The organism is Paracoccus sp. 228 (assembly GCF_000967825.1).
Lineage (GTDB): Bacteria > Pseudomonadota > Alphaproteobacteria > Rhodobacterales > Rhodobacteraceae > Paracoccus > Paracoccus marcusii.
Genome location: NZ_JYGY01000005.1, coordinates 170,176 through 282,273 on the forward strand (window position 1 = coordinate 170,176; position 112,098 = coordinate 282,273).

General features: G+C 68.2%; 107 protein-coding genes, 3 tRNA genes and 2 pseudogenes (1 of these 112 only partly in view). 67 read left to right on the forward strand and 45 right to left on the reverse strand.

Translation table 11 applies throughout. From position 1 onward, the window contains the following. Positions 1–1,015: the 5' portion of a c-type cytochrome biogenesis protein CcmI gene (gene ccmI / locus SY26_RS15710; RefSeq protein WP_046001295.1), read on the reverse strand. It extends 215 nt beyond the left edge of the window; only the first 1,015 of its 1,230 coding nucleotides appear in the window; the start codon lies at positions 1,013–1,015; its stop codon lies off the left edge, out of view. Between the two features lie 174 nt (positions 1,016–1,189). On the opposite strand from ccmI, the gene SY26_RS15715 reads away from it, so the two are divergent. The 9 genes from SY26_RS15715 (at position 1,190) to der (ending at position 11,064) form a co-directional block, all read left to right on the forward strand. Further along, positions 1,190–2,455, forward strand: coding sequence for a sarcosine oxidase subunit beta family protein (locus SY26_RS15715; protein ID WP_084693896.1), 1,266 nt, complete (start codon positions 1,190–1,192; stop codon positions 2,453–2,455). A gap of 91 nt (positions 2,456–2,546) precedes the next feature. Further along, positions 2,547–2,807: a hypothetical protein gene (locus SY26_RS15720; RefSeq protein WP_046001296.1), complete on the forward strand. Its 261-nt coding sequence runs from the start codon at positions 2,547–2,549 to the stop codon at positions 2,805–2,807. 165 nt (positions 2,808–2,972) lie between these two features. After that, positions 2,973–3,320: a sarcosine oxidase subunit delta gene (locus SY26_RS15725; RefSeq protein WP_046001297.1), complete on the forward strand. Its 348-nt coding sequence runs from the start codon at positions 2,973–2,975 to the stop codon at positions 3,318–3,320. Next, positions 3,317–6,247, forward strand: coding sequence for a sarcosine oxidase subunit alpha family protein (locus SY26_RS15730; protein ID WP_046001298.1), 2,931 nt, complete (start codon positions 3,317–3,319; stop codon positions 6,245–6,247). The genes SY26_RS15725 and SY26_RS15730 overlap by 4 nt, the downstream gene beginning before the upstream one ends. Beyond that, on the forward strand, positions 6,240–6,758 hold the full coding sequence (locus SY26_RS15735; protein WP_046001299.1) for a sarcosine oxidase subunit gamma: 519 nt from the start codon (positions 6,240–6,242) through the stop codon (positions 6,756–6,758). Before SY26_RS15730 ends, SY26_RS15735 begins: the two co-directional genes overlap by 8 nt. 110 nt (positions 6,759–6,868) lie before the next feature. Continuing rightward, a complete protein-coding gene (locus tag SY26_RS15740) occupies positions 6,869–7,468 on the forward strand; it encodes a superoxide dismutase (RefSeq protein ID WP_045983614.1) in 600 nt (199 codons plus the stop codon). Between the two features lie 130 nt (positions 7,469–7,598). Beyond that, complete coding sequence (locus SY26_RS15745; RefSeq protein WP_046001300.1) at positions 7,599–8,240, forward strand: tetratricopeptide repeat protein; 642 nt, start codon at positions 7,599–7,601, stop codon at positions 8,238–8,240. A gap of 26 nt (positions 8,241–8,266) precedes the next feature. Further along, the gene (locus SY26_RS15750; RefSeq protein ID WP_045983618.1) at positions 8,267–9,583 is read left to right on the forward strand and encodes a PQQ-binding-like beta-propeller repeat protein; all 1,317 of its coding nucleotides are present in this window, start codon (positions 8,267–8,269) and stop codon (positions 9,581–9,583) included. Then, positions 9,580–11,064: a ribosome biogenesis GTPase Der gene (gene der, locus SY26_RS15755; RefSeq protein ID WP_046001301.1), complete on the forward strand. Its 1,485-nt coding sequence runs from the start codon at positions 9,580–9,582 to the stop codon at positions 11,062–11,064. Before SY26_RS15750 ends, der begins: the two co-directional genes overlap by 4 nt. A 6-nt stretch (positions 11,065–11,070) precedes the next feature. Here der and SY26_RS15760 read toward each other — a convergent pair whose 3' ends face one another. The 3 genes from SY26_RS15760 to SY26_RS15770 form a co-directional block, all read right to left on the reverse strand. Further along, positions 11,071–11,814 (reverse strand): hypothetical protein, encoded by a 744-nt coding sequence (locus SY26_RS15760; RefSeq protein WP_139599283.1) that lies wholly within the window; start codon positions 11,812–11,814, stop codon positions 11,071–11,073. A gap of 54 nt (positions 11,815–11,868) precedes the next feature. Beyond that, positions 11,869–13,161: a serine--tRNA ligase gene (gene serS / locus SY26_RS15765; protein WP_046001303.1), complete on the reverse strand. Its 1,293-nt coding sequence runs from the start codon at positions 13,159–13,161 to the stop codon at positions 11,869–11,871. 86 nt (positions 13,162–13,247) lie between these two features. Further along, complete coding sequence (locus SY26_RS15770) at positions 13,248–13,634, reverse strand: hypothetical protein (RefSeq protein ID WP_052715326.1); 387 nt, start codon at positions 13,632–13,634, stop codon at positions 13,248–13,250. A gap of 122 nt (positions 13,635–13,756) precedes the next feature. Between SY26_RS15770 and meaB the strand changes: the two genes are divergently transcribed. The 4 genes from meaB to SY26_RS15790 all read left to right on the forward strand — a co-directional run bounded on the left by meaB (position 13,757) and on the right by SY26_RS15790 (position 16,845). Beyond that, a complete protein-coding gene (gene meaB / locus SY26_RS15775) occupies positions 13,757–14,731 on the forward strand; it encodes a methylmalonyl Co-A mutase-associated GTPase MeaB (protein ID WP_046001304.1) in 975 nt (324 codons plus the stop codon). A gap of 65 nt (positions 14,732–14,796) precedes the next feature. After that, complete coding sequence (locus SY26_RS15780; protein ID WP_046001305.1) at positions 14,797–15,831, forward strand: bifunctional transcriptional activator/DNA repair enzyme AdaA; 1,035 nt, start codon at positions 14,797–14,799, stop codon at positions 15,829–15,831. A 126-nt stretch (positions 15,832–15,957) separates the two neighbouring features. Continuing rightward, positions 15,958–16,254, forward strand: a complete 297-nt coding sequence (rpmB, locus tag SY26_RS15785; protein WP_046001306.1) for a 50S ribosomal protein L28 — start codon at positions 15,958–15,960, stop codon at positions 16,252–16,254. A gap of 120 nt (positions 16,255–16,374) precedes the next feature. After that, positions 16,375–16,845 carry a copper chaperone PCu(A)C gene (locus SY26_RS15790; protein WP_046001307.1) on the forward strand — a complete coding sequence of 157 codons (471 nt, stop codon included), beginning with the start codon at positions 16,375–16,377 and terminating at the stop codon, positions 16,843–16,845. A 6-nt stretch (positions 16,846–16,851) separates the two neighbouring features. On the opposite strand, the gene SY26_RS15795 is transcribed toward SY26_RS15790, so the two are convergent. Beyond that, entirely contained in the window at positions 16,852–17,496 is a 645-nt protein-coding gene (locus SY26_RS15795; protein WP_052715327.1) for an arylesterase, read from the reverse strand. Further along, a complete protein-coding gene (locus SY26_RS15800; RefSeq protein WP_052715328.1) occupies positions 17,493–19,724 on the reverse strand; it encodes a cation-translocating P-type ATPase in 2,232 nt (743 codons plus the stop codon). The genes SY26_RS15795 and SY26_RS15800 overlap by 4 nt, the downstream gene beginning before the upstream one ends. 125 nt (positions 19,725–19,849) lie before the next feature. Between SY26_RS15800 and SY26_RS15805 the strand changes: the two genes are divergently transcribed. Genes SY26_RS15805 through yghX form a run of 3 tightly spaced genes read left to right on the forward strand, consistent with a single transcriptional unit; the run spans position 19,850 to position 22,464 of the window. After that, on the forward strand, positions 19,850–20,410 hold the full coding sequence (locus tag SY26_RS15805) for a L,D-transpeptidase (protein WP_046001308.1): 561 nt from the start codon (positions 19,850–19,852) through the stop codon (positions 20,408–20,410). A 2-nt stretch (positions 20,411–20,412) separates the two neighbouring features. Next, positions 20,413–21,522, forward strand: a complete 1,110-nt coding sequence (gene mnmH / locus SY26_RS15810) for a tRNA 2-selenouridine(34) synthase MnmH (RefSeq protein ID WP_084693883.1) — start codon at positions 20,413–20,415, stop codon at positions 21,520–21,522. Between the two features lie 57 nt (positions 21,523–21,579). After that, positions 21,580–22,464 (forward strand): YghX family hydrolase, encoded by an 885-nt coding sequence (gene yghX, locus SY26_RS15815; protein WP_046001309.1) that lies wholly within the window; start codon positions 21,580–21,582, stop codon positions 22,462–22,464. On the opposite strand, the gene SY26_RS15820 is transcribed toward yghX, so the two are convergent. The 9 genes from SY26_RS15820 to SY26_RS15860 form a co-directional block, all read right to left on the reverse strand. Continuing rightward, positions 22,452–23,258, reverse strand: a complete 807-nt coding sequence (locus SY26_RS15820; RefSeq protein WP_046001310.1) for a purine-nucleoside phosphorylase — start codon at positions 23,256–23,258, stop codon at positions 22,452–22,454. The genes yghX and SY26_RS15820 overlap by 13 nt on opposite strands. Further along, positions 23,242–24,270 (reverse strand): ABC transporter permease, encoded by a 1,029-nt coding sequence (locus SY26_RS15825; RefSeq protein WP_084693884.1) that lies wholly within the window; start codon positions 24,268–24,270, stop codon positions 23,242–23,244. Before SY26_RS15825 ends, SY26_RS15820 begins: the two co-directional genes overlap by 17 nt. After that, positions 24,267–25,373: an ABC transporter permease gene (locus SY26_RS15830; RefSeq protein WP_046001311.1), complete on the reverse strand. Its 1,107-nt coding sequence runs from the start codon at positions 25,371–25,373 to the stop codon at positions 24,267–24,269. The genes SY26_RS15825 and SY26_RS15830 overlap by 4 nt, the downstream gene beginning before the upstream one ends. Then, a complete protein-coding gene (locus SY26_RS15835; protein WP_084693885.1) occupies positions 25,373–27,016 on the reverse strand; it encodes an ABC transporter ATP-binding protein in 1,644 nt (547 codons plus the stop codon). The genes SY26_RS15830 and SY26_RS15835 overlap by 1 nt, the downstream gene beginning before the upstream one ends. After that, complete coding sequence (locus SY26_RS15840) at positions 27,016–28,005, reverse strand: BMP family protein (protein ID WP_046001312.1); 990 nt, start codon at positions 28,003–28,005, stop codon at positions 27,016–27,018. Before SY26_RS15840 ends, SY26_RS15835 begins: the two co-directional genes overlap by 1 nt. An 81-nt stretch (positions 28,006–28,086) precedes the next feature. Beyond that, positions 28,087–28,506, reverse strand: a complete 420-nt coding sequence (locus SY26_RS15845) for a GNAT family N-acetyltransferase (RefSeq protein WP_046001313.1) — start codon at positions 28,504–28,506, stop codon at positions 28,087–28,089. Next, on the reverse strand, positions 28,503–29,108 hold the full coding sequence (gene tsaB / locus SY26_RS15850) for a tRNA (adenosine(37)-N6)-threonylcarbamoyltransferase complex dimerization subunit type 1 TsaB (RefSeq protein WP_232303370.1): 606 nt from the start codon (positions 29,106–29,108) through the stop codon (positions 28,503–28,505). Before tsaB ends, SY26_RS15845 begins: the two co-directional genes overlap by 4 nt. Next, positions 29,101–29,664, reverse strand: coding sequence for a NifU family protein (locus SY26_RS15855; RefSeq protein WP_046001314.1), 564 nt, complete (start codon positions 29,662–29,664; stop codon positions 29,101–29,103). The genes tsaB and SY26_RS15855 overlap by 8 nt, the downstream gene beginning before the upstream one ends. A 62-nt stretch (positions 29,665–29,726) precedes the next feature. Then, the gene (locus SY26_RS15860) at positions 29,727–30,185 is read right to left on the reverse strand and encodes a universal stress protein (RefSeq protein WP_042250295.1); all 459 of its coding nucleotides are present in this window, start codon (positions 30,183–30,185) and stop codon (positions 29,727–29,729) included. Between the two features lie 161 nt (positions 30,186–30,346). Here SY26_RS15860 and SY26_RS15865 point away from each other — a divergent pair, with 161 nt between their 5' ends. Beyond that, positions 30,347–31,141: a sugar transferase gene (locus tag SY26_RS15865; RefSeq protein ID WP_084693897.1), complete on the forward strand. Its 795-nt coding sequence runs from the start codon at positions 30,347–30,349 to the stop codon at positions 31,139–31,141. On the opposite strand, the gene truA is transcribed toward SY26_RS15865, so the two are convergent. The 9 genes from truA to tsaD form a co-directional block, all read right to left on the reverse strand. Next, complete coding sequence (gene truA / locus SY26_RS15870; protein ID WP_046001315.1) at positions 31,102–31,890, reverse strand: tRNA pseudouridine(38-40) synthase TruA; 789 nt, start codon at positions 31,888–31,890, stop codon at positions 31,102–31,104. The two genes, SY26_RS15865 and truA, sit on opposite strands and share 40 nt — an antisense overlap. Beyond that, positions 31,890–32,873: a 5-bromo-4-chloroindolyl phosphate hydrolysis family protein gene (locus tag SY26_RS15875; protein WP_046001316.1), complete on the reverse strand. Its 984-nt coding sequence runs from the start codon at positions 32,871–32,873 to the stop codon at positions 31,890–31,892. The genes truA and SY26_RS15875 overlap by 1 nt, the downstream gene beginning before the upstream one ends. Before the next feature lie 120 nt (positions 32,874–32,993). Then, positions 32,994–34,001, reverse strand: a complete 1,008-nt coding sequence (lpxK, locus tag SY26_RS15880; protein WP_232303371.1) for a tetraacyldisaccharide 4'-kinase — start codon at positions 33,999–34,001, stop codon at positions 32,994–32,996. Further along, positions 33,998–35,191: a 3-deoxy-D-manno-octulosonic acid transferase gene (locus tag SY26_RS15885; RefSeq protein WP_046001317.1), complete on the reverse strand. Its 1,194-nt coding sequence runs from the start codon at positions 35,189–35,191 to the stop codon at positions 33,998–34,000. The genes lpxK and SY26_RS15885 overlap by 4 nt, the downstream gene beginning before the upstream one ends. After that, complete coding sequence (locus SY26_RS15890; protein ID WP_045983303.1) at positions 35,191–35,436, reverse strand: DUF4170 domain-containing protein; 246 nt, start codon at positions 35,434–35,436, stop codon at positions 35,191–35,193. The genes SY26_RS15885 and SY26_RS15890 overlap by 1 nt, the downstream gene beginning before the upstream one ends. Positions 35,437–35,674: 238 nt before the next feature. Further along, positions 35,675–36,094 carry an EVE domain-containing protein gene (locus SY26_RS15895; RefSeq protein WP_046001318.1) on the reverse strand — a complete coding sequence of 140 codons (420 nt, stop codon included), beginning with the start codon at positions 36,092–36,094 and terminating at the stop codon, positions 35,675–35,677. Next, a complete protein-coding gene (locus SY26_RS15900; protein ID WP_046001319.1) occupies positions 36,094–36,366 on the reverse strand; it encodes a YciI family protein in 273 nt (90 codons plus the stop codon). Before SY26_RS15900 ends, SY26_RS15895 begins: the two co-directional genes overlap by 1 nt. Continuing rightward, on the reverse strand, positions 36,366–37,304 hold the full coding sequence (locus SY26_RS15905) for an NAD(P)H-dependent glycerol-3-phosphate dehydrogenase (protein ID WP_046001320.1): 939 nt from the start codon (positions 37,302–37,304) through the stop codon (positions 36,366–36,368). Before SY26_RS15905 ends, SY26_RS15900 begins: the two co-directional genes overlap by 1 nt. Beyond that, the gene (gene tsaD, locus SY26_RS15910; RefSeq protein ID WP_046001321.1) at positions 37,301–38,368 is read right to left on the reverse strand and encodes a tRNA (adenosine(37)-N6)-threonylcarbamoyltransferase complex transferase subunit TsaD; all 1,068 of its coding nucleotides are present in this window, start codon (positions 38,366–38,368) and stop codon (positions 37,301–37,303) included. Before tsaD ends, SY26_RS15905 begins: the two co-directional genes overlap by 4 nt. A gap of 66 nt (positions 38,369–38,434) precedes the next feature. Here tsaD and SY26_RS15915 point away from each other — a divergent pair, with 66 nt between their 5' ends. From SY26_RS15915 to SY26_RS15930, 4 genes are all read left to right on the forward strand, one after another. Continuing rightward, the gene (locus SY26_RS15915) at positions 38,435–39,097 is read left to right on the forward strand and encodes a uroporphyrinogen-III synthase (RefSeq protein WP_046001322.1); all 663 of its coding nucleotides are present in this window, start codon (positions 38,435–38,437) and stop codon (positions 39,095–39,097) included. A gap of 99 nt (positions 39,098–39,196) precedes the next feature. Beyond that, positions 39,197–40,582 carry a COG4223 family protein gene (locus SY26_RS15920; protein ID WP_046001323.1) on the forward strand — a complete coding sequence of 462 codons (1,386 nt, stop codon included), beginning with the start codon at positions 39,197–39,199 and terminating at the stop codon, positions 40,580–40,582. A gap of 10 nt (positions 40,583–40,592) precedes the next feature. Next, complete coding sequence (locus SY26_RS15925; protein WP_046001324.1) at positions 40,593–42,314, forward strand: heme biosynthesis protein HemY; 1,722 nt, start codon at positions 40,593–40,595, stop codon at positions 42,312–42,314. Between the two features lie 78 nt (positions 42,315–42,392). After that, positions 42,393–42,468: transfer RNA gene (locus SY26_RS15930), tRNA-Thr, on the forward strand. 45 nt (positions 42,469–42,513) lie between these two features. Here the strand turns inward: SY26_RS15930 and SY26_RS15935 are convergent. Beyond that, a complete protein-coding gene (locus tag SY26_RS15935) occupies positions 42,514–43,947 on the reverse strand; it encodes an alkaline phosphatase D family protein (protein WP_046001325.1) in 1,434 nt (477 codons plus the stop codon). 62 nt (positions 43,948–44,009) lie between these two features. Beyond that, a complete protein-coding gene (locus SY26_RS15940) occupies positions 44,010–45,071 on the reverse strand; it encodes an ornithine cyclodeaminase (protein ID WP_046001326.1) in 1,062 nt (353 codons plus the stop codon). Between the two features lie 115 nt (positions 45,072–45,186). On the opposite strand from SY26_RS15940, the gene SY26_RS15945 reads away from it, so the two are divergent. Continuing rightward, the gene (locus SY26_RS15945; RefSeq protein ID WP_046001327.1) at positions 45,187–45,618 is read left to right on the forward strand and encodes an Lrp/AsnC family transcriptional regulator; all 432 of its coding nucleotides are present in this window, start codon (positions 45,187–45,189) and stop codon (positions 45,616–45,618) included. Here the strand turns inward: SY26_RS15945 and SY26_RS15950 are convergent. The 3 genes from SY26_RS15950 to secG form a co-directional block, all read right to left on the reverse strand. Then, positions 45,615–46,310 (reverse strand): MrcB family domain-containing protein, encoded by a 696-nt coding sequence (locus tag SY26_RS15950; RefSeq protein WP_084693886.1) that lies wholly within the window; start codon positions 46,308–46,310, stop codon positions 45,615–45,617. The two genes, SY26_RS15945 and SY26_RS15950, sit on opposite strands and share 4 nt — an antisense overlap. Further along, the gene (locus SY26_RS15955; protein ID WP_045983291.1) at positions 46,199–47,842 is read right to left on the reverse strand and encodes a CTP synthase; all 1,644 of its coding nucleotides are present in this window, start codon (positions 47,840–47,842) and stop codon (positions 46,199–46,201) included. The genes SY26_RS15950 and SY26_RS15955 overlap by 112 nt, the downstream gene beginning before the upstream one ends. A gap of 148 nt (positions 47,843–47,990) precedes the next feature. After that, positions 47,991–48,599: a preprotein translocase subunit SecG gene (secG, locus tag SY26_RS15960; RefSeq protein ID WP_046001328.1), complete on the reverse strand. Its 609-nt coding sequence runs from the start codon at positions 48,597–48,599 to the stop codon at positions 47,991–47,993. 72 nt (positions 48,600–48,671) lie between these two features. Between secG and SY26_RS15965 the strand changes: the two genes are divergently transcribed. From SY26_RS15965 to SY26_RS15990, 6 genes are all read left to right on the forward strand, one after another. Further along, entirely contained in the window at positions 48,672–50,102 is a 1,431-nt protein-coding gene (locus SY26_RS15965) for a cobyric acid synthase (RefSeq protein ID WP_046001329.1), read from the forward strand. 95 nt (positions 50,103–50,197) lie between these two features. After that, positions 50,198–51,154, forward strand: coding sequence for a 4-hydroxy-3-methylbut-2-enyl diphosphate reductase (gene ispH, locus SY26_RS15970; protein WP_046001330.1), 957 nt, complete (start codon positions 50,198–50,200; stop codon positions 51,152–51,154). Positions 51,155–51,222: 68 nt separating this feature from the next. Then, entirely contained in the window at positions 51,223–51,552 is a 330-nt protein-coding gene (locus tag SY26_RS15975) for a DUF1330 domain-containing protein (protein ID WP_045981390.1), read from the forward strand. Positions 51,553–51,615: 63 nt separating this feature from the next. Beyond that, the gene (locus tag SY26_RS15980) at positions 51,616–52,221 is read left to right on the forward strand and encodes a glutathione S-transferase family protein (protein WP_046001331.1); all 606 of its coding nucleotides are present in this window, start codon (positions 51,616–51,618) and stop codon (positions 52,219–52,221) included. Continuing rightward, positions 52,214–52,666 (forward strand): ribonuclease HI, encoded by a 453-nt coding sequence (rnhA, locus tag SY26_RS15985; RefSeq protein ID WP_045981388.1) that lies wholly within the window; start codon positions 52,214–52,216, stop codon positions 52,664–52,666. The genes SY26_RS15980 and rnhA overlap by 8 nt, the downstream gene beginning before the upstream one ends. After that, on the forward strand, positions 52,663–53,319 hold the full coding sequence (locus SY26_RS15990; protein ID WP_232303372.1) for a trimeric intracellular cation channel family protein: 657 nt from the start codon (positions 52,663–52,665) through the stop codon (positions 53,317–53,319). The genes rnhA and SY26_RS15990 overlap by 4 nt, the downstream gene beginning before the upstream one ends. Here the strand turns inward: SY26_RS15990 and SY26_RS15995 are convergent. After that, positions 53,316–53,714: a group III truncated hemoglobin gene (locus SY26_RS15995; RefSeq protein ID WP_232303373.1), complete on the reverse strand. Its 399-nt coding sequence runs from the start codon at positions 53,712–53,714 to the stop codon at positions 53,316–53,318. The two genes, SY26_RS15990 and SY26_RS15995, sit on opposite strands and share 4 nt — an antisense overlap. A 102-nt stretch (positions 53,715–53,816) precedes the next feature. Here SY26_RS15995 and queF point away from each other — a divergent pair, with 102 nt between their 5' ends. Next, entirely contained in the window at positions 53,817–54,278 is a 462-nt protein-coding gene (gene queF, locus SY26_RS16000; protein WP_046001333.1) for a preQ(1) synthase, read from the forward strand. A gap of 7 nt (positions 54,279–54,285) precedes the next feature. Here queF and SY26_RS16005 read toward each other — a convergent pair whose 3' ends face one another. After that, positions 54,286–55,113: a DUF6635 family protein gene (locus SY26_RS16005; RefSeq protein ID WP_046001334.1), complete on the reverse strand. Its 828-nt coding sequence runs from the start codon at positions 55,111–55,113 to the stop codon at positions 54,286–54,288. Between the two features lie 201 nt (positions 55,114–55,314). Between SY26_RS16005 and ileS the strand changes: the two genes are divergently transcribed. Both ileS and SY26_RS16015 read left to right on the forward strand, forming a co-directional pair. Then, complete coding sequence (gene ileS, locus SY26_RS16010) at positions 55,315–58,212, forward strand: isoleucine--tRNA ligase (RefSeq protein WP_046001335.1); 2,898 nt, start codon at positions 55,315–55,317, stop codon at positions 58,210–58,212. Next, positions 58,209–58,448: a DUF3253 domain-containing protein gene (locus tag SY26_RS16015; RefSeq protein ID WP_046001336.1), complete on the forward strand. Its 240-nt coding sequence runs from the start codon at positions 58,209–58,211 to the stop codon at positions 58,446–58,448. The genes ileS and SY26_RS16015 overlap by 4 nt, the downstream gene beginning before the upstream one ends. Here the strand turns inward: SY26_RS16015 and SY26_RS16020 are convergent. Beyond that, the gene (locus tag SY26_RS16020) at positions 58,445–59,446 is read right to left on the reverse strand and encodes a hypothetical protein (RefSeq protein ID WP_046001337.1); all 1,002 of its coding nucleotides are present in this window, start codon (positions 59,444–59,446) and stop codon (positions 58,445–58,447) included. The two genes, SY26_RS16015 and SY26_RS16020, sit on opposite strands and share 4 nt — an antisense overlap. A 116-nt stretch (positions 59,447–59,562) precedes the next feature. Beyond that, positions 59,563–59,646: transfer RNA gene (locus SY26_RS16025), tRNA-Tyr, on the reverse strand. Positions 59,647–59,770: 124 nt separating this feature from the next. Between SY26_RS16025 and rlmB the strand changes: the two genes are divergently transcribed. The 24 genes and pseudogenes from rlmB (at position 59,771) to SY26_RS16155 (ending at position 84,894) form a co-directional block, all read left to right on the forward strand. Continuing rightward, positions 59,771–60,574, forward strand: a complete 804-nt coding sequence (rlmB, locus tag SY26_RS16030; protein WP_045981381.1) for a 23S rRNA (guanosine(2251)-2'-O)-methyltransferase RlmB — start codon at positions 59,771–59,773, stop codon at positions 60,572–60,574. A gap of 89 nt (positions 60,575–60,663) precedes the next feature. Then, positions 60,664–61,065, forward strand: coding sequence for a YHS domain-containing (seleno)protein (locus SY26_RS16035; protein WP_045981380.1), 402 nt, complete (start codon positions 60,664–60,666; stop codon positions 61,063–61,065). A gap of 206 nt (positions 61,066–61,271) precedes the next feature. After that, positions 61,272–61,703, forward strand: a complete 432-nt coding sequence (locus SY26_RS16040; protein ID WP_046001338.1) for a CoA-binding protein — start codon at positions 61,272–61,274, stop codon at positions 61,701–61,703. 55 nt (positions 61,704–61,758) lie between these two features. Next, positions 61,759–61,834 (forward strand) — tRNA-Trp (locus SY26_RS16045). Positions 61,835–61,931: 97 nt separating this feature from the next. Beyond that, positions 61,932–62,126: a preprotein translocase subunit SecE gene (gene secE / locus SY26_RS16050; protein WP_042249102.1), complete on the forward strand. Its 195-nt coding sequence runs from the start codon at positions 61,932–61,934 to the stop codon at positions 62,124–62,126. 172 nt (positions 62,127–62,298) lie between these two features. Continuing rightward, on the forward strand, positions 62,299–62,835 hold the full coding sequence (gene nusG / locus SY26_RS16055; RefSeq protein ID WP_045981378.1) for a transcription termination/antitermination protein NusG: 537 nt from the start codon (positions 62,299–62,301) through the stop codon (positions 62,833–62,835). 76 nt (positions 62,836–62,911) lie between these two features. Next, on the forward strand, positions 62,912–63,364 hold the full coding sequence (rplK, locus tag SY26_RS16060) for a 50S ribosomal protein L11 (RefSeq protein ID WP_045981377.1): 453 nt from the start codon (positions 62,912–62,914) through the stop codon (positions 63,362–63,364). A 2-nt stretch (positions 63,365–63,366) separates the two neighbouring features. Beyond that, entirely contained in the window at positions 63,367–64,065 is a 699-nt protein-coding gene (gene rplA / locus SY26_RS16065; protein WP_046001339.1) for a 50S ribosomal protein L1, read from the forward strand. Positions 64,066–64,301: 236 nt separating this feature from the next. After that, positions 64,302–64,817 carry a 50S ribosomal protein L10 gene (rplJ, locus tag SY26_RS16070; RefSeq protein WP_045981375.1) on the forward strand — a complete coding sequence of 172 codons (516 nt, stop codon included), beginning with the start codon at positions 64,302–64,304 and terminating at the stop codon, positions 64,815–64,817. Between the two features lie 65 nt (positions 64,818–64,882). Continuing rightward, complete coding sequence (rplL, locus tag SY26_RS16075) at positions 64,883–65,254, forward strand: 50S ribosomal protein L7/L12 (protein WP_042249114.1); 372 nt, start codon at positions 64,883–64,885, stop codon at positions 65,252–65,254. Positions 65,255–65,482: 228 nt separating this feature from the next. Next, positions 65,483–69,628: a DNA-directed RNA polymerase subunit beta gene (gene rpoB / locus SY26_RS16080; RefSeq protein WP_046001340.1), complete on the forward strand. Its 4,146-nt coding sequence runs from the start codon at positions 65,483–65,485 to the stop codon at positions 69,626–69,628. Positions 69,629–69,680: 52 nt separating this feature from the next. Then, positions 69,681–73,919: a DNA-directed RNA polymerase subunit beta' gene (rpoC, locus tag SY26_RS16085; protein WP_045981373.1), complete on the forward strand. Its 4,239-nt coding sequence runs from the start codon at positions 69,681–69,683 to the stop codon at positions 73,917–73,919. A 530-nt stretch (positions 73,920–74,449) separates the two neighbouring features. After that, the gene (locus tag SY26_RS16095; RefSeq protein WP_052715330.1) at positions 74,450–75,388 is read left to right on the forward strand and encodes a DMT family transporter; all 939 of its coding nucleotides are present in this window, start codon (positions 74,450–74,452) and stop codon (positions 75,386–75,388) included. Further along, positions 75,388–76,203, forward strand: a complete 816-nt coding sequence (locus SY26_RS16100; RefSeq protein ID WP_045981371.1) for a glycosyltransferase — start codon at positions 75,388–75,390, stop codon at positions 76,201–76,203. The genes SY26_RS16095 and SY26_RS16100 overlap by 1 nt, the downstream gene beginning before the upstream one ends. Before the next feature lie 256 nt (positions 76,204–76,459). Then, a complete protein-coding gene (rpsL, locus tag SY26_RS16105) occupies positions 76,460–76,831 on the forward strand; it encodes a 30S ribosomal protein S12 (RefSeq protein ID WP_042252808.1) in 372 nt (123 codons plus the stop codon). Between the two features lie 12 nt (positions 76,832–76,843). Continuing rightward, on the forward strand, positions 76,844–77,314 hold the full coding sequence (gene rpsG / locus SY26_RS16110) for a 30S ribosomal protein S7 (RefSeq protein WP_042252807.1): 471 nt from the start codon (positions 76,844–76,846) through the stop codon (positions 77,312–77,314). A gap of 18 nt (positions 77,315–77,332) precedes the next feature. Beyond that, positions 77,333–79,456, forward strand: a complete 2,124-nt coding sequence (gene fusA / locus SY26_RS16115) for an elongation factor G (RefSeq protein WP_045981370.1) — start codon at positions 77,333–77,335, stop codon at positions 79,454–79,456. Between the two features lie 61 nt (positions 79,457–79,517). Beyond that, positions 79,518–80,693, forward strand: coding sequence for an elongation factor Tu (tuf, locus tag SY26_RS16120; RefSeq protein WP_045983513.1), 1,176 nt, complete (start codon positions 79,518–79,520; stop codon positions 80,691–80,693). Between the two features lie 207 nt (positions 80,694–80,900). Beyond that, positions 80,901–81,188, forward strand: a complete 288-nt coding sequence (locus SY26_RS16125; RefSeq protein WP_046001342.1) for a ribbon-helix-helix domain-containing protein — start codon at positions 80,901–80,903, stop codon at positions 81,186–81,188. Positions 81,189–81,280: 92 nt separating this feature from the next. Beyond that, a pseudogene (locus SY26_RS20600) lies at positions 81,281–81,403 on the forward strand (VOC family protein); the annotation flags it as partial. Positions 81,404–81,484: 81 nt separating this feature from the next. Next, a protein-coding gene (locus SY26_RS20605; protein WP_127898215.1) for an IS630 family transposase occupies positions 81,485–82,443 on the forward strand; the annotation gives its coding sequence in 2 pieces (ribosomal slippage) (positions 81,485–81,826 and positions 81,829–82,443; 957 coding nt in all). Between the two features lie 10 nt (positions 82,444–82,453). After that, positions 82,454–82,729 (forward strand): annotated as a pseudogene (locus tag SY26_RS16145) (VOC family protein); the annotation flags it as partial. Between the two features lie 57 nt (positions 82,730–82,786). Then, positions 82,787–83,308 carry a twin-arginine translocation pathway signal gene (locus tag SY26_RS16150; RefSeq protein WP_046001345.1) on the forward strand — a complete coding sequence of 174 codons (522 nt, stop codon included), beginning with the start codon at positions 82,787–82,789 and terminating at the stop codon, positions 83,306–83,308. An 11-nt stretch (positions 83,309–83,319) separates the two neighbouring features. Beyond that, entirely contained in the window at positions 83,320–84,894 is a 1,575-nt protein-coding gene (locus SY26_RS16155) for a GMC family oxidoreductase (protein WP_046001346.1), read from the forward strand. 44 nt (positions 84,895–84,938) lie between these two features. Here SY26_RS16155 and SY26_RS16160 read toward each other — a convergent pair whose 3' ends face one another. Beyond that, complete coding sequence (locus SY26_RS16160) at positions 84,939–85,439, reverse strand: ferritin-like domain-containing protein (protein ID WP_046001347.1); 501 nt, start codon at positions 85,437–85,439, stop codon at positions 84,939–84,941. Between the two features lie 146 nt (positions 85,440–85,585). Between SY26_RS16160 and SY26_RS16165 the strand changes: the two genes are divergently transcribed. Continuing rightward, a complete protein-coding gene (locus SY26_RS16165) occupies positions 85,586–87,430 on the forward strand; it encodes an ABC transporter ATP-binding protein (protein WP_046001348.1) in 1,845 nt (614 codons plus the stop codon). A 61-nt stretch (positions 87,431–87,491) separates the two neighbouring features. On the opposite strand, the gene SY26_RS16170 is transcribed toward SY26_RS16165, so the two are convergent. The 6 genes from SY26_RS16170 to SY26_RS16195 form a co-directional block, all read right to left on the reverse strand. Next, on the reverse strand, positions 87,492–89,828 hold the full coding sequence (locus SY26_RS16170) for an OmpA family protein (protein WP_046001349.1): 2,337 nt from the start codon (positions 89,826–89,828) through the stop codon (positions 87,492–87,494). Positions 89,829–89,995: 167 nt separating this feature from the next. Continuing rightward, on the reverse strand, positions 89,996–90,826 hold the full coding sequence (locus tag SY26_RS16175; protein ID WP_046001350.1) for a ferredoxin--NADP reductase: 831 nt from the start codon (positions 90,824–90,826) through the stop codon (positions 89,996–89,998). A 47-nt stretch (positions 90,827–90,873) separates the two neighbouring features. After that, a complete protein-coding gene (locus tag SY26_RS16180; RefSeq protein ID WP_046001351.1) occupies positions 90,874–91,260 on the reverse strand; it encodes a DUF934 domain-containing protein in 387 nt (128 codons plus the stop codon). Continuing rightward, positions 91,257–91,988 (reverse strand): phosphoadenylyl-sulfate reductase, encoded by a 732-nt coding sequence (locus tag SY26_RS16185; protein ID WP_046001352.1) that lies wholly within the window; start codon positions 91,986–91,988, stop codon positions 91,257–91,259. Before SY26_RS16185 ends, SY26_RS16180 begins: the two co-directional genes overlap by 4 nt. Next, positions 91,981–93,639 (reverse strand): nitrite/sulfite reductase, encoded by a 1,659-nt coding sequence (locus SY26_RS16190; protein WP_046001353.1) that lies wholly within the window; start codon positions 93,637–93,639, stop codon positions 91,981–91,983. Before SY26_RS16190 ends, SY26_RS16185 begins: the two co-directional genes overlap by 8 nt. Continuing rightward, complete coding sequence (locus SY26_RS16195) at positions 93,632–93,979, reverse strand: DUF2849 domain-containing protein (protein ID WP_046001354.1); 348 nt, start codon at positions 93,977–93,979, stop codon at positions 93,632–93,634. Before SY26_RS16195 ends, SY26_RS16190 begins: the two co-directional genes overlap by 8 nt. 99 nt (positions 93,980–94,078) lie before the next feature. On the opposite strand from SY26_RS16195, the gene SY26_RS16200 reads away from it, so the two are divergent. Continuing rightward, positions 94,079–94,594 carry an Lrp/AsnC family transcriptional regulator gene (locus tag SY26_RS16200; RefSeq protein ID WP_045981429.1) on the forward strand — a complete coding sequence of 172 codons (516 nt, stop codon included), beginning with the start codon at positions 94,079–94,081 and terminating at the stop codon, positions 94,592–94,594. A 1-nt stretch (position 94,595) separates the two neighbouring features. Beyond that, entirely contained in the window at positions 94,596–94,970 is a 375-nt protein-coding gene (arsC, locus tag SY26_RS16205; protein ID WP_046001355.1) for an arsenate reductase (glutaredoxin), read from the forward strand. A 66-nt stretch (positions 94,971–95,036) separates the two neighbouring features. Here the strand turns inward: arsC and SY26_RS16210 are convergent, their stop codons facing one another. The 3 genes from SY26_RS16210 to SY26_RS16220 form a co-directional block, all read right to left on the reverse strand. Then, the gene (locus tag SY26_RS16210; RefSeq protein WP_052715331.1) at positions 95,037–95,555 is read right to left on the reverse strand and encodes a hypothetical protein; all 519 of its coding nucleotides are present in this window, start codon (positions 95,553–95,555) and stop codon (positions 95,037–95,039) included. Further along, positions 95,549–97,231 (reverse strand): YadA-like family protein, encoded by a 1,683-nt coding sequence (locus SY26_RS16215; protein WP_052715332.1) that lies wholly within the window; start codon positions 97,229–97,231, stop codon positions 95,549–95,551. Before SY26_RS16215 ends, SY26_RS16210 begins: the two co-directional genes overlap by 7 nt. A 107-nt stretch (positions 97,232–97,338) precedes the next feature. Continuing rightward, positions 97,339–97,797, reverse strand: a complete 459-nt coding sequence (locus SY26_RS16220; RefSeq protein ID WP_045981432.1) for an Rrf2 family transcriptional regulator — start codon at positions 97,795–97,797, stop codon at positions 97,339–97,341. 181 nt (positions 97,798–97,978) lie between these two features. Here SY26_RS16220 and SY26_RS16225 point away from each other — a divergent pair, with 181 nt between their 5' ends. From SY26_RS16225 to SY26_RS16265, 9 genes are all read left to right on the forward strand, one after another. Further along, on the forward strand, positions 97,979–98,641 hold the full coding sequence (locus tag SY26_RS16225; RefSeq protein WP_045981433.1) for an alpha/beta hydrolase: 663 nt from the start codon (positions 97,979–97,981) through the stop codon (positions 98,639–98,641). An 11-nt stretch (positions 98,642–98,652) separates the two neighbouring features. After that, the gene (locus tag SY26_RS16230) at positions 98,653–99,777 is read left to right on the forward strand and encodes an HD domain-containing protein (protein WP_046001356.1); all 1,125 of its coding nucleotides are present in this window, start codon (positions 98,653–98,655) and stop codon (positions 99,775–99,777) included. Positions 99,778–99,879: 102 nt separating this feature from the next. Then, positions 99,880–101,091, forward strand: coding sequence for an NADP-dependent isocitrate dehydrogenase (locus SY26_RS16235; protein WP_046001357.1), 1,212 nt, complete (start codon positions 99,880–99,882; stop codon positions 101,089–101,091). Positions 101,092–101,263: 172 nt separating this feature from the next. Further along, positions 101,264–101,932 (forward strand): phosphoribosylformylglycinamidine synthase subunit PurQ, encoded by a 669-nt coding sequence (gene purQ, locus SY26_RS16240; RefSeq protein WP_046001358.1) that lies wholly within the window; start codon positions 101,264–101,266, stop codon positions 101,930–101,932. 167 nt (positions 101,933–102,099) lie between these two features. Beyond that, positions 102,100–103,788, forward strand: a complete 1,689-nt coding sequence (locus SY26_RS16245) for an ATP-binding protein (protein WP_084693898.1) — start codon at positions 102,100–102,102, stop codon at positions 103,786–103,788. Between the two features lie 23 nt (positions 103,789–103,811). Next, the gene (locus SY26_RS16250) at positions 103,812–105,137 is read left to right on the forward strand and encodes a sigma-54 dependent transcriptional regulator (protein ID WP_045981437.1); all 1,326 of its coding nucleotides are present in this window, start codon (positions 103,812–103,814) and stop codon (positions 105,135–105,137) included. A gap of 403 nt (positions 105,138–105,540) precedes the next feature. Beyond that, complete coding sequence (metZ, locus tag SY26_RS16255) at positions 105,541–106,743, forward strand: O-succinylhomoserine sulfhydrylase (RefSeq protein WP_046001359.1); 1,203 nt, start codon at positions 105,541–105,543, stop codon at positions 106,741–106,743. Between the two features lie 96 nt (positions 106,744–106,839). Continuing rightward, the gene (gene folE2, locus SY26_RS16260) at positions 106,840–107,802 is read left to right on the forward strand and encodes a GTP cyclohydrolase FolE2 (RefSeq protein WP_046001360.1); all 963 of its coding nucleotides are present in this window, start codon (positions 106,840–106,842) and stop codon (positions 107,800–107,802) included. Positions 107,803–107,939: 137 nt separating this feature from the next. Continuing rightward, entirely contained in the window at positions 107,940–110,306 is a 2,367-nt protein-coding gene (locus SY26_RS16265) for a UvrD-helicase domain-containing protein (RefSeq protein WP_046001469.1), read from the forward strand. Here SY26_RS16265 and SY26_RS16270 read toward each other — a convergent pair. Further along, a complete protein-coding gene (locus SY26_RS16270; RefSeq protein WP_157020510.1) occupies positions 110,270–111,088 on the reverse strand; it encodes an EcsC family protein in 819 nt (272 codons plus the stop codon). The two genes, SY26_RS16265 and SY26_RS16270, sit on opposite strands and share 37 nt — an antisense overlap. Before the next feature lie 8 nt (positions 111,089–111,096). After that, a complete protein-coding gene (locus SY26_RS16275; protein ID WP_046001361.1) occupies positions 111,097–112,029 on the reverse strand; it encodes a cation diffusion facilitator family transporter in 933 nt (310 codons plus the stop codon). Between the last annotated feature and the right edge of the window lie 69 nt (positions 112,030–112,098).

The following is a 112,098-nucleotide window of genomic DNA, read 5'->3' on the forward strand; positions in this document are numbered from 1 at the left end:
TGCGGGCACGATCCTCGGGGGACAGGTTCTCGGCCGCGGCCAGGGCGTCGGCATCGGGGCCGGGCAGGTCCGCGGCGGGGGGTGCCGGCGCGCGGTATTCGTCATCGCCCGCCAGCCAGGCCAGATCCTGGATCGCGGCGCGGATCGGGGCGATCCAGGGCGCACCCTCGGGGCCTTCATCCAGCAGGTCGCGCCACAGCGGAAAGGCCCGATCGGGGCGGCCGTTCTGGATCAGCAGGACGCCCTGCAGATAGCGGGCCTGCGGCTGCGTGGGGTCCAGCGTCAGGGCGCGCCGCAGGACGGCCTCGGCCTCGGGGGTGACGACGCCCCCTGCGGCATCGACCATCAGCGTGGCCAGCTGCATCAGCTGGACGGCATCGGCCTGATCGCCGCGCAGGTCGACCAGCCGCTGCTGGGCCGCGCGGGCAGCGGCCAGGTTGCCCAGGCGCATCTCGTTGCTGGCCAGCAGCGCAAGACCCTGCTGGTCGTCCGGGTTGCGCCCGACGGCGTCGCGCAGCTGGTCGATCATCGCCAGGTATTCGGGATCGGCCTGCGACAGGTCGGGCGCGGGACGGGCGGGGGCCGCCGCCTCGGCCTCGGCCTGGGTGGGGCGGTCGCGATAGGCGGCGTCGGCGGCGGCAAAGCGTTCGGCCAGCGGCATGTCGGGGGCGCCCGGCACCCCCTCGCGCAGATACAGCGCCACGGCACCGGCCAGCATCGCGACCAGCGCGACCGCGGGCCAGAGCGCGCGGCCGCCGCGCGTGGCAGGGGCCGACAGCGCGGCGCGACGGTCGGCGTCCAGCACCTTGCGCCCGATCTCGGCGCGCAGGCGCTGCGCGTCGTCGGGGCCGATTACGCCGCGGTCCAGGTCGCGTTCGACCTCGGCCAGTTGGTCGCGATAGACGCGCAGGTCGTAGGCCGCGGCAGGGGCGGCGCCCCCGCGGCCCCGCCGCAGGGGCGACAGGATGGCAAGGGCCGTGATGGCCGTCAGGGCGGCAGCCAGGATCCAGAACATGCGTCACCTCCGGTTGGCCCCGTTCCTAGCGCGGATGGCGGCGGACCGAAAGCGCGCTGCGACAGGGCTGTCCGAATGTCGCATGTCGCATTTCGCCGCGATCTGCCGCAAGCCGCCTTGAGGGTCGGGCCCGCCGCAGCCATGGTGCAGGCAACCCGTTTCCTGAGAGGCACCATGCCCGAAGCCCCCCGCGCCCGACGCTATTCCGTCTTTGCCATCGCCCGCGAGGCGCTGCGTCAGCACAAGGGCTGGACGCGGGCCTGGGCCAGCCCGGAACCGAAATCGCGCTACAAGGTGATCGTGGTCGGTGCGGGCGGGCACGGGCTGGCGACGGCCTATTACTTGGGCAAGAACTTCGGCATCACCGACGTCGCGGTGATCGAGAAGGGCTGGCTGGGCGGCGGCAACACGGGTCGCAACACGACCATCATCCGATCAAACTATCTGCAGGACCCATCGGCGGCGATCTATGAGAAGTCGCGCAGCCTGTACGAAACCCTGTCCCAGGACCTGAACTACAACATCATGTTCAGCCCGCGCGGGCTGATCATGCTGGCCCAGACCGAGCACGAGATCCGCGGCTACAAGCGCACCGTCTATGCCAACAACCTGCAGGGCGTTCAGACCGAATGGCTGGACCCCCAGCAGCTGAAGGCCAAGGTGCCGATCATCAACCTGGACGGGCCGCGCTATCCGGTGCTGGGCGGCCTCTATCAGGCCCGCGGCGGAACTGCGCGCCATGACGCGGTGGCCTGGGGCTATGCGCGGGCCTGTTCCGACATGGGCATGCACATCATCCAGAACTGCGAGGTGACCGGGGTCGAGACCGAGGGCGGCCAGGTCCGCGCCGTCAACACCTCCAAGGGGCGCATCGGCTGCGACAAGCTGGCGATCGTGGTCGCGGGCCATTCCAGCCAGCTGGCGGCCATGGCCGGGTTCCGCCTGCCCATCGAAAGCGTCGCGCTGCAGGCGCTGGTCAGCGAACCGATCAAGCCCTGCATGGACGTGGTCGTGATGGCCAACACCGTCCACGGCTACATGTCGCAATCCGACAAGGGAGAGATGGTGATCGGCGGCGGCACCGACGGGTTCAACAACTTTACCCAGCGCGGCTCTTGGCAGCATGTCGAGGAAACCGTCCGCGCCCTGATCGAGACCTTCCCCATGATCAGCCGCCTGAAGATGCTGCGCCAATGGGGCGGCATCGTCGACATGACCGGCGACCGGTCCCCGATCCTGTCGTCGACCCCGGTGGGCGGCATCTTCGTGAACTGCGGGTGGGGCACCGGCGGGTTCAAGGCGATCCCCGGTTCCGGCTGGGCGATGGCCGAGCTGGTCGCCAAGGGAACGCCGGGTCCGCTGGCCGCCGATTTCGGGCTGAACCGGTTCCGCGAGGGCCGGTTCATCGACGAATCGGTCGCCGCCGGCGTCGCGCATTAGGCGAGGGCGCGCCGATGTTTTCCCGCGACGGAACCCCGGACGCCATCCGCGAATTGCCTTGCCATGACAGGTCCGACCGAAAGGGTTCATCATGGCTGACCGCAACAACAATGGCCTCTACTTCATCGTCGGCGGCATCGTCGTCGTCGTTGCACTGCTGTTCTTCTTCATGTCAGGCGAACCGACCGGCGTTGCCACGACCGACCCGGTCGAAGGCGACACGACCAACATCAGCGTCGACACGCCAGCGGCCGAACCTGCGGCCGACGCCCCTGCCGTCTCTGTCGAAACCGACAGCCCCGCGGCCGTCGACGCCCCTGCCGAACCGGCAACCCCGGCTCCGGCCAACTGATGCCCTGACGCGCGGGACGGCCCTGTCGTCCCGCGCGACCATGGGGGTCCGGGGGCGGTCGGCCCCCGGCCTGCGTCCGACGGCATGTCGGACAGACGGTACCGCCGGCTTGCGCCGCTGCGGTGCCTTTTCGCATCCGCAACTCTCGCACCCCAAGGAAGCCCGATGCTGATCCTGACCTGTCCCTATTGCGGTGTGAACGCCGAGGAAACCGAACTGCATCCCGGCGGAGAGGCGCACCTGGCCCGCATCGGCCCGAACGGCACCGACGAAGAGTTCGAAAGCTACCTGTTCGCGCGCAAGAACGCCAAGGGCGTGCATTTTGAACGCTGGCGCCATGCCTATGGCTGCGGCAAGTGGTTCCTGGCCGCGCGCTGCACCGCCACGCTGCAGGTGTTCGGAACCTACAGGGCGCAGACGCCCCATCCCCCTGCCCAGATCGTGGAGGCGATCCGCAAGGTCCGCCCCGACTGGACACCCGACTGGACCCCCGCCGAAGGCATCGCCGAATGACCCACACGCCCCCCTTCCGACTGCCCGCCGGTGGCCGCCGCATCGACCGTGCCTGGCAGGTGCCGTTCCGCTTTGACGGCCGCCACCTGCGCGGGCTGACCGGCGACACCATCGCCTCGGCGCTTCTGGCCAACGGCCAGATGCTGATGGGCCGGTCCTTCAAGTATCACCGCCCACGCGGTCCCCTGGCCTCGGGCGCCGAGGAGCCGAACGCGCTGCTGGGCCTGGGCCAGGGCGGCCGGTTCGAACCGAACCAGCGCGCCACCACCACGCCCCTGACCCACGGCATGGTCACGCGCAGCCAGAACTGCTGGCCCAGCCTGGATGCCGATGTGGGCGCGGTGAACAACTGGTTGTCGCCGGTCTTTCCGGCAGGCTTCTACTACAAGACGTTCATCCATCCGCGCCCCTTCTGGAAGCACCTGTTCGAACCGATCATCCGCCGCAGCGCGGGCCTGGGCCGGGCACCGACCGACCCCGATCCGGACCGCTATGAACAGGCCTACGGCTTTGCCGAAACTGTCGTGGTCGGCGGTGGCATCGCGGGCCTGACCGCCGCACGCGACGCGGCCGAGGCGGGCGGCACCGTGCTGGTTCTGGAACAGGGCGCCCATTGGGGCGGGCGCACGCCCACCGACCACGACGGCGGACAGGCCGCCATCGACGCGCTGCTGGCCGACCTGCAAGGCCGTGACACCGTCACGCTGCGCCGCAACACCATGGCCACCGGCCTTTACGACCACGGCTATCTGATCGCGCGGGAATCGCTGGCCGATCACGACCCGAACCAGGGCATTCCCCGCCAGCGCCTGTGGCGCATCCGGGCGGGCCGGGTGATCGCTGCGACCGGCGCGCTGGAGCGTCCCTTGTCCTTTGCCTGCAACGACGTGCCGGGCGTGATGCTGGCCAGCGCCGTCCGCGATTTCATCACCGATTACGCCGTGGCACCGGGGCGGCGCATCGTCGTGGTCACGAACAACGACGACGCCTATCGCACCGCCCTGACGGCCCATGCCGCAGGGCTGGAGGTGCCGGCCATCGTCGATGCCCGTCCCACCGCCGACGGGGCGCTGCCCCAGGCTGCGCGGGCCGCGGGCATCACTGTCCTGACCGGCACGGCCGTCGCCAAGGTCAAGGGGGGCAAGCATGTCGAGGGAGTGGTGCTGTGCGACCACCAAGGCGACGGCGCGCCGCGCCAGACCGTCGATTGCGACGTGGTGGCCATGTCGGGCGGCTGGTCGCCGGTCGTGCACCTCTATTCGCATTGCGGCGGCAAGCTGACCTGGGACGAGGCGCAATCGATGTTCCGCCCCGACCCCGACCGCCCGCCCCTGGGTGCGGACGGGCAGGGCAACGTGACCGTCGCGGGGGCCGCCAATGGCGATCTGCACTGCGCCGGCGACTTGGAAAGCCCTGCGGGTGCGACCATGCCCGTCTGGGTCATGCCCGCCCGCGCGCCCTACAAGCTGCGCGCCAAGATGTGGCTGGATTTCCAGAACGACGTGAAGGTCACCGATGTCGAACTGGCGGCCCAAGAGGGCTATGCCAGCGTCGAGCACACCAAGCGCTATACCACGCTTGGCATGGCGACCGACCAGGGCAAGCTGTCCAACATCAACGGCTTGGCGGTGCTGTCCAACGCGCTGAACCAGCCCATCCAGGCGACCGGCACCACCACGTTCCGCCCGCCCTACACGCCGCTGACCCTGGCCACCATCGCGGCCGAGGCCAAGGACGAGGCGTTCCAGCCGCTGCGCAAGACGCCGATCCACACATGGCACGACCGCAACGGCGCCAGCTGGGAGCCGGTGGGCCACTGGCGCCGCCCCTATGCCTATCCCCGCGCGACCGAGGATCGCCACGCCGCCGTCAACCGCGAGATCCTGGCAGTGCGGGCGGGCGTCGGCACGCTGGACGCATCGACCCTGGGCAAGATCATCGTCAAGGGGCCCGATGCCGGGCGGTTCCTGGACATGCTGTACACCAACATGATGTCCACCCTGCCGGTCGGCAAATGCCGCTATGGCCTGATGTGCAACGAGAACGGTTTCCTGATGGATGACGGCGTCGTGGCGCGCCTGTCCGACGACACCTGGCTGTGTCACACCACCACCGGCGGCGCGGACCGCATCCATGGGCACATGGAGGACTGGCTGCAATGCGAATGGTGGGACTGGAAGGTCTATACCGCCAACCTGACCGAACAGTTCGCACAGATCGCCGTGGCCGGACCCAAGGCCCGCGCCCTGCTGGAACGCCTGCCGGGCAGCATCGATCTGTCGGCCGAGGCGCTGCCCTTCATGCAATGGGCCGAAGGCGACATCGCGGGCATCCCCGCCCGCATCTTCCGCATCAGCTTCTCGGGCGAGCTCAGCTATGAGATCGCGGTGCCCGCCAATCGCGGGCTGGAGCTGTGGGAGCGGCTGCACGAGGTCGGCCGCGATCTGGGCATCACCCCCTACGGGACCGAGGCCATGCATGTGATGCGCGCCGAAAAGGGCTTCATCATGATCGGGGACGAGACCGACGGCACCATCATCCCCCAGGATCTGGGGCTGGACTGGGCGATATCCAAAAAGAAGGCCGACTATATCGGCAAGCGCGCCCAACGCCGCAGCCACATGACCGACGGCACCCGCTGGAAGCTGGTGGGGCTGGAGAGCCTGTCCGGCAAGGTCATACCCGACGGCGCCTATGCGGTCGCCGACGGCACGAACGGCAACGGTCAGCGCAAGACCCAGGGGCGCGTCACCTCCAGCTATCACTCGCCGACGCTGGACAAGCCCATCGCGATGGGCCTGGTCCGCCACGGTCCTGCCCGCATGGGGCAGGTCCTGGATTTCCCGATGCCGGACGGTGCGGTGATGCAGGCGCGGATCGTCGATCCGGTCTTCTACGACAAGGAAGGAAGCCGTCAGAATGGCTGAAGCGCTGGCTACCATCACCCCCGTCTCGGGCCTGGGCATGATCACCATCCGGGCCGATCTGGACCGCGCGGGCGACGCCCTGGCCGAGGCCGCGGGCCTGGCGATCCCCGACGCGACCGGCACCGTGACCGACGGCAGCCGCACCCTGGCGTGGATGTCGCCGGACGAGCTGTTGCTGATCCTGCCCGCATCGGACCTTTCCGGCGCGCTGTCGGACCTGACGCAGGCGCTGACGGGTGAACACGGGCTGGTGGCCGACGTGTCGGATGCCCGTGCGGTCTTTGACGTGACGGGCCCCCATGCCGCGGACGTGATCGCGAAACTGGCCCCGGTCGATGCCGCGGTCCTGCCGTCGGGCGTCTTGCGCCGCACGCGCATGGCGCAGACCGCCGCGGCCTTCTGGCGGGTAGACGGCGGGTTCCGCGTGATCGGCTTTCGCTCGACGGCGGATTACCTGTCGCTGATCCTGACCAATGCGGCCATGCCGGGCAGCCAGCTGGCGCCGCGCTGACCACCTTGGCGCAGGGGGGGATCGGAACCCCGGTCCACCCCTTGCGTTGGTCCCCCGAATGCGCGACCGTTCGCGCCGAGCCGAACCAACCCTTTCGAAAGGACCGCAAAATGGCCTTCACCCTTCCCGATCTTCCCTATTCGCATGATGCCCTGGAAGCCGGCGGCATGTCGCGCGAGACGCTGGAGTATCACCACGACAAGCACCACAACGCCTATGTCACCAAGTTGAACGAGCTGGTGGCCGGGACCGAGTGGGAAGGCAAGTCGCTGGAAGATATCGTCAAGGGCACCTATCAGAAGGGCGCCGTGGCGCAGAACGGCATCTTCAACAATGCCAGCCAGCATTGGAACCACGCCCAGTTCTGGGAGATGATGGGCCCGAACCCCGGCCCGATGCCCGCCAACCTGGAAGCCGCGATCAAGGACAGCTTCGGTTCGGTCGAGGAGTTCAAGAAGAAGTTCGCCGAGGCTGGCGTCGGCCAGTTCGGGTCGGGCTGGGTCTGGCTGGTCAAGAATGCCGACGGCAAGCTGGAGATCACCAAGACTGAGAACGGCGTGAACCCGCTGTGCACCGGTCAGACGGCGCTGCTGGGCTGCGACGTGTGGGAGCACAGCTACTACATCGACTTCCGCAACGCGCGCCCCAAGTACCTGGAGAACTTCCTGGACAAGCTGGTGAACTGGGAGAACGTCGCCTCGCGCATGTGAGGTCGGACGCATCGATCGAAAGGCCCGCCCCTTGTGGCGGGCCTTTTGCGTGGCGCCCGCGCCGGCATTGGCATTTCTGTCCATCGCGGTATAAGACCACGGGAACACAGGACAGATCGGCAGGGCGGGCATGGCCAACCAGAGCGACACCTTCATCGACGAAGTCACCGAAGAGCTGCGGCGCGACCGCCTGTACGGGGCGATGCGCCGTTACGGCTGGATCGTGGTCCTGGTGATCGTGGCGGTGGTCGGCTTCACCGCGTGGCGCGAATACAGCGCCGCCCAGGACCGCGCCGCGGCGCAGGCCTGGGGCGATGCGATCCTGGCGGCCGAGGCCGAGAACGACCCCGCCGCCATTCTGGCCGTCGATCCGCGCGGCTCGGCCGGGCGGCAGGCGCTGACCGGGCTGCTGGCCGCGGGCGCGCAGACCGATCCCGATGCCCGCGCACAGGCGCTGCAGGGCGTGGCCGATGCCCAGCCCGACAGCGTGCTGGGAGAGCTGGCGCAGCTGAAGCTGGTGATGGCGCAGGGCGCGCAGATGGATGCGGCCGAACGCGACGCCATCCTGACCCGCCTGTCGCGCGCGGGTGCGCCGTTCGAGCTGCTGGCGTTGGAACAGAAGGCCGTGGCCCTGATCGGTGCCGGGCGCCCCGAGGATGCGATCACCCTGATCCGCCAGATCCAGGACAAGGACGGCCTGACCGAGGCCTTGCGTCGTCGCCTGTCCGAGATGATGATCGCCCTGGGCGAGACGCCCGAACCGACCGAATAACGGACTGAGAGACAGGGATGACCGCCATGCTGCGACTGACCTTGGCGATGGCCGCCGGACTGGGACTTGCCGGCTGCGGCGACCGCGAAATCATCCTGCCCGGAGAGCGCCTGGACCCCCTGGCCGTCATCTCGGCCGACGGTCCCGCGGTCGAGGGTGCGGCGGGCATCACCGGCACCGCGCTGTCCCTGTCCGCCCCGGTCACCAACGGCGAATGGACCCATCGCGGCGGCAACGCCGCCCATGCGCCGGGCCATCTGGCCCTGGGCGCGGGCGGCACGGCCCTGTGGTCCGCATCCATCGGCCAGGGTGAAACCCGTCGTCACCGCATCACCGCCGACCCCGTCGTGGCGGCGGGCCGGGTCTTTACCCTGGACAGCCGCGCCCGCGTCACTGCGACCGCGCTGAACGGCGGGCGCGCCTGGTCCACCGACGTGACGCCCGCGCTGGAGAATGTCGACAGCGCCTCGGGCGGCGGTCTGGCCTATGAGGGCGGGCGAGTCTTCGTCACCACCGGTTTCGGCGAACTGGTCGCGCTGGACGCGGCCAGCGGCGCCGTGCTGTGGCGCCAGCGGGTCGAGGCCTCGATCGGTGGCGGCCCGGCCGTGCAGGATGGTGTGGTCTATGTCGCGGCCCGGAACGCCGTGGGCTGGGCCGTGCGCGCCAGCGACGGGCGCGTGCTGTGGCAGGCGGCAGGCACGCCGTCGGGGTCGGGCGTCATGGGCGTGTCGGTCCCGGCCGTACAGGGCGACACGGTAGTGTTCCCGTTCTCGTCGGGGCAGATCGTGGCGGTGGACCGTCAGTCGGGCCTGACCAACTGGACGTCGCAGATCGCGGGCACCCGTCCCGGACGTGCCATCGCGGTGGTCCGTGACGTGACCGGCGATCCGGTGATCGCGGGCGGGCGCGTCTATTCGGGCACTTCCTCGGGGCGCATCAGCGCGGTCGAGCTGTCAACCGGCCTGAACGACTGGACCGCGGACGAGGGCGCCAACAGCCCGGTCGTCGTCGCGGGCGGGTCGGTCTTTGCCGTGAACGACCAGGCCCAGCTGGTCCGGCTGGATGCGGCGACGGGCGGCGTCGTCTGGCGCCAGCCCCTGCCGTATTACACCACGCAGCGCGTGCGGCGTCAGGATGCGGTCCACGCGCATTACGGTCCCGTGCTGGCCGGGGGGCGGTTGCATATCGCCTCCAGCGATGGCATGTTGCGCAGCTTCGATCCCGCCTCCGGCGCGCTGGTCGGTCAGGTGGCGATCCCCGGTGGGGCGGCATCGGCCCCGGTGGTCGCCGGTCAAACCCTTTACGTCGTTGCGCGCAACGGCCAGTTGCATGCGTTCAGATGACATTCACCCTTGCGATCGTCGGGCGGCCCAATGTGGGCAAGTCCACCCTGTTCAACCGTCTGGTTGGCAAGAAACTTGCACTGGTCGATGACCAGCCCGGCGTGACCCGCGACATCCGCGAGGGCGCGGGCCGCCTTGGCGACCTGCGCTTTGTCGTGATCGACAGCGCGGGCTTGGAGATGGCCGAGGATGACAGCCTTCAGGGGCGCATGCGCCGCCTGACCGAACGCGCCGTTGACGAGGCCGACATCTGCCTGTTCGTCGTCGATGCTCGTATCGGCATCACCGCGGCCGACGAGTATTTCGCCGAGATCCTGCGCCGCCGCGCCAAGCATGTCATTGTCGCCGCCAACAAGTCCGAGGGCCGTGCCGGAGAGGCGGGGGCCATGGAGGCCTATGCCCTTGGCCTGGGCGAGCCCCTGCGCATCTCGGCTGAGCATGGCGAGGGGATGGACGACCTTTACGGCGTGCTGATGCCCCTGGCCGACCGGATCGAGGCCGAGCGTCCCGCCCCGATCGAGGCCGTGACTGACCTGGACCTGTCCGAGGAGGACGCCGAATCGGGCGAGGGTTCCGAGGACTGGCGCCCATCCGAGGCCCGTCCCCTGCAGATCGCCGTGATCGGCCGCCCCAATGCGGGCAAGTCGACGCTGATCAACAAGATCCTGGGGCAGGACCGCCTGCTGACCGGTCCCGAGGCCGGGATCACCCGCGATTCGATCAGCGTGACCACGAACTTCATGGGCACGCCCATGCGCATCTTCGACACGGCCGGCATGCGCAAGCGCGCCCGCGTGACCGAGAAGCTGGAGAAGCTGTCGGTGGCCGACGGCCTGCGGGCCGTGCGTTTCGCCGAGGTCGTCGTCGTCCTGCTGGACGTCGAGATCCCCTTCGAGACCCAGGATCTGCGCATCGCCGATTTCGCCGAGACCGAGGGTCGCGCCGTCGTCATTGCCGTCAACAAGTGGGACACCGAGGACGACAAGTCCCACAAGCTGAACGAGATGCGCGCCAGTTTCGAAAAGCTGCTGCCGCAGCTGCGCGGCGCGCCGCTGATCACCGTGTCGGCCAAGACCGGCAAGGGGCTGGACCGCCTGCACAACGCTGTCATCAAGGCGCACGAGGTCTGGAACCGCCGCGTGCCGACCGCCCGCCTGAACCAGTGGCTGGGCGCGATGACCGAAAGCCATCCGCCCCCGGCCCCCGGCGGTCGCCGCATCCGCCTGCGCTACATGACGCAGGTCAAGACGCGTCCGCCCGCGTTCATCGTGAAATCGACCCATACCGACCAGATCCCCACCAGCTATCAGCGGTATCTGATCAACGGACTGCGGACCGATTTCGACATGCCCGGCACGCCGATCCGCCTGTTCTTCCGCGATCAGGGCGGCGAGAACCCCTACAAGGCCAAGGCCACCAAGATCGTGCAGTCTGGCGCGCTGTCCAAGCATAAGCATCGCCAGAAACCCAAGGGCAGCTGACCCGGCTCAGCTGGCCGCGCGGATCAGCACCGTGGCCATCGCGCTGATCCCGATGATCGCGGCCAGCGCGATCATCGGATCGCTGCCCATCGTCGAGATGGCCAGCCCGCAGAATGCCCAGATCAGCGCCACGGAATAGCCCACGCTTGGGCCGATCCACATCTGCGCGGCCATGCCGAGGGCCGCGGCGGGCAGGATCGCTACCGCCGACACGACCTGCGCGGACAGGCCGAACTGCACGGCGGTCAGCTCCGCCAGCGCGGCCGAGGCCAGGGCGGTGGCCCATCCGGCCAGAAACCCGATCGCGGGGCGGTGCCGACCTGCCGCGCGCCGGGCACCCACCGTGGCGGCGATGGCCCCGGCAACAGAGGCCAGGGTCAGCACGCCCGGATTGTCGATCAGCAGCGGCCAGACCGATGCCAGAACAAGCGCCCCCAGCAGCATCGGCCACACGCGCGGTCGGCCCGCACGGATCGGCTCGTCATCAGACGGGTCGATCCACTGCCCGACCGCATCCAGCATCACCATCATCCAGACGGCGATCAGCAGCATCCACATCAACAGGTTGTCGGGGTTCAGGTACAGGTGGGGAATGGCGATGCTGGTCGGCGCGACGGGTGGCAGCAGCGGCGCCGCCAGACGCGCCGCGTCCGTGATGATGCGCGCATCGGGCTGCATCGCGAAGATCACGCCGCAGATCACGAAGATCGCGGCGACCACCAGATGCAAGACTGAACCGATCCGTGTCATGCAGGCCAACGCGCGCCGGCCTGCGGCAGTTTCGCGCCGTCCGCAATCGGGGTATCAGGCCAGCGATCCCTGCGCGGTCAGCGTGGTCGCGCCCTTCAGATAGGGGTGCAGGACCGCGGGCAGGCGGACCGATCCGTCGGCCTGCTGGCCGTTTTCCAGCACCGCGATCAGCGCGCGCCCGACGGCCAGGCCGGACCCGTTCAGGGTGTGCACGAATTCCGGCTTGCCCCCGCCCGCCGGGCGATAGCGCGCGTTCATCCGCCGACCCTGATAGTCGCCGCAATAGCTGACGCTGCTGATTTCGCGATAGCGGTCCTGGCCCGGCAGCCAGACCTCCAGGTCGTGGGTGATGCGCGCGCCCGCGCCCATGTCGCCGGTGCACAGGATCATCGTGCGATAGGGCAGCTCCAGCGCCTCCAGCACGGCCTCGGCGCAGCGGGTCATGCGGTCATGTTCGGCCAGACCGGAATCGGCGTCGGTGATCGACACCATCTCGACCTTCTCGAACTGGTGCTGGCGCAGCATGCCGGTGGTGTCGCGGCCCGCACTGCCTGCCTCGGATCGGAAGCACTGGCTGTGGGCGACCATGCGGCGGGGCAGGGCGGCCTGGTCCAGCAGGTCGCCGTTCACGGTGTTCGTCAGCGTCACCTCGGATGTGGGGATCAGCCAGTACCCTTCGCGGGTCAGATAGCTGTCCTCTCCGAACTTGGGCAGCTGGCCGGTGCCCAGCATCATCTGTTCCAGCACCAGGACCGGGGTCCAGGTCTCCTCCAGCCCGTGCTGGTCGACATGCAGGTCGACCATGAACTGCGCCAGCGCGCGATGGATGCGCGCGACCGCCCCCTTCAGCACGACGAAGCGGCTGCCGGACAGCTTGGCGCCGGTCTGAAAATCCATGCCCGGCACGACGCCCGGGATCTGGAAATGCTCGACCGGGGCAAAGTCCAAGGCTGCAGGCGTGCCCCACCGGCGCAGCTCGACATTGTCGTCCTGGTCCCGGCCCTCGGGGACACGGTCCAGCGGCAGGTTCGGAATGCCCAGCAGCAGGTCGCGCAGCTGCGCGTCCAGATCGGCGGCCTCTGCCTGCATGCGGGCGATGTCGGCCTTGGTCGTGGCGACCAGCGCGCGCAGACGCTCGAACTCGGCGTCGTCGCCCCGCGCCTTGGCGGCGCCCACGTCCTTGCTGGCCTTGTTCTGGTCCGCCTGCGCGGTCTCGGCGGCGGCGATACGACCGCGGCGGGCCTCGTCCAGCGACAGGATCTGCGCGGTCAGGCCGGTCAGCCCGCGGCGGTTCAGCGCCGCCTCGAAGGCATCGGGATTGTCACGGATCGCACGGATGTCATGCATGGCGGCACCTTCGCAAATTGTCTGGGTGCCTGACTAGCGCATGCCGACCGCGACAGAAAGCCCGGCCCGCCGCCGCTGCGGGAATATCACGCGCCCAGTGTCAGTCCCGCACCGCGCATCATCTCCTCCAGCACGGGATAGAAATAGCGCTGGCCGACATAACCCTCGATCCGGCCCGCCTCGGATCCGTCCGACAGCAGCACGAAGGTGGGCGTGATCCAGGGTCGCCGCGCCAGTGCCAGCCCGTCAGGATAGGGGCCATCCACGTCGACATGCAGGATCGGCGCGGCCCGCCCCGCGGCCGAGGCCGCATAGCCCGGCCCGATCTGCGCATGCCAGGCGCGGCAATGGTGGCAGGCGGGCGATTCGACCATCATCAGCCGCCAGCCCGACGGCGGCGCAGCCCGCACCCCCAGGGGCAGCATCACGGCCGCGGCGCCCATCAGGACGGTGCGGCGGGACAGGATGGGCATGACGGGACCTCCACGCGGGATGGCGCCAGATTACGCCCTGCCGGCCCATGGCACAAGGTCGACGGGGTTGCCCCCCGGCGGTGGCTGGTCCAGTGTCTCGCGCAAAGCGGGACAAGGCGGCGATGACGACGGACGATCTTCTGACACCCTTGCTGCGGGGCGATCGGCGGGCGCTGTCGCGCGCGATCACGCTGGTGGAATCGACCCGCCCCGACCATCGCGACCGCGCAGGCCGCCTGATCGCGGCGCTGCCCGACAGCACGGCCCTGCGGATCGGGCTGTCGGGCACGCCGGGGGTGGGAAAGTCGACCTTCATCGAGGCGTTCGGCACGATGCTGACCGAACAGGGGCTGCGCGTCGCGGTGCTGGCGGTCGATCCGTCCTCGACCCGGTCGGGCGGTTCGATCCTGGGGGACAAGACGCGGATGGAGCTTCTGTCGCGCAACCCGCGCGCCTATGTCCGGCCCAGCCCGTCCAGCGCCCATCTGGGCGGCGTCGCCCGCCGCACGCGCGAGGCGATCCGCCTGTGCGAGGCCGCGGGCCACGACGTCGTCCTGATCGAGACGGTGGGCGTCGGCCAGTCCGAAACCCTGGTCGCACAGATGTCGGACCTGTTCATCCTACTGCTGGCGCCTGCGGGCGGCGATGAATTGCAGGGGGTCAAGCGCGGCATCATGGAGATGGCCGACCTGATTCTGGTGAACAAGGCCGATGGCGACCTGCTGTCGCCCGCGCGCCGGACGGTGGCCGATTACACGGGCGCGCTGCGCCTGCTGCGCAAGCGTCCGCAGGACCCCGACGGCTTTCCAAAGGCCATGCCGGTCAGCGCGACCACCGGCGCGGGCCTGCCCGAGGCCTGGTCCTGCATGCGCCATCTGGCCGACTGGCGCCGCGAGGCCGGTCATTTCGACCGCATCCGGGCTGAACAGGCGCGCGACTGGTTCATGGCCGAACTGCAGGGCGGGCTTCTGGCGCAGCTGGACGCCCCGGACGCCCGCGCGCGCATCAGTGATCTGGGCGCCCGTGTCACCCAAGGCGCGCTGCCCCCGGTCGAGGCCGCGCGCCAGATGCTGGACTGGTTGCGGCAGCCGCGATGAAATGCCCGAAAACGCGCCCCGCCCTGTCCGCGAATCGGCTAGATCGGTCCGCACAGGAGGGGGCGATGCCGGACCATGACGATCTGTATGCCGCGCTGCTGGCGCGCGATCCGGGATATGACGGGCGGGCGCTGGTCGGCGTCACCTCGACCGGGATATTTTGCCGGCTGAGCTGCCCGGCGCGCAAGCCGCGGCGCGACAACTGCCGCTGGTTCGCGGATGCCGCCGCCGCGCGGGCCGCGGGGTTCCGCCCCTGCCTGCGCTGCCGTCCCGAGGGGCAGGTGCCGCCGCTGGTCGCCACGTTGGGCGCGGCGCTGGCCGCCGACCCCGCCCGCCGCTGGTCCGAGGCGGATCTGACCGCCCTGGGGCATGACCCCTCGACCGTGCGGCGGCTGTTCCGCCAGCATCTGGGCACCAGCTTTCTGCAGCTGGCGCGCGCGGCACGGCTGCGCGCGGGCCTGACCACATTGACGCAAGGAGGCAGGATGATCGACGCACAGCTGGACGCGGGGTTCGATTCGGCATCGGGGTTCCGGCAGGCCTTTGCACGCCTGTTCGGGCATGCGCCGCACCAGATGCGGGGGGCCGCGGACCTGCGCGCGGACTGGATCGATACGCCCCTGGGCGGGATGATCGCCATCGCCGATGACGACGCCCTGCACCTGCTGGAATTCACCGACCGCAAGGCGCTGCCCCAGGGGCTGCGGCGGCTGTCGGTGATGGCGGGGGGGCGGATCGGGCTGGGCCGCACCGCGGTGACCGACCGGGCCGAGGCCGCCCTGGCCCGGTTCTTCGCGGGCAGCGACGGGCGGCTGGACCTGCCGGTGCGCCTGCGCGGCACGCCGTTCCAGACCCGCGTCTGGCAGGAACTGCAGGCGATTCCCGCGGGCCGGACACGCAGCTATGCCCAGCTTGCGGCAGCCATCGGCCATCCCACCGCCGTCCGCGCGGTCGCGGCGGCCAATGGGGCGAACCGGCTAGCGCTGGTCGTACCTTGTCACCGGGTCATCGGCACCGATGGCAGCATGACCGGATATGCGGGCGGCCTGTGGCGCAAGGAGCGCCTGATCGCGCTGGAGCGCGGCTATGGAATCACCTGACAAGGCTTGACGACGCGCCCCTCATGCGGTAGCCACCCGCGAACGGAATTCCGGGCGCTGCCTCGCGGCGCCTTTTCACATTGGGACGGACCCCCCGCCCGCACAGCTGAGACGAAGGAACACACCATGTCGCGCGTCTGCGAACTGACCGGCAAAGGCCCGATGAGCGGTAACAATGTCAGCCATGCCAACAACAAGACCCGTCGCCGGTTCCTGCCGAACCTGAACGAGGTCACGCTGCTGTCCGAAAAGCTGGGCCGTGGCTACTCGCTGCGCATCTCGGCCGCGGCGCTGCGTTCGGTCGATCACCGTGGCGGCCTGGACGCCTTCCTGGCCAAAGCCAAGGACACCGAGCTGTCGGACCGCGCCCAGAAGATCAAGCGCGACCTGGTCAAGGCCGAATCGGCTGCCGCGACCGCCTGATCCGATGATCGTCGGATGATGCATGGCCCTGCCGTTCCGGCGGGGCTTTTGCATGTCCGGAACCCCGGCCCGTGCGGTGCGGCCTGTGCCCGCCCCGGCCCCATCCAAGGACCTTGCCGAATGAAACTGTCGATCCTGGCCGCCGTCGCGATGCTGACCCCGGTGGCCGCCCTTGCCCATGACGGCATGCACGCCAACGACGCCTATGCGCGCAGCACCAACCCCAAGGTGGGCGCGGTCTTCATGCAGCTGGAAAACCACCGTCAGGTCGCCTGCACCCTGCAGGGCGTGTCGTCCGACGCGGCCGAGCGGGTCGAGCTGCACACCCATGTCGAGGAAGGCGGCGTCATGAAGATGACCCGGATCGAGGACGGGATCGCCGTCGCCGCCGGTCAGACCCACGCCCTGAACCGCGGCGGCGACCACATCATGATGCTGGGCCTGGCCGAACCGCTGGCCGATGGCGACACGCTGACCCTGTCGATGGATTTCGGCGATTGCGGCACCGAGGAGGTGCAGGTCGTCGTCGACAACCAGCGCGAGGATGCCGCCCCCGCCGATCACGACCACGGCGACCATCAGGGCCACTGAGGCCCCTCAAGCCGCCCGTTCGACCAGCTGGGCGGCCATCGGACCCAGGTGCCGGACGATCAGCGCCACCCCCTGCGCCGACGGGTGAACCCCGTCCCGCAGCAGCAGGGGCGCCCGGTCGGTCGCGGGCACCTGTGCCAGCGGCGCATACAGATCCTGCAGCAGCAGCGCGCCGTGGCGTTCGGCCAAACGCGGCCAGATCCCGCTCCAGGCGCGGCGCCAGTCGGGCTGGCCCGCCGGGGCGTGGATGCCGACCAGCAGCAGGGGCCGCCCGCCGCTGCCCGCGGTCTGCAGGATCGCGTCCAGGTTCGCCTCGGCATCGGCGGGCTGCCAGCGGCGCAGCATGTCGTTGCCGCCCAGCTCGACCATGACGGCATCGGGGCGGTGGCGGCGCATCGACAGTTCGATCCGCACGCGGCCGCCATAGGTCGTGTCCCCCGACAGCCCCGCATCGATCAGGTCCGCCGGGCGCCCCGCATCGGCCAGCCAGGCCGACAGCTGCGGGACCAACCCCTCGGTCGGGCCCAGGCCGAAACCGGCGGTCAGGCTGTCGCCAAAGCACAGGATGCGCGGCAGCGCCTGTGCCTGGGCGGGGCGGACCAGCGTGGCGGCAGCGGCGGCGGTCAGCAGGTGGCGGCGGGTCAGGATCATGCGGCAGTCCTCAGGCGCAGGGCATTGGTCACCACGAAGACCGAGGACAGCGCCATCGCGCCAGCCCCCAGCATGGGCGACAGTTGCGGTCCACCAAAGGGCACCAGCGCGCCCATGGCAACCGGGATCAGCGCGGCATTGTAGGCGAATGCCCAGAACAGGTTCTGGCGGATGTTGCGCATCACGGCGCGCGACAGACGGATCGCGCGGGCGACGCCCTGCGGATCGCCCGCCATCAGGACCGCATCGGCGGCCTCGATGGCGATGTCGGTCCCGGTGCCGATGGCGATGCCCGTGTCGGCGGCGGCCAGCGCCGGCGCATCGTTGATGCCGTCGCCCACGAAGACGCTGCCCGGCCCCATCGCGCGGATCGCCGTCAGCTTGTCGTCGGGGGTCAGCCCGCCCTGCGCCCGGTCGATGCCAAGCCGCGCGCCCATGGCCTGCGCGGTGGCGGGCAGGTCGCCCGACAGCAACTGGGTCCGCAGACCCATGTCGCGCAGGGCGGCGATGGCCGCGGCAGATTCCGGGCGTTCGGGATCGGCCAGCGCGAATGTCGCCACGTGGCGGCCGTCGGCGGCCAGATGCACCGGGGTCGCGCCATCAGTCGACGCGGCATCGGCATTGCGGATCAGGGCGGCGTCCGGCACGATGGCCGCTGCCTGAAGCCCGGCGGCATTGCCGATCAGCAGCGACCGCCCCTCGACCGTGGCGGTCAGGCCGCGTCCGGGCAGGGCGGTCACCGATTGCGCCGGGGGCAGCGTCATGCCGCCTGCCTCGGCCAGGATCGCGCGGCCCAAGGGGTGTTCGGATCGGGCCTCGGCCGCGGCGGTCAGGCGCAGGGCCGCGTCGCGGTCGATGCCGTGGGTCCAGATCTGCGTCACGCGGGGGCGGCCTTGCGTCAGCGTCCCGGTCTTGTCAAAGGCCACCACCCGCGCGCCCGCCAGTTTCTGCAGGGCATCGCCCTGGCGGAACAGGATGCCAAGCCGCGCGCCGCGCCCGCTGCCCACCATGATCGACATCGGCACCGCCAGGCCCATCGCGCAGGGGCAGGCGATGATCAGCACCGACACCGCCGCCACGACCGCATGCGCAAGGTCGGGGCCAAAGGTCAGCCACAGCGCAAAGGCCAGCACCGCCAGGCCCATCACCACCGGAACGAAGATCCGCGTGACCCGGTCGACCAGCGCCTGCACCGGCAGGCGGGCGGCCTGCGCCTCTTCGACCAGGGCCACGATCCGCGACAGCACGGTGTCCGGCCCCGTGGCCGTGACGCGATAGGTCAGGGCGGCCGCGCCGTTGACCGTGCCGCCGGTCACCGTGTCGCCGGGCGCGCGCAGCACCGGGACGGGTTCACCCGTCAGCATGGATTCGTCGACATGGCCTTCGCCTTCGGTCAGCACGCCGTCCAGCGCGATGCGTTCGCCGGGCGCCAGCTGCACCAGATCGCCCGGCTGCAGGTCGGCCACCGCGACACGCACCGGATCCCCGTCGCGCAACGCCGTCGCGTGATCGGGCGTCAGGGCCAGCAGCGCGCGGATTGCGGCGCCGGCCTGGCCCTTGGCGCGCGCCTCCAGCCAGCGGCCGGTCAGGATCAGGGTGACGATCACCGCCGCGGCCTCGAACCACACCTGGCGCGAGGCGGCGGGGACCAAGCCGGGGGCCAGGGTCACGACAGCGGAAAAGGCAAAGGCCGTGCCCGCCCCAAGCGCCACGAGGCTGTTCATCTCGGGGGCGCCGCGGCGCAGGGCGGCAAGCCCCGTGCCGAAGAACCGCCGCCCTGGTCCTGCCAGCACCGCCAGCGTCAGGATCATCTGCACGACCCACAACGCGCGCATGGGAACCAGCGCATGCAGCCAGTGGTGGAAGGCCGGGACCAGATGGCCACCCATCTCGACCACCGCGACGGGCAGGGTCAGGGCGGCGGCGGTCAGGGCCGCACGGCGCAGGGCCGGGGCCTCGTCCGGGGGTGGGGGGGCGCGGTCGGCGATGACGGTCGCGGGATAGCCCAGATCCGTCACGATTTGCGCCAAGGCCTGCGGGGTCAGGGCGGGATCGTGGCTGACCTGGGCGCGGTGCGTGGCCAGGTTCACCTGCGCATCCGCCACATCGGGGCGTGCCGACAGCACGCGGCCCACGCGTCCCGAACAGGCCGCGCAGCTCATGCCCCGGATGGCCAGGCGGGTGACGGGCAGGCCATAGGCGGGGATCGGGGCTGCGGCTTGGGTCATGGGTGACAGATGTGGCGCGGGGGACGCGCGGTCAAGGCCGCGAGGCGGCCGAACGCCCTCGTGAGTTGCGGGCCGGGGGCGTTTCGCTGTATCCGGGGGAAAAGCAAACCGATTGGAACTGCGCCATGAACCGTCGTCAGATGATCTCTCTGGCCGCCCTGCTGGTGGCCGCACCCGCCCTGGCCCCGACGCTGGCCGGCGCCCAGGAGGCGGCGGTCGATCCCTATGCCCCCATCGAGGTCGAGATCCGGGACGATTTCGAGACCGGCAGCATCGTCGTCGTCAGCCGCGACTTCTTCCTGTATCACGTTGTCGCACCGGGCAAGGCGGTCCGCTACGGCGTCGCCGTCGGCACGGCCGAACTGGTCTGGAAGGGCAAGGCCACGATCGGCCGCAAGGTCGAATGGCCCAGCTGGCGCCCGACCGACGACATGATCGAACGCAACCCCGGCGCCTATGCCAAATACGCCGACGGCATGCCCGGCGGTCCGCAGAACCCCCTGGGGGCGCGGGCGCTGTACCTGTATGACGACCGGGGCAACGACACCGCCATCCGCATCCATGGCACGACCGATCCCGGATCGATCGGGCGGGCGGTCTCCAACGGCTGTCTGCGCATGCGCAACGAGGCCGTGATGAGCCTGTTCGACCAGGTGCCCATCGGCACGCCCGTCTACGTCTTCTGATCTTGGATCTGACGCTTGCCAGCGCGGCGGACCCGGTTCTGGCCGGGTTCGACGACATCATCGATGTCCGCGCCCCGGCGGAATACGCCGAGGATCACCTGCCCGGAGCGATCAACCTGCCGGTCCTGTCGGATGCGGAACGCGCCCGCGTGGGCACGATCTACAAGCAGGTGTCACCCTTTGACGCCCGCAAGCTGGGCGCGGCGCTGGTCGCGGCCAATGCGGCGCGGCACCTGCAGGGGCCGCTGGCCGATCGGGGCGGCGCGTGGCAGCCGCTGGTCTATTGCTGGCGCGGTGGGCAGCGCTCGGGCAGCTTCGGCACGATCCTGAGCCAGATCGGCTGGCGCGTGGCGCGGGTTCAGGGCGGCTACAAGGCATGGCGGTCGCTGGTCGTGGACCGGGCGCAGAACGGTCCGATCGCGGCCCCGGTGATCGTGCTGGACGGCAACACGGGCAGCGCCAAGACCGCTATCCTGCAGCGGCTGGCGCAGCGCGGCCATCAGGTGATCGACCTGGAGGGGCTGGCCAACCATCGCGGCAGCCTGTTCGGCGGCCACCCCGAGGGCCAGCCCAGCCAGAAGATGTTCGAAGGACGCCTGGCCGTCGCGCTGGAGCGTCTGGACCCCGCCCGCCCCCTGCTGGTCGAGGCCGAGAGCAGCCGCATCGGCCAGATCACCGTCCCCAAGGCGATGTGGCAGGCGATCTGCGCCGCGCCCCGCCTGCAGATGCAGGTGCCGGTCGCCGCGCGCGCGGCGTTCACCGCCGCGACCTATCGCGACATGGTCGACGATCCCGCGCGCGTCGCCGCGATCCTGGACCTGATGGCCCCCCTGCACCCCGCCGAGCGTGTCGAGTGCTGGCGGCAGGCGCTGGCGCAGGGCCGGTGGCAGCAACTGTCCGAGGGGTTGCTGCGGGATCATTACGACCCGCGCTATGACAAGCACCGGTCACGTCATGACGACGGGCGCGGACAGATCGTCGCACTGGACGACCTGTCCGACCTGGACGCCGCCACCGGCTTGGTCGAGGCGGGGCTGGCCCGGATGACCGCGGGCGGTTCGTCGCGGACGGCGGATGCGGGCCCCGCGCGCAGGGCGGTCGCCGATTTGTGATCGGGCAGGGGGGCGGGCTGGCCTAGTCTGACCGCGACCCCATGTCAGGAGAGCGCGATGACCCGGATGAGTGCCAAGGATTTCCCCCAGGAACTGCTGGAGCTGTACGATTTCTATGCCCACGGCCGCATCACCAAGCGGCAGTTCCTGGACCGGGCTGGCAAGTTCGCGGTCGGCGGCGTCACGGCGCTGGCGCTGTTGAACATGCTGCGGCCGAACTATGCGCTGGCCCAGCAGGTCAGCTTTACCGATCCCGATATCCTTCCCGAATACGTGACCTATCCGTCGCCCGAGGGGCATGGCGAGGTTCGTGCCTATCAGGTGGCCCCGGCGGGCGAGGGGCCCTGGCCCGCGGTGCTGGTGATCCACGAGAACCGCGGTCTGAACCCCTATATCGAGGACGTCGCGCGGCGCCTGGCCAAGGCGGGCTATCTGGCGCTGGCGCCGGACGGGCTGACCTCCAAGGGCGGCTATCCCGGCAATGACGAGGAGGGGCGCGCCCTGCAGGCCGAGGTCGATCCGACCCTGCTGATGAACGATTTCTTTGCGGGGGCCGAACATCTGATGGCGCATGAGCAGTCGACGGGCAAGGTCGGCGCGGTGGGCTTCTGCTATGGCGGGGGCGTGTGCAACGCGCTGGCGGTGGCCTATCCGGAACTGGGCGCGTCGGTGCCGTTCTATGGCCGGCAGGCCCCCGTGGCTGACGTTCCCAAGATCGAGGTGCCGCTGCTGTTCCAGTTCGCCGAGATCGACGACAACGTCAACGCCACCTGGCCCGCCTACGAGGCCGCGCTGAAGGAGGCCGGCAAGACCTATGAGGCGCATGTCTATCCGGGCACCAACCACGGCTTTCACAACGATTCGACGCCGCGATACGACCCCGAGGCCGCGGAACTGGCGTGGCAGCGGACGCTGGACTGGTTCGCCCGCTACCTGGCCTGATCCTTCAGGAAACGGCGCAGCACGGTTTCAAGCTTGGCGGCGCCCAGGGGGGCCATCGCCTTGGTGTGGTCGTGGCTGATCGATTCGTCGGACAGCCCCGCCCCCATGTTGGTGACGACCGAGATCGCCGCCGTCCTGAGGCCCAGGAACCGTGCCAGGATGATCTCGGGCACCGTCGACATGCCCACCGCATCGGCGCCCAGCACGCGGGCGGCGCGGATCTCGGCCGGGGTCTCGAAGCTGGGTCCCGAGAACCAGCAGTAGACACCCTGCGGCAGCTCCACCCCTTCGGCCTCGGCGGCGGCCAGCAGGGCCGCACGCATCGTGGCGTCATGCGCGTCGGTCATGGGCACGAATCGCACGTCGGTCGCCTCTCCGATCAGGGGGTTGGTGCCGGCAAACGCGATGTGGTCGTTCAGCAGCATCAGCCCGCCGGTCGGGATGTCGGGGCGCAGCGACCCGGCGGCGTTGGTCAGGATCAGCTTGTCGCATCCCAGGGCCGCTAGCACCTCCAGCGGCAGACGCATCGCGTCCGCCCGCCCGGATTCATAGTAATGCGACCGCCCCCCGAAGACCGCGACCCGCACTCCCTCCAGCTGGCCGATAACCAGCTGGGGCACATGGCCCGACACGCCCGCATGGGGAAAGCCCGGCAGGTCGTCATAGGGGATCGCCACGCCGTCGACGCATGCCGACAGGTGGCCCAGCCCGGACCCCAGGATCAGGCCGTATTCGGGCGCCTCCTGACCCGCGCGGTCGCGGATCAGGGCGGCAAGCTCAACGCTCCTTGACATAGGGCTCTCCTCCGGCGCGGGGCGGGATGGCGCGGCCGACGAAGCCGGCCAGGATCACCACCGTCAGGATATAGGGCAGCGCGTTCATGAACATGGACGGCACCGTGATGATCCCCAGGTCCAGGTTGGGATACAGGTTGGCGATCGCCTCGAGCAGACCGAACAGGAACGTCGCGAACAGCGCCTGCCACGGCCGCCACTTGGCAAAGATCAGCGCGGCCAGCGCGATGAAGCCGCGCCCGGCGGTCATCTCCTTGACGAAGCCCGCCGACAGGCCGGTCGCCAGATAGGCGCCCGCGATGCCGCACAGCACCCCTGCAATGGCCACCGCGGTATAGCGCAGCCGGGTGACAGACACGCCCGCCGTATCGACCGAGGCGGGGTTTTCCCCCACCGCGCGCAGGCGCAGGCCGAACCGGGTGCGGTACAGCACCCACCAGGTGATCGGCACCAGCGCGAAGGCCACATAGACCAGGATCGTCTGCCCCGAGATCAGCCCGGAATAGATCGGGCCCAGTACGGGGACGTCGCGCAGCGCCTCGGCGCCGGGCAGGGTGATCGGGTTGAACCGCCCCGCACCGGTCAGGGCCGGCGTGCGCCCGCCCAGTCCGAAGGCGTTCTGTCCGACCAGCACCGTCAGCCCCGAGGCCAGGAAGTTGATCGCCACGCCCGAGATCAGCTGATTGCCCATGAAGGTGATCGAGGCCAGCCCATGGACCAGCGACAGGGCCAACGACCCGGCGATGCCCGCGGCCAGGCCCAGCCAGGCGCTGCCGGTGATGTAGGCGACCGATGCGGCGGTGAAGGCCGCCATCAGCATCTTGCCCTCCAGCCCGATGTCGAAGACCCCGGCGCGTTCGGAATAAAGCCCCGCCAGGCAGGCCAGCAGCAGCGGCGTCATCAGGCGCAGCGCGCTGCCGATGCCCTGCTGGGCGGCGGCGCCGTCGGCAAAGGCCCAGACCAGGCAGATGGCCAGGACGATGATTGCGATCAGCGATTCGCGGATGTTCATTTCACCGCCCCCCGGCTGGTCCGTTTCATGGTCAGGAACAGCCGTTCCAGCGGCATGCGGACCATGTTGTCCAGCGCGCCGGTGAACAGGATCACCAGGGCCTGGATGACGATGATCAGCTCGCGCGGGATGGTGGTCCACAGCGCCAGCTCTCCGCCACCCTGATACAGGAAGCCGAACAGCAGTGCCGCCAGCAGGATGCCCAGGGGGTGGTTGCGGCCCATCAGCGCGACCGCGATGCCGATGAAGCCCGCACCCTCGACCGCGTTCAGGACCAGGCGTTCGGATTCGCCCATCACGTTGTTGATGGCCATCATCCCCGCCAGCGCGCCCGAGATCAGCATGGCGATGACGGTGATGCGCACCGGGTTGATGCCCGCATAGACCGCGCCCGGTTCGGACTTGCCGAAGGCGCGGATCTGATAGCCCAGACGCGTCCGCCAGATCAGCACCCAGATCAGGAAGCAGGCCGCCAGCGCCACCAGGAAGGTCACGTTGACCGGGGTGTTGCGGCCCCATTCAAACCCCATGCCCGCCGCGATGTCGGTCAGCGCGGGCAGGTTCGTGGCCTCGGGAAAGCGGGCGGAGGCCGGGTCCATGCTGCCCGTCGGGCGCAGCTGGTTCACCAGCACATAGTTCAGCGTGGCCGCGGCGATGAAGTTGAACATGATCGTGGTGATCACGATGTGGCTGCCGCGTTTCGCCTGCAGGATCGCGGGGATGAAGGCCCAGGCCGCCCCGAAGGCCGCGGCGCCCAGCATCGCCACCGGCAGGGCGATCGCCCAATGCGGCAGCGGCAGGAACAGCAGCACCAGCGCGACCCCCAGGCCGCCCATCGCCGCCTGCCCCTCGCCGCCGATGTTGAACAGGGCCGCGTGATAGGCGACCATCACCGCCAGCCCCGTGAAGATGAAGTTCGTCGCGTAATACAGCGTGAAGCCCCAGCCATAGCTGGAGCCGAGCGCCCCTTCGACCATCGTGGTCAGCGCCATCCAGGGGCTTTCCCCGATGGCCAGGATCACCAGCGCGGAAATGCCCATCGCCAGCACCAGAGAGATCAGCGGCGTCAGGATGACGTCCGCCCATTTCGGCATCTTGTCCATCAGGCGCGTCCCTCCGGCAGGTCATGGGCGGTTCCCGGCGGGATGCCCGCATCGTCGGGGACGTTCCTGGTGTCGGTGATGCCCGCCATCAGCAGGCCCAGTTCCCCGGTGGTGGTCTGTGCGGGCAGGCGTTCGCCCATGATGCGGCCGTCGAACATCACGGCCACGCGGTCCGACAGGGCTAGGATCTCGTCCAGCTCCACGCTGACCAGCAGGATCGCCTTGCCCGCGTCGCGCAGCGCCACGATCTGCTTGTGGATGAACTCGATCGCGCCGATGTCCACGCCACGCGTGGGCTGGCCGATCAGCAGCAGGTCGGGGTTGCGCTCGATCTCGCGGGCGACGACGATCTTCTGCTGGTTCCCGCCCGAGAAGTTGCGCGCCGCCAGGTGGCAGTCGCGCGGGCGCACGTCGAACCGCTCCATCTTGGCCTGGGCGTCGCGGCGGATGGCGTCGTTGTCCATCAGCCAGCCCTTGTTGAACTCGGGCGCGTCGTGCCAGCCGAAGGCCACGTTCTCCCACGCGGCGAAATCCATGATCAGGCCTTCGACCTGACGGTCCTCGGGGATGTGGCCCACGCCGTCGCGGCGGCGCTGACCGGCATCGCAGCCCGATCCGGTCAGGGGCAGGGCGGCGCCGTTCATGCGCACCTCGCCCGTGACCTTGGCGCCCTTTTCCGGGTATCCGCCCAGGATCTCCAGCAGCTGGGTCTGGCCGTTGCCGCTGACGCCCGCGATGCCCAGGATCTCTCCGGCGCGGATGTCCAGGTCGATGCCGCGCAGGCGTTCCACCCCCTCGGCATCGACCATGGTCAGGCCGCGCACCTCAAGGACCGGGGCCTGCGGCCGCGCCGGCTGCTTGTCCACGTTCAGCAGCACCTTGCGGCCGACCATCAGCTCGGCCAGCTGCTCGGGGCTGGTCTGGGCGGTCCGGACCGAGGCGACCATCTCGCCGCGGCGCATCACGGACACGTTGTCGGTGATCTCCATGATCTCGCGCAGCTTGTGCGTGATCAGGATGATCGTCTTGCCCTCGTCGCGCAGCCCCTTGAGGATGCGGAACAGGTGGTCGGCCTCGGCGGGCGTCAGCACGCCGGTCGGTTCGTCCAGGATCAGGATGTCGGCCTGGCGATACAGCGCCTTGAGGATCTCGACCCGCTGCTGGTGTCCGACGGAAAGGTTTTCCACCACCTCGTCGGGGTCCACGTTCAACTGGTATTCGGCGGCCAGGCGCTTCAGGACGCCGCGCGCCTTGGACAGCGACGGGCGCAGCAGGGCGCCATCCTCGACGCCCAGGATGATGTTCTCCAGCACGGTGAAGTTCTGCACCAGCTTGAAGTGCTGGAACACCATGCCGATGCCCGCACGGATCGCGGTCTGGCTGTCGCTGATGCTGATTGGCTTTCCGCCCACCAGGATCTGGCCCGCATCGGGTTTGTAGAACCCGTACAGGATCGACATCAGCGTCGATTTCCCGGCGCCGTTCTCTCCGATGATGCCGTGGATCGTGCCCTTGGGCACGGCCAGGCTGATGTCGCGGTTCGCCTGAACGGCCCCGAACGCCTTCGAGATGCCGCGCAGCTCGATGGCAGCGGGGGCGGCCGTGTCCGACCGCCCCCCCAGCATGTCGCCCGCAGTGGTCATTACGACGCCGGGCAGGCGTTGTCGGTCATGAAGTCATGCACCGTGACCTCGCCCGAGGCGATGGCAGCCTTGGCCTCGTCCACGGCGGCCTGCATCTCGGCGGTGACCAGCTCGGCGTTGTTGTCGTCGACCGCGACGTCCACGCCGCCCGCGGCCAGGTCCATGACCTTGACGCCCGGCTCCAGGTCGGTGCCCGCCGTGAAGGCGTCGAAGACCGCATTGTCCACGCGCTTGACCATCGAGGTCAGGATCTGGCCCGGATGCAGCGCGTTCTGGTTGCTATCCACGCCGATGGCCAGGATGCCCTCGTCGGCGGCGGCCTGCAGCACGCCGATGCCGGTGCCGCCGGCGGCCGCATAGATCACATCGGCGCCCTGCGATTTCTGGGCGCGCGCCAACTCACCACCCTTGACGGGGTCGTTCCAGGCGGCGGGCGTCGTGCCGGTATAGTTGCTGACCAGCGAACCTTCGGGCTGGACCGACTTGAACCCCTGGGCAAAGCCGCATTCAAACTTGCGGATCAGCGGGATGTCCATGCCGCCGATGAAGCCGACGGTGCCGGATTCGGATGCCATCCCGGCCATGACGCCGGCCAGATAGCTGCCCTGCTCCTCGGTGAAGACGACCGATTGCACGTTCGGCGCCTCGACCACCATGTCGATGATGGCGAATTTTGTGTCCGGATAGTCGCCCGCGACCTTGGTCAGCACGTCGCCAAAGGCGAAGCCGGTCATGACGATCGGGTTCGATCCGCTTTCGGCCAGGCGGCGCAGGGCCTGCTCGCGCTGTGCCTCGGACTGCATCTCCAACTCGCGATAGGTGCCGCCGGTCTCCTCGACCCAACGCTGCGCGCCGCCGAACGCCGCCTCGTTGAACGACTTGTCGAACTTGCCGCCCAGGTCATAGATCAGCGCCGGATCGGCCAGCGCCGCACCGGTCGACAGCACGGCCAGGGCCGAGCCCGCCAGCAGCGATTTCATCAGGGACATAAAGGAACCTCATCCTGTTTTTCGCGGGCGATTCAACGGGCCCGCTGATCGCCCGATTAGGGCGCATCGCACGGGGTCCGGTCAACCGCCTTCTTGGGTCGCACGCAGCGTCAGACGCATCACGATCGCGTCCGTCGCAGGCCCGTAATATCGCCGCCGGACGCCCGCTTCCAGCCATCCCGTGGCCTGATACAGCCGCCGTGCCGCAAGGTTGTCATGCGCGACCTCCAGAAAGGCCTCCTCGGCCCCCATCGCCGCCGCTTTGCCCGCGAATGCGGCAACCAGCGCGCGGCCCGTGCCCGCCCGCCGCGCCTGCGGGTCCACGGCCACGGTCAGCAGCTCCGCCTCGCCGGCGATGGCGCGCCCCATCAGGAAACCGTGCGGCGCCTCCAGCAGGAACGTCCCACGACCCGCCAGAAGGCTGGCGAATTCGTCGGCCGACCAGGGGCGCGGGCTGTCGAAGCACCGCGCATGCAGCGCGGCCAGATCCTCGGGCGTCACGCCAGGATCACCGGGGGCGCATCGCGGGCGGGCGCGGCATCCGCCGGGCGCAGATAGACCGGCGCGGGGCGGGGCTGCGGCAGATTCGCGCGGGCCGCGGCCAGGCGTGCCACACCCTCGGCAATTCCTGTCGCAGGCGCAGCCTGCGCAGGGCCGGGCGGCAGCGCGCCGGCCGCAGCCTGCCGCGGCCGGCTCTCCGCGCCCTCGGCAAAGTCCTGCCAGATGACCATGTCGCCCCGGCCCGCGATCACCACCCGGCAAGGCCGCGGCAGGCCCCAGGCCAGCGCCTCGGGCGCCTCGACCCCGATGGCGGGGATGCCCAGGGACAGGGCCAGGCCGCGCGCCGCCGCCACCGCCACGCGGATGCCGGTGAAGTTACCCGGCCCCGTGCCGACCCCGATCACATCCAGGTCGCCCCAGCCCAGGCCCGCGCCGGTCAGCATCTCCTCCAGCATTGGCATCAGGCGCTCCGCCTGTCCCTTGGCCATGTCCTCATGGACCGCCGCCAGAACCGCGTCGCCGCGCAGCAAAGCGGCCGCGCAATGCGCGGCCGATGTGTCGAAACCCAGAACCACTGGATCGGTGGTGATCCGGTCAGGCAACGGGCCTGACCTCGACGACCTCGGGGATGTAATGACGCAGCAGGTTCTCGATCCCCATCTTCAGTGTCAGGGTCGAGGACGGACAGCCCGCGCAGGCCCCCTGCATGTGCAGATAGACGATGCCGCGATCAAAACCGTGGAAGGTGATGTCGCCGCCGTCCTGCGCAACCGCCGGGCGGACGCGCGTGTCCAGCAGCTCCTTGATCTGCACCACGATCTCGGCGTCCGGGCCGGCCTCATGGGCGACATGGCCGCCCGTGTCCGCCGCCGCGCCCTCGATCGCCGGGGCACCCGACTGGAAGTGCTCCATGATCGCGCCCAGCACAGACGGCTTCAGATGATCCCACGGCACCTGGTCGGCCTTGGTGACGGTCACGAAATCACGGCCCAGAAACACGCCGGTCACGCCGTCCACCGCAAAGATCCGCCGCGCCAGGGGCGATGCGGCCCCGGTCTCGGGGGTCGGGAAATCGGCCGTGCCGCTGCCCAGCACCGTCTCTCCGGGCAGGAATTTCAGCGTTGCGGGGTTCGGCGTCGTCTCGGTCTGGATGAACATGGGGGCGCTCCTTTGATCCCGATATGGCGATCCGGGGCGCTTGGGTCAAGCCGCCGGGGCTCTCAGGTGATGGCCTCCAGCCGCTCCTTGGACAGATCGCCGGGCACCAGCGAAATGGCGCAGGGCAGGGCGGTCGGATCGCGCATCAGCCGCGTCAGGACCGGGTTGGTGCTGCTCTTGTCCGAGGACAGGCCCAGCACGACCACGCCGATCTCGCCGTCCTCGGTGATCTGGGCCAGCAGCTCCTCGGCGGTGTCGCCCTCGCGGATGACCAGCTCCGGCTCGACTCCGGGGCGCGACCGCATCCATTTGGCAAAGACCTCGAAATGCGCCTCGATCCGCTCGCGGGCCTCGGCGCGCATCACGTCCGCCACGCCGAATCCGTGCTGGATCTCCTCGGCGGGAATGACCGACAGGATCACGACCGCCGCCCCCTGGGACTTGGCCGCGCGCATCGCGGCGAAGCGCATCGCGTTCAGGCATTCCCTGCTGTCGTCCAGAAGGACCAGAAATTTCCGCATCGTGTCGCCGGACCTCCGCCTCTTTCGCCCCGACAGTGGCCGAAGTGCCATGCCCGCGCAAGTCAGTGCGCAGGAAAGCGCCGCACCCGTTTCCAATGCTTGCATGTCGTGCTAGTCGCGATGAGGTTGACTGGCGTGAAATGTGCAATGCGGACGGTGTCGTGACGATCCACCATGATTGGGAAAAGGCCGATGCCGCGCATCTGGGGCCGCTCAGCGCGCCCCGGATGGCATGGTTCATCGGCGAGGCGCGGGCTCCCGGCGTCAATCCCATGCCGGTCTCCAAGCGCGCGTTCGACCTGATCCTGGTGCTGATCCTGCTGGTCCCGCTGTCGGTCGTGATGCTGACCGTCGCGGGATTGCTGTTGCTGCTGCAGGGCCGGCCGATCCTTTATGCCGCGCACCGCATGCGCGCCCCGAACCAGCCCTTCACGCAGTGGAAGTTCCGCACCATGCTGTGCGAGGAGGACGATTTCGGGGCCACCGGCGCGCACAAGGCGTGGCGCATCACGCCGATGGGCCGCTTCCTGCGCCGGTCGCGTATCGACGAGCTGCCGCAGCTGTTCAACATCCTGCGCGGCGACATGAGCTTTGTCGGGCCCCGCCCGCCGCTGCGCGAATATGTCGAACGCTTTCCCGCCGTCTATGCCCAGGTGCTGCATTCGCGCCCCGGCGTCACCGGTCTGGCCACGCTGATCTATCACCGTCACGAGGACCGCATCCTGGCCCGCTGCAAGTCGGCCGAGGCGACCGAGATGGCCTATTACCGCCGCTGCCTGCCGGCCAAGCTGAAGATCGACCTGATCTATCAGCGCCATCGCAGTCTGCGGCTGGATCTGTGGATCCTGTGGAACACCCTCAAGATCGTGATCTCGCGCCGCGACGAACGTCCGCGCCGTCGCCGTCGCGGTCAGTCCTACCTGCCGATCGGCCCGTCGAAGGGGTCGCAGGGGTAGCCCAGCCCGGTCAGGTACAGGCCATGGGGCGGACAGACCGGCCCGCAGGCCGCCCGGTCGCGCGCCGCCAGCGCCTGTGCCACCCGTTCCGGCGCCCATGATCCCGCGCCGACCCGTTCCAGTGTTCCAACGATGGACCGGACTTGGTTGTGCAGGAAGGATCGCGCGCGCAGGTGAAAGTGGTATTCGTATCCCTGCGGGATGTCCGCGACCTCGATCCTGATCTCGTCCAGCGACTTCACCGGGCTTTTCGCCTGACAGATCGACGACCGGAACGTGGTGAAGTCGTGATGCCCGACCAGATGGGCCGCGCCCGCGCGCATCGCATCCACGTCCAGCGGGTTCAGCACCTGCCACACTTGTCCGCGCCCATGCGTCAGCGGCGCCCGCCGCGCCACCAGCCGGAACAGATAGCGCCGCTCCACGGCCGAGAACCGGGCGTGGAAATCATCCGGCACCCGCGCCGCCCGCAGGATGGCGACGGGCGCGGGCTTCAGGTGCCAGTTCAGCGCCTCGGACAGGCGGAAGGGGTCCCAATCGCGATCCAGGTCGGCATGCGCCACCTGTCCGGTGGCATGCACGCCCGCATCGGTGCGCCCGGCGGCGGCGATGCGGCGGGTGGTGAAAGCGGGGTCCAGCCGCGCCAGCGCGGTTTCGATCGCGCCCTGGACGCTGGGCTGGTCGGCCTGCGCCTGCCATCCGGCAAAGGGCGCGCCGTCATATTCGACCTGCAGGGCAAAGCGGGGCATCAGTCGCGCGGGACCTTCTGTCCCGGGAACGGCGTGCGCAGCAGATCGTCCAGCGTCTGCGCCTCCGCGCTTTGCAGGGCGGGGCGTTCGGCGGGGTCGACGCGCGTCGCGGCGCCGGTCAGCCCCTCGCGGGCCAGCCGGTCGCGCAGGACCGACATCTCGACATCCAGCGCATCGCGGTCGCCGTCCATCAGCCGGTCGGCGCGGGCGATGAAGTCCTTTTCCAGATCGTCCAGGAACACCTCATAATCCCGCCGCGCCTTCTGGTCCTGCGTCCGCGCATAGAGGTCGGCAAAGCGGATCGTCGCGTCGCGCGCGCCCATCAGGTAGACGCCCAGATAGCGCCGCGAGGATGCCAGCCCGGCGGGATTGTCGCGCACCCGGTCGAACAGGTGCCGCACGGATGCGTCGAACATCGCGACGCGCGCCACCAGCCGGCGGTCGCCGCTGCGCGCGATGGCGTCGCGCATCTGGTCCAGATGGCCCTCGGCCTCGTCGATCATGCGCTGTGCGCGATCCTGCTGAAAGCTGTCCACGCCCGCCGCGGTCTTGTCACGCCAAGGGTCAAGGCCGAAGGACAGCTGGTGCAGGGCCAGACCGGCCATGCCGATCAGCCCGGCCTCGGCCCAGACCCCCGGTTCGGCGGCCCCCAGGCCCAGACCGATCCCGGCCAGCACGCCGCCGAACAGCTTGCGCGGAATGGCTGGGCGCTTGGCCACGCGACGCGCGGCATAGGTCGTCTGCGCGACCAGCCCCTCGCGCGTCAGGACCATGCCGCTGGCAACCAGGCCGAAGGCTGCAAGGTCGGTGACCATCCCCGTGGCCCCCTGGAAGAACGCCCCCAGCAGGAAGGGCGTCGCCGCCAGGGTGATCCACTTGGGCCGACCCTCGTGCGGGTGGCGGGGGGTGGGGGGCAGGGATGCGCCCGGGCGCGTCCCCGGCTGCGCGTCGGGCGAAAAGCGCCCGCCGAAACGTTGCGACATGATGCCCCCTCAGCCCGCGCCGGCCAGGGCCGCGTACAGCGTCAGCAGCAGCAGCAGGTAAAAGCTCAGCCGGCTTTTGGCAGTGGGCGACATGGTGATCCTTTCGGGCATCGTTCGCCCTTATATCGGCATCGCGGGCGCGATTTCAAACAGCCGGTCCAGCGCGGCCGTCAGCGGCGCGTCGTCTGCCAGGGCCAGCCGCACGGGCAGCGCCATCACCTTGGGGCGGAAAGGGCGGGGCAGGCGGGCCGCGTCCTTTTCGGTGGTGACCAGCTGCGCGCCGACCAGCCGGGCCTCGGTCTCCAGCCGGGTCAACAGCGCCGGGGTGAAGGGCTGATGGTCGTCCAGCGCCTCGGCCCGGACGATCTGGGCGCCCAGGCCCGTCAGGGTGGCAAAGAACTTCTCGGGGTGGCCGATGCCGGCAAAGGCCAGCACCCGGTGGCCGCGCCAGTCGAACCCCATCTGCAACGGTGCCAGCTGACCGCGCAGATGTACCGGCGCGCCGGGGGGCGGGGCAAAGCCCGCCTGCGCCGCATCGGGTCCGATGGACAGCAGCAGGTCGGCCCGCGCCAGGCCCACGGCCACCGGCTCGCGCAGCGGACCCGCGGGGATGCACAGCTCGTTGCCGAACCCCTTGGCCGCGTCCACCACGACAATGCCCAGATCATGCGCCAAGGCCGGGTCCTGGAAGCCGTCGTCCAGGATGATCGCCTGCGCGCCGTCGGCCGCCGCGGCCCGCGCCCCCGCCACGCGGTCGCCCGCGACCCAGACCGGGCCGAACGCCGCCATCAGCAGGGGCTCGTCCCCGGTCAGGGCCGCGTCGTGGCGCCGTTCGTCCACGCGCAGCGGCCCCGTGGCCGACCCGCCATAGCCCCTGGAGACGACATGCGCCGCCACCCCGCGCGCGGCCAGCGCCATCTGCAGGTGAATCACCGTGGGCGTCTTGCCGGTGCCGCCCGCGTTCAGGTTGCCCACGCAGATGACCGGCACGCCGACCCGCGCCCGCGCGCCCTGCGCCAGGCGGCGGGCCGTGGCGCGGGCATAGGCCGCCCCCAGGGGCGCCAGCAGGCGCGCCGCGGCGGTGGGCGGGCTGTGGAACCAGAAGCCGGGGGCGCGGGTCATCGTCATGGGGCGGGGCTTTCGACAGGGTCCAGGGCGGCGATCACCCGGTCAGCGATGCGGATCGCGACATCGGCACCGCCGGTGCTGACCATCCAGGCATTGCTGGCCAGCGTGGCGATGGTTTCCGGCTGCGTCAGTTCGGTGACGGCTTGGGCCAGGTCGTCCGCGGTGCGGACCTGACGCACCGCATGGGCGCCGGTCAGCTGCTGCCATTCGGTCGCATGGGGCCCGGCCTGCGGCCCGTGCACGATCGCCGATCCCAGGGCTGCGGGTTCGAAGGGGTGGCGCATCGCGTCGGCGTCGCCCGACAGGGTGCCGCCCATGAAGCTGACGGGCGCCAGCCGGTACCACAGGCCCATCTCGGTCGGGCCGTCGGTCAGCAGGACCTGGATCTCGTCGCCGAAATCCTCGTCCTCGCTGCGGCGGGCGACGGTCAGGCCGCAGGCCTCGATGTCGCGGGCCAGGCCGTCGATGCGCCTTGGATCATCGGGCGCGATGATCAGCAGGGCCCGGTGCGACCGGCGCAGGGCGGCCTGATGGGCTGACAGGATGGCCTGTTCCTCGGCCGGGGGCAGGCTGGCCGCGAACCACGCGTGGCGGCCGTTCATCTGCTGGGCCATCGATGCCCGTTCGGTTTCCGAACAGCGCAGCGGCTCGCGGATCTCGGATACGGGGCCGGTCATCGCCAGATCGCCCGCGCCCAGGCCCATGCGCCGGGCCAGATCGAGGCTGGTCGCGTCGCAGACCATCACCGCCCGCATCTGCGACAGCAGCTGGCGACGCATCCGGGCATGCAGGCCCCAGCCCAGATCGTTGCCGGTCAGCCGGAATTCGGCCAGGATGACCGGGATCTGGCGCGCGACGGCAGCCGCGATCAGCGCCGGCGGCAGGTCGGTGCCCAAGAGCAGGACGGCACGCGGCCGTGCCCGGTCCAGCACCTGCGACACCAGCGCCGGGTCGTCGCCCGGATCGTCCGGTCCCTGGGCCGACAGGCGCACCAGGCGCAGGCCGGGCCGCGCGCGCGACAGGCGGCCCAGGATCTGGGGTTCGGCGCGCAGGGCGTCGGCGCTGGTGTGGATCGCCAGCGCGGGGCCGGTGCCGGCGGGGATGGCGGGCAGGGCGGGGCCGTCGCCGCGGCGGCCGCGCAGATGCAGCCACAGCCCCAGCTGGCCCAGCCCGGACCCCGCCGTGGCCATTAGTCGCCCAGTTCCTCGGTCGCGCTGACGGCGCGTTCCTCGTCGCGCAGGCGGTGCAGATGGGCGATGAAATAGCGGGTATGGGCGCTGTCGACGGTGCGCTGCGCCTCGGATTTCCAGGCGGCGAAGGCGCTGTCGTAATCGGGGAAGATGCCGACCATGTGGATCTGCGAGGGGTCGCGGAACTTGGTGCTGGACGGGTCGACCAGCTCTCCTCCGAAGACAAGATGCAGACGTTGGGACATGGGACCTCCAAGGGGATGTGCAGGGATGGGAACGGCCGCGACCCTAGCGCGCGACCGCCCGGGATTGAAGCGCAAACGCGTAAAACTGGACGCGTTCGGCCTTTGCCAGCCGCCCCCGCGCGCCCCTATGCTGGGGGTGAGGGCAGAAGCCCGGAACCATCGCGGGGACGGGGTGTGCCCGCAGCGCGGCCGCGATCCGGCGCCTTGGCGGGCCGGTCGCGCGCCGCAACCGACGCCGTCAGCCCCTATCGCCTGCCAGTTCCAGGATCACCGTCCATTCCGCATCGCTGACCGGCTGCACGGACAGGCGCGAATTGTTCACCAGCACCATGTCGCGCAGCCGGGGTTCGGCCTTGGCCTCGTCCAGGCTGATCGCGCGGGGCAGCTTGCGCACCGCGCGGATGTCCACGCATTCCCATTTCGGGTCGGACGCGGTGGTGTCGGGATGGGCCGGGGCGATCACCTCGACGATGCCCACGGCCTCCTTGCCGATGTTGGAATGATAGAACAGGCCCAGTTCGCCCACCTGCATCGCGCGCATGTTGTTGCGCGCCTGATAGTTGCGCACCCCGTCCCATTGTTCCCCCGCGTCGCCTCGGGCGACCAGGTCGTCCCAGCCGAAGACATCGGGTTCGGACTTGAACAGCCAATGCGCCATCAGCCGATGACCTTGTTCCAGGCGATCACATCGACCGAGGCGAACAACCCCGCCGCCTTGTAGGGATCGGCCGCGGCCCAGGCCTGCGCGGCGTCCAGATCATCGGCGTCCAGGACGACCAGCGATCCGCACATCTGCCCGTCCTCCATCAGGGGACCGGCCATCGCCACGATGCCGCTGTCGCGGATATGGGCCAGATGGGCGTCGCGGGTGTCCAGGCGGACTTGCAGCGCACCGGGCTTGTCCCGGCAGATCACGGCGAACAGGGGCATCATTCCTCCTTCAGGGGTCGGCTCAGCAGGTGGTCCATGGCCTTTTCCACCGAAACGCGCCCCTCGGCAAGGCGGGCGACCATCGCGGCGATGGGCAGGTCCAGCCCGTCGCGCGCCGCCATCAGCGCCAAGGCGCGGGCGGTGGCGGCACCTTCGACGGTGGTCGCGCTGTCCCAGGCCGATCCCGACCCGATCGCACAGCCGAACCGGAAGTTCCGCGACCCCGCAGAGGTGCAGGTCAGCGTCAGGTCGCCCAGGCCGGACAGCCCGGTCAGCGTCTCGGGCCGCGCGCCCAGATGGATGGCCAGCCGCGTCATCTCGGCAAAGCCGCGGGTGATGATGGCGGCGCGCGCGCTGTCGCCCAGGCCCGCGCCGATCACCGTGCCTGCGGCGATGGCGATCACGTTCTTCAGCGCGCCGCCCAGTTCGGCCCCGGTCACGTCCGTCGTGCGGTAAAGCCGCAGGACCGGCGTCGACAGGCGGTCCTGCAGCACCTGCGCCGCGGCCCCGTCCGCACAGGCCAGCGTCAGCGCCGTGGGCAACCCACGCGCGATGTCGGCCGCGAAGGACGGCCCGGTCAGGACCGCCACCACCGCATCTGGCACCGCCTGCGCGATCAGCGCCGACGGTCCGGTCAGATGCTGCAGGTCGATCCCCTTGGCGGTGCTGACCAGCGCCTTGCCCGCCAGGCGCGGGCCCTGTTCGTCCAGGAACGCCCCCAGGGCCTGCGCGGGCAGCGCCAGCAGGATCGTGTCGCAGGCCAGCGCGGCGTCCAAGTCCTGCGTCACGGTCACCGCATCGGGCATGGCCACGCCGGGCAGACGCGGGTTTTCCCCCTGCCAGTCGATGCGGCGGCCCCACAGGGTCACCGGCCCGTTGGCGGTCAGCGCCACGGCCAGCGCCGTGCCGAAGGCGCCCGCGCCCAGAATGCCGATCATGCCTTGGCCCCCCGCTTGCCGCTGCCCAGCATGGGCGCGGCGCCCTGATCCAGCGGCCAGCGCGGGCGCGCCGACAGCGTCATGTCGTCACGCTGACCCATGCGGAACCGCTCGATCCCGGCCCATGCGATCATCGCGCCGTTGTCGGTGCACAGGCGCAGGGGCGGGGCCAGGAAACGCGCGCCGGCGCGTGCCGCGACCTGTTCCAGCGCCGCGCGAATCTCGCCGTTCGCGGCGACGCCCCCGGCGACGGCCAGCACCGGCACCGGCGCCAGCGCCAGCGCGCGGCGCGACTTTTCCGCCAGCACATCGGCGACGGCCGACTGGAAGGCCGCGCACAGGTCGCGCCGGTCGGCGGCGCGCAGGCCTCCCTGATCCGCGATCAGCGTGTCGCGGGCGCGCAGCACAGCGGTCTTCAGCCCCGAAAAGCTCATGTCGCAGCCGGGGCGGTCCAGCAGCGGGCGGGGCAGGGAGATGCGATGGGCGTCGCCGCCTGCCGCCTCGGCCTCGACATGCGGGCCGCCGGGCTGCGGCAGGGCCAGCAGTTTCGCGACCTTGTCAAAGGCCTCTCCGGGTGCGTCGTCGATGGTGCCGCCAAGGCGGGTGAAGGCGTCCGGACCGTCCACGCGCAGGAACTGGCAATGCCCGCCCGACACCAGCAGCATCAGATAGGGATAGTCGATCCCGTCGGTCAGACGCGGGGTCAGCGCGTGGCCCGCCAGGTGGTTCACTCCCACCAGCGGCAGGCCGGTGCCGGCGGCGATGCCCTTGGCGCACATCACGCCCGCCATCACGCCGCCGATCAGGCCGGGCCCGGCGGTGACCGCGACGCCCGTCAGCGCGTCCAGACCCAGCCCGGCATCAGCCAGCGCCTGTTCGACGACCAGGTCCAGGCGTTCGGCATGGGCGCGCGCCGCGATCTCGGGCACGACGCCGCCGAAATCGGCATGCAGGTCGGACTGGCTGCTGACCACGCTGGACAGGATGCGCCGGTCGCCGGTGACTACCGCGGCGGCGGTGTCGTCGCAGCTGCTCTCGATGCCCAGAAAGATCGTCTCGGTCATGGCTCTTGCCCGGGTGAGGGGGGACGCGTACCCACAGGGGCGTAACACCCGCCCGACAGGATGCCAATGCCGCCCGCGCCCCGCCCGATCCTGCTGATGACCCGCCCCGGCGACGATTCCGAGCGTACCGCCGCGCGGATCGGCGCGGATGTCATCGTGGCACCGATCCTGCAGATCGTGCCGGTGGACCATGACGGCGCGGCCTTGGCACGGGCGCCCGGTCTGGTCTTCACCTCGGCCCATGCGGTGGCGTCCGCGGGGCCGGGGCGCGGCCGGCCCGCGATCTGCGTCGGTGAACGCACGGGCCAGGTGGCGCGCGACGCGGGATTCGCGGTGATCCAGGGGGCGGGGACCGCCGACAGCCTGGCGCCCCTGATCGCGGCCAGCCCGGTTCCGTTGGTCCATCCGCATGGGCGGCACTTGGCACAGCGGCTGGCCGTGCCGGGGGTCGTGGTCTATGACCAGCGGCCCCAGCCCCTGACGGCCCGCGCCCGCGCGGCGCTGATGGGCGTGCGCCCTGTGGTGGTGCCGGTCTATTCGCCGCGATCGGCGCGGCTCCTGGCGGGGATGGCGGCGGGGGCGCGGGCGCCCTTGTGGGTGGTCGCGATCAGCGATGCTGCGGCTGCGGCCTGGACCGCGCCCGCCGCGCGCCGGGTGGTCGCCGACCAGCCGTCAGGGCGGGCGATGGATGCGGCAATCCGCGCGATGCTGGCGGCGGAACAAAGCTGAGATGGGCGGGTTGAGCGTTCAGCCCGCGCTGATTAGGCTGCGGCCGGCGCATGTGCCGCGCGACCGCCATCCATACGGGCACAAGACGGGGACAGGGACGTGAAGACACCGAAAGACACCACCAACGGGGACAAGTCCCCGGCCAACGAATCCACTACCGGACCCGAGATCCGCAAGATCCCTGCCCATGTCGGCGTGATCGACCACGCGCCCGTCGGCGCAGGCACCCCCGCGCAGGCGGGCCAGCCCGGAGAGGTTCGCCCCGCGTCGTCGGCCCTGGTGGGCGACGGCACCAATACCATGCCCGCGGCGGAAAAGAAGCCCGCGCCCGGCACGCGTGCGAAGGCTGCGCCGAAGGACACCCCCTTCGCCCCGACATCCAATCAGCCCAAATCCGATCATCCCAAGACCGACAGCGTACCCCCGCACACGACGCCCGCGAGAGCGGCGGCGCCGGTGCGCAAGACCGGCTTCTGGCCCGTGGTTCTGGGTGGCGTCGTCGCGGCTGGGCTGGGGTCCGCCGCCACGATCTATGCGCTGCCGCATCTGCCCGCGGGTTGGGTGCCTGCCGCGCCGATGGCGCAGCAGGGTGACGATCAGGCGATGATCGACGCAGCCGCGCAGGCCGGACGCGAGGCCGCCGAACAGGCGATCGCCGCGGCCCCGGCTGCCGGTGGCGTGCCCGACGATCTGATGCCCCGCATCGAGGCGCTGGAGGAGCAGGTCGCGGCCCTTGGTCAGCCCGCCCCCGAATCGGACGCCCCGCAGGCCGATGGCGACGCGACGCCGGCTGCTGGCACCGAGGAGCTTGCCGCCCTGCGCGACCGTCTGGACGAACAGCAGGCCCGCCTGGACGAACTGGCGGCCCGCCCGGCCTTCGACCCCGAGGCCGCAGCCGAATTGCAGCAGCAGATCGAGGCAGCCGCCGCCGAGGCGCAATCCAGCTTGGACCAGACCCGCGCCCAAGCCGAGGAGCTGCAGAGTGCCGCCACCGAAAGCACCCGCCGGGCCGAGGCCGTGGCCGCCATCGCCGCGCTGCAGACCGCGCTGGACGCGGGCGTGACGCCCGACCAGGCCCGCGAGGCTCTGGAAGGTGCGGGGCTGGACACGCCCGAAGCATTGCAGGCGCAGGTGCCCAGCCTGACCGAACTGCAGGCCGATTTCCCCGAGGCCGCGCGTGCCGCGCTGCGCGCCAGCCTGCGTGACACCAGCGCCAGCGGCGAGGGGAACCTGCTGACCAACTTCCTGCGCGCCCAGACGGGCGCCCGGTCGGTCGAGCCGCGCGAGGGCGACGATGCCGACGCGATCCTGTCGCGGGCCGATGCCGACGTGCAGGCGGGCCGGATCGACGCCGCGCTGACGCAGATGCAGGCCCTGCCGGAGCCCGCCACGGCAGCTCCCGCGATGGCCGACTGGCTGTCCCGCGCAACCGCCTATTCCCAGGCACGGGCGGCATTGTCCGACCTGTCCTCGGGCACGAACTGAGGGCCGCCCGATGCTGTTGTCACTGCTGAAAATCCTGTTCTTTTTTGCCGTCGTCCTGGCCTTGGCCCTGGGGGCGGTCCAACTGTCCGAAACCGGGCAGGTGCTGCGCATCGAATATGGCGGCATCGAATACGCGCTGTCGCCGCTGAAGGCGCTGGTGGCGCTGTTCGTGCTGATGATCGCCGCCTGGCTGATCTTCAAGCTGCTGGGGCTGGCACTGGCCGTCCTGCGGTTCCTGGTGGGCGACGAGACCGCCATCAACCGCCATTTCGCCCGCTCGCGCGAGCGCAAGGGCTATGCCGCCTTTGGGGAGGGCATGCTGGCCGTCGCCTCGGGCGAGGGGAAGCTGGCGCAGGACAAGGCCGCGAAGGCCGCAAAGTACCTGAACCAGCCGCATCTGACGAACCTTCTGGCCGCGCAGGCGGCCGAAACGTCGGGCGACACCGGCAAGGCCATCGGCATCTATCGCACGCTGCTGGACGACGACCGCACCCGATTTGTGGGCATCCGCGGGCTGATGCGCCAGAAGCTGGCCGAGGGTGACACCCACAAGGCGCTGCTGCTGGCGCAGAAGGCCTATGCGCTGAAGCCGCGCCACAAGGAGGTTCAGGACACCCTGCTGGACCTGCAGACCCGGGAGCAGGACTGGAAGGGTGCCCGGCAGACCCTGAAGGACAAGCGCACGCAGGGCGACTTGCCCAAGGACGTGGCGCTGCGCCGCGATGCCGTCCTGGCCCTGCAGGAGGCCAGCGACGTGCTGGCACACGGCAATTCCATCAGCGCGCGCGAGGCGGCGATCTCGGCCGCCAAGGCGTCGCCGGACCTGGTCCCCGCCGCCGTTCTGGCCGCGCGCAGCTATGTCGCGCAGAAGGATTACCGCAACGCCTCGCGGATCCTGGAGAAGACTTGGTCAGTGCGCCCGCATCCCGACGTCGCGGCCGCCTATGCCGAGATCGTTCCGGACGAGACCCCGGCCGCCCGCCTGCGCCGCTTTGACGCGCTGATCAAGAAGAACGCCGATCACGAGGAAACCCGCCTGCTGAAGGCCGAACTGCTGCTGGCCGCAGAGGACTTTCCTGGCGCGCGCCGCGCCTTGGGCGATCTGGCGGAAAAGCACCCGACGGTGCGGACCCTGTCCATCATGGCTGCCGTCGAACGCGGTGAAGGTGCCGATGACAGCGTCGTGCGTGGCTGGCTGACCCGTGCCCTGTCGGCATCGCGTGGACCCCAGTGGTGCTGCGACAAGTGCCACAATGTCATGCAGGCCTGGGCCCCGGTCTGCGACAGCTGTGGCGGCTTTGACACGCTGACCTGGCGCGAGCCCGAGACGCGGCACAGCACGACGTCGGCCACCGGGGCCGAGATGCTGCCCTTGCTGGTCGGTGCGCCTAAGCCTGCCGATGACGTGCCGGACCTGACCGAACCCGTGCAACCGCACCCGCCCGGCCCGGCAGAGCCCGAAGGCAAGCCCGCCCCGCGCCGGGTCGAGCAGGCGGTCGTCGCCCCCGGCATGGTCCCGCGCGAAAGCGACTATCGGGTCATCGACGAGCCGTCCTCGACCGTGACCACGCCGGAGCCCGTGCTGGTCAACGAGCCGGAGCCCATGCCCCAGCCCGCGCCGCTGCCCGAACCGGAGCAGGCTGACACCCCGGCCGCGGAACCGGTCATGGTCCGCCCCGATGTCGAACCGACGGATGCGGCGGACTGGACGGACACCCGCGCACGGCGCTGATCCGGTGAGGCGAATTTTTCGCAGCTGACCCCTTTTCGTCATGGCGCGAAGATGCTATCCGCGCGCCATGACCAGAATGCCGCAGTAGCTCAGCTGGTAGAGCACATCATTCGTAATGATGGGGTCGGGGGTTCGAGTCCCTTCTGCGGCACCATGGTCCGACAGTCAAAGGCCGCCCCATCGGGCGGCCTTTGTTGTTCTAGAGCGGCAGGGCAGGGGTGCGCCCGCTGTCCTCCAGGTCCCAGGCCGCCTGCCATGCGCCCTTGCGGCGGTCCAGCACCAGGAAGTTGCGCTGCGCGATGTAGCGGTGGCGCTGTCCGGGCAGCGGCCGGATGCGGATCGGATGTTCCGGCAGCGGGTCCTCTCCCAGCCAGGCCAACGCGCCCAGGAACCGGGCCCAGCCCTTTGGCGGCGCACGATGCGCGATGCCCGACGCCACCAGCTGATGCAGGTGCAGCCCGCCGCCCAAGTCCATCTCGGCCCGCGTGGCCAGGTGGATCTCGCCCGACAGGGCGGTCACGTCATGGCCGTCGCGGCGCGCCATGTCGCGCACCAGGCGCAGGATGCGGCGCCATTCGTCGCGATGGGTGCGGCTTTGCCACTGGTCGCGCAGGTCGTCCTCGTATTTCTGCATCCGCGGAATGGCCACCATCAGCGATTCCAGGATCGACATGCGCGGCCCCAGCAACGGCACGCTGGACATCAGCATGGTGCGGCCCTGCGTCTGGCGACGCGCCTCCGCGTCCATCATCTGCCAGCCGCCCGGCCCCATGATATCGCGCCGCGTGCGTTCGGACCGCATGTCGGGCGCCAGCAGCCGCAGGCCGGGCGCGTTGATCACCCAGCCCAGATGCCCGCCCTGCGGGTCGGCGAAGCGGGCGGGCAGATCGCCCGCCACGGTGCCGTGCTGGAACAGAAGGAAGCTGTCGCGCGCGGCGGCGAACAGCGCCTGTCCCACCGCCGATTCGGTGCGCGACCGGGGAAGCGAGCCCCACCCGTCGCAGATGTCGTGATCGTCCCACTGCATCAGCGACGGCACCCGTGCGGCAAGCCAGGCCAGTTCGGGCGCACCATAAAGCGCGGCATAGCGGTCGAAGAACCGCTGGCGCAGATGCGCGCGCAGCCCGTCCAGCGCCTGGGGCGACGGGCTGTCGGGCACGCGGTCGGGCCAGTCGTTGCTGAGCGGGTGGCCCTCGGTGACCTCGTCGGCATAGACCTGATCGCCACCATGCAGCAGCAGCGCGAAGGGCGCGCGGCGGTGGTCGTCGCGCAGGCGCGCCCACATGGCGTTGCGCTCGGACCCCTCGCGGTCCATGTCGCCGACCTCCTCGCCGTTGCACGAGACATAAGCCAGCCGCAGATCCCCGGTCAGATCGCCCGCGACCTCGAACCGCTGGCCATCCCAGTCATAGGTCGAGGCCCGGTCCGCCGGCAGCGCGAATCGCGCCCGCCAGACGGTGGCGCCGTCATAGCGGGCCAGCGCCACAGGCGCGACCGGACCTGAGGGCGCGGCGACCGGGGCCGGGGGCTGATCGCCCGGCATGATGAACAGGGCCGACAGCGACATCCGCCCCAGGGCGACGTCGTCAAGCAGCAGGATCGGGCCGATGGGGCGGGTGATCTGGATGGACATGCCGATCAGCTAAGGCGGAACCTGCGGCTTCGCAATTCGCGATCGTGCCGCAGGCGATCACATCAGGCGGCGTCCTGCCGGGGTGCCGCGCGACACAGCATGCCGAACAGGTCGCGCGGGTCGTCGGGATCGGCGATCATGTCCAGGTCCAGGAAAAGCCCCGTGCCCTGCAGGCGCTTGTGGATGTGGCGCAGGGCGCTGAAATCCTCGATCGCGAATCCCACGCTGTCGAACAGGGTGACCTGGTCGGCGCGGGTGCGGCCGGGCACGTGGCCCGCGATGACCTGCCACAGTTCGGTCACGGCATGGTCGGGGTCCAGCTGCTGGATCTCTCCCTCGACGCGGGTCTGGGGCGGGTATTCGACAAAGATCCCCGCGCGCAGCAGGATGTCGCGGTGCAGTTCGGTCTTGCCGGGGCAATCGCCGCCGACCGCGTTCAGATGCACGCCCGCGCCCACCATGTTGTCCGACAGGATGGTCGCATATTGCTTGTCCGCGGTGCAGGTCGTCACGATCTGCGCGCCCAGGATCGCCTCCTCGGCACTGGCACAGGGGACAACGCGCAGCCCGCGCCCGGCCAGGTTCGCTACGCATTTCGCGGTGGCGGCAGGGTCGATGTCGTAAAGGCGCACCTCGGTGATGCCGCAGATCGCCTTGAAGGCCAGGGCCTGGAACTCGGCCTGCGCGCCGTTCCCGATCATCGCCATCACCCGCGAATCGTGCGGGGCCAGCCAGCGGGCGGCCATGGCGCTGGTCGCGGCGGTGCGCAGCGCGGTCAGGATGGTCATCTCGGACAGCAGCAGCGGATAGCCGGTCGCGACATCGGCCAGCACGCCAAAGGCGGTGACCGTCTGCAGCCCCTGGCGCATGTTGCCGGGATGGCCGTTCACGTATTTGAACCCGTAATGCTGTCCGTCCGACGTCGGCATCAGTTCGATCACGCCGATGTCGGAATGGCTGGCGACGCGGGGGGTCTTGTCGAAATCGGGCCAGCGGCGAAAGTCGGCCTCGATCGCGTCGGCCAGTTCGACCAGCAGCGGCTCGATGCCCACGTGATGGACCAGCTGCATCATGTGATCGACGCTGACAAAGGGAACAAGCGCCTGGCGCGAGGGCGGGGTCATCGGTCTTCTCCTGCAGGGTTTCGTCCATGATGCTGCGCGATATGGGTCGGTTTCAACTGGACAGGCAGCAGGAATGGCGGGATCATTGCCCATATTGGCGGGGAATGGTGCCATTATGGACGATTTGGATCAGGCGCTGATCGCGCAGCTGCGCCGCGACGGGCGGGCCTCGGTGCTGCACCTGGCGGACAGGCTGGGCGTCAGCCGCGCGACCGTCCGCCTGCGCCTGGCCCGGCTGCTGGAGCGGCAGGAGATCCTGGGTTTCACCGCCATCACCCGCGCCGATGCGCAGGATGCGCCGGTCCGCGGCCTGATGCTGATCGGGATTGAGGGGCGGGGCGCAGACCGCATCATGGCCCGCCTGACCGCGATGGCGCAGGTGACGGCGGTGCATTCGACGAACGGGCGGTGGGATCTGATCGTGGACTTGGCGGCGGGGTCGCTGTCGGAACTGGACGACGTCCTGCGCCGCATCCGCGACCTGGACGGCGTCATGACATCCGAGACGAACCTGATCCTGTCCACCCGCCGCGCAAGCACCCGCTAGACCAGCGCGCGATACAGGTCCAGCATGCGCATCAGCGCCCTGTCGAACCCGTCCGGATCGGGCGCAGCCGCATCCCAACTGCGCGACAGGACGCAGCCGGCCTGATAGCCTTGCGGCAGCGTCGCGTCCGACCCTAAGGCGATGGGCCTCGTGTCAAAGCCATGTCCCGGCAGGCCGTCCCGCGTGCGTGCCGCCCGGTCGCGCAGATGGCGCAGGCCGGCGTCGTGGCCATGCTCGCGCAGCGCGTCCGCCGCGCCATGCTGCAGCGACAGCACGATCCGTTCATCCGGGGCGTTCACGAAGCAGGCGACGTAGAGCCCGTGGCGCATGCTGCGCGTCACATGCGGCGCGAACCACGCGACCCAGGGCACCGCCGCCCAACCCGGCGCGCCGGTGCTGGCCCGCACCAGCAGGCGTTCGGGACGCCCGGCCACCGCCTCCCGCGCCAGCGCCGCCACGTCGCGGCGAAAGAACCCGGCCAGCGAATGCCCGGCCACCGGTTCGACCCGCGCGAACGCATACCGCCGCGCCGTCAGGGACAGCGCGGCGGCAAGCCGGTCGGGGTCCGGCGCGGGCGCGGTCAGACCAGCCGCCCTTCCTCCATCGCCGCGCGGACGAAGCCTGCGAACAGGGGCGCGGGTTCGAAGGGCTTGGATTTCAGCTCGGGGTGGGACTGCACGCCGATGAACCACGGGTGGTCGGCATATTCCACGACCTCGGGCAGCTTGCCGTCGGGCGACATGCCCGAAAAGCGCAGGCCCGCGGCCTCCAGCTGCGCGCGATAGGTCGCGTCGACCTCATAGCGGTGACGGTGGCGGTCCTCGATCTCGGTCGCGCCGCCATAGACGTCCGAAATCCGCGACCCCTGGGACAGGACGGCGGTGTAGGAGCCGAGGCGCATGGTGCCGCCCTTGTCGTCGCCGACCTTGCGGCTGACGGTATAGTTCCCCTGCACCCATTCCTTGAGGTGATAGACGACCGGGGTGAACCGCGTCTGCCCGGCCTCGTGGTCGAACTCCTCGGAACCCGCGTCGGGCATGTCGGCCAGGTTCCGCGCGGCCTCGATCACGGCCATCTGCATCCCCAGGCAGATCCCCAGATACGGCACCTTCTTCTCACGAGCATAGCGGGCGGCGGCGACCATCCCCTCGGTCCCGCGTTCGCCGAAGCCGCCGGGCACGATGATGCCGTGATAGCCGTCCAGAAGATGCGCGCCCTCTCCCTCCAGCTTTTCGCTGTCGACCCAGTCTGCCTTGACGCGGACCTTGTTGGCCATGCCGCCATGGGTCAGCGCCTCGGCGATGGATTTATAGGCGTCCTCCAACTGGGTGTACTTGCCGACGATGGCAATGTTCACCTGCCCCTCGGCATGCTCCAGCCGGTCCATCACGTCCTCCCACCGCGACAGGTCGGGGCGCGGCGCGGGGCTGATCTGGAAGGCGTCCAGCACGGCACGGTCCAGACCGGCGCGATGATAGGCCAGGGGCGCCTGATAGATGGTCTTGAGGTCATAGGCCGGGATGACCGCATCGGGACGCACGTTGCAGAACAGCGCGATCTTGGCGCGTTCCTTTTCCGGGATCGGGTGTTCCGAGCGGCAGACCAACACGTCGGGGGCCAAGCCGATGGACTGCAGCTCCTTGACGCTGTGCTGGGTCGGCTTGGTCTTCAGCTCTCCGCTGGCGGCCAGATAGGGCAGCAGGGTCAGGTGCATCAGGATGCATTCGCCGCGCGGCCGCTCGTGGATGAACTGGCGGATCGCCTCGAAGAAGGGCAGGCCCTCGATGTCGCCGACCGTGCCGCCAATCTCGCACAGCATGAAATCGACCTCGTCGTCGCCGATCGCAAGGAAGTCCTTGATCTCGTTGGTGACATGCGGGATCACCTGGATGGTCTTGCCCAGGTATTCGCCCCGGCGTTCCTTCTCCAGCACGTTGGAATAGACGCGCCCGCTGCTGATGCTGTCGGTGCGGCGCGCTGCGACGCCGGTGAATCGTTCGTAATGGCCCAGGTCCAGGTCGGTCTCGGCCCCGTCATCGGTGACGAAGACCTCGCCATGCTCGAACGGGCTCATCGTGCCGGGGTCGACGTTCAGATACGGGTCCAGCTTGCGCAGCCGGACGGTGAACCCCCGCGCCTGCAGCAGCGCCCCCAACGCCGCCGAAGCCAGCCCCTTGCCAAGCGAGGATACGACGCCGCCGGTGATGAAGATGTAACGCGCCATGAGGCCCCCGTGATGTGCAATTCTGTCTTAGCGGGCCGTCCGAATGACGACGATCACGGGACCCACGAAATAACCGATTCGCCCCGTGGCCGCAACGGACCGCAAGTGGAAGGGGGGCGCCTGGCGCCCCCCGCAGTGGTGTCTGTCGTCAGTTCGCCGGTGCGGGCGCGGTGTCCGGGGTGGCGGGTTCCGCCGCGGCGTCGGGCGCCGCCGCCGGGGCCGTCGCGGCGGGTGCCGGGGCGTCGGGGGCAGGCGGGGTCAGCGCGTCGGCGGGTGCCGTCGCGGGTGCCTCTGCCGGGGTCTGGGCCGCGGGGGCCGGGGTCACGGCCGCGTCTGTTGCCGGGGCGTCCGTCGCGGGGGCCTTGGTCGCCGGGGCGTCGGTCGCCGCATCGGGGCTGGGCGGGGTCAGCGGGTTGCCCGCGGTCGAGGGCGGCGGGGTATAGGCCGGCAGACCCGGCAGTCCGGTCGCCGGTGCCTCGGTCGGGGCCTGGCCGCCGAACTGGTCCATGATCGAGCTGTTGTTGGCCTGGCGCGCCGCCAGGATCGTCAGCGCGATCGAGGTCGCGAAGATCGCCACGCCCAGGATCCACGTCACCCGGGTCAGCACGTTGGCCGCCTGGCGGCCCGACATGACGCCGCCACCGGCACCGCCACCGCCGCCCATGCCCAGCCCGCCCCCTTCGGAACGCTGCAGCAGGACGACCCCGGCCAGCATCACTGCCAGGATCAGATGGACGGTCAGGATGACGTTTTCCACGGCTTTCGGCCTTTCATTTGCGGACGCGCCTATCTAGTCACCTGTCAGGGTGATGGCAAGCAAGAGTGTCCGATGGTTGCGGTGATGATCCAGGGCACCGGCTCGAATGTCGGCAAGTCGATGCTGGTGGCGGGCCTGTGCCGCGTCGCGACCCGCCTCGGCCTGTCCGTGGCGCCCTTCAAGCCGCAGAACATGTCCAACAATGCCGCCGTCACCGCCGACGGCGGAGAGATCGGCCGCGCCCAGGCCCTGCAGGCCCGCGCCTGCGGGCTGGAGCCGCATACCGACATGAACCCGGTCCTGCTGAAACCCGAGACCGACCGCGGCGCGCAGGTGATCCTGCAGGGCAGCGCCATCGGCCGGGCCGAGGCGCGCGATTACCAGGGGCTGAAGCCTCGCCTGCTGGGTGGGGTTCTTGACAGCTTTGCCCGCCTGTCGGCCGCCCATGACCTGGTGATCGTCGAGGGGGCGGGCAGCCCCGCCGAGGTCAACCTGCGCCCCCGCGACATCGCCAACATGGGCTTTGCCCGCGCGGCGGGGGTGCCCGTCGTGCTGGCGGGCGACATCGACCGGGGCGGGGTCATCGCCCAGATCGTCGGCACCCAGGCCGTGATCGACGCTGGCGACGCGGCGATGATCCGCGGGTTCCTGGTCAACAAGTTCCGCGGCGATCCGCGCCTGTTCGACGACGGTTACCGGATGATCGAGGCGCGCACCGGCTGGCGCGGCTTCGGTGTCGTGCCGTGGTTCGCGGACGCGCACCGCCTTCCGGCGGAGGATGCGGTCGATCTGCGCGCCAGTGGCGGGACGGGACTGCATGTCGTCTGCCTGACCCTGTCGCGCATCGCCAATTTCGACGATCTGGACCCGCTGGCGGCGGAACCCGGCCTGCGCCTGACCATGCTGGCGCCGGGACAGGCGATCCCCGGCGACGCCGGTCTTGTGATCGTTCCGGGCACGAAATCGACCCTGGGCGATCTGGCCTTCCTGCGGGCGCAGGGCTGGGACATCGACCTGGCCGCGCATCACCGGCGCGGCGGGCATGTGCTGGGCATCTGCGGTGGCTATCAGATGCTGGGCCGGATGATCGACGATCCGTCGGGCGCGGACGGGGTGGCAGGGCAGGTGGCGGGGCTGGGCCTTTTGGACGTGACCACCGTCATGGCCCCCGACAAGCGGCTGACCCGCGTGACCGGCACCGCCCTGGGCCAGCCCGTGTCGGGATACGAGATCCACATGGGCCGCACCGACGGCCCGGACTGCGCGCGCCCCTTCGCTCATGTCCCCGACCCCGACGGGGCCATCAGCGCGGATGGCCGCGTGACGGGCAGCTATCTGCACGGGCTGTTTTCCGACGACGCGTTCCGCGCGGCCTTCCTGGCACGGCTTGGTGCCGCCTCGCGGCCGGGGTTCGAGGCCGGGGTGGATGCCGCGCTGGACGATCTGGCGGATCACCTGGAGGCGCATCTGGACGTGGCGGCCCTGCTGGCCGTCGCGCGCTGATCCACCATGCGGGCGCCCCCGCCATGCGCGCAGGGTGCAGCAGATGTGACCGCGTGGCGCTGGACGAAACCGGGTCGGCACGCTACCTGAGGGGCATGGAACAGATCAAAGCCCCCCTGACCCTGTATCTGGCCGCCCCGCGCGGCTTCTGCGCAGGCGTCGACCGCGCCATCAAGATCGTGGAACTCGCGCTGGAGAGATGGGGCGCCCCCGTCTTTGTCCGCCACGAGATCGTGCACAACAAGTATGTCGTCGACACGCTGCGCGACAAGGGCGCGGTCTTCGTCGAGGAGCTGGACGAATGTCCGGCCGACCGGCCCGTGATCTTTTCCGCCCATGGCGTCCCCAAGGCCGTCCCGGCCGAGGCGCAGCGCCGCGAGATGGTCTATGTCGACGCGACCTGCCCGCTGGTCAGCAAGGTCCATATCGAGGCCGAGCGGCACCACGCCGCGGGCCTGCAGATGATCATGATCGGCCACAGGGGCCACCCCGAGGTCCTTGGCACCATGGGCCAGCTGCCCGAGGGCGAGGTGATCCTGGTCGAGGACGTGGCCGACGTGGCCCGCGTCCAGGTCCGCGACCCCGCGCGCCTGGCCTTCATCACCCAGACGACCCTGTCGGTCGACGACACCGCCGCCGTGGTCGCGGCCCTGCAGGCGCGGTTCCCCGCGATCATCGGGCCCGCCAAGGAAGACATCTGCTATGCCACCACCAACCGCCAGGCGGCGGTCAAGGCGGTGGCGCCGCATGTCGATGCGCTGCTGGTGATCGGGGCCGAGAATTCCAGCAACTCCAAGCGTCTGGTCGAGGTCGGGCGTGCCGCGGGCTGCGGCTATGCCCAGCTGGTGATGCGCGCGGCCGAGATCGACTGGCGGGCGCTGGACGGTATCCGCAGCATCGGCGTGACCGCCGGCGCCAGCGCCCCCGAGGTGCTGATCAACGAGGTCATCGACGCCTTCCACGCCCGCTATGACGTGACCGTCGAGGTGGTCGAGACCGCCGTGGAACGGGTCGAGTTCAAGGTCCCCCGCGTCCTGCGCGAGACAGCCTGACCGAACCGGCCCCTTGCCGGATCGCCCGCCCCGGTCCTATCCTCCGGCCACAGGTTGGAGGACCCCACATGACCGTCTATCTGATTGCCGAAGTCACCGTCACCGACGACGCCTGGATCGCCCCCTATGCGGCGGCGGTCCATGACATCGCCGCCCGCCACAACGGCCGCTACCTGTCCCGGTCCGGCCATATCGAGACGCTGGAGGGCGAGGCCCGCGACGTCACCCTGATCGCGTTGATCGAGTTCCCGACCCGCGAGGATGCGATGGGTTTCGTCAACGATCCCGACTATGCGCCCCATGCGAATGCCCGCAAGGGCGGGTCCGTCAGCCATTTCCGGCTGATCGACGACAGCGACGCGGCCGGCAGCATCCCCTATCTTCCCGCGCCCGCCTGAGGCCCGCTGGCCTGCCGCGCCGATCGCGGCTATAGCGGCGCGGACAAGGCGGAAAGGGACAGCATGCGGCTCTATTCGATGCCCTCATCGGGCAACAGCTACAAGGTCAGGCTGCTGGCGGCGCTGACCGGCCAGTCGCTGGACCGGGTCGATTGCGAATACGGATCGGCCGCCCTGCAGCAGGCCAAGGACCAGGGCGCGCTGCCCTTCGGCAAGCTGCCGGCGCTGCGTCTGGACGACGGAACCACGCTGGCGGAATCGAACGCCATCCTGTGCTATCTGGGCGAGGGAACGGCCTATTGGCCCGCCAGCCGGACCCTGCGGGCGCAGATGCTGGGCTGGATGTTCTGGGAACAGTACAACCACGAACCGGTCATCGCGGTGCGCCAGGCGCTGGTCAGCTATCCCCATCGCGCGGCGGGTGCCACGCCCGACCGGCTGGCCTATCTGCTGGATCGCGGCCACGCGCTGCTGTCCGTGACGGAGGATCACCTAGCGACCCAAGACTGGCTGGTGGGCGACGCGGCCAGCTTGGCCGACATCTGCCTCTATGCCTATACGCACAGCGCGGGTGCGCGCGGCGGGTTCGACATGAACCGCTTTCCGGCCGTGCGCGGCTGGCTGGCGCGGGTGGCGGCCCTTCCGGGGCACGTGACCATCGATGGCTGAACTGTTCGCCTGGACCGACGGCGCCTGCAGCGGCAATCCCGGCCCCGGCGGCTGGGGCGTGCTGATGCGCGCGCTGGACGGCGCGAACGTGGTCAAGCAGCGCGAGCTGCAGGGCGGAGAGCCTGCCACGACCAACAACCGGATGGAGCTGATGGCCGCCATCAGCGCGCTGGAGGCCCTGACCCGGCCCAGCACCATCGTGATCGTGACCGACAGCAACTACGTCAAGAACGGCGTGACCCAGTGGATCCACGGCTGGAAGCGCAACGGCTGGAAGACCGCCGACAAGAAGCCCGTCAAGAACGTCGAATTGTGGCAGCGGCTTGATGCGGCGCAGGCCACCCACAGCGTCGAATGGCGCTGGATCAAGGGCCATGCCGGCCATGCCGAGAACGAACGCGCGGACGAACTGGCCCGCGCGGGCATGGCGCCGTTCAAGCCGTGACGGGACAGGTGATCGCGGGGCTGCCCACGCTGGTCTGGGTGCTGGACTATGCCTCGGTGCTGGTCTTTGCGCTGACCGGGGCGCTGGTGGCCAGCCGCGCGCAGCTGGATCCGGTGGGCTTTGTCTTCATGGCCGCGATGACGGCCGTGGGCGGCGGGACGCTGCGCGATCTGATCCTGGGCCGGGACATGGTGTTCTGGGTCGCCCGGCCGTCGCTGGTCGTGGTGGCCGCGGTGGCGGCGATGGTCGTGTTCTGGACCGCGCACCGGTTCGAAAGCCGTTATCGCCTGCTGCTGTGGCTGGACGCCTTTGCCCTGTCCGTGGCGGTGCCCGCGGGCGTCGCCGTGGCCCTGGCGGGCGGGTTCAGTCCGGTCATCGTGGTCATCATGGGCGTCGTCACAGGCACCTTCGGCGGGCTGATGCGCGACGTGGTCGGCAACGAGGTTCCGCTGGTCCTCAAGCAGGGCGAGCTGTACCTGACGGCGGCGTTTGGCGGGGCGCTGGCGGCGGTGCTGTTGGTCTGGATGGGCCTGGGCCGGGTCGAGGCCCTGGCCGCCTGCGGCATGGTCACCTTCGTGCTGCGTGCGGGCAGCATGGTGCGCGGCTGGAAGCTGCCGGTCTATCGCCCCCGCCCGCCGCGCACCCGCGGCTAGCGCAGGACGGGCGGCCCCGCGCGGCCCGCGTCGATGTTCTGCACCCCGGCGCGCAGCCCCTGGCCGATGCGATGCGCCATCTGCGACCAGGCGCGGGCCGACCAGGGCGGCAGGGTGCGGCGCAGCGCCTCGTCGAACAGCGTCAGCCAGATCTCGAAATGCTCGGGGCGGACGTTGCCCGCGGACAGGTGCGCGCGCATCGGGCTGCCGTTGTAGCCGGCCTTGTGCAGGATCGCGCCCTTCCAGAAGGCGGCGATGCGATCCTCATGCGCGGCCCAGTCGCCGACATGTTCGGCAAAGATCGGGGCCAGCACCTCGTGCCGCCGCACGGCGCCGTAGAAGACGGCGACGGTGCGGGCGATCTCTGCCTCGGTGATGTCGAAACGCGGGTCCATGCGCCGCATCTGGGGCAGGGGCGGCGCGGTTGCAAGGGGCCGCGTGCCGCCGTAAGGGGGGCCACCCGGTCGCAGCCCACCCGGACAAAACAGGAGCGAGCCATGAGCCACTATACCGACGCGCTGACCCAGCTGGGCAGCGACACCCCCCTGCCGCAGCACCCCGACCAGGCCGTGCTGGAACGTGTGCCCAACCCCCAGCCCGGCCAGACCTATGCCGTGCGCTTCACCCAGCCCGAATTCACCAGCCTGTGCCCGCTGACCGGCCAGCCCGATTTCGCGCATCTGGTGATCGACTATGTCCCCGGCGACTGGCTGGTCGAATCGAAATCGCTGAAGCTGTTTCTGGGCAGCTTCCGCAACCACGGCGCCTTCCACGAGGATTGCACTGTGGGCATCGGCCGCCGCATCGCCGACCTGCTGGAGCCGGCTTGGCTGCGCATCGGCGGATACTGGTACCCGCGCGGCGGCATTCCGATCGACGTGTTCTGGCAGACGGGCGCGGCGCCTGCGGGCCTGTGGCTGCCCGATCAGGGCGTGCCGACCTATCGCGGGCGCGGCTAGGCGGCGTTCAGCCGCGCCAGGATCGCAGCGCGATCAGCGCCGTGTCGATCACGTCGCCAAGGCGGGCCAGCAGGTGTTCGGGTTCTGGCGCGCCGCTGTCCGTCTCGGCGTCCAGCCGTGCCATCAGGCGCGACAGGCGCCGCCGATGGACGCCGGTCCACAGCTGGACCGGGTCCGCGATCAGCCCCGCGAAGGTGGTGACCAGCGACCCCGCCACGGCCAGCGCCACCCCGGTGGCGACGACCGTCAGCGGCGCGGTCTCCACCGGAAAGGCCCAGTACCACGCCCGCCCCAACGTGTCGCCCAGGGCGAAGTCGCGCACCGCGGCACCATGCGCGCGCATCTGCGCCATGGGCCCGGCAAGCGAGATCATGCCCGGTGTCGCGCGGTGAAACAGCGCGATCCCCACGGTCAGCACGATCAGCGAGGTCGTGATCTCGGCTACGGCATTGCGGGTGTCGGCATGGCTGCGGATGGCGCGGGCGATGCGGTCGGGGGACGTGTCCGGACCCAGGCCCTGCCGCTGCAGATCGGCGATCAGCGCGCCTAGGTCACGCTGGATCACCGTCGAGACGTCGGACCGCAGGAACACCCGCCGGCTGCGCAGCCAGCCGCCCGCCCGCGTGGCCCCCATCCGCGTCAGGGCCCAGCCCGCGCCCAGCATCAGCAGGGCCACCGGCGCCAGCATCACGTTCACCGGCGCGCGCAGCAGGTCCGCGCCGATCGCGTGGCGGTGCAGTGCCAGCGTGCCACGCGGTCCGTAGCGCAGTCGTGTGAACCGGCGCAGCGCCGCATCGCGACGGGTCAGGCGGCTGCGCAGGGGGGCGGGGGGCATCGGGCTCTCCGAAGGCGGTGGCCGCAGTCTAGCGGGACGGGGGCCCATGCGCTAGGTTCGGCGCTTGCAGCGCCAAGCGGCGCTTTCTATAGAGGGCGGATGAAATTTCCGGCGTTCGGATCTCGAATTAGCAGCCCGGTGGCGTGAGGTTTCACGCCGCCGGGTCAGTCTTGTCCGAACATCTCTCAAAGGAACGCCCCGATGGCCGACGCCACGCAGCCCGATTACCGCGATACCGTCTTTCTGCCCCAGACCGAGTTTCCGATGCGTGCGGGCCTGCCCGCGCGCGAACCCGAATGGCTGGAGCGGTGGGCGCGCATCGGCGTCTATGACCGCCTGCGGTCGACCGCGGCGGGGCGCAAGCCGTTCGTGCTGCATGATGGTCCGCCCTATGCCAACGGGCATCTGCATATCGGCCACGCGCTGAACAAGACCATCAAGGACATCGTCGTGCGGTCGCACCAGATGATGGGTTTCGATGCGCGCTATGTGCCGGGCTGGGACTGTCACGGCCTGCCGATCGAATGGAAGATCGAGGAGAAGTACCGCAAGGAAGGCCGCGACAAGGACGCGGTCGACATGGTCGAGTTCCGCCAGGAATGCCGCCGCTTTGCGGATGAATGGGTCGACATCCAGCGCGAGGAGTTCAAGCGCCTGGGCGTGACCGGGGCCTGGGACCGGCCCTATCTGACGATGGACTACCACGCCGAGGCCGTCATCGCGGCCGAGTTCATGAAGCTGGTGATGAACGGCTCGCTGTATCAGGGGTCCAAGCCCGTGATGTGGTCGCCGGTGGAGAAGACCGCCCTGGCCGAGGCCGAGGTCGAGTATCACGACCATACCAGCCACACGATCTGGGTGCGGTTCGGCGTGCAGGGGGATGGCGCCCTGTCGGATGCCAAGGTCGTCATCTGGACCACCACCCCCTGGACCATTCCGCAGAACCGCGCCGTCGCGTTCAACCCGCAGATCGCCTATGGCCTCTATCAGGTCGATGCCGTGGCCGAAGGCTCGACCGCCGTCGCCAGAGAGCGTCTGGTGCTGGCCGATGCGCTGGCCGAGGGGGTGATGGCGCAGGCCAAGGTCACGGGCTTCACCCGCGCGGCGGACGTGACCGCCGCCGATCTGGACGGGCTGATCCTGTCCCACCCCCTGCGCGGGGTCGAAGGTGGCGCGGGCGAGTGGGATTACGACGTCCCCATGCTGCCCGGCGATCATGTCACTGACGAGGCGGGGACGGGCTTCGTCCACACCGCGCCCAGCCATGGCGACGACGACTATCAGCTGGGCCTGCGCTTCAAGCTGCCGATGACCTACAACGTCGAACCCGACGGCAGCTATCGCAAGGACCTGCCGATCTTCGGCGGCGAGGCGATCGTGGCGCCCGACGGCAAGGACGGCCCGGCCAATGTCAGCGTCATCAAGCAGTTGGCCTGGGCGGGCGCGCTGCTGGCCAAGGGCAAGATCAAGCACTCCTATCCCCACAGCTGGCGGTCCAAGGCGCCGCTGATCTATCGCAACACGCCCCAGTGGTTTGCGGCCATCGACAAACCCTTGGACGACGGGCTGGGCCAGCATGGCGACACGATCCGGGCGCGGGCGCTGACCTCGATCGACCAGCTGGTCAAGTGGTGGCCCAAGACCGGGCGCAACCGCATCCATTCCATGGTCGAGAACCGCCCCGACTGGGTGCTGTCGCGCCAGCGGGCTTGGGGCGTGCCGCTGACCTGCTTCGTCAAGAAGGGCGCCAAGCCCACGGACGACGACTTCTTGCTGCGCGATGCGCGTCTGAACGACCGCATCGTCGCGGCCTTCGAGGCGGATGGCGCGGATGTCTGGTACAGCGCGGGCTTCAAGGCGCGGATGCTGGACGGGATCGCGGACGCGGAGGCCTATGAGCAGGTCATGGACGTACTGGACGTGTGGTTCGATTCGGGCTCGACGCACAGTTTCGTGCTGCGCGACCGCGAGGATGGCGCGCCGGACGGGATCGCCGACGTCTATCTGGAGGGCACCGACCAGCATCGCGGCTGGTTCCAGTCGTCCCTGCTGCAGGCGTCGGCCACCAAGGGCCGCGCGCCCTATCGCAACGTGGTCACGCATGGCTTCACGCTGGACGAGAAGGGCATGAAGATGTCCAAATCGCTTGGCAACACCATCGTGCCCGCCAAAGTGATCGAGCAATACGGCGCCGACATCCTGCGCCTGTGGGTGGCGCAGGCCGATTATACCGCCGACCAGCGGATCGGCCCCGAGATCCTGAAGGGCACCGCCGACAGCTATCGCCGCCTGCGCAACACGCTGCGCTTCCTGCTGGGGGCGCTGGCCGGGTTCGACGATGCCGAACGCATCGAGCCCGCCCAGATGCCCGAGCTGGAGCAGTGGATGCTGCACCGGCTGGCGCAGCTGGACCACCAGGTCCGCCAGGGCTATGCGGCGTTCGATTTCCAGGGCGTGTTCCAGACGCTGTTCCAGTTCTGCACCGTCGATCTGTCGGCCTTCTATTTCGACGTGCGCAAGGACGCCCTGTATTGCGACCCGGCGGACAGCGAACGCCGGCGGGCGGCGCGGACGGTGCTGGACCTGCTGTTCCACCGGCTGGTGACCTGGCTGGCGCCGATCCTGCCCTTCACCATGGAGGACGTCTGGCTGTCGCGCTTCCCGTCGGAGGATGACAGCGTGCACCTGCACGATTTCGCGCAGACGCCGGCCGACTGGCTGAACGAGCCGCTGGCCGCCAAATGGGAGCATGTCCGCCGCGCCCGCCGCGTGGTCACCGCCGCGCTGGAGGTCAAGCGGACCGACAAGACGATCGGCGCCAGCCTGGAGGCCGCGCCCGTCGTCCATGTCGAGGATGCCCAGATGCTGGCCGCGCTGAAGTCGGTGGCCTTCGCGGATGTGTGCATCACGTCGGATCTGTCGCTGACCGCGGACCCCGCGCCCACCGAGGCGTTCCGCATGGCCGAGACCCCGGGCATCGGCGTCGTCTTCGAGACCGCCGAGGGCGAGAAGTGCCAACGCTGCTGGAAGATCCTGCCCGATGTCGGCACGCATGCCCTTCCGGGCGTCTGCGCGCGCTGCGACGCGGCCTTGGGATGACCGATGACGACCTGCGCGGAGCGATCCTTGCGCAGGTCGCCCGGCTGCGGCCGGGCACGACCTGCTGCCCCAGCCGGATCGCACGCGATCTGGCCGAGGACTGGCGCCCGCTGATGGACCCGCTGCGGCGGCTGGCGCTGCAGATGGCGGCGGAGGGGGACATCGCCGTCCTGCAGAAGGGGCGCCCCGTGGGGCCCGATCCGCGGGGCCCGATCCGATTGGCGCGGCGGCGCTAGACCAGCCACCACCCCCGTGCCTTCAACTGGTTGCGAATCATCTTTTCCGGGGCAGGGGTCGGCCTGTCGGCAAAGATCGGGCGCACCTTCTGGCGTCCCTTGTCCTGATAGATCAGCTTGCGCGCAGGCTCCCATTCCCGCAGCACGCGCTTGACCTCCTTGGCAGCGACGGCGCCCTCCAGCGCGGTGATCGCGGCCTCGGGGTCGCGGGCATAGAGGAGCGGCAGCCGGCGGTAATGGCAGGTCACGTCGCCGTCCAGACCGTCCAGCGCAGGGCCGGGCCGCCCGCCGCCCAGGCTGTGGATGACCAGCGGCAGCACCGCCTGGTCCAGCCACGGGTCCATCACCTGGCAGGCCAATGCGTCATGCGGACTATCGCGCAGGGCCAGCGCCCAGGCCAGGAACCGCTGACCGAACTCTGCAGGGTCGGACCCGAAGAACCACCCCGCGTTGAAGTACAGATAGCGTTCCCAGTGTTCGTCAGGCTGCGACAGGTCCAGCGTGGGGGCGAAGGACAGTCCGAACCGGTCGTAAAGCGATTGCCAGATGCCGTGATAGCCCGGGCCGTAAAGCGGCGGCTTGGGCCAGGTCCCCTCGCGCCGCATCGAGGCGGATGGCCGGGCGAAGTCGAAGCGGACCCGGTCCAGCGGCCCGGTGATCAGCGTGTCGGTGTCCAGAAACAGGAACGGTTTGCCCGCAGGCAGGACCGACAGGGCCTCGATCTTGTTGCCCTGGGGATAGGAGGCGCCGAAATGGCGCGCGGTGAACGGCACGATCATGGCGCCGAAATCGGTCAGCAGTTGGCGGCACGGGTCCGATATGGCCGTGTCATGCCCGCTCCAGGCGCCGTCGGGGGTGGGTTCGGCGATGAACACCGTGCCCGTGAAGTCCGGGGCATGCGCGCGCAGGCTGGCCATGAGGATCACGGCTTCGAACTCCAGCCGTCCGGCCTGGGCGACGATCAGCAGATTGGGCTGCGTAAGTTTCCTGGGGGGCACCCGACATCCTTTGCGGAACGTGATCGGGTTCAGCCTAGCGGTTGTGCGGGGACAGCAAAAGCCCCACCGCAGGGATGGTCCCTGCCACCACTTGATCATCCGGAATGTCGGGAAAGTGGTGGGCGACCCTGGAATCGAACCAGGCGTGGGTCTCCCCGGCGGAGTTACAGTCCGCTGCCGCACCTTGCAGCACGTCGCCCGCCGATCGCTTTCGGCGTGCGGGGTGATTAGCCGCCCCGTCGGGGGGCGTCAAGCGGATTTCCGGGGCTTGCGCGATGCGCGCCCTGCGCGCAGAGAAGGGTCCACAAGGAAAGGAGGCCGCGCATGTCCGACAAGAGCGGAAACGCGAAGAAGCCCACATGGGTCATCGACAAGGAACGCGCCCGCCGCGCGGCCGCCGCCGAGACGGTCTGGCTGTTCGGCCTGCACGCGGTCCGCGACGCGCTGGCCAACCCGGTGCGTCAGAAGCTGCGGCTGGTGGTCACCCAGAATGCGCTGGCCCGGCTTGGCGATCTGCACGGAATGGAGCCGGAGATCACCGATCCGCGCATCTTCGACAAGGCCGTGGGGCTGGCCGCCGAAAGCGTCCACCAAGGCGCCGCGCTGGAGGTCAAGCCGCTGAAATGGGGCAGCCTGTCCGAGGTCGCGTTGCGCGAGGCGCCCGGAGAGACGCGGCCGCTGCTGGTCGCGCTGGACCGGGTGACCGACCCGCACAACGTCGGCGCGATCCTGCGCTCGGCCGAGGTGTTCGGGGCGCGCGCGGTCATCGCCCCGCACCGCCATTCCGCCCCCGAGACTGGCGCCTTGGCCAAGACGGCGTCGGGCGCGCTGGAGCGCCAGCCCTATCTGCGCGTGCCGAACCTGGCCGAGGCGCTGACCCAGCTGAAGAACATGGGCTTCATCCTGGTGGGTCTGGACGGTACCGGTACCGAATCGTTGCCCGACCTGATGTCGGACCTGTCGGGCAGGGCGGTCTGCCTGGTCATGGGCGCCGAAGGGCCGGGCATGCGGGAGCTGACGATGAAGACCTGCGACCATGTCGCGCGGATTCCCTTTGCCGCCGATTTCGGGTCGCTGAACGTGTCGAACGCCGCCGCCGTGGCCCTGTATGCCGCGGGGCGTGCCTGAATATCACATCCCTGCGACGATTATGTCACGCGCGTTGAGATTTGGTCCGGCTGCTGTCAAGTAGACCGGACCGCAACCGTCGAGTCGTCATGAAAGCCTCTGTCCTGTGCCTGCTGATCAGCCTTGCGGCCGCGCTTCCCGCGGCGGCGCAGGACTGGGCCGTGGGCGGGTTCGACCCGGTGGGCTATGCGCAGGCCGGTCGCCCGACCCCGGGGCGCAGCGACATCGCGACGATGTGGAAGGGCCAGCTATGGCATTTCGCATCCGAGGAGAATCGCGCCCGGTTCGAGGCCAACCCGCGATCCTTTGCCCCGGCGCTGGACGGTATGTGCCCGGTGTCCATCGTCGACGGACGCCCGCAGATGGGCGATCCGCGCCATTTCGCGGTGGTGGCGGGCAGGCTGTACCTGCTGGAATCAGGTGCCGCGGAACGGCGCCTGTCCAGCGACCCCGCCGGGATCGTGGCAGAGGCTCAGCGCCTGTGGCGCTGACGCTGGCGACACAAGAATCACAAATGCGTGATCGGGGTGGAACTTTTCTTCCTGATGCCCATTTACACCTCATGGCATGACCCCGGAACGGTCATGTCCAGATCACTGTCCCTCGTTCCGCGACTTGCGCCCGGCCATCGTATGGACCGGGCGCTTTTTCTATGAGAGGCTGCAACCTGCGGCTGCGGCCCGGAGGAGGGACGATCATGGACATCCACACGGACGAGGATCACGACATCGCGCGCATCGCCCGCGACACAAAGGTCGTGGCAATGGTGGGCCTGTCCCCCAACGAGGCGCGGCCCAGTTGGGGCGTCGCCCGCTATCTGCAGTCCCAGGGCATCCGCGTCATCCCGGTCAATCCAGGTCACGACGGCCAGACCATCCTGGGAGAGCGGGTCTATGCGACGCTGGCCGACATCCCGGCTGCCGAAGGGGTGCAGCTTGTCGACATCTTCCGCCGCTCGGACGCGGTGGGGCAGGTGGTCGACGAGGCGCTGGCCCATCTGCCCGACCTGCAGGTGATCTGGACCCAGCTTGGCGTGCGCGACGACGCGGCCGCCGAACGTGCCCGCGCACGCGGCATCACCGTGGTTCAGGACCGCTGCCCCAAGATCGAGTTTCCGCGCCATCTGTAGCGGTCCGATATCTGCTTGACGGGCGGACAGGGTGGCACTAATCAGGCCCGACCTCAGGGGTATAGCTCAGTTGGTAGAGCATCGGTCTCCAAAACCGAGGGTCGTGGGTTCGAGTCCCCCTGCCCCTGCCAGGTCCTTCCGCCAGACCTGCGTCCTGACCGCGATCAGGGTTGAAAAGCCGGGCGTGCCCGGCTAGACCCGCGGTCGCATTTGCCCAAGGAGCCGCCCGTGGCCAATCCCGTCCAGTTCATCAACCAGGTCCGCGCCGAAGCCGCCAAGATTTCCTGGCCGACGCGCCGTGAGGTGATCACCACGACCATCATGGTCCTGATCTTCGCCTCGATCACCAGCCTGTTCTTCTTCTTGGTCGACCTGACGATCCGCACCGGTCTGACCCAGGGGCTGCGCCTGATCAGCGGCTGATCGGGGCTTGCAATTGCGGGCGGGGGGCGGTATTTCCCCCCGACTGTCCGGGACACGGCGTGCATCGAATGCGCATGCGCGCCGATTTGCATATTTCCGGACGACATGGAATTCAAAGGGTTGGCGCGCTGTCCGCGTGATTCCCGAAAGATGAGCAGGGGTCGATCGAGACATGGCAAAACGTTGGTATTCGGTCAGCGTCCTGTCGAACTTCGAAAAGAAGGTCGCCGAGGCGATTCGCCAGTCCGTCGCCGAGAAGGGCCTGGACGACCAGATCGACGAGGTCCTGGTCCCGACCGAGGAAGTGATCGAGATCCGTCGCGGCAAGAAGGTGACGTCCGAGCGCCGCTTCATGCCCGGCTATGTGCTGGTGCACATGGAGATGTCGGACCGGACCTATCACCTGGTCAACTCGATCAACCGCGTCACCGGCTTTCTGGGCGCGCAGGGCAAACCGATGCCGATGCGCGACGACGAAGTGAACATGATGCTGCACCGCTCGGACGACGGCGCACCCGCCGCGCCGCGCAACCTGATCCGCTTTGACGTGGGCGAGAAGGTCAGTGTGACCGACGGCCCGTTCGAAGGGTTCTCGGGGATGGTCGAGGAGATCGACGAGATTTCCTCGCGCATCAAGGTGACGGTGTCGATCTTTGGCCGGCCGACGCCGGTCGAACTGGAATTCACGCAGGTTTCGAAATCTTCGTGATCGGCTGCGGGAGGCCGTGAGGCCGCACCGCTAAATCGGCCCCCGTGCGGGGCTTGATGACAAAGGAGAAGGCCAGATGGCCAAGAAAGTTGTTGGCAGCCTGAAGCTGCAGATCAAGGCGGGCCAAGCGAACCCGTCGCCCCCCGTCGGCCCGGCCCTGGGTCAGCGCGGCATCAATATCATGGCGTTCTGCAAAGAGTTCAACGCCAAGACCCAGGAGATGGAGCAGGGTTCGCCCGTGCCCGTCGTCATCACCTATTATGCCGACAAGTCGTTCACCTTCGAGACGAAGACGCCGCCCGCGTCCTTCCTGCTCAAGAAGGCAGCCGGCCTGAAGCCGGTCGGCAAGCGCAACCGCGCCAAGGGTTCGGACAAGCCGGGCCGTGCCACCGCAGGCACCGTGACGGTCAAGCAGATCCGCGAGATCGCCGAGACCAAGATGAAGGACCTGTCGGCGAACGACGTGGATGCCGCGATGAAGATCATCGTCGGTTCCGCCCGGTCGATCGGCATCGAGGTGAGGGGCTGATCATGGCAAACGTTTCCAAGAAGAAGACCGCCGCCCGCGCCGCCTTCGAAGGCAAGGCCAACCTGACCGTCGAGGACGCCGTCAAGCTGGTCAAGGCACAAGCCTCGGCCAAGTTCGACGAGACCGTCGAGATCGCGCTGAACCTGGGCGTCGACCCGCGTCACGCCGACCAGATGGTCCGCGGCGTGGTGACCCTGCCCGCAGGCACCGGCAAAGACGTCCGCGTCGCCGTTTTCGCCCGTGGCCCCAAGGCTGACGAAGCCAAGGCTGCCGGTGCGGACATCGTCGGCGCCGAGGACCTGATGGAGACCATCCAGTCCGGCAAGATCGAGTTCGACCGCTGCATCGCGACGCCGGACATGATGCCGCTGGTCGGCCGTCTGGGCAAGATCCTGGGCCCGCGCAACCTGATGCCGAACCCCAAGGTCGGCACCGTGACGATGGACGTGAAATCGGCCGTCGAAGCAGCCAAGGGCGGCGAGGTCCAGTTCAAGGCCGAGAAGGCGGGCGTCGTCCATGCCGGCATCGGCAAGGTCTCGTTCGACGAGGACAAGCTGGCCCAGAACCTGCGCGCCTTCGTGGACGCGGTCAGCCGCGCCAAGCCGACGGGTGCCAAGGGCACCTACATGAAAAAGGTCTCGATCAGCTCGACCATGGGTCCGGGCGTGTCGATCGACGTGGTCTCTGCGACCGCGAACTGACCACAGGAATTTCCCCGCCGGACAAGGGCGGGGAATGGCGGGGCCGCACGCGGCCCTGTCCTGTCCGAGACGGAGGGTGCGGGGGAAACCTTGCTTAATTGCCTTCCTGAGATGGGGAAGCGTTTTTCCGAAGGCCCAGTCCTTCGGGTGATCTTGCCCTAACGGACCCGACCCGGTCCCGTTCGAGACCGGGAAAAGTGAGAGCCGGGGGGAAACCCCCAACTTGGAGTGAAACCGTGGATAGAGCACAGAAAGAACAGCTGGTCGAGGAACTCGGCCAGATCTTCGAAAGCTCTGGCGTCGTGGTGGTTGCCCACTACGAGGGGATGACGGTTGCACATATGCAGGACCTCCGCGCGCGCATGCGCGAAGCGGGTGGTTCGGTTCGCGTTGCCAAGAACAAGCTCGCCAAGATCGCCCTGGAAGGAAAGCCTTGCGCAAGCATCGCCGACTACCTGACGGGCATGACCGTGATCACCTATTCGGAGGATCCGACCGCTGCTGCGCGGATCGCCGACAAGTACGCCAAGGATAACGATCGTTTCGTGATCCTGGGCGGTGCGATGGGTGGTTCGGCCCTGGATCCGGCCGGTGTGAAAGCCGTCGCCTCGATGCCGTCGCGTGATGAGCTGATCGCTCAGATCGTGTCGTGCCTCGGTGCGCCCGCTTCGAACATCGCCGGTGCCATTGGCGCGCCTGCTTCGAACATCGCGAGCATCCTCACGACCCTCGAGGAACGTGAGGCTGCGTAAGCAACCTATTCCCGATTGGTGGTTGAAGACCCGACGTTGGAACATTAACTGGAAAGAACGGAAAAATGGCTGATCTGAAGAAACTCGCCGAAGAAATCGTGGGCCTGACCCTGCTGGAAGCCCAGGAACTGAAGACCATCCTGAAGGATGAGTACGGCATCGAGCCGGCTGCCGGTGGCGCCGTCATGATGGCTGGCCCCGCTGCTTCGGCAGAAGCCGCCGAAGAGAAGACCGAATTCGACGTCGTCCTGGTCGAAGCCGGCGCTAACAAGATCAACGTGATCAAGGAAGTTCGCGGCATCACCGGTCTGGGCCTGAAAGAAGCCAAGGACCTGGTCGAAGCTGGCGGCAAGGTCAAAGAAGGCGCTTCCAAGGCCGACGCCGAAGAAGTGAAGAAGAAGCTGGAAGCAGCCGGCGCCAAGGTCGAGCTGAAGTAATCGATCCTTTGATCGGTTGAAGACAGGCAGGGTCCGGGGTTTCCCGGTCCCTGCCGAACCTGTCTTGAAGGGCGGTCCGGCTGGCGGACATTCCTTCAGGGCATGTTCGAGGTTCGGGAGCCGCGCGGTGGGACGCGTGGCACGAATGGAACCTCACCCCTGCATTCGTAGGTGCGTTCCGGGGGCCCCGACCCGGACGCGCGCGAAGACGAAAGGTGACAAGACCCCATGGCGCAAGCTTATGTCGGCCAAAAGCGGATCCGCCGCTATTATGGCAACATCCGTGAAGTTCTGGAGATGCCGAACCTGATCGAGGTTCAGAAATCCTCCTATGACCTGTTCCTGAACTCGGGCGAGGGCAGCGGTCATAACGATGGTGACGGCATCCAGGGCGTGTTCCAGTCGGTGTTCCCGATCAAGGACTTCAACGAGACGGCCACGCTGGAGTTCGTCAAGTACGAGCTGGAGAAGCCGAAATACGACGTGGACGAGTGCCAGCAGCGCGACATGACCTATGCCGCGCCGCTGAAGGTCACCCTGCGTCTGATCGTGTTCGATGTCGACGAGAACACCGGGGCGAAATCCGTCAAGGACATCAAGGAACAGGACGTCTTCATGGGCGACATGCCCCTGATGACGACGAACGGCACGTTCATCGTGAACGGCACCGAGCGCGTGGTCGTCAGCCAGATGCACCGCAGCCCGGGCGTGTTCTTCGATCATGACCGCGGCAAGACCCATTCCTCGGGCAAGCTGCTGTTCGCCTGCCGCATCATTCCCTATCGCGGCTCGTGGCTGGACTTCGAATTCGACGCCAAGGATTTGGTGTTCGCCCGGATCGACCGCCGCCGCAAGCTGCCGGTGACGACGCTGCTCTATGCCCTGGGCATGGATCAGGAAGCGATCATGGACGCGTTCTACGAGACCGTGACCTACTCCCTGCGCCGCGAGGGGCGCGAGCAGGGCTGGGTGACGCGGTTCTTCCCCGAGCGCGTGCGCGGCACCCGGCCTGCCTATGACCTGGTGAACGCCGATACCGGCGAGGTCATCACGAAGGCCGGCGAGAAGGTCACCCCGCGCCTGGTGAAGAAGCTGCTGGAATCCGAAGAGCAGCTGAACCTGTTCGTCCCGTTCGAGCGCATCGTCGGCCGCTTCGTCGCCAAGGACATCGTCAACGACCAGACCGGCTTCATCTATGCCGAGGCCGGCGACGAGATCACCGCGGAATACGACAAGCAGGGCGAGATGACCGGCGGCCTGCTGAAGGTGCTGCTGGACAACGACATCACCGACGTGCCGGTTCTGGACATCGACCACGTCAACGTGGGTCCCTACATCCGCAACACGATGGCAGCCGACAAGAACATGGGCCGCGAAGGCGCGCTGATGGACATCTATCGCGTCATGCGCCCGGGCGAGCCGCCCACCGTCGAGGCCGCGTCGAACCTGTTCAACTCGCTGTTCTTCGACAGCGAGCGTTACGACCTGTCCGCCGTGGGCCGGGTCAAGATGAACATGCGCCTTGATCTGGACGCCCCCGACACGCAGCGCACGCTGCGCCACGAGGACATCGTGTCCTGCATCAGCGGCCTGGTCGAACTGCGCGACGGCAAGGGCGAGATCGACGACATCGACCACCTGGGCAACCGCCGGGTGCGTTCGGTCGGCGAGCTGATGGAGAACCAGTACCGCGTCGGCCTGCTGCGCATGGAGCGTGCCATCCGTGAGCGCATGTCCGGCGTCGAGATCGACACCGTCATGCCGCAGGACCTGATCAACGCGAAACCGGCAGCGGCGGCGGTGCGTGAATTCTTCGGCTCCAGCCAGCTGTCGCAGTTCATGGACCAGACGAACCCGCTGTCCGAAGTGACGCACAAGCGTCGCCTGTCGGCCCTGGGGCCGGGCGGTCTGACGCGCGAACGCGCAGGCTTCGAGGTCCGCGACGTCCACCCGACCCATTACGGACGGATGTGCCCGATCGAGACGCCGGAAGGTCAGAACATCGGCCTGATCAACAGCCTTGCCACCTTTGCACGGGTGAACAAGTACGGCTTCATCGAGACGCCCTACCGCAAGGTGGTCGACGGTCACGTGACCGACGACGTCGTCTACATGTCCGCGACCGAGGAGATGCGTCACACCGTGGCGCAGGCCAACGCGACCCTGGACGAGAACGGCAACTTCACCGACGAGCTGATCTCGACCCGCCAGTCGGGCGACTTCATGCTGAACCCGGTCGATGCGGTCGACCTGATCGACGTGTCGCCCAAGCAGCTGGTTTCGGTCGCGGCGGCGCTGATCCCGTTCCTTGAGAACGACGACGCCAACCGCGCGCTGATGGGCTCGAACATGCAGCGTCAGGCCGTGCCTCTGCTGCGTGCCGAGGCGCCGTTCGTTGGCACCGGCATGGAAGCCACCGTGGCGCGCGATTCGGGCGCCGCGATCATGGCGCGCCGTGGCGGCATCATCGACCAGGTCGATGCGCAGCGGATCGTGGTCCGGGCGACCGAGGACATGGGCGCGGGCGACGCGGGCGTGGACATCTATCGTCTCCGCAAGTTCAAGCGTTCGAACCAGTCCTCGACCATCAACCAGCGCCCGCTGGTGAAGGTCGGAGAGAAGGTCGTGGCGAACCAGGTCATCGCGGACGGTCCCTCGACCGACCAGGGCGAACTGGCGATCGGCCGGAACGTGGTCGTGGCCTTCATGCCGTGGAATGGCTACAACTACGAGGACTCGATCCTGATCTCCGAGCGGATTCACCGCGATGACGTTTTCACCTCGATCCATATCGACGAGTACGAGGTTGCGGCCCGCGACACCAAGCTGGGGCCGGAGGAGATCACCCGCGACATCCCGAACGTGGGCGAAGAAGCCCTGCGCAACCTGGATGAAGCCGGCATCGTCTATATCGGCGCCGAATGCGGACCGGGCGACATCCTGGTGGGCAAGATCACCCCCAAGGGCGAAAGCCCGATGACGCCGGAAGAAAAGCTGCTGCGCGCCATCTTCGGTGAGAAGGCGTCCGACGTCCGCGACACGTCGCTGCGTCTGCCGCCGGGTGCCTATGGCACGATCGTCGAGGTCCGGGTGTTCAACCGCCACGGCGTCGACAAGGACGAGCGTGCCCTCCAGATCGAGCGCGAGGAAGTCGAGCGTCTGGCGCGCGACCGCGACGACGAACAGGGCATCCTGGACCGCAACATCTATGCGCGTCTGAAGACCCTGATCCTGGGCAAGACCGCCCTGAAGGGGCCGAAAGGCATCAAGTCGGGGACGGAGATCACCGAGGAGCTGCTGGGCACCATGTCCCGCGGCCAGTGGTGGCAGCTGGCCGTCAGCGAAGAGGACATCGCCAAGGATGTCGAGGCGCTGAACGGTCAGTACGACACCCAGAAGAAGCTGTTGGAAGCGCGCTTCGAGGACAAGGTCGAGAAGGTCCGTCAGGGCGACGACCTGCCGCCGGGCGTGATGAAGATGGTCAAGGTGTTCGTCGCCGTGAAGCGCAAGCTTCAGGCGGGGGACAAGATGGCCGGACGTCACGGCAACAAGGGCGTCGTGTCCAAGGTCGTCCCGATGGAGGACATGCCGTTCCTTGCGGACGGCACCCCCGTCGACCTGGTTCTGAACCCCCTGGGCGTGCCGTCGCGCATGAACGTGGGTCAGATCCTGGAGACCCACATGGGTTGGGCCAGCCGCGCCCTGGGCCTCAAGATCGACGAGGCGCTGGAGGAGTATCGCCGCAACGGCGACATGACTCCGGTCCGCGAGGCGATGCGCATCGGTTACGGCGACGAGCTGTATTCCGAGATGTTCGACGGCCTGGACGACGAGACCCTGCGCGAGCATGCGGGCACCGTCCGCACGGGCGTGCCGATCGCGACGCCGGTCTTCGACGGCGCCAAGGAGGCCGACGTCAACGACGCGCTGACCCGTGCCGGGTTCGACACGTCGGGCCAGTCGGTGGTGTTCGATGGCCGTTCGGGCGAGCAGTTCGCCCGCAAGGTCACCGTGGGCATGAAGTACGTCCTGAAGCTGCACCACCTGGTCGACGACAAGATGCACGCGCGTTCCACGGGTCCGTACTCGCTGGTCACGCAGCAGCCCCTGGGCGGCAAGGCCCAGTTCGGCGGCCAGCGTCTTGGCGAGATGGAGGTCTGGGCCCTGGAAGCCTATGGCGCGGCCTACACGCTGCAGGAAATGCTGACGGTCAAGTCGGACGACGTCGCCGGCCGCACGAAGGTCTACGAGTCCATCGTCAAGGGCGAGGACAACTTCGAGGCGGGCGTGCCGGAATCGTTCAACGTGCTGGTCAAGGAGGTCCGGGGTCTGGGCCTCAACATGGAACTCCTGGATGCGGACGAGGAGGAGTGAGGGCCCGCGCCCTCACCACCCCTTCCTCCGTGCCCTTCATTAGGAATTGAGAATGAACCAGGAACTTGCCACCAACCCCCTGAACCCGCTGGCCCCGCCGCGGCAGTTCAATGAAATCAAGATCTCGCTGGCCTCGCCCGAAGAAATTCTGGCCTGGTCCTTCGGCGAGGTGAAGAAGCCCGAGACCATCAACTACCGCACGTTCAAGCCCGAGCGTGACGGCCTGTTCTGCGCGCGCATCTTTGGTCCGATCAAGGACTATGAATGCCTGTGCGGCAAGTACAAGCGCATGAAGTATCGCGGCCTGGTCTGCGAGAAATGCGGCGTCGAGGTGACCCTGCAGAAGGTCCGCCGCGAGCGGATGGGCCATATCGAGCTGGCCGCGCCGGTCGCGCATATCTGGTTCCTGAAGTCGCTGCCGTCGCGCATCGGTCTGATGCTGGACATGACGCTGCGCGATCTGGAGCGGATCCTCTACTTTGAGAACTATGTCGTCATCGAGCCGGGTCTGACCGACCTGACTTATGGCCAGCTGCTGTCCGAGGAAGAGTTCCTGGACGCGCAGGACAACTTCGGTGCCGACGCCTTCCAGGCGGATATCGGTGCCGAGGCCATCCGTGCGATGCTGTCGAACATCGACCTGGCGGCGACCGCCGACCAGCTGCGCGAGGACCTGAAGGCCGCCACCGGCGAGCTGAAGCCCAAGAAGATCATCAAGCGCCTGAAGATCGTCGAAAGCTTCCTGGAATCGGGCAACCGTCCGGAATGGATGGTCCTGACCGTGATCCCGGTCATTCCGCCGGAACTGCGCCCGCTGGTCCCGCTGGACGGCGGCCGGTTCGCCACGTCGGACCTGAACGACCTGTATCGCCGCGTCATCAACCGCAACAACCGCCTCAAGCGGCTGATCGAGCTGCGCGCGCCTGACATCATCGTGCGCAACGAAAAGCGCATGCTGCAGGAATCGGTCGATGCGCTGTTCGACAACGGCCGTCGCGGCCGCGTCATCACGGGCAACAACCGTCGCCCGCTGAAGTCGCTGTCCGACATGCTGAAGGGCAAGCAGGGCCGCTTCCGCCAGAACCTTCTGGGCAAGCGCGTCGACTTCTCGGGTCGTTCGGTCATCGTGACCGGCCCCGAGCTGAAGCTGCATCAGTGCGGCCTGCCCAAGAAGATGGCGCTCGAGCTGTTCAAGCCGTTCATCTATTCGCGGCTTGAGGCGAAGGGTCTGTCCAGCACCGTCAAGCAGGCCAAGAAGCTGGTCGAGAAGGAGCGCCCCGAAGTCTGGGACATCCTGGACGAAGTCATCCGCGAGCACCCGGTCCTGCTGAACCGTGCGCCCACGCTGCACCGTCTTGGCATCCAGGCGTTCGAGCCGATCCTGATCGAGGGCAAGGCGATCCAGCTGCACCCGCTGGTCTGTTCGGCCTTCAACGCCGACTTCGACGGCGACCAGATGGCCGTGCACGTGCCCCTGTCGCTGGAGGCGCAGCTGGAAGCGCGCGTCCTGATGATGTCGACGAACAACGTGCTGTCGCCCGCCAACGGCGCGCCTATCATCGTGCCGTCGCAGGACATGATCCTGGGCCTGTACTACGTCTCGATGCAGCGTGACGGCATGAAGGGCGAGGGCATGGCCTTTGCCAACATCGACGAGGTCGAGCATGCCCTGGCCGCCGGCGAGGTGCATCTGCACGCCAAGATCCAGGCGCGCCTGAAGCAGATCGACCAGAACGGCAACGAGGTCTGGAAGCGTTTCGAGACCACCCCGGGCCGCCTGCGGCTTGGCGGTCTGCTGCCCCTGAACGCCAAGGCGCCCTTCGAGCTGGTCAACCGCCTGCTGCGTAAGAAGGACGTGCAGGTCGTCATCGACACCGTCTACCGTTACTGCGGCCAGAAGGAATCGGTGATCTTCTGCGACCAGATCATGGGTCTGGGCTTCCGCGAGGCCTTCCGTGCTGGCATCAGCTTCGGCAAGGACGACATGGTCGTGCCCGACACCAAGTGGACCATCGTCGGCGAGGTCCAGGAGCAGGTGAAGGAGTTCGAACAGCAGTATCTGGACGGCCTGATCACCCAGGGCGAGAAGTACAACAAGGTCGTGGACGCCTGGTCGAAGTGCAACGACCGCGTGACTGAGGCCATGATGTCCACCATCTCGGCCAACAAGCGCGACGAGAACGGCGCCGAGATGGAGCCGAACTCGGTCTACATGATGGCGCATTCCGGTGCGCGGGGTTCGGTCAACCAGATGAAGCAGCTGGGCGGCATGCGGGGCCTGATGGCCAAGCCGTCGGGCGAGATCATCGAGACGCCGATCATCTCGAACTTCAAGGAAGGTCTGACCGTTCTTGAATACTTCAACTCGACCCACGGCGCCCGGAAGGGTCTGTCGGATACCGCGTTGAAGACCGCGAACTCGGGCTATCTGACGCGTCGTCTGGTCGACGTCGCCCAAGACTGCATCATCCGCGAGCATGACTGCGGAACCGAGCGCGCGATCACCGCATCCGCCGCCGTGAACGACGGCGAGGTCATCAGCCCGCTGGCCGAGCGCGTGCTGGGCCGGACCGCGGCCGAGGACGTGCTGGTGCCGGGCGAGGACGAGATCATCGTCCGTGCCAACGAGGTGATCGACGAACGCAAGGCCGACGCCATCGAGGCGGCGGGTGTGCAGTCCGTGCGCATCCGTTCGGCGCTGACCTGCGAATCCGAGGACGGGATCTGCGCGCTGTGCTATGGCCGCGATCTGGCCCGCGGCACGCTGGTCAACATCGGCGAGGCTGTCGGCATCATCGCCGCGCAGTCGATCGGCGAACCGGGCACCCAGCTGACGATGCGGACCTTCCACATCGGCGGCATCGCGCAGGGTGGCCAGCAGTCGTTCCAGGCCGCCTCGCACGAAGGCACGATCGCCTTCCGCAACGAGAGCATCCTGGAAAACGCCAATGGCGAACAGGTCGTGATGTCGCGCAACATGCAGATCCTGGTCATGGACGACCAGGGGCAGGAGCGCGCCAGCCACAAACTGTTCTACGGCTCCAAGCTGTTCGTGAAGGAAGGCGAGCGGGTCATCCGCGGCGCGAAGCTGTTCGAATGGGACCCCTATACCCTGCCGATCATCGCGGAGAAGGGCGGCATCGCCAAGTTCGTCGACCTGCTGTCGGGGATCTCGGTCCGCGACGAGACCGACGATGCGACGGGCATGACCCAGAAGATCGTGACCGACTGGCGGTCGGCCCCCAAGGGCAACGACCTCAAGCCCGAGATCATCATCATGGACGCCAACGGCGAACCGGTGCGCAACGACCAGGGCAACCCGGTCAGCTATCCGATGTCTGTGGATGCCGTGCTGTCGATCGAGGACGGCCAGGAGATCAAGCCCGGCGACGTGGTGGCCCGCATCCCGCGCGAAGGCGCGCGGACCAAGGACATCACCGGTGGTCTGCCGCGCGTGGCGGAACTGTTCGAGGCGCGTCGTCCCAAGGATCACGCGATCATCGCCGAGATCGACGGCTATGTCCGCTTCGGCAAGGACTATAAGAACAAGCGCCGCATCACGCTGGAGCCGTCCGAGGAGGGTCTGACCCCCGTCGAATACATGGTGCCGAAAGGCAAGCACATCCCGGTGCAGGAAGGCGACTTCGTGCAGAAGGGTGACTACATCATGGACGGCAATCCTGCGCCGCATGACATCCTGCGCATCATGGGGATCGAGGCCCTGGCCGACTACCTCATCGACGAGGTGCAGGACGTCTATCGACTGCAGGGCGTGAAGATCAACGACAAGCACATCGAGGTGATCGTTCGCCAGATGCTGCAGAAGATCGAGATCCTGGACGGCGGCGACACCACGCTGCTGAAGGGCGAGAACGTCGAGCGTGACGAGTTCGTCGAGGAGAACGCCAAGATCGAGGCACGCGGCGGACGTCCCGCCACGGGCGAGCCTGTCCTGCTGGGCATCACCAAGGCCAGCCTGCAGACCCGCAGCTTCATCTCGGCCGCCTCCTTCCAGGAGACGACCCGCGTGCTGACCGAGGCTGCCGTCCAAGGTAAGCGCGACAAGCTGGTCGGTCTCAAAGAGAACGTCATCGTGGGCCGCCTGATCCCGGCGGGCACCGGCGGTGCGACCACGCGCGTTCGCCGCATCGCGACCGAACGCGACGCCGAGGTGATCGAGGCACGCCGCGCCGAGGCCGAGGCTGCCGCGGCCCTGGCCGCGCCCGAGCCGTCCTTTGCCACCCCCGCGGCCGATCCGGTGGATCTGCCGCAGGACGGCAGCGACGATTGATCGCGACGCCTGACTGATGATGCAAAGGCCCGGCACCCAGTGCCGGGCCTTTGTCTTTTGGGTTGACCGCCCTTGCGTGCTGCACATACTGCATCTGCCGTTCAAGGAACCGTGATGCGCATGCAAGCCCTGGGTCTGTGCCGTTTCCCCCTGCCGGTGCAGGGCGGGTTGCAGATCGTGGCAGGAGACGTCCGGGCCCGCATGGGTCGCCATTCCGAACCCCTTACGATGCGGACGTGCCAGCGTCGTCAAACCGCCTGCATGGTCAAACCTTTCGTGCGTGATACCGATTGCGGCGATGGCGATCAGGCCGATCGGGGCCTGTCGCGTCAGCATCCTGTCACTGTCGGCAATGCCAATGCGCGAGCGTCGATCGACCGGTCCAGGGCGCAGCCGACATCCGTGCCCGCACCACGTCCCGCACGGGCAGGGCAGTCGCGGCACCCCGCGCAGGATGCCGACAGCGGGGATCCTCCGGCGGCCTGACCCGTCGCCGCAAGCCCCCTGCCATCCTGTTCCGGAAAGCCGCCATGTCCACGCCCCTGATGTCCCCACTGCGCCGCACGCGGCCCGCCTCGATCCGGCCAGAACCGCTGCAACCGGGCGACAACCTGCGCGGGGCAGGGCTGATGACGCTGTCGATGATGGGGTTCACCTGCAACGACGCGATCATCAAGTTCGTGGTCCAGGACATTCCGCTGTACCAGGCGATCACGCTGCGGGGGGTGTTCGTGCTACTGGCCCTGATGATCCTCGCGCAGCGTGCGGGGGGCCTGCGCCTGCGCATTCCGGCCCTAGCCCGCGCGCCGATGGTCCTGCGGCTGGTCGGAGAGATCGGCTCGACCCTGCTGTTCCTGAACGCGCTGCAGCGCATGGCCATCGGCGACCTGACGGCGGTGATGCAGTCGCTGCCGCTGGTGGTGATGCTGGGGGCGGCGCTGTTCTTCAAGGAGACCCTGGGCTGGCGGCGCATCCTGGCGGTGGGGGTGGGCATGCTGGGTGTGCTGATCATCCTGCGTCCAGGCAGCGGCACGTTCGGCATCTGGTCGCTGGTCGCGCTTGGGGCGATGCTGCTGGTCGCGGTGCGCGACCTGTCGACGCGCCAGTTCGGGCGCGATGTCAGTTCGAACACCATCGCGTTCTATGGCGCGGTGCTGGTCACGCTGACCGGGTTCGTCCTCAGCCTGGGTCAGGGCTGGGTGATGCCGCAGCTGTGGCACCTTGCCCTGCTGGCATTGGGCAGCGCCTTCCTGACCGTCGGTTACCTGTGCGCCGTGGCCGCCATGCGCGTCGGAGAGATCGCGGCCGTGTCGCCCTTCCGCTATACCTCGCTGCTGATGGCCATCTTTCTGGGACTGGTGATCTTCGGCGACTGGCCGGACCTCTGGACCTGGGTCGGATCGGCCCTTGTCGTGGGGGCGGGCATTTATACCATCTGGCGCGAGGCTCAACTGGGACGGCGGCGCTGATGCGGGTGCAGATGCTGGGACTGTGCCGCTTTTCCTATCTGGGACTGCGCGGCTATCAGGTCGAACATGACAGCATCGCGGCGCGCCGTGCCTATCTGTACGATCCCGACCGGCTGGCCCGGCGCTGGCTGTGGTTCCAGACCGTGGCCCTGCCGGGTTGGCTGGCGCAGACCGATCCAGACTTCACGCTGGTGATCATGACCGGGCCGGACCTGCCCGAACCCTGGCTGGGCCAGCTGCGCGACCTGTGCGACCGGGTGCCGCAGCTGCGCCTGTCGCTGGTGCCAGCGATGGACTATCACCTGGAGGCCTGTCACGCGGCGGTGGCGCCGCATCTGGATCCGGATGCGCAGGTGATCGGTCATTTCCGCCATGACGACGACGACGCGGTGGCGGTCGATTACATCGCCCGTGCGCGCGCCGATTTCGCGCGCGTCAGCCCGCTGTGGCAGGTCGAGGGCAAGCTGTCGCTAGACTATGGCCGCGGCCTGATCATCGCGGCGCGCGACGGTCAGCTGAAGATCACCCCGCGGATCTGTCACAACATGGGGGTGGCGCTGACCATCTTCCTGGCGCCCGACGCGCCGCGGACAGCGCTGCATTTCAACCACACCAAGCTGGCGCAGTGGATGCCGGGGGTTCAGGTGACGCGACCCCTGATGTTCATCCGCTCGATTCATGCCGACAGCGATTCCGGCGACATGGGGCCGGGGCTGCCCTGGCAGCCCGAGGAAGGCACGATGAACAGGCTGCTGCGCAGCCGTTTCGGCCTGCGCCGGGCGGATCTGGCCGCGCTGGCGCGCAGCCTGGGCTAGGCCGCGGGGGCCATGGGGGCTTGTTGACAGGGGCGGGGATTCCCCCTATGACCACGCGACCCGGCGGGAAACCGCATCGGGTGCCAGAACCTGTGAGGTCAGGGTCCGGGCAGAACAGCCTCGATCCTCTGGAATTATGCCCGTCAGCCCTTTATGGGCGGGACGGGCTTGGCATTTTGCGATTCGCGCAGGATGCCGTCGAGAAGCGGCGCAACCGGTGGGTTGCGAGTATTGACAGAGCAAGACGGGGAACCGAATGCCGACGATCCAACAGCTGATCCGCAAGCCGCGGCAGCCGAGAGTGCAGCGGTCTAAATCCATGCACCTTCAGGGCTGCCCGCAGAAACGCGGTGTCTGCACGCGCGTCTACACCACGACGCCGAAGAAACCGAACTCCGCTATGCGTAAGGTGGCCAAGGTCCGCCTGACGAATGGCTTCGAGGTCATCTCCTACATCCCGGGCGAAAAGCACAACCTGCAGGAACATAGCGTCGTGCTGATCCGCGGCGGCCGCGTCAAGGACCTTCCGGGTGTCCGTTACCACATCCTGCGCGGTGTGCTGGATACCCAGGGCGTCAAAGACCGTCGTCAGCGTCGTTCGAAATACGGCGCGAAGCGTCCGAAGTAAGGAGAGGCATCCATGTCACGTCGTCACGCCGCTGAGAAGCGCGATGTCCTGCCCGACGCCAAGTATGGCGATCGCGTGCTGACCAAATTCATGAACAACCTGATGGTTGACGGCAAGAAGTCGATTGCCGAGCGGATCGTCTACAACGCGCTGGAGCGCGTCGAGACCCGCCTCAAGCGCGAGCCCATCGAGGTCTTCCACGAGGCGCTGGAAAACGTGAAGCCATCCGTTGAGGTGCGTTCGCGCCGCGTCGGTGGTGCCACGTACCAGGTCCCGGTCGAAGTCCGTCCGATCCGCCGCGAGGCGCTGGCCATCCGCTGGCTGATCACGGCCGCGGCCAAGCGCAACGAGAACACGATGGAAGAGCGCCTTGCGGGCGAGCTGTCCGATGCCGTCAACGGCCGCGGAACCGCCGTCAAGAAGCGCGAAGACACGCACAAGATGGCCGACGCCAACAAGGCGTTCAGCCACTACCGCTGGTAAGGCGAAAGGATCCAATTCATGGCACGCGAATATCAGCTTCCGCGTTATCGCAACTTCGGCATCATGGCCCACATCGATGCCGGCAAGACGACGACGACCGAGCGCATCCTTTACTACACCGGCAAGTCGCACAAGATCGGCGAAGTGCATGACGGCGCTGCGACCATGGACTGGATGGAGCAAGAGCAGGAGCGCGGCATCACGATCACGTCTGCCGCGACCACCACGTTCTGGCAGCGTCAGGAAGACCCCACCACCGAGGGGACTTCGGACACGAAGTACCGCTTCAACATCATCGACACCCCCGGCCACGTGGACTTCACCATCGAGGTCGAGCGTTCGCTGGCGGTTCTGGACGGCGCGATCTGCCTGCTGGACGCCAACGCCGGCGTCGAGCCGCAGACCGAGACCGTCTGGCGTCAGGCCGACCGTTACAAGGTTCCGCGGATCGTGTTCGTCAACAAGATGGACAAGATCGGCGCGGACTTCTTCAACTGCGTCCGCATGATCAAGGACCGCACCGGCGGCATCCCGTGCCCGATCGCCCTGCCGATCGGCGCCGAGGACAAGCTGGAAGGCATCGTCGACCTGATCAAGATGGAAGAGTGGGTGTGGGAAGGCGAAGATCTGGGCGCATCCTGGGTCCGCAAGCCCATCCGTGACGAGCTGAAGGACCTGGCCGACGAGTGGCGCTCGAACATGATCGAGCTGGCCGTCGAGATGGACGACGCCGCCATGGAAGCCTACCTGGAGGGCAACGAGCCCGACGAGGAGACGCTGCGCGCGCTGATCCGCAAGGGCACGCTGTCGCTGTCGTTCTTCCCCGTTACCGCAGGTTCGGCGTTCAAGAACAAGGGCGTTCAGCCCCTGCTGAACGCTGTCATCGACTTCCTGCCGAACCCGCTGGACGTGCCGGCCTACATGGGCTTCACCCCGGGCGACGAGACCGAGACGCGTAATATCGAACGCCGTGCGGACGATGCGATGCCCTTCTCGGGCCTGGCGTTCAAGATCATGAACGACCCGTTCGTCGGCTCGCTGACCTTCACGCGCATCTATTCGGGCGTGATGAAGAAGGGCGATCAGTTGTTGAACGCCACCAAGGGCAAGCGCGAGCGCGTCGGCCGCATGATGATGATGCACTCGATCAACCGCGAGGAGATCGAGGAGGCCTTTGCAGGCGACATCATCGCGCTGGCCGGTCTGAAGGACACCACCACGGGCGACACCCTGTGCGATCCGGCCAAGCCGGTGGTCCTCGAGACCATGACCTTCCCCGAGCCGGTGATCGAGATCGCCGTCGAGCCCAAGTCGAAGGCCGACCAGGAGAAGATGGGCCTGGCCCTTCAGCGCCTGTCGGCGGAAGACCCGTCCTTCCGTGTGGAAACCGATCTTGAATCGGGCCAGACGATCATGAAGGGCATGGGCGAACTTCACCTCGACATCCTGGTCGACCGCATGAAGCGCGAGTTCAAGGTCGAGGCGAACATCGGTGCGCCGCAGGTGGCCTATCGCGAGACCATCTCGCAGTCGGCAGACATCGACTACACGCACAAGAAGCAGACCGGTGGTACGGGCCAGTTCGCCCGCATCAAGCTGACCATCACCCCGACCGAGCCGGGCGAAGGCTATTCGTTCGAATCGAAGATCGTGGGCGGTGCGGTGCCGAAGGAATACATCCCCGGCGTCGAGAAGGGCATCAAGTCCGTCATGGACTCGGGTCCCTTGGCAGGCTTCCCGGTCATCGACTTCAAGGTCGCGCTGACGGACGGTGCGTTCCACGACGTCGACTCCTCGGTCCTGGCGTTCGAGATCGCGGCCCGCGCCGCGATGCGCGAAGGCCTGCGCAAGGCCGGCGCCAAGCTGCTGGAGCCGATCATGAAGGTCGAGGTCGTCACGCCGGAAGAGTATACCGGTTCGATCATCGGCGACCTGACCAGCCGCCGTGGCATGGTCCGGGGGCAGGACAGCCGCGGCAACGCGAACGTCATCGACGCCTTCGTGCCGCTGGCCAACATGTTCGGCTACATCAACAACCTGCGTTCGATGTCGTCCGGCCGTGCTGTGTTCTCGATGCAGTTCGACCACTACGAGGCCGTTCCGCAGAACATCTCGGACGAGATCCAGAAGAAATACGCCTGATCTTGCGGCGGGGCGTCACGCCCCGCCACTTTACAAGCATTGAAGAACAAGGAGCCATTCCATGGCAAAGGCAAAGTTTGAACGGAACAAACCGCACGTCAACATCGGCACGATCGGCCACGTTGACCACGGCAAGACGACGCTGACGGCGGCCATCACGAAGTACTTCGGCGAATTCCGCGCCTATGACCAGATCGACGGCGCGCCCGAAGAGAAGGCCCGCGGGATCACGATCTCGACCGCGCACGTGGAATACGAATCCGAGACGCGCCACTATGCGCATGTCGACTGCCCGGGCCACGCCGACTACGTCAAGAACATGATCACCGGTGCCGCCCAGATGGACGGCGCGATCCTGGTCGTGAACGCCGCCGACGGCCCGATGCCGCAGACGCGCGAGCACATCCTGCTGGGTCGCCAGGTGGGCATCCCCTACATGGTCGTCTACCTGAACAAGGTCGACCAGGTGGATGACGAGGAACTGCTGGAACTGGTCGAGATGGAAGTCCGCGAGCTGCTGAGCTCGTACGACTATCCGGGCGACGACATCCCGATCATCAAGGGTTCGGCGCTGGCAGCCATGGAAGGCCGCGACAACGCCATCGGCGAGGATTCGATCCGCGCGCTGATCGCCGCCGTCGACGAGTACATCCCGACCCCCGAGCGTGCGATCGACCAGCCGTTCCTGCTGCCGATCGAGGACGTGTTCTCGATCTCGGGCCGCGGCACCGTGGTCACCGGCCGCATCGAGCGCGGCGCGGTCAACGTGGGCGACGAACTGGAGATCGTGGGCATCCGCGACACCAAGAAGACCACCTGCACGGGCGTCGAGATGTTCCGCAAGCTGCTGGACCGCGGTGAGGCCGGCGACAACGTGGGCGTCCTGCTGCGCGGCATCGACCGTGACGGCGTCGAGCGCGGCCAGGTCCTGGTCAAGCCGAAGTCGGTCACCCCGCACACCCAGTTCGAGGCCGAGGCCTACATCCTGACCAAGGAAGAAGGCGGCCGCCACACGCCGTTCTTCGCGAACTACCGCCCGCAGTTCTACTTCCGGACCACGGACGTCACCGGCACCGTCAAGCTGCCCGAGGGCACCGAGATGGTGATGCCCGGCGACAACCTGAAGTTCGAGGTCGAGCTGATCGCCCCGATCGCGATGGAAGAGAAGCTGCGCTTCGCCATCCGCGAAGGCGGCCGTACCGTCGGCGCAGGCGTCGTCTCCAAGATCATCAAGTGATCCAGGGCCCGAACGGGCCAGGGAATGCTGATGCTGCCGGATGATCCTCTCGGGGATATCGCGGCGGACAGGGCCACCCTTCGGGGTGGCCCTTGTCGTTTGCGGCTGGCGAGGGTGCCAATATGGATGACATGACCAAAAAGTCGCGTTGACCGAAGCGGGGCCGCGCGCGAGACTGCAGGTCAGGAACAGGACAAGATCAAGCTGATGTGCCAGATCTTTGCCGGGCAGCACCCGGACCGCTATGAGACCGTCACCCGCCGTTTGCGCCTGAACGGCCAGTCGACTTCGATCCGGCTGGAGCGTGCATTCTGGTGCATCTTGGACCGCATCGCCGCCCGCGAAGGCGTGACGACGCCCGCCTTCATCTCCAAGCTGCACGCCGAAGTGCTGGAGCTGCACGGAGAGGCGCGGAACTTCACCTCGCTGCTGCGCTGCGCCTGTACGATCTATCTGGGCGAGGACGACGTCGCCCCGGCGATCGCCGCAGAGTGACGCGAATATTTTCGCTGTAGTAATCCGATACTACCCGGCCCGTCCCCAAGCCCCTAGCCTCGATCAGGCAAGACACGTGCAGGGAGGGCCAGATGGCCAAGTACATCCACTCGATGATCCGCGTTCTGGACGAGGCGGCCTCGGTCGATTTCTATGACCGCTGCTTTGGACTGAAGGTGGCCGAGCGGCTGGATTTCGAAAAATTCACGCTGATCTAGAGCGTTTCTGCAAAACCCGGAATCATGGGATTTTCATAGGGGTCTGCTTGTGATTCATCCTTTCTAGGAGGATGGATCATGTCAGCACCTTTACCGAATGCGCTGCGTGCGCGGTTCAAGGCTTGTCTCGAAGAGGGTTTGAGTGGGCGAGCTGCCGCGGCGCGATTGATGCTCTCGCCTGCGACGGGGTCTCGTTGGGCCCGGGCAATTCGGCAGCACGGGGATGCAGTGCCCGCGCCGCAGGGGCGGCCACGCGGGCGCGGAAAGCTTGCGCCGCATCAGGCCTTTTTTGAAGAGCTGGTCGCCCAGGATCCGGATATCACGCTCTATGAATTGCGCGATGCGCTGGCCATGGCCGAGGGCGTGAAGGTTCATCACTCCTCGATTGCGGCTCTGCTCAAGCGGCTTGGTTTCACCTATAAAAAAAATCGTTGGTGGCCTCCGAACAGCACCGCGCCCGTGTAAAACAAGCCCGGCACGAGTGGCAGGAGCGGCGCATTCCCTTTATGCGTCGCCAGCCCGAACGGCTGGTGTTCATTGACGAAACCTCCGTGAAGACGAACCTGACCCGACTGCGAGGGCGCGCCTGCCGCGGCCAGCGGTTGCGGATGGACGCGCCTTTCGGTGGCTGGGGCACACAGACCTTCATCGCAGGCCTCACGTCGGAGGGGCTCATTGCGCCCTGGGTGATCAAAGGCGCGATGGATGGCTCCGCCTTTGCGACCTATGTCCGCGATGTCCTGACCCCGGAACTGACGCCCGGCACGGTCGTCATCCTCGACAACCTGGCCACTCATCGCAACGTCGAGGCCGCCGAAGCCATCCGTGACGCCAAGTGTTGGTTCCTGTATCTGCCGCCCTATTCACCCGACCTGAACCCCATCGAGCAGGCTTTCTCGAAGCTGAAGGCGCATCTCCGCAAAATGGGCGCACGAACCTTCGATGACCTGTTCAAAGCCCTTGGTGACATCTGCAGCATGTTCTCACCCCAGGAGTGCTGGAACTACTTCCACGCGGCAGGGTATGTATCAGGTTAATACAGAAACGCTTTATCTGTCCAATGGCGAAAGCGGGACCGAGCTGGAGCTGACCGTCAACAAGGGCCGCACCGAGCCCTATGACCTGGGCGACGGCTATGGGCACGTGGCCTTTTCGGTCGACGATGTCGACGCGACCCACGCCCGGTTGGAGGAGATCGGCTTTGCCCCTCGCAAGCTGGTCGATTTCGCGCCGGGCGGCGAGGTGATCGCCCGCTTCTTCTTTATCAAGGACCCGGACGGATACGAGATCGAGGTCCTGCAGCGGGGCGGCCGCTACAGCTGATCAGCCTGCCGCGCCCTTGGGAGGGGGCGCGGGACCACATCAAGGGAGGAGGAACCCATGTCTGAACCAACGACCAAGGGCCTGACCCGTCGGGCGCTGCTGTCGCGGGCCGTCGCGGCGGGCGCGCTGGCAGTGGCCGGCGCAGGCTTCATCGCGGCCCCCGACGCGGCCTGGGCCGTCGAGGTGACCGCGATCAGCGAGCACGAGATGGCCACGCTGCTGCAGATGGCCCGCGACATCTATCCGCATGATCGCGTGGGCGACCGCTTCTATGCGATCGCGATCAAGGGATACGACACCGCCGAGAACCAGCCCATGGTGGCCGAGGGCATCGCCGCGCTGGACGCCGCCGCGCAGGCGGCCGGGCATGACGACTATGTCTCGATCGGGTGGGAGCAGGACCGCGTGGCGATCCTGCGCGGGATGGAGGACAGCGCGTTCTTCCAGACCGTCCGGGGCGGGCTGGTGACCGGTCTCTACAACCAGAAAGAGGTCTGGCCGATCTTCGGCTATGAGGGAGAGAGCTTCTCCCAGGGCGGCTACATCTATCGTGGCTTTGACGACATCGACTGGCTGTAAGGGGGCGGATCATGGCTACGGCAGCGAAATTCGAACTGACCGACGACAGCGTGGTCGTCATCATCGGCACCGGCGCGGGCGGCGGCGTGCTGGCCAACGAACTGGCGCAGAAGGGCGTCAAGGTCGTGGCGCTGGAGGCGGGCGGGCGCTATCTGCCCGAAGACTATATCAACGATGAATGGGAAAGCTTTGGCCAGCTGGCCTGGACCGATCCGCGCACGACCAGCGGTGACTGGCGCGTGGCCAAGGATTTCAGCGGCTTGCCCGCCTGGATCGTCAAGGCGGTTGGCGGCACCACGACCCATTGGGCGGGTGCCTCGATCCGGTTCCAGGAACATGAATGGAAGGCCCTGACCACCTATGGCGCGGTCGAGGGGGCGAACCTTCTGGACTGGCCCATCGACGCGGCCGAGATGGCGCCCTGGTACGAGAAGGCCGAGGCCAAGCTGGCCGTCACCCGGACCGGCGACTTTCCGGGCCTGCCGGGCAGCAACAACTACAAGGTGTTCGAGGCGGGGGCCAAGGCCATCGGCTATACCGAGGTCTCGACCGGGCGCATGGCGATCAACAGCATCGACAATGACGAACGGCCGGCCTGCCAGCAGACGGGGTTCTGTTTCCAGGGCTGCAAATGGGGCGCCAAGTGGTCGGCCGCCTATACCGACATCCCCAAGGGCGAGGCGACCGGCAACCTTGAGGTCCGCGACCACGCCCATGTGGCCCGCATCCTGCACAACGACCAGGGCCGCGTGACAGGGGTCGAGTATTTCGACAAGGACGGCGCCCTGCAGTTCCAGGCCGCGCGCATCGTGGCAGTGGCGGGCAACAGCTTTGAAAGCCCGCGGCTGCTGCTGAATTCCGCCAGCGAGATGTTCCCCGACGGTCTGGCCAACAGCAGCGGTCAGGTGGGACGCAACTACATGCGCCACACGACCGGGTCGGTCTATGGCATCTTCGAAAAACCCGTGCGCATGTGGCGGGGTACGACCATGGCCGGCATCATGCAGGACGAGGCGCGCCACGATCCCTCCCGCGGCTTCGTCGGCGGATACGAGCTGGAGACCCTGGCCTTGGGCTTGCCCTTCATGGCGGCCTTCCTGGACCCAGGACGGTGGGGGCGCGAGTTCACGACCGCCCTGGACCAGTACGAATACATGGCCGGGCTGTGGATCGTCGGAGAGGACATGCCGCAGGAGACGAACCGCGTCACCCTGTCGGACACGGTCGACAAGTTCGGCCTGAAGGTCGCCAACGTGAACTTCAGCGACCATCCCAACGACGTGGCGATGCGCAATCACGCCTATGAGCGGGGGCAGGCGATGTACCGGGCGATGGGGGCCACGCGGACCCTGTCGACGCCTCCCTATCCGTCCACGCACAACCTTGGGACCAACCGCATGTCGGAGCGACCGGAGGACGGCGTGGTCAACAAATGGGGGCAGACGCACGACATCGCGAACCTGTTCGTGTCCGATGGCAGCCAGTTCACGACGGGCGCGGCGGAAAACCCGACCCTGACCATCGTCGCGCTGGCGATCCGTCAGGCGGACCATATCGCCAAGGAAATGGCCGCAGGCACGATCTGAAAAAGACGACCGCCCGGGGATGTCCTCCGGGCGGTCATAGTGGATCAGCCGTTGGCGGCCTTCTGGTTGACGCCGCCCTCGGCGATGCGGGTCATGTGCTTGTCGCCGTCGCGGGTGCTCTCCAGGCATTCCTGCAGAACGCCGCCATCGGCATCCAGGTCCAGGCGGTTGGCAAAGCTGCGCACGCAGCCATAGCCCGCGATCGCGTAATGGGTCAGGCGCTGATACTGGGTGATGATGGCCGCGTCGCGGACGTCGTCATCACCGAAATCGGCCTGCAGCGCGTGCTTGCGGGCCTCGGTCACCAGACCTTCCATGCCCTTGCAGTGCTCTCCGGTGGGGTCAACGCCGTGCTGGCTGCACAGGGTCGCCAGATGCTCCATGCCGCGGGCGATGCCTTCGTTGCCGGCGATCAGCGCCTCGGCCAGTTCGCGCGACTTGGCGACGCGACCCATCTCGGTCACGACGGGCATGGACTGCTTGCAGGCGGAATACAGGTCCTGCAGCTGGTCCAGATACAGGTCCTTGAGGGAATTCATGGTCATGATACGGCCTTTCTCATGGTGCTGGATGACCAACGATCCCCGGCCCGCCCCGTTCCATCGCGGTGGCAAAGATCGCCCCTGCGCGCTTGACTTTGCGGGCGGTCCGGGTCAGCACTGCGGCCCCTTCAGCAGCGGAGGACATCCCCATGTTCGCCTGGTTCGAACGACGCATCGACCCCTATCCCGACCAGACCCCGACCATGCCCCCGTCGGGATTGTGGCGGTTCGTGCTGCATTACAGTCGCGGCACGCTGCCCTGGCTGGTGCTGCTGGCCGTGGGATCGGGCCTGATCGCGCTGATCGAGGTGGCGCTGTTCGGCTGGCTGGGCCAGCTGATCGACCAGCTAGCAGACACCCCGCGAGAGGTCTTCTGGGACCGTCATGGCGGCAGCATCGCGCTGATGGCGCTGGTGCTGCTGGTGGTGATGCCGGCGCTGAACGTAGTGACATCGCTGGTCCTGCACCAGTCGCTGATGGGCAATTTCCCGCAGCGCATCCGCTGGCAGGCGCATCGCTGGCTGCTGCGCCAGTCGGTCGGCTACTTCCAGGACGAATTCGCGGGCCGCATCGCGCAGCGCCTGATGCAGACCGCGCTGGCCGTGCGCGAGGTGTCCATGAAGATCATGGACGTGGGCAGCTATGTGCTGATCTATTTCCTGGGCGCGATGGTGCTGGCCGCCAGCCAGGACTGGCGTCTGGCCTTGCCCTTCCTGGTCTGGGCCGCGGCCTACGGCGCGCTGCTGTGGTATGTCGTGCCGCGCCTTGGCCGCGTGGCGCAGGAGCAGGCCGATGCCCGCAGTGCGATGACCGGACGCATCGTCGACAGCTATACCAACATCGCGACGGTCAAGCTGTTCTCTCATTCCGACCGGGAGGAGGCGTGGATGCACCAGGGCATGCACCGGTTCCTGGGCACCGTCCACGCGCAGATGCGCCTGTCCAGCCTGCAGGACATGGTGCTGAACCTGCTGAACGTCTGGCTGGTCGCGGCGGTGGCCGGGCTTGGGCTGTGGCTGTGGACGCAGGGGCTGATCGCGGTCGGGGCGGTGGCCATCGCGGTGCCGCTGGCCCTGCGGCTGAACAACATGTCGCACTGGATCATGTGGGAATTCGCCGCCCTGTTCGAAAATATCGGCACCGTGCGCGACGGTATCACCAGCCTGTCCCTGCCACGAGAGGTGCGCGACGCGCCGGGGGCGCAGCCGCTGCTGCCCGGTCCGGCGGCGGTGCGGTTCGACAACGTCACCTTCCGCTATGGCGGTGCTGCGGGGGCGCAGCCGATGGCGGTGCTGGACGACCTGACGCTGCATCTGCGGCCCGGTGAACGGGTGGGCTTGGTGGGCCGGTCGGGCGCGGGAAAATCGACGCTGATCAATCTGCTGCTGCGCTTTCACGACATCGACGCGGGGCGCATCACCATCGACGGCCAGGACATCGCGCAGGTGACCCAGGACAGCCTGCGCGCGGCCATCGGCGTGGTCACGCAGGACAGTTCGCTGCTGCACCGGTCGGTGCGCGAGAACATCGCCTATGGCCGCCCCGACGCGACCTCGGATCAGATCGACCACGCCCTGCGCATGGCCGAGGCGGACGGGTTCGTCCCGTCCCTGTCCGACAGCCAGGGACGGCAGGGACTGGATGCCCATGTGGGCGAACGCGGCGTCAAGCTGTCGGGCGGCCAGCGCCAGCGCATCGCCATCGCGCGGGTCGCGTTGAAGAACGCGCCGATCCTGATCCTGGACGAGGCCACAAGCGCCCTGGACAGCGAGGTCGAGGCCGCGATCCAGTCCCGGCTGGAGGCACTGATGCAGGGCAAGACGGTCATCGCCATCGCGCATCGCCTGTCCACCATCGCCGCGATGGACCGGCTGGTGGTCATGGACCAGGGCCGGATCGTCGAACAGGGCAGCCATGCCGAACTGCTGGAACGCGACGGCCTGTACGCCCGGCTGTGGCATCGCCAGTCCGGCGGTTTCCTGGCCGCGGACTGAGGGCAGGACGTGAAAAAGGCCCCGGCGCGATGCCGGGGCCCTCGTCGTTTCGAGGGTGCGCTTACTGCGCCAGCAGGTCGGTGATCCGGCGGACCGAGGCGCGACGGTTGTCGCGGATGTCGCCCTCGGCACGGACGCGCAGGAACTGCTCGCCATAGCCTTGGGTCACCAGGTTCTCCGGCGGCACGTCAAAGTACTCGGTCAGTGCCAGCGCCACCGACTCCGCACGACGGTCCGACAGCGCCAGGTTGGCGGCGTCCGACCCGACCGTATCGGTATGACCCTCGATCATGAAGATCTCCTGCGGGTTCTGGGCGATCTGGTCCTGAATCGCACGACCCAGACCCTGCAACTGCTGCGCCTGATCCGACCGGATCGCGGCAGAGCCGGTATCGAAGGTGATCGCGTCGATGTTGACCGGCGCCACCAGCGCCCGCACCTCGGGGATGTTGCGGATCTGGGACAGCGTGAATCGGCGGTCGACATTCGCCTCGCGCAGCAGGGCCTCGCGCAGCTGATCCTCGTTCAGGGGCGCATTGCCGGTCTGGACGGGGGCGGGGGCGGGCAGGGCGCCGATATCGACGGGCTGCACGTCGGCGGTGTCGTCGATCAGCTGCGTGGTCGTGCCGTCGGCGCTGACCAGGGTGCGGCGCAGAACCTGCAGGTTCGCGTCACGGATGGTCACAACGCGGCTGCCGTCCTGACGCGTCACGATGGTACGCGACGAACCGTCGTCGAAGTTCTCGGTCTGCACGGTCGAGCCGGGCTGGCGCAGCAGGGCGACCTCGTCCTTGATTACCTCCTGGCTGCCATCGGCGCGGGTGACAACGACGCGGTCCGGCGCGGACAACGCAACCTGGCGGTTGTTGTTCAGATAGGACCCGACAGCCACGGCGCCTAGACCCAGCAGCAGAGCGTTGCGCAGGCGGTTGTCGTCGTCCTCCTCCTCGGCCTGCGGTGCAGGCTGACCGGTGGCGCCCGCCAGCGCATCGCGCAGGCTGGTGGTGAAGTCCTCGGACGACGACCGGGCGTTTTCCTCGGTCACCTGCTGCTCGGTGATCTCGCCCGATCCATCGGCTGCGTCCAGCGCCGCCGCGGTGGCCGGTGTGGTCGCCTGAGCGGCCTCGCGCGATGCCTCGGTCTCAACGGTGTCCTCTTCGGCGGCGCGACGGATCATCTCTCCGTTCTGGCCGACGCGGTACATCTGCGCCTCGGTCGGGGCCAGGCGCAGCTCGCCCGCCTCATTGGTCTCGACGACGACGCCGTTCGGGGTCATCGCACGACCGCCATCCGCGCAGGGGAACGCGCTACCGTCCAGACAGGTCAGCGCCGAAGTGTCCAGGCCACCCTGAACCTCCTGCGTCAGCACTCCGGCCAGACCCGGCAGGGCGCCAGCGCGTTCGACCTGCGTTGCACCGGTCGCCAGGGTCAGGCCACCCTGAGCCGCAGGCGCTGCGGGTTCCGCAGGTGCATCGGCCGTCGCGGCCGGGTCGGCTGCGGGCTGCTCGCCCTGCTCCTGCGCGCGCAACTGCTCGGTCAGGGCGTCGAGGTCGCTTCCGACGGGTTGTTCAGTGGCATCCGCCGGCTGCTGGTCTTTCTGCGCGGCAGGGCGTGCGTTCGGACGCGGCTCCGCCGGAGCGTCGGCGGCAGGAGGCACCTCACGTTGCGGGTTGGCGCGCGGCGCGGTATCGCCGGCGGCCGGGGCCTCTGCGGCGGGCTCGGCGGCGCGGTTCGGATTCGGCGCGGGTGCGGCATCGGGCTGCGTTGCGGGGCGGGCCTCGGGCGCCTGGTCCGGCATCGCGTCAGGTGCGGGCGGCGGCGGGGTGCCATCCGGTGCAGGCTGCGGTGCAGGTTCGGCCGCAGGGGCCGGCTGGGCTTCGGCCTCGGGCGCTGCTGCCTCGGGTGCCGCCGGGGGCGCGGGCTCTGCGGCGGGCGCCAGCTCGGCAGCCGGGGCGGCCTCTGCCGCGGGCGCGGGAGCAGGTTCTGCGGCAGGTGCAGGCTCCGCCTCTGCCGCGGGCGCTGCTTCAGGTGCCTCGGCAGGCTGCTCCGCCGGGGCTTCGGCCGGTGCTTCCTCGGGGGCAGGGGGCGCCTCGGCCGGGGCTTCCGGCGCGGGTTCCTCGACTGGCGCGGGCTCGGGCGCAGGCTCTTCCGCAGGCGCGGGCTCCGCCGGCGGCGGGTTCTGGGCCTGGTTCAGGTCGGCACCGTCCTGCGGTCCCTCCTCGCCGGGGGCTGCGGGCGGGGGCGGGACCTGACCTTCGGGCGCGGCCTGCGCCAGGATCAGGTTCTGGGGAGCCGCCTGATCGGGGGAAGGCATTGCGGTCTGGGCCATCGCAAGATGCGGCGCCATCAGCGACAGGCAGGCCGCGATGGCGGTTGTGTTATGGATAATCCGGCGCATGAGACGCTCCTTGTGGAAAATCGAATGACTGTCTTTGGTGCTTTAACAGGCACTTGCGCCAAGGGTTCCCAAACTTGCCGTGACCATCGCGTGATGGGCGGCGGTGCGCCATGCAAAAGGCCGCGCCGAAACGGCGCGGCCCATGGGGCGATTCGATAGAAACGACGTCAGACGCCGTCGCCGACAAAGGCCTTTTCGACGACGAATTCGCGCGGCTCGGAATTCGCGCCCTCGTTCAGGCCGAACCCTTCCAGGACCGCCTTGACGTCGACGTTGAACGCCAGGCTGCCGCAGATCATCGCGCGATCCTGTGCCGGATCGATGCGCGGCAGGCCCAGATCCGACAGCACCTTGCCCGAGGTCAGGTTGTCGGTGATGCGCCCCATGAAGGGCGAGGGCTCTCGCGTCGTCGTCGGGTAGTATTTCAGCCGCTGGGCGAAATCGTCGCCATAGATCTCGGTCAGCAGCGGGTCGTGGCGCAGGTTGTTCACCAGCTCGGCGCCATAGACCAGCTCCTCACCGGTGCGGCAGGTATGCATCATGATGACCTGCTCGAACCGCTCATAGGTCTCGGGGTCGCGCATCAGGCTGGCAAAGGGCGCGAACCCCGTGCCGGTGGCCAGGAACCACAGCCGCTTTCCGGGCAGCAGCGCATCCAGGACCAGCGTGCCTACGGGTTTCGGACGCAGGATGATCTGGTCGCCCGGCTTGATGTGCTGCAGCTTGGAGGTCAGCGGCCCGTCGGGAACGATGATGGAATAGAATTCCAGCTCGTCGTCCCAGTTGGGCGAGGCGATGGAATATGCCCGCAGCAGCGGCTTGCCGTTGTCGCCCGGCAGGCCGATCATCACGAATTCGCCCGACCGGAAGCGCAGCGAGGCGGGCCGCGTCACACGGAACGAAAACAGGCTGTCGGTCCATTTCGTGACCGAGGTCACGGTCTGGGCGTCGGGAACGGTAATCTTGGCGGCCTCGGTCACGGGCAGATCCAGCGTCATTGTTGCAATCCTTGTCGTCTAATCGAAGGGGCGCGAGGGTGAAAGGGTCAGCCGGCCAGCTGCGCCCGATGGTCCCAGGCCTTCCAGTCGGCGCGGGCCAGCCACTGATCCTCGGGCTGGCGGGCGGCGATGTCGGGGGCGACCTCGACCTCGTCAAAGCCCACGCGGCGCGCCATGGCGTATTGATCGGCGATCAGCCGCCCCGTCGCGCGCAGGCGACCGGTATAGCCCAGCTCGCGCAAGCGGCGGGCCAGCGTGAAACCGCGCCCGTCGCTGAAGGACGGAAACGCGATCCCGATCAGCGGCTGATCAAGATGGTCGGCCAAGGTCGCGGGGGCGGTGTCGGGGGCCAGCACCACGGCAGGCTGGTCGGTCACTGGATGAAACCCGTCGTCACGGGCCAGGACGGGTTCGCTGTTCAACTGCTCGCTCATGCCGAGACCTTTCCGCGGACCATGCGCCCGCCGATGAAATGGATGCCGCATTCGGATTTCTCCTGGCCGCGCCAGCGCCCGGAACGGGGGTCCTCGCCCGGCTTGACCGGAGAAGTGCAGGGCGCGCAGCCGATCGAGGGATACCCTTTGGCCACCAGCGGATGCCGGGGCAGGCGGTTCTCGACCATGTAGTCCTGCACGTCCTCGGGGCGCCAATGCGCCAAGGGGTTCACGCGCAGGCGCGACGGGGGTTCGGGCTCGAAGAACTCCAGCGCGGCGCGCTGGCCGTTCTGGAACCGCTTGCGGCCCGTGATCCAGGCGTCATAGCCCGACAGCACGCGTTCCAGCGGCACCGTCTTGCGGAAATCGCAGCAGGCGTCGGGGTTCACCTTGTGCAGCGTTCCGTCCGGGTCGTGGGCGGCGATCTCGGCGTCACTGGCGGTGATGACCTGCACGTTGGTCAGCGAAAGCCGCTCCGCGACCTCGTGTTGATAGGCCAGGGTCTCGGGGAACAGCATCTGCGTGTCGATGAACAGCACCGGCAGGCCCGGTGCGACCCGGCTGACCATGTGCAGCAGCACGACCGATTCAGCGCCGAAGGACGACACCAGCGCCACCTGCCCCAGATCGGGGTCGGTGACCGCGCGGCGCAGCACCTCGATGGCGGCATGGTGGCGATAGCGGTCGTTCAGCCGCCCCGCGCGTGTGTCCAGGTTCCCGTCAAGCATCGGCGGCCACGGGATAGAGCGCGGCCTTGAACGGGGCCTGACCCAGACGGCGATAGGCGTCGATAAAGCGTTCGGACGCGTCCTCGCGCACCTCCAGATAGGCGCGCAGCAGCCGGTCGATGGCCGGGACCACCTGTTCGGCGGGGAAGCCCGCGCCCGCGCGCTCGCCGATGGCCGGGATGTCATAGGCATCGCCGCCAAGCGTGATCTGATAGTTTTCCACGCCCGCACGATCCAGCCCCAGGATGCCGATATGGCCCAGGTGGTGATGCCCGCAGGCGTTGATGCAGCCCGAGATGCGGATGTTCAGGTTGCCGATCTCCTCCTCCAGCCCGACGGAGCGGAAATGGTCGGCGATCTCCTCGGCGATGGGGATGGAACGCGCGGTGGCCAGCGCGCAGTAATCCATGCCGGGGCAGGCGATGATGTCGCTGGTCAGCCCGGCATTGGCGGTGGCAAGGCCCGCGGCGCGCAGCTCGGCGTACAGCGCCGGCAGGTCCGACTTGTGCACATGCGGCAGGGCCACGTTCTGGTCGTGCATCACGCGCAGGTCGTTATGGCCGAAGCGTTCGGCCAGATCGGCCAGCAGGCGCATCTGGGATGCTGAGGCATCGCCCGGCGTCTGGCCCGGCGCCTTGAAGGTCACCACGACGCTGGCATAGCCCTCGACCCGGTGCTGGTGCAGGTTGGTGTCCGACCAGCTGCGGAAGGCGGGGTTCGCCTGACGCTCGGCCTCATAGCCGTCGACGGGCGCGTTGCGGAAGCTGGGCGCGCGGAAGCGGTCCTTGAACACCGCCAGCGCATCGCGGTCGGCGCCGTGGAAATCGCGACGGCGGGCGAGGAATTCCTCCTCGATCTCGGCGCGCATGACGTCCAGGCCGCGCTCCAGCACGGTGATCTTGATGCGGGCCTTGTACTTGTTGTCGCGGCGGCCGGCCAGGTTGTAGGTCGCGATGATCGCCTCGACATAGGGCAGCAGGTCCTCCTCGGGCAGGAAGTCGCGGACGACCTGACCCAGCAGCGGCGTGCGGCCCAGGCCGCCGCCGATCCAGACCTCGAAGCCGGTCTTGCCGTTCCGCTCCACCAGACGCAGGCCGATGTCATGGGCGGCGATGACCGCGCGGTCCTTCTTGCCGCCGGAAATGGCGATCTTGAACTTGCGCGGCAGGAACTGGAACTCGGCATGATCGGTGGACCAGCTGCGCAGCAGTTCCGCATAGGGGCGCGGATCGGCGGCCTCGTCAAAGGCGGCGCCGGCGAAGGCGTCGGTGGTCACGTTGCGGATCGTGTTGCCGCTGGTCTGGATGGCGTGCATGCCGACATCGGCCAGCGCGTCCAGCATGTCCGGGATGTCCACCAGCTTGGGCCAGTTGAACTGGATGTTCTGGCGGGTGGTCCAGTGGCCGTAACCCTTGTCCCACTTCTCGGCCAGCAGGGCCAGGGTGCGCATCTGGTCCGGGCTGATCGTGCCATAGGGAATGGCCACGCGCAGCATGTAGGCATGCAGCTGCAGATAGACGCCGTTCATCAGGCGCAGCGGCTTGAACTCGTCCTCGGTCAGGCTGCCGTCCAGACGGCGGGCGACCTGGGCGCGGAACTCGGCTGCGCGCTGGCGGACATAATCGGTCTCGACGGGGCGGATATCAAACATGGGCGATTTCCGTCTTCTGGGCGTCGGCTTGCCGATCGGCCTGGATGCCGTGGAAATAGTTGGACGGTCCGCGCTGGCGGAAGGCCTCGCGGAAATGGACGGGCTCGGGTCCGTCGGGACCGCGCCTGGCCTCGACCAGGTAGGGACCGACGACGATCTCGGATTGCGCCACGGCCTGCAGCAGGTCCAGGTCGGCGATAGCCTCGTCGTCATAGACGGTCGCCTGGCGCGGATCGCGGGTCCAGCCGTCGGCGCACATCCACACATTGTGGCCTTCGCGAAGGTCATTCGCGGTGATGACGCCGGGGCGGGCGGCCGACAGGGGGAAGGATTTGCTCATGACTGGACCTCGCGGTTTTGCTGACCTCTATATAGAATTTCGTTCTGGATTCTGCACAGTGGTCGCGGCAAATAAGGACGATCGACCAAGGAGCGCGCCATGCCGGAACCGATTTCCCCCGATGCGGGCGCAGGCCAAACGCCTGTCCGCCTGGACGAGGTGGACCGCAAGATCCTGTCCCTGCTGCAGCAGGATGCCAGCCTGTCGCTGGACCAGATCGCCGATCGGGTGGGGGCCTCCAAGACCCCGGTCTGGAACCGAATCCGCAAGCTGCGAGAGGCGGGCGTGATCCGCCGGCAGGTCGCCATCCTGGACCCCGAGGCGCTGGGGCTGGAGGCCTGCTTTTTCGTGCTGATCCGCACCAGCGAGCATGACCGCGACTGGGCCGCGCGCTTTCTGCGCGCGCTGCGCGAGCGGCCCGAGGTGGTCGAGGCACACCGTCTGGCGGGCGACATCGACTATATCCTCAAGGTTCAGGTCAGGAACGCCCGCGCTTATGACCGCTTTTACCAATCGCTGATCGGCGAGGTGAAGATCCACAACGTCACAGCCCTGCTGTCGATGGAGGAGATCAAGGCCACCAGCGCCCTGCCCATCCCGGACGGCGAGCGCTGAGATGGGTTGGGTGATCTGGCACAAGCCGACCTGCTCCACCTCGCGCTGGGTTCTGGCCGCGCTGCGCGAGGCAGGGATCGCACCCGAGGTGCGCGACTATATCGCCGCGCCGCCGTCCGAGGATGCGTTGCGCGATGCGCTGTCGCGTCTGGGCATCGGGGCGCGGGGGTTGCTGCGGCGCAAGGGAACGCCATTCGCGGAACTGGGGCTGGATGATCCCGGCCTGTCCGATGATGCGCTGATCGCGGCGATGGCGGCCCATCCGATCCTGATCGAACGGCCGGTCGTCTTCGCGCCGCATGGCGCCGTGCTGTGCCGGCCCAAGGAGCGGGTCAGTGAGCTGATCGTCCGCAATCACGCAGGTGGTTCGCCGTGATCCGGCGGGGGTGCGGGGTGCGAACCGACAGATGACGACCGGACTGCGGCGAAATCGGCAGATGCCTTACGGATCGATCGGATCGAACGCCCCGACAGAGATGCCCAGCAACAGCCAACGCCGCCCCTCCAGCCCCAGGACCAGATCGAAGCTGACATGACGCGGCTGCAGCGGGACAAAGCCGGTCAGGCGCAGCTCCTGCCCGGTATCGGACAGCGCGCTGTCCAGGATGACCGGGTCGACGGCCATCGCCTGCAGCAGGTCCAGCCGTTCCTCGCGCAGCGGCGTGAACAGGCCCGCCAGGCGCGTCGGATCGTTGGCCAATGCGAATTCAGGGGCGGCGATGTCGCGCAGCACCGTATAGTTGCCCGTCCAGTTGCCGTGGTTCACCGCCGCCAGCACGTCGCGGATCAGCGCGGTGGCATAGCTGGGTTCGACCAGGGGGGCCTCGGCCCGGGGTTCGGGCTGCGGTTCGGCGGAGACGTCCTGCGCATGGGCGCTGGCGCCGACCATCGCCAGCGCCATCGCGATGGCCAGGGACAGCGCATGCGCCGTCCCCGTCCGTGTTGCGGCGTGGCCTACCACGCGTAGGTCACGCCGATGCGGCCGCCGACCTGGTTGCGGTCGAAGCCATAGGTGATGCCCGCGTCGAACTGGGTGTTCGCATCGAAGCGGTAGCCCATCGACGCGGCCAGTGCCTGCGATCCCTCGAAGCTGCCGATGCTGGTCGACACGGCATAGGTCTTGTCCTCGGGGACATAGGGAGTGTTCAGCGCCATCGCCATCGCGATGCCTTCCTTGTTGTCCTCTACCTGCTGGCCCAGAGAGCGCACGCGGCCGTTCAGCGACGACATGCTCTCGCCGATCGACCGGTCGACCGCCAGGTTGCCCTGCGCGTCCGAGGTCACGACGCCGATGGGGGTGCCCTGCGCCGCCGTGCTGGCATCCGACGCGATGCCCGCCGCGCGATAGGTGTTGGCACCGTTGCCCAGCACGAACTCGTTCGCGCGGGTTGCGGTCGCGCCATCACCGATGGCGACCGAGTTGTCGGCCGCAGCGACCGCCTGGTTGCCGAGCGCGATCGACCCCGATCCCATGGCCATCGCGGCCTCGCCGATGGCGGTCGAGCGCACGCCACTGGCCGCTGCCAGGTGGCCGAAGGCATGGGCGCGTTCGGCGGTGGCCTGCGCCTGCCAGCCGAAGGCGGTGGCGGCGGTGCCGTTCGCGACCGATTCACCGCCGACCGCGGTGGTCGAGGTGCCGCTCGCGACCGAGGTGTCGCCGATGGCCAGCGCGTCCGTGCCGTTGGCAATGGATTCGTTGCCGATCGCGGTCGAAAAATCCGACTGGGCGTCGGCATTCTCGCCCACGGCCAGCGAGCGGACACCCTGCGCGGTGGCCAGGTGGCCGATGGCCTGGGCGCGTTCCGCGGTCGCCATGGACTGCCAGCCGATGGCGCTGGCGCCCGGCCCGGTCGCGACCGATTCGCCACCGATGGCGGTGGTCGAGTTGCCGTTCGCCGCCGCCGTGTCGCCCACGGCCAGCGCATCGACGCCATTGGCGACGGATTCGTTGCCGATGGCGGTGGACAGGTCGGTCTGGGCGTCGGCATTCTCGCCGATGGCCATCGACCGGACGCCCTGTGCGGTGGCCAGGTGGCCAAAGGCCTGCGCGCGTTCCGCGGTGGCCTGGGCCTGCCAGCCGATGGCGCTGGCGCCGGGGCCGGTCGCGACCGATTCGCCGCCGACCGCGGTGGTCGAGTTGCCGTTCGCCGCCGCGGTGTCGCCCACGGCCAGCGCGTCGACGCCGTTGGCGACGGATTCGTTGCCGATGGCGGTGGACAGGTCGGTCTGCGCGTCGGCGTTCTCGCCCACGGCCAGGGACCGGACGCCTTGGGCGGTGGCCAGGTGGCCGATGGCCTGCGCGCGTTCCGCGGTGGCCTGSGCCTGCCAGCCGATGGCGCTGGCGCCGGGGCCGGTCGCGACCGATTCGCCGCCGACCGCGGTAGTCGAGGGGCCGGTGGCGGTCGCCTCTCCGCCGATGGCCACGCCGTCCACGGCGGTCGCATCGGTCGAGGCGTTGTCGCCGATGGCGACCGACAGCGGGCCCTCGGCGATGGCGGTCGGGCCGCAGGCCAGCGATCCGGCGCCGCCTGCGCCCTGCTGGCATTCCTGTGCGGCGGCCGTGCCGACGGCGCCGATCATCGCGATGGCGGCAGCACCGCCGAGCAGCATGGCGCGGGTACGGGTCAGGTGGGTCATGGGATTCTCCTCATCCGTTGGACAGGGCCTTTTGCGGGCCTCTGACCGGGGGACGCGGGAAACCGCCGACCGGATGCAGGATTTGTCGAATTAATTCCCGGGCGGCCTCAATCGTCCACGACGTTGAGGATCTTGGGCAGCGCGGGGCAGGGCAGCAGCTGGTTCTTCGCCACGTCGGCCAGCGTGTGATTGTGCAGGAAGACATAGACATGCGCGGACAGGCTTTCCCACAGCCGGTTCGACAGGGTCTGCGCCCGCGACCCGGAAATGCCGCCCGACGCGCCCGCGCCGATATGCATGGCGCTGACGGTCTCGTCCACGGCCTCCAGGATCTCGGCCACGCGGATCGTCTCGGGGGTGCGGGCCAGGCGGTATCCGCCGCCCGGACCGCGCACGGATGCCACCAGCCCCGCCCGGCGCAGGCGCACGAACAGCTGTTCCAGATAGGGCAGCGAGATGTCCTGGCGTTTCGAGATTTCGGCCAGCGAGGTCAGGTCGCCCCCCTTGGCGATGGCCAGGTCGGTCAGCGCGATGATCGCGTAGCGTCCCTTGGTGGACAGTTTCATGGCGCGTCTTCCCCCCGATGGTCCCTGCTGGGCCTGCCTTTGCATTGACGCGCGCCGTCGTCGCGCGCTATGCCCGGCCCAGCATGTTTCTTGCCAAACCTGTGCCGGCTGCCCAGATATCCCGTCTAGAAGCCATGCGCGCACGCGTCAAGAAACCCGACAGGACCTGTGAAGGACAACCATGCCCGAGCTGATTTTCCCCGGCCCCGAAGGCCGTCTCGAAGGCCGTTACCACCCTCAGCCCGGCAAGCCAGACGCCCCCATCGCCATCGTGCTGCATCCGCACCCGCAATATGGCGGGACGATGAACAACCGCGTCGTCTACAACCTGCACTATGCGTTCCATCGCATGGGGTTCACGGTGATGCGGTTCAACTTCCGCGGCGTGGGCCGCAGCCAGGGCGAATTCGACCAGGGCATCGGAGAGCTGTCCGATGCCGCCTCGGCGCTGGATTACCTGCAGGCGATGAACCCCAATTCCAAGCATTGCTGGGTCGCGGGATTCAGCTTCGGTGCGTGGATCGGGATGCAGCTGCTGATGCGCCGCCCCGAGATCACCGGCTTCATCAGCGTGGCGCCGCCCGCAAACATGTACGATTTCAGCTTCCTGGCGCCGTGCCCGTCGTCGGGCCTGATCGTGAACGGCACCGCTGACCGCGTCGCCCCGCCCAAGGACACCGCCACCCTGGTGGGCAAGCTGCGCGAGCAGAAGGGCATCACCGTCACCCATGAGGAGATCGAGGGCGCGGACCATTTCTTCCGCGACGACGAGACCCACATGAAGCCGATGATCGACCTGGTGCAGGGTTACGTCAGGAAGCGCCTGACCGAGACGTCGCGCTGAGGGCTGTGGCCATGCTGGACGATGCGTTCGCCTTTCTGTGCGAGGCGGACCGGCTGAAGTCGGTCCACCGCGCCAGCGTCCTGATGGATCTGTCGCGCCCCGAGAACAGCGCAGAACACAGCTGGCACGTCGCCTTGTGGGCGATGGTGATGGGCGCCAGCGACCGCGCCATCGCGATGATCCTGATCCACGATTTGGTCGAGATCGACACGGGCGATCAGCCGATCCACCTGGATCATGACGTGGAAGGCCTGGCCATCGCCGAGGCCGCGGCGGCGGATCGCATCTTTGGCCTGGCGCCGGACGGGGCGCGGCTGGCCGCCCTCTGGCGCGATTTCGAGGGGCGCGCGGACGCTGCCGCGGTGACCGCCAAGCGCATGGATCACGCACAGCCCATCTTTCAGGTACTCCAGGCGCGCGATCCGATCCCCGACCATGTCCGGATCGTGCGCGACAACCTGTCGGCCGGGCGCGCGGCGCGGTTCGAACGCGAATGGCCGCAGGGGTGGCAGGCCGCGCAGGCGCTGCTGTCCGGGCAGGAGGTCGCCCAGGGCGATCTGGCCCGCCGCCTGGCCTTTCTGGCCGAGGCCGACGCGCTGAAGGGCGTCCTGCGCGCAAACCGCCTGCTGGACGGATCGCGGCGCGAGAACAGCGCCGAGCACAGCTGGCATCTGGCGCTGTACGCGCTGGTGCTGGGCGGTCTGGCGGGGCCGGGCGTCGATCCGGGCCGCGTCATCCGCATGCTGCTGATCCACGATCTGGTCGAGATCGACGTGGGCGATGTGCCCCTGCATTCCGCCGGCGGGCAGGCGCATGGATCGGCGGCGATCCAGGCCGCCGAGGAGGCCGCCGCGCGGCGCCTGTTCGGCCTGCTGCCCGACCCGCAAGGACAGCAGATGCTGGCCCTGTGGCGCGAGTTCGAGGCGGCGGCCAGCCCCGATGCCGTCTTCGCCAAGGCGCTGGACCGTTGCCAGCCCGCGGTCCAGAACCTGCGGTCGGGCGGCGCGGGCTGGGTCGAATACGACGTGACCCTGGCGCAGGTGGAAAGCCGCGTGGGCCCTTGGGTCGAACGCGGCTGCGCGCCGCTGTGGCAGTGGCTGCACCACGGTCTGCGCGCCCATTTCGCAGGCAACTGATCACCAGGCGGGCGTTTTGCATACCATCGCATACCGTCTTTCAATCGGACCCTTTTGCGGCTAGAAGCGGCGCGACCGTATCCACCGCACAAGGGGCTGTTCATGTCGAAGATCAAGGTTGCCAATCCCGTCGTCGAGCTGGACGGGGACGAGATGACGCGGATCATCTGGGACTTCATCAAGCAAAAGCTGATCCTGCCCTATCTGGACATCGACCTGAAATATTACGATCTGGGCATTGAGGAGCGCGACCGCACCAACGACCAGATCACCATCGACGCGGCCGAGGCGATCAAGCGTCACGGGGTCGGCGTGAAATGCGCGACCATCACCCCCGACGAGGCGCGGGTCGAGGAATTCGGCCTGAAGAAGATGTGGCGCAGCCCCAATGGCACGATCCGCAACATTCTGGGCGGCGTGATCTTCCGCGAACCGATCATCTGCAAGAACGTGCCGCGGCTGGTGCCGGGCTGGACGCAGCCGATCATCGTCGGCCGCCACGCCTTCGGCGACCAGTACAAGGCCACCGATTTCCGTTTTCCGGGCAAGGGCAAGCTGACCATCAAGTTCGTCGGCGAGGACGGCGAGACGATCGAGCACGAGGTCTATGACGCCCCCGCCGCCGGGGTCGCAATGGCCATGTACAATCTGGACGATTCGATCCGCGATTTCGCCCGCGCCTCGCTGAACTATGGCCTGGCGCGCGGCTATCCGGTCTATCTGTCGACCAAGAACACGATCCTCAAGGCCTATGACGGCCGCTTCAAGGACCTGTTCCAGGAGGTCTACAAGGCCGAGTTCCAGGACCGGTTCAAGAAGGCCGGCATCCATTACGAACACCGCCTGATCGACGACATGGTCGCATCGGCGATGAAATGGTCGGGCGGCTACGTCTGGGCCTGCAAGAACTATGATGGCGACGTGCAGTCGGACACCGTCGCGCAGGGCTTTGGCAGCCTTGGCCTGATGACCTCGGTCCTGATGACCCCGGACGGCAAGATCGTCGAATCCGAGGCCGCCCATGGCACCGTCACCCGCCACTATCGCGAACATCAGAAGGGCAATGCGACCTCGACCAACTCGATCGCGTCGATCTTTGCCTGGACCGGCGGCCTCAAGCACCGCGCCAAGTTGGACGACAACGCCGCCCTGCTGACCTTTGCGCAGACGCTGGAGAAGGTGACCGTCCAGGCGGTCGAGGACGGCCACATGACCAAGGACCTGGCGCTGCTGGTGGGTCCCGACCAGAAATGGCTGACCACGATGGGCTATCTGGAAAAGGTCGACCAGTACCTGAACAAGGCGCTGAACTGATCACGAAGGCCGGGCAATCGTCCGGCCTTCTGCTTTCCAAGGGGGCAGGATGCATTTCTCCGTTGTCCAAATACCCCCGGGGGGATCGCCGCAAGGCGATGGGGGGCTGGCCCCCCTTTCTTTGGAACCCGGCCTGCGCTAAGGGCAGGGCGTCCCAAGCAGGAGTCCCGCGATGAAAGCCGCCGTCGTCACCTTTCCCGGATCGAATTGCGACCGCGACCTTGCCGTCGCGCTGGAACAGGCGGGGGCCGAGGTGGTGCGCGTCTGGCACAAGGACAGCCAGCTGCCCGACGGGATCGACCTGGTCGGCGTGCCGGGCGGGTTCTCCTATGGCGACTATCTGCGCTGCGGGGCGATCGCCGCGCATTCCCCCATCGCCGACGCGCTGCGGGCCCATGCGGCGCGGGGCGGCTATGTGCTGGGAATCTGCAACGGCTTTCAGGTGCTGACAGAACTGGGCCTGCTGCCCGGCGCGCTGATGCGCAACACCGGGCTGACTTTCCTGTGCAAGCCGTCGGTCCTGACCGTGGGCACCGCGGACAGCGCCTTCACCGGCGGTTACGCCAAGGGCCAGCGGATCAGCATTCCGGTGGCCCATCACGACGGCAACTATCAGATCGGCACCGAAGGCCTGGCGCAGCTGCGCGATCAGGACCGCATCGCCTTCACCTATGCCCCGGCGATCAACGGGTCCGTCGGCGACATCGCGGGCGTGCTGTCGGAAAACCGGCGCGTCTTGGGCATGATGCCGCATCCCGAACGCGCCGCAGATCCGGTCACGGGCGGCACCGATGGGGCAGCGCTGTTCACGGGGCTGGCCACGGCGCTGACGCACGCCTGACTTGAGCCGGACCGTTCTTCGCCATAGATTGCGTCAGCCGATCTTGTGGGACGGGTCCGTGCGTGGTCACTGAGGATCATATCGAAGACAGCGCCGAACGCAGGCGCGGCAGGGTCGGCCAGCCGGTCAACCCCTGGTGGCTGCGTGCGACGATCGCGCTGATCTGCATGGCGGCGCTGGGCACGATCTGGGTCACCAACGCATGGCTGACCGATCGCTTCTCCGAGAACACGCGCGTGCGGTCCGAACTGCGTCTGGCGCTGTATTCGGGCAACCTGATGTCGGAACTGCAGCGCAATTCGGTCGTGCCCTTGCTGCTGGCGCGTGACCCGGCGCTGATCGGGGCGCTGAACGGCAACGATTTTTCCACCACCTCGGCGCGGCTGATGACCGCGCAGAAGGAGATCGGCGCGGCCTCGATCCGCCTGCTGGACGCATCGGGGCGGGTCGTGGGGGCCACGGACCGCTATCAGATCGGCACGAACAGCGTCGCGGCCCCGCAATATGTCGAGGCGCTGCGGTCGCGCGACACGGTCTTCACCGTGTCCGAACTGGCATCGGGCGCCCATGAATTCGCCTATTCCCGCGCCGTGGTGTCCGAGGGGCGGACGCTGGGCGTGATCGTCGTGGGGGCCGACCTGACCCGGCTGGAACGGTCCTGGGCGGGCATTTCCGATGCCGTGGCCGTCACCGACAGCGAGGGTGTGATCATCCTGTCGACCGAGCCGCGCTGGCGCGGCCTGACCGTCGCCGAGGCGCAGGCGGTTCGCGATGCGCCCTCTGCGATCCGGCGGGCGTTCCAGGTGACGGCGGACTGGACCTCCAGCCCCGCCGACGCCTATGTCCAGGGCCGCGCGGTGATGCAGTCCGAGGCGCGGGTGCCGTTCCGCGGCTGGCGGATGATCAGCTTCACCGCTTATTCGTCCGTGCGCGAACGGGTCAACGCCATCCTGGCGCTGCAGATCATGGGTTTCGCCATCCTGCTGGCGGGGGCGTTCTGGATGCTGTCGCGGCGCGCGCGCATCCAGAGCCAGGCCTATATGCGCGAATCAGCCGACCTGCGCGCCCTGAACGCCCGCCTGACCCGAGAGATCGCGGAACGCGAGCGCGTGCAGAAGGAGCTGCGCGTGGCCGAGCAGACCATGCAGCAATCCTCCAAGCTGGCCGCCTTGGGAGAGATGTCGGCCGGCGTCAGCCACGAGCTGAACCAGCCCTTGGCCGCGATGAAGACCTATCTGGCGGGGGCGCGGCTGCTGCTGCAGCGCGGCCGCCCCGAGGAGGCGCTGTCCAGTTTCCAGCGCATCGACGACCTGATCGACCGGATGGGTGCGATCACCCGGCAGCTGAAGTCCTATGCCCGCAAGGGCGGCGAGGCGGTCGAGCCGGTCGATCTGCGCGCCGCGGTCAGCAGCGCGCTGACCATGATGGAGCCCCAGCTGCGCACCCGGCCCATCCGCATCATCCGCATCGTGCCGCGCGAGCGGGTGATGGTCATGGCCGACCGCATCCGGCTGGAACAGGTGCTGATCAACCTGCTGCGCAACGCGGTCGACGCGGTCAAGGGCCGCCCCGACGCTGCGATCGAGATCACGGTCGAGGCCGCGGCTCACGCCTATGTGTCCGTCCGCGATAACGGGCCGGGTGTCTCGGACCTGGAAAAGCTGTTTGAACCCTTCTGGACCACCAAGAAGCCCGGAGAGGGGACCGGGCTGGGGCTGGCGATCTCGTCCACGATCGTCGCCGATTTCGGGGGTCGCCTGACCGCCCATAACGAAAACACCGGCGGAGCGGTGTTCCGGGTCGAGCTGCCGCTGCACCGCCCCGGACAACCCCGTCAGGCCCTGGCGGCCGAATGACGCAACACGAGAGGATGACAAGAATGTCCCGCAAGCTGAAGATCGCCATCGTGGATGACGAACCCGACATGCGCGAATCGATCAGCCAGTGGCTGGTCCTGTCGGGCTTCGAGACCGAGACCTTTGCCAGCGCCGAGGACGCGCTGAAGGTCATCGGGTCCGACTGGCCCGGCATCGTCGTCAGCGACATCCGCATGCCCGGCATGGACGGCATGGCCTTTCTGAAACGCCTGATGGGCCTGGATTCGAACCTGCCCGTCATCATGATCACCGGCCATGGCGACGTGCCCATGGCGGTCGAGGCGATGCGCCTTGGCGCGATGGATTTCATGGAGAAGCCCTTCAACCCCGACCGCATGACCCAGCTGGCCAAGAAGGCCACACAGGCCCGGCGCATGACCCTGGACAACCGCGCCCTGCGCCGCGACCTGTCCGAAGGCCAGCAGGTCATGTCCAAGCTGATCGGCGCCAGCCCGGTGATGGAGCGCCTGCGCGAGGACATCCTGGACCTGGGCCAGGCCGACGGCCACGTGCTGATCGACGGCGAGACCGGCACCGGCAAGACGCTGGTGGCGCATGCCCTGCACGCGGTCGGGCCACGCGCGTCCAAGAAGTTCGTGCCGGTCAGCTGCGCGGCCTATAACGACGAGGCCCTGGCGTCGCGCCTGTTCGGACCCATCGAGGACGGGCTGCCCGCCGTCGAGGAGGCCCGCGCCGGCACGCTGTGCCTGGAGGATGTCGAGGCCCTGTCCGAGGCACTGCAGGCCCGCCTGCTGGCGTTCATCAGCGAGCAAGGCACACCTGCTGAGACGCGCATCATCGCCATCAGCAACGCCCGTGGCGAGGGCCGCAAGGCCGAGGATTCGCTGCGCCCCGACCTGTTCTATCGCTTGTCGGCGCTGAAGATCACCCTGCCGCCGCTGCGCGCGCGGGGCGAAGACATCCTGGCGCTGTTCACCCGCATGACCGAGCAGTTCAGCGAGGAATACGGCTGCGAGCCGCCTCAGGTCAGCGCGCAGGAGGCCGCGCAGCTGCTGCAGGCGCCCTGGCCGGGCAACATCCGCCAACTGATCAACGTGGCCGAACGAGCGGTCTTGCAGAACCGCCGCGGGTCGGGGTCGATCGCGTCGCTGCTGATGGCGGATGGCGAGGACAACCAGCAGGCTACCACCACCGAGGGCAAGCCGCTGAAGGAATATGTCGAAAGCTTCGAGAAGATGCTGATCGACAACACCATGCGCCGCCACAAGGGCAGCATTTCCGGGGTGATGGACGAACTGTGCCTGCCGCGCCGGACGCTGAACGAGAAGATGGCCAAGTACGGCCTGCAACGCGGCGACTATCTGTGAGGGACCATTGGGGGCGGCGCGACCTGCCGCCCCCAACTGTCCGGGTCCCGCCGTCCGAATAAACACGCGATGGTCACAGCAACACACTGGACCGCAGGAACCGTCTTCAGAAAACTTGTGACACGACCCCGCACCTGCGGGACACTGGTGAAAGCGGGGCGAAAGCCCCGTACCGGTTTTGGGTGAACATCACCCGACCGTGGTTCAACCATAGCTTGCGACCCGTCGGTTTCCAACTGTCCATTTGGACAGGAAGATCAAGCATCCCCCTGTAAACTAACCGTTTATCTGCATTTCCTGCAATTTGTCGGCTAGGCGACAGTTCGGCGCGCCCCGGGTTGCGGGACTTGCGAAAGATGCCTGTGGGGATTACGCCGCAGGGGACCACGGAAAGGCAGCCCGCATGAGCGTTTCGTCCGACGACAAGTTCACCCCCCGTACCCCCCATCCCCGGACCCAGGCCGTCCATCACGGCACCCGGCGCAGCCAGTATGGCGAGATGGCCGAGGCGATCTTCCTGACCCAGGGCTTCGTCTATCCCGACGCCGCCTCGGCCGAGGCGCGGTTCCAGGGCACCGGTCCGGACGAGTTCATCTATGCCCGTTACGGCAACCCCACCAGCCGCATGTTCGAGGACCGCATCGCCGCGCTGGAGGGGACCGAGGACGCCTTTGCCACCGCCAGCGGCATGGCCGCGGTCAACGGCGCGATGTTCGCGATGTGCAAGCCGGGCGATCACGTCGTCGCGGCGCGGGCGCTGTTCGGGTCCTGCCTGTACGTGCTGGACCTGCTGGTGCGGTTCGGGGTCAAGGTCAGTTATGTCGACGGCACCGATCTGGACCAATGGGCCGCGGCGATCACGCCCGGCACGCGGGCGGTGTTCTTCGAGAGCGTGTCGAACCCCACGCTGGAGGTGATCGACATCCGGGCCGTCGCGGACCTTGCCCATGCGGCGGGCGCGACGGTGGTGGTCGACAACGTGTTTGCGACGCCGGTCTTTTCCCGCGCGGTCGAGCAGGGGGCCGATGTGGTCGTCTATTCCGCGACCAAGCATATCGATGGCGGCGGGCGGGCGCTGGCCGGGGTGATCTGCGGCACGCGCCAGTTCGTGCGCGAGGTGGCCGAGCCCTATCTGAAGCATACCGGCGGTGCGATCAGCCCGTTCCATTCCTGGATCATGCTGAACGGGCTTCAGACCATGGACCTGCGCGTGCGCGCCCAGGCCGAGGCCGCCGCGGGCATCGCCGCCGCGCTGCATGGCCATCCGGCGCTGAGCCGCGTGATCTATCCGGGCCTGGCCGATCATCCGCAGCACGACCTAGCCATGCGGCAGATGGGATCGGGCGGCACGATGATCGCGATGGAACTGGCGGGCGGCAAGGAGGCGGCATTCGCCGCGCTGGATCGTCTGCGGATCATCGCGATCTCGAACAACCTGGGCGATGCGAAATCCATCGTGACCCATCCGGCCACCACCACCCATTCGCGCCTGACCGACGAGGACAAGGCGCGCCTTGGCATCACGCCGGGCCTGTTGCGCCTGTCGGTGGGGTTGGAGGACGCGCGTGACCTGACCGCCGATCTGATGGACGCGCTGCAGGGCTGAGCCGGGCTGCGTCATCGTGGCGTGGCGCATCTGCGGGGGCGGGCTGACATTTGTTGTGCCGCCCCCTATATCTGTGGCGATCACGCCGGAGGCACCATGACCGAGATCCGCCCCCTGACCCCCGCCTATCCCGCGCTGGCGCGCAGCTATGACGCGGAGTTCCGCGTCGACCCCGCCTACAAGGACAGCCTGCCGGACCTGCAGAACGGGCCTGCCAGCCTGATCGTGGGCGCGCGCACCGCGATCCAGCATGTGGGCATCTCGAACTTTCGGCTGCCGATCCGCTATCTGGTGCGCGACGGCGGAGAGATCACGCTGGAGACCAGCGTGACCGGCACCGTCAGTCTGGAGGCCGACCGCAAGGGCATCAACATGTCCCGGATCATGCGGTCGTTCTATGGCCATGCCGATCATGCGTTCAGCCTGTCGGTGCTGGAGGCGGCGCTGGACGATTACAAGACCGACCTGGACGCGCTGGATGCGCGGATCCAGATGCGGTTTTCGTACCCGGTGCGGGTGGACAGCCTGCGGTCGGGCCTGTCGGGCTGGCAGTATTATGACATCGCGCTGGAGGTGATCGACGTGGCCGGCGCGCGGTTGCGGGTCATGCATGTCGATTACGTCTATTCGTCGACCTGCCCCTGTTCGCTGGAACTGTCCGAGCATGCCCGACAGACGCGCGGGCGGCTGGCCACCCCGCATTCGCAGCGGTCGGTCGCGCGGATATCGCTGGTGATGGACGGCCCCGAGCGGATCTGGTTCGAGGATGTCATCGCGCTGTGCCGCGCCGCCGTGCCGACCGAGACGCAGGTCATGGTCAAGCGCGAGGACGAGCAGGCCTTTGCCGAACTGAACGCGGCGAACCCGATCTTTGTCGAGGATGCGGTGCGGGCCTTTGCGGGCCAGCTGATCGCCGATCCGCGGGTGGGCGATTTTCGTGTCGTGGCAAGCCACCAGGAATCGCTGCATTCGCATGATGCAGTCAGCCTGCTGACCAGCGGACCGACCTTTGCCCAGGCATCGCTGGACCCTGCGACCTTTGCGGGGTTGCGCGCCTGATCTGCGTCCCGCGGTGGCCGGGGGAGCTGCGCGCCCCCCGGACCCCCTGCTGATGGGGCGCACCATTTCCGCAAGGATGAGAACATAGGGCGAACGCCGGGCTTTCCTTGGCGCGCGGCGATGCCTATGTTGGCGGGATGGAGCATTTCGACGATTCCGATGATCTGGCGGCGGTGCCGCTGTCGCAGCGCGCGATGGCCGCGCGGCCCGCGCCGTATCTGGACGGGCTGAACGCCGCGCAGCGCGCCGCTGTCGAGGCGCTGGACGGGCCTGTCCTGATGCTGGCGGGGGCAGGCACCGGCAAGACGCGCGCGCTGACCACGCGAATCGCGCATCTGCTGATGCTGGGCAAGGCGCGGCCCGGGCAGTTGCTGGCCGTGACCTTCACCAACAAGGCCGCGCGCGAGATGAAGGACCGGATCGGCCGCCTGCTGGGCGATGCGGTCGAGGGGATGCCCTGGCTGGGCACCTTCCACAGCATCAGCGTCAAGATCCTGCGGCGGCATGCCGAGCTGATCGGGCACGGCAACCTGCACCTAAAGCCCAGCTTTACCATTCTGGACACGGACGACCAGATCCGGCTGCTGAAGCCGTTGATCGCGGCCGAGAACATCGACGAGAAGCGTTGGCCCGCACGGCAGCTGGCGCATCTGATCGACGGGTGGAAGAACCGCTGCATCACGCCCGGCAACCTGCCCCGGGGCGAGGGTGAGGCATTTGACGGGCATGGCGGCAAGCTGTACGCGGCCTATCAGGACCGGCTGCTGACGCTGAACGCGGTCGATTTCGGCGACCTGCTGATGCATTGCGTGACGCTGTTCCAGGCGCATCCAGACGTACTGCGCCAATGGCAGGACCGGTTCCGCTATATCCTGGTGGACGAGTATCAGGACACCAACGTCGCGCAGTACATGTGGCTGCGGCTGTTGGCGCAGGCGCATCGCAACATCTGCTGCGTGGGCGACGACGACCAGTCGATCTATGGCTGGCGCGGGGCCGAGGTGGGCAACATCCTGCGTTTCGAGAAGGACTTTCCGGGCGCCGAGGTGATCCGGCTGGAGCAGAATTACCGGTCCACCCCGCAGATCCTGGCGGCCGCGTCCGGCCTGATCGCGGCGAACCAGGGGCGGTTGGGCAAGACGCTGTGGACGGATGCCGAACCGGGCGAACCGGTACGCCTGATCGGGCATTGGGACAGCGAGGCCGAGGCCCGCTGGATCGGCGAGGAGATCGAGGCCTTTCAGGGCGGCCATCGACAGGCCTTGGGCCGCGTCAGCCTGAACGACATGGCGATCCTTGTGCGCGCGTCGCACCAGATGCGGGCGTTCGAAGACCGGTTCATGACCATTGGCCTGCCCTATCGGGTGATCGGCGGCCCGCGCTTTTATGAGCGGCAGGAGATCCGCGACGCGATGGCCTATTTCCGGCTGGTGGTGTCCCCGGACGATGACCTGGCCTTCGAGCGGATCGTGAACACGCCCAAGCGCGGCCTGGGCGACAAGGCGCTGCAGACGGTCCAGCATGCGGCGCGGCGGAACGGCGTGAACCTGCTGGAGGGTGCGCGCATCGTCGTGGAGGAGAAGCAGCTGGGCGGCAAGGGCCTGGCAAACCTGCGCGATTTCGTGGCGCTGATCGGGCGGTCGCACATGGCGGTGCGCGACGGGGTGGGCCATGTGGAGCTGGCCGAGCGAGTGCTGGACGAATCGGGCTATACCGCGATGTGGCAGAACGACAAGTCGCCCGACGCGCCGGGACGGCTGGACAACCTCAAGGAACTGGTCAAGGCACTGGAGGAATTCGAGAACCTTCAGGGCTTTCTGGAGCATGTGTCGTTGGTCATGGACCGCGACGACGGAGAGCAGGCCGAACAGGTCAGCATCATGACGCTGCACGGTGCCAAGGGGCTGGAGTTTCCGGTCGTCTTCCTGCCGGGCTGGGAAGACGGGTTGTTCCCCAACCAGCGCGCCATGGACGAGCAGGGCACCAAGGGTCTGGAGGAGGAGCGGCGGCTGGCCTATGTCGGCATCACCCGCGCCGAACGCTTGGCCACGATCACCTTTGCCGGAAACCGGCGCATGTACGGGCAATGGCAGTCCAGCCTGCCGTCACGGTTCATCGACGAACTGCCCCAGGAACATGTCGAGGTGCTGACCCCGCCGGGCCTGTACGGCGGCGGATATGGCGCGGCCATGGCGATGGCGGGCGGCACGCGGATGGACGAACGGGTGGCCAAGGCCGATGTCTATGCCTCTCCGGGATGGAAGCGGATGCAGGCGCGGGCAGCCGATCGCGGCCAGCCGGTGCATCGCACCCCCGTCACGATCAACGCGGCGCCCGCGTCGCGATTCACCGTGGGCGACCGCGTGACCCACGCCAAGTTCGGCGAGGGTCAGGTCATGGGTATCGCCGAGGACACGCTGACCGTCCAGTTCGAGGCCGGGTTCAAGAACATCAAGGCGGCCTATGTTCAGCCGGCGGGCGGGGGCGACGACGTCCCCTTCTGACGGCGGGACAGGCGGGGCTGTCCCGCGCGGGTCAGGGCCTGGGCATAGGCCGCGTCGACATCCGTGCCCGGATGGTTCTCTGCCAGCCGCAGCAGGCGGAAATGGATGTCTGCGACCCGCTCGTAGTAATCCAGGAAGGCATAGTTGATCGCGGCCCCCGTCGCCGCGCCCAGGACCGGAACGGCCTGCGCGCCCAGCTTGGTCGTCAGGCGGGTCGCGAACTGACCGGCAAAGCGGGTGATCAGCGTCGACACGGTCTGCCCGTTGGTCAGCAGGCGGTTCGCCAGGAACGATTGCGCGGCCGCGTCGCCCTCTTGTCCCGGCTCGCCGTACTGGAACACCGCCAGGCATTCCAGCCGCACCCGCGGATCGGTGGTGTCAAAGCCATGCTTGCGCGCGACCTTCTGGATGGAATTGAAGATGACCGTGGTCGAAGCCACCAGGTCCGGCACGATGCCCGCCAGCCCGAACCATCCGCCCGTGGCCCCCGACATCACCGCCGCCGCCCTGTTGGCGACCAGCGGCGCGTCCCGCACCACGCTGATCCCGTCACCGCGCGCAGACAGGTCGTACAGTTGGCGGAACGCACTTTCCATGACCTTTTCCAGCGACAGGGGCGACAGGCCCAGGACGGTGGTGGCCGCGCCTTCGGTCAGCCGGCCCACGGCCTCGACCCCGCGCATCAGCAGGCCGCGCCCGGCCAGCTGGCGGGCGGCCAGCCGGTCCAGTTCGGCCTGCAGGTCGGCGGTCGGGTCGGTCAGCGCGGTCGAGGTCATGGTCATGCTCCTGGTCAGTCGGCCCATTCCGGGTCGGTGGTAAACGCGATTGTCAGCCAACGGTTCGTAATGTCGCCGCCGATGGCCTTGCCGATCTGGTCGCGGATGGCGTCCCATTCCTCCAGCGGGCTGGGGGGCTGGCCCTGGGGGACGATGAAGTACAGCTCGATCTGGCGGCCGCGTCCGACACGGGCGACATAGGCGCGGTGGTCCAGAAAGCCGTGTCGGGCCACCACGTCGCGGGCCACGGCGTCGATCTCGGCCAGCATGTCGGACGGCGTGATCAGCAGGATGTCGGCCAGCGCCCTGCGGATGGTCGGCACCGGCAGCGGGATCACGATCACGCAGACCAGCGCCAGCACGGCCGGATCGACATAGGGCGACAGGGGGGCCAGCGCCGTTCCCTGGATCGCCCAGCCAAAGACGAAGGCCGCCAGCAGCGCCCCTGTCAGCGCGGCCGAGATGGTCCAGCCCTGCACGTCCAGCGCCACGAAGTTCGACCGGATCGAACGGTTGGCGTGACGGTTGTGGATCGCCATGCTGATGGCGACGACCAGCACCACCGTGGCATAGAGGATGGCCCGCCCGAACTGCAGCGGGTGGCCGCCGGTCAGCAGGCTGCCCACCGCCGTCACCAGCGCATAGACCGCGGCCCCCGACAGCAGGATGCCGTTCAGGCCCAGGACCATCGGCTCCAGGTGCCAGAAGCCCATCGTGAACCGCTGGACCAGCCGGGCCTGGCGGCGTTCCGACAGGCGTCGGGTAATCAGCGACGACACCAGCAGCGCGACCGACGTCATCACCGCATCCGTCAGCGAATAGATGCCGTCAAAGATGATCGACGCCGACCCCGACGCCACGCCGAAACCGATCCCCACCGCCGCCACGACGAAGGTCATGGCGATCGACAGGCGCAGGACGGCTTGTTCGGACATCGGGCGGGTCATGGGGGTCCTTTCGGCCGCCGAACGCCGCACGCGTTCAAAGGGTTGCACGCTGCGCCGCCGTGACGCGAC

What these genes read in the sequence shown, in the direction of transcription:
- SY26_RS15715 (WP_084693896.1), top strand. Translation starts at nt 1,190, where the DNA reads ATGCCCGAAGCCCCCCGCGCCCGACGCTATTCCGTCTTTGCCATCGCC.
- SY26_RS15720 (WP_046001296.1), top strand. Translation starts at nt 2,547, where the DNA reads ATGGCTGACCGCAACAACAATGGCCTCTACTTCATCGTCGGCGGCATC.
- SY26_RS15725 (WP_046001297.1), top strand. Translation starts at nt 2,973, where the DNA reads ATGCTGATCCTGACCTGTCCCTATTGCGGTGTGAACGCCGAGGAAACC.
- SY26_RS15730 (WP_046001298.1), top strand. Translation starts at nt 3,317, where the DNA reads ATGACCCACACGCCCCCCTTCCGACTGCCCGCCGGTGGCCGCCGCATC.
- SY26_RS15735 (WP_046001299.1), top strand. Translation starts at nt 6,240, where the DNA reads ATGGCTGAAGCGCTGGCTACCATCACCCCCGTCTCGGGCCTGGGCATG.
- SY26_RS15740 (WP_045983614.1), top strand. Translation starts at nt 6,869, where the DNA reads ATGGCCTTCACCCTTCCCGATCTTCCCTATTCGCATGATGCCCTGGAA.
- SY26_RS15745 (WP_046001300.1), top strand. Translation starts at nt 7,599, where the DNA reads ATGGCCAACCAGAGCGACACCTTCATCGACGAAGTCACCGAAGAGCTG.
- SY26_RS15750 (WP_045983618.1), top strand. Translation starts at nt 8,267, where the DNA reads ATGCTGCGACTGACCTTGGCGATGGCCGCCGGACTGGGACTTGCCGGC.
- der (WP_046001301.1), top strand. Translation starts at nt 9,580, where the DNA reads ATGACATTCACCCTTGCGATCGTCGGGCGGCCCAATGTGGGCAAGTCC.
- SY26_RS15760 (WP_139599283.1), bottom strand. Translation starts at nt 11,814, where the DNA reads ATGACACGGATCGGTTCAGTCTTGCATCTGGTGGTCGCCGCGATCTTC.
- serS (WP_046001303.1), bottom strand. Translation starts at nt 13,161, where the DNA reads ATGCATGACATCCGTGCGATCCGTGACAATCCCGATGCCTTCGAGGCG.
- SY26_RS15770 (WP_052715326.1), bottom strand. Translation starts at nt 13,634, where the DNA reads ATGCCCATCCTGTCCCGCCGCACCGTCCTGATGGGCGCCGCGGCCGTG.
- meaB (WP_046001304.1), top strand. Translation starts at nt 13,757, where the DNA reads ATGACGACGGACGATCTTCTGACACCCTTGCTGCGGGGCGATCGGCGG.
- SY26_RS15780 (WP_046001305.1), top strand. Translation starts at nt 14,797, where the DNA reads ATGCCGGACCATGACGATCTGTATGCCGCGCTGCTGGCGCGCGATCCG.
- rpmB (WP_046001306.1), top strand. Translation starts at nt 15,958, where the DNA reads ATGTCGCGCGTCTGCGAACTGACCGGCAAAGGCCCGATGAGCGGTAAC.
- SY26_RS15790 (WP_046001307.1), top strand. Translation starts at nt 16,375, where the DNA reads ATGAAACTGTCGATCCTGGCCGCCGTCGCGATGCTGACCCCGGTGGCC.
- SY26_RS15795 (WP_052715327.1), bottom strand. Translation starts at nt 17,496, where the DNA reads ATGATCCTGACCCGCCGCCACCTGCTGACCGCCGCCGCTGCCGCCACG.
- SY26_RS15800 (WP_052715328.1), bottom strand. Translation starts at nt 19,724, where the DNA reads ATGACCCAAGCCGCAGCCCCGATCCCCGCCTATGGCCTGCCCGTCACC.
- SY26_RS15805 (WP_046001308.1), top strand. Translation starts at nt 19,850, where the DNA reads ATGAACCGTCGTCAGATGATCTCTCTGGCCGCCCTGCTGGTGGCCGCA.
- yghX (WP_046001309.1), top strand. Translation starts at nt 21,580, where the DNA reads ATGACCCGGATGAGTGCCAAGGATTTCCCCCAGGAACTGCTGGAGCTG.
- SY26_RS15820 (WP_046001310.1), bottom strand. Translation starts at nt 23,258, where the DNA reads ATGTCAAGGAGCGTTGAGCTTGCCGCCCTGATCCGCGACCGCGCGGGT.
- SY26_RS15825 (WP_084693884.1), bottom strand. Translation starts at nt 24,270, where the DNA reads ATGAACATCCGCGAATCGCTGATCGCAATCATCGTCCTGGCCATCTGC.
- SY26_RS15830 (WP_046001311.1), bottom strand. Translation starts at nt 25,373, where the DNA reads ATGGACAAGATGCCGAAATGGGCGGACGTCATCCTGACGCCGCTGATC.
- SY26_RS15835 (WP_084693885.1), bottom strand. Translation starts at nt 27,016, where the DNA reads ATGACCACTGCGGGCGACATGCTGGGGGGGCGGTCGGACACGGCCGCC.
- SY26_RS15840 (WP_046001312.1), bottom strand. Translation starts at nt 28,005, where the DNA reads ATGTCCCTGATGAAATCGCTGCTGGCGGGCTCGGCCCTGGCCGTGCTG.
- SY26_RS15855 (WP_046001314.1), bottom strand. Translation starts at nt 29,664, where the DNA reads ATGTTCATCCAGACCGAGACGACGCCGAACCCCGCAACGCTGAAATTC.
- SY26_RS15860 (WP_042250295.1), bottom strand. Translation starts at nt 30,185, where the DNA reads ATGCGGAAATTTCTGGTCCTTCTGGACGACAGCAGGGAATGCCTGAAC.
- truA (WP_046001315.1), bottom strand. Translation starts at nt 31,890, where the DNA reads ATGCCCCGCTTTGCCCTGCAGGTCGAATATGACGGCGCGCCCTTTGCC.
- SY26_RS15875 (WP_046001316.1), bottom strand. Translation starts at nt 32,873, where the DNA reads ATGTCGCAACGTTTCGGCGGGCGCTTTTCGCCCGACGCGCAGCCGGGG.
- lpxK (WP_232303371.1), bottom strand. Translation starts at nt 34,001, where the DNA reads ATGACGATGACCCGCGCCCCCGGCTTCTGGTTCCACAGCCCGCCCACC.
- SY26_RS15885 (WP_046001317.1), bottom strand. Translation starts at nt 35,191, where the DNA reads ATGGCCACGGCGGGGTCCGGGCTGGGCCAGCTGGGGCTGTGGCTGCAT.
- SY26_RS15890 (WP_045983303.1), bottom strand. Translation starts at nt 35,436, where the DNA reads ATGTCCCAACGTCTGCATCTTGTCTTCGGAGGAGAGCTGGTCGACCCG.
- SY26_RS15895 (WP_046001318.1), bottom strand. Translation starts at nt 36,094, where the DNA reads ATGGCGCATTGGCTGTTCAAGTCCGAACCCGATGTCTTCGGCTGGGAC.
- SY26_RS15900 (WP_046001319.1), bottom strand. Translation starts at nt 36,366, where the DNA reads ATGCCCCTGTTCGCCGTGATCTGCCGGGACAAGCCCGGTGCGCTGCAA.
- SY26_RS15905 (WP_046001320.1), bottom strand. Translation starts at nt 37,304, where the DNA reads ATGATCGGCATTCTGGGCGCGGGCGCCTTCGGCACGGCGCTGGCCGTG.
- tsaD (WP_046001321.1), bottom strand. Translation starts at nt 38,368, where the DNA reads ATGACCGAGACGATCTTTCTGGGCATCGAGAGCAGCTGCGACGACACC.
- SY26_RS15915 (WP_046001322.1), top strand. Translation starts at nt 38,435, where the DNA reads ATGCCGCCCGCGCCCCGCCCGATCCTGCTGATGACCCGCCCCGGCGAC.
- SY26_RS15925 (WP_046001324.1), top strand. Translation starts at nt 40,593, where the DNA reads ATGCTGTTGTCACTGCTGAAAATCCTGTTCTTTTTTGCCGTCGTCCTG.
- SY26_RS15935 (WP_046001325.1), bottom strand. Translation starts at nt 43,947, where the DNA reads ATGTCCATCCAGATCACCCGCCCCATCGGCCCGATCCTGCTGCTTGAC.
- SY26_RS15940 (WP_046001326.1), bottom strand. Translation starts at nt 45,071, where the DNA reads ATGACCCCGCCCTCGCGCCAGGCGCTTGTTCCCTTTGTCAGCGTCGAT.
- SY26_RS15945 (WP_046001327.1), top strand. Translation starts at nt 45,187, where the DNA reads ATGGACGATTTGGATCAGGCGCTGATCGCGCAGCTGCGCCGCGACGGG.
- SY26_RS15955 (WP_045983291.1), bottom strand. Translation starts at nt 47,842, where the DNA reads ATGGCGCGTTACATCTTCATCACCGGCGGCGTCGTATCCTCGCTTGGC.
- SY26_RS15965 (WP_046001329.1), top strand. Translation starts at nt 48,672, where the DNA reads ATGGTTGCGGTGATGATCCAGGGCACCGGCTCGAATGTCGGCAAGTCG.
- ispH (WP_046001330.1), top strand. Translation starts at nt 50,198, where the DNA reads ATGGAACAGATCAAAGCCCCCCTGACCCTGTATCTGGCCGCCCCGCGC.
- SY26_RS15975 (WP_045981390.1), top strand. Translation starts at nt 51,223, where the DNA reads ATGACCGTCTATCTGATTGCCGAAGTCACCGTCACCGACGACGCCTGG.
- SY26_RS15980 (WP_046001331.1), top strand. Translation starts at nt 51,616, where the DNA reads ATGCGGCTCTATTCGATGCCCTCATCGGGCAACAGCTACAAGGTCAGG.
- rnhA (WP_045981388.1), top strand. Translation starts at nt 52,214, where the DNA reads ATGGCTGAACTGTTCGCCTGGACCGACGGCGCCTGCAGCGGCAATCCC.
- SY26_RS15995 (WP_232303373.1), bottom strand. Translation starts at nt 53,714, where the DNA reads ATGGACCCGCGTTTCGACATCACCGAGGCAGAGATCGCCCGCACCGTC.
- queF (WP_046001333.1), top strand. Translation starts at nt 53,817, where the DNA reads ATGAGCCACTATACCGACGCGCTGACCCAGCTGGGCAGCGACACCCCC.
- SY26_RS16005 (WP_046001334.1), bottom strand. Translation starts at nt 55,113, where the DNA reads ATGCCCCCCGCCCCCCTGCGCAGCCGCCTGACCCGTCGCGATGCGGCG.
- ileS (WP_046001335.1), top strand. Translation starts at nt 55,315, where the DNA reads ATGGCCGACGCCACGCAGCCCGATTACCGCGATACCGTCTTTCTGCCC.
- SY26_RS16015 (WP_046001336.1), top strand. Translation starts at nt 58,209, where the DNA reads ATGACCGATGACGACCTGCGCGGAGCGATCCTTGCGCAGGTCGCCCGG.
- rlmB (WP_045981381.1), top strand. Translation starts at nt 59,771, where the DNA reads ATGTCCGACAAGAGCGGAAACGCGAAGAAGCCCACATGGGTCATCGAC.
- SY26_RS16035 (WP_045981380.1), top strand. Translation starts at nt 60,664, where the DNA reads ATGAAAGCCTCTGTCCTGTGCCTGCTGATCAGCCTTGCGGCCGCGCTT.
- SY26_RS16040 (WP_046001338.1), top strand. Translation starts at nt 61,272, where the DNA reads ATGGACATCCACACGGACGAGGATCACGACATCGCGCGCATCGCCCGC.
- nusG (WP_045981378.1), top strand. Translation starts at nt 62,299, where the DNA reads ATGGCAAAACGTTGGTATTCGGTCAGCGTCCTGTCGAACTTCGAAAAG.
- rplK (WP_045981377.1), top strand. Translation starts at nt 62,912, where the DNA reads ATGGCCAAGAAAGTTGTTGGCAGCCTGAAGCTGCAGATCAAGGCGGGC.
- rplA (WP_046001339.1), top strand. Translation starts at nt 63,367, where the DNA reads ATGGCAAACGTTTCCAAGAAGAAGACCGCCGCCCGCGCCGCCTTCGAA.
- rplL (WP_042249114.1), top strand. Translation starts at nt 64,883, where the DNA reads ATGGCTGATCTGAAGAAACTCGCCGAAGAAATCGTGGGCCTGACCCTG.
- rpoB (WP_046001340.1), top strand. Translation starts at nt 65,483, where the DNA reads ATGGCGCAAGCTTATGTCGGCCAAAAGCGGATCCGCCGCTATTATGGC.
- rpoC (WP_045981373.1), top strand. Translation starts at nt 69,681, where the DNA reads ATGAACCAGGAACTTGCCACCAACCCCCTGAACCCGCTGGCCCCGCCG.
- SY26_RS16095 (WP_052715330.1), top strand. Translation starts at nt 74,450, where the DNA reads ATGTCCACGCCCCTGATGTCCCCACTGCGCCGCACGCGGCCCGCCTCG.
- SY26_RS16100 (WP_045981371.1), top strand. Translation starts at nt 75,388, where the DNA reads ATGCGGGTGCAGATGCTGGGACTGTGCCGCTTTTCCTATCTGGGACTG.
- rpsL (WP_042252808.1), top strand. Translation starts at nt 76,460, where the DNA reads ATGCCGACGATCCAACAGCTGATCCGCAAGCCGCGGCAGCCGAGAGTG.
- rpsG (WP_042252807.1), top strand. Translation starts at nt 76,844, where the DNA reads ATGTCACGTCGTCACGCCGCTGAGAAGCGCGATGTCCTGCCCGACGCC.
- fusA (WP_045981370.1), top strand. Translation starts at nt 77,333, where the DNA reads ATGGCACGCGAATATCAGCTTCCGCGTTATCGCAACTTCGGCATCATG.
- tuf (WP_045983513.1), top strand. Translation starts at nt 79,518, where the DNA reads ATGGCAAAGGCAAAGTTTGAACGGAACAAACCGCACGTCAACATCGGC.
- SY26_RS16125 (WP_046001342.1), top strand. Translation starts at nt 80,901, where the DNA reads ATGTGCCAGATCTTTGCCGGGCAGCACCCGGACCGCTATGAGACCGTC.
- SY26_RS16150 (WP_046001345.1), top strand. Translation starts at nt 82,787, where the DNA reads ATGTCTGAACCAACGACCAAGGGCCTGACCCGTCGGGCGCTGCTGTCG.
- SY26_RS16155 (WP_046001346.1), top strand. Translation starts at nt 83,320, where the DNA reads ATGGCTACGGCAGCGAAATTCGAACTGACCGACGACAGCGTGGTCGTC.
- SY26_RS16160 (WP_046001347.1), bottom strand. Translation starts at nt 85,439, where the DNA reads ATGACCATGAATTCCCTCAAGGACCTGTATCTGGACCAGCTGCAGGAC.
- SY26_RS16165 (WP_046001348.1), top strand. Translation starts at nt 85,586, where the DNA reads ATGTTCGCCTGGTTCGAACGACGCATCGACCCCTATCCCGACCAGACC.
- SY26_RS16170 (WP_046001349.1), bottom strand. Translation starts at nt 89,828, where the DNA reads ATGCGCCGGATTATCCATAACACAACCGCCATCGCGGCCTGCCTGTCG.
- SY26_RS16175 (WP_046001350.1), bottom strand. Translation starts at nt 90,826, where the DNA reads ATGACGCTGGATCTGCCCGTGACCGAGGCCGCCAAGATTACCGTTCCC.
- SY26_RS16180 (WP_046001351.1), bottom strand. Translation starts at nt 91,260, where the DNA reads ATGAGCGAGCAGTTGAACAGCGAACCCGTCCTGGCCCGTGACGACGGG.
- SY26_RS16185 (WP_046001352.1), bottom strand. Translation starts at nt 91,988, where the DNA reads ATGCTTGACGGGAACCTGGACACACGCGCGGGGCGGCTGAACGACCGC.
- SY26_RS16190 (WP_046001353.1), bottom strand. Translation starts at nt 93,639, where the DNA reads ATGTTTGATATCCGCCCCGTCGAGACCGATTATGTCCGCCAGCGCGCA.
- SY26_RS16195 (WP_046001354.1), bottom strand. Translation starts at nt 93,979, where the DNA reads ATGAGCAAATCCTTCCCCCTGTCGGCCGCCCGCCCCGGCGTCATCACC.
- SY26_RS16200 (WP_045981429.1), top strand. Translation starts at nt 94,079, where the DNA reads ATGCCGGAACCGATTTCCCCCGATGCGGGCGCAGGCCAAACGCCTGTC.
- arsC (WP_046001355.1), top strand. Translation starts at nt 94,596, where the DNA reads ATGGGTTGGGTGATCTGGCACAAGCCGACCTGCTCCACCTCGCGCTGG.
- SY26_RS16220 (WP_045981432.1), bottom strand. Translation starts at nt 97,797, where the DNA reads ATGAAACTGTCCACCAAGGGACGCTACGCGATCATCGCGCTGACCGAC.
- SY26_RS16225 (WP_045981433.1), top strand. Translation starts at nt 97,979, where the DNA reads ATGCCCGAGCTGATTTTCCCCGGCCCCGAAGGCCGTCTCGAAGGCCGT.
- SY26_RS16230 (WP_046001356.1), top strand. Translation starts at nt 98,653, where the DNA reads ATGCTGGACGATGCGTTCGCCTTTCTGTGCGAGGCGGACCGGCTGAAG.
- SY26_RS16235 (WP_046001357.1), top strand. Translation starts at nt 99,880, where the DNA reads ATGTCGAAGATCAAGGTTGCCAATCCCGTCGTCGAGCTGGACGGGGAC.
- purQ (WP_046001358.1), top strand. Translation starts at nt 101,264, where the DNA reads ATGAAAGCCGCCGTCGTCACCTTTCCCGGATCGAATTGCGACCGCGAC.
- SY26_RS16245 (WP_084693898.1), top strand. Translation starts at nt 102,100, where the DNA reads ATGGCGGCGCTGGGCACGATCTGGGTCACCAACGCATGGCTGACCGAT.
- SY26_RS16250 (WP_045981437.1), top strand. Translation starts at nt 103,812, where the DNA reads ATGTCCCGCAAGCTGAAGATCGCCATCGTGGATGACGAACCCGACATG.
- metZ (WP_046001359.1), top strand. Translation starts at nt 105,541, where the DNA reads ATGAGCGTTTCGTCCGACGACAAGTTCACCCCCCGTACCCCCCATCCC.
- folE2 (WP_046001360.1), top strand. Translation starts at nt 106,840, where the DNA reads ATGACCGAGATCCGCCCCCTGACCCCCGCCTATCCCGCGCTGGCGCGC.
- SY26_RS16265 (WP_046001469.1), top strand. Translation starts at nt 107,940, where the DNA reads ATGGAGCATTTCGACGATTCCGATGATCTGGCGGCGGTGCCGCTGTCG.
- SY26_RS16270 (WP_157020510.1), bottom strand. Translation starts at nt 111,088, where the DNA reads ATGACCATGACCTCGACCGCGCTGACCGACCCGACCGCCGACCTGCAG.
- SY26_RS16275 (WP_046001361.1), bottom strand. Translation starts at nt 112,029, where the DNA reads ATGACCCGCCCGATGTCCGAACAAGCCGTCCTGCGCCTGTCGATCGCC.